Annotated in this window: 95 protein-coding genes, 2 pseudogenes and 2 riboswitches (2 of these 99 only partly in view); of the genes and pseudogenes, 73 read left to right on the plus strand and 24 right to left on the minus strand. The window is 43.4% G+C overall.

The features are described from left to right. The 3 genes in view from BMW45_RS13865 to BMW45_RS13875 are tightly spaced (at most 22 nt apart) and all read left to right on the plus strand, a layout consistent with a single transcriptional unit that may run on beyond the window. Window positions 1–289, plus strand: partial view of a carbohydrate ABC transporter permease gene (locus BMW45_RS13865; protein WP_092244623.1) — the 3' portion only. Its footprint begins 593 nt before the window's first position; 289 of the gene's 882 nt are visible here — the last part of the coding sequence; its start codon lies off the left edge, out of view; it ends in the stop codon at window positions 287–289. Next, the gene (locus BMW45_RS13870; protein ID WP_092244626.1) at window positions 286–1110 is read left to right on the plus strand and encodes a carbohydrate ABC transporter permease; all 825 of its coding nucleotides are present in this window, start codon (window positions 286–288) and stop codon (window positions 1108–1110) included. The genes BMW45_RS13865 and BMW45_RS13870 overlap by 4 nt, the downstream gene beginning before the upstream one ends. Before the next feature lie 22 nt (window positions 1111–1132). Beyond that, window positions 1133–2830: a DUF4091 domain-containing protein gene (locus BMW45_RS13875; RefSeq protein WP_092244629.1), complete on the plus strand. Its 1698-nt coding sequence runs from the start codon at window positions 1133–1135 to the stop codon at window positions 2828–2830. Here the strand turns inward: BMW45_RS13875 and BMW45_RS13880 are convergent, their stop codons facing one another. After that, entirely contained in the window at window positions 2831–5032 is a 2202-nt protein-coding gene (locus tag BMW45_RS13880; protein ID WP_166433354.1) for a helix-turn-helix domain-containing protein, read from the minus strand. Between the two features lie 333 nt (window positions 5033–5365). Here BMW45_RS13880 and BMW45_RS13885 point away from each other — a divergent pair, with 333 nt between their 5' ends. Genes BMW45_RS13885 through BMW45_RS13895 form a run of 3 tightly spaced genes read left to right on the plus strand, consistent with a single transcriptional unit; the run spans window position 5366 to window position 10738 of the window. After that, window positions 5366–6727, plus strand: a complete 1362-nt coding sequence (locus BMW45_RS13885; protein WP_092244635.1) for a Wadjet anti-phage system protein JetA family protein — start codon at window positions 5366–5368, stop codon at window positions 6725–6727. Then, the gene (locus tag BMW45_RS13890) at window positions 6724–7374 is read left to right on the plus strand and encodes a DUF4194 domain-containing protein (RefSeq protein ID WP_092244637.1); all 651 of its coding nucleotides are present in this window, start codon (window positions 6724–6726) and stop codon (window positions 7372–7374) included. The genes BMW45_RS13885 and BMW45_RS13890 overlap by 4 nt, the downstream gene beginning before the upstream one ends. Continuing rightward, complete coding sequence (locus tag BMW45_RS13895; protein ID WP_092244640.1) at window positions 7355–10738, plus strand: ATP-binding protein; 3384 nt, start codon at window positions 7355–7357, stop codon at window positions 10736–10738. Before BMW45_RS13890 ends, BMW45_RS13895 begins: the two co-directional genes overlap by 20 nt. Window positions 10739–11064: 326 nt before the next feature. Here the strand turns inward: BMW45_RS13895 and BMW45_RS13900 are convergent, their stop codons facing one another. Further along, complete coding sequence (locus BMW45_RS13900) at window positions 11065–11925, minus strand: aldo/keto reductase (protein ID WP_092244643.1); 861 nt, start codon at window positions 11923–11925, stop codon at window positions 11065–11067. 214 nt (window positions 11926–12139) lie between these two features. On the opposite strand from BMW45_RS13900, the gene BMW45_RS13905 reads away from it, so the two are divergent. The 3 genes from BMW45_RS13905 to BMW45_RS13915 all read left to right on the plus strand — a co-directional run bounded on the left by BMW45_RS13905 (window position 12140) and on the right by BMW45_RS13915 (window position 15915). Next, the gene (locus tag BMW45_RS13905; protein ID WP_092240044.1) at window positions 12140–13480 is read left to right on the plus strand and encodes an IS30 family transposase; all 1341 of its coding nucleotides are present in this window, start codon (window positions 12140–12142) and stop codon (window positions 13478–13480) included. A gap of 367 nt (window positions 13481–13847) precedes the next feature. Continuing rightward, a complete protein-coding gene (locus BMW45_RS13910) occupies window positions 13848–15188 on the plus strand; it encodes an IS30 family transposase (RefSeq protein WP_092240044.1) in 1341 nt (446 codons plus the stop codon). A 322-nt stretch (window positions 15189–15510) separates the two neighbouring features. Further along, window positions 15511–15915: a MerR family transcriptional regulator gene (locus BMW45_RS13915; RefSeq protein ID WP_092244646.1), complete on the plus strand. Its 405-nt coding sequence runs from the start codon at window positions 15511–15513 to the stop codon at window positions 15913–15915. A gap of 82 nt (window positions 15916–15997) precedes the next feature. On the opposite strand, the gene BMW45_RS13920 is transcribed toward BMW45_RS13915, so the two are convergent. Then, entirely contained in the window at window positions 15998–16639 is a 642-nt protein-coding gene (locus BMW45_RS13920) for a helix-turn-helix transcriptional regulator (RefSeq protein ID WP_025234347.1), read from the minus strand. Window positions 16640–16892: 253 nt separating this feature from the next. Here BMW45_RS13920 and BMW45_RS13925 point away from each other — a divergent pair, with 253 nt between their 5' ends. The 8 genes from BMW45_RS13925 (at window position 16893) to BMW45_RS13960 (ending at window position 28279) form a co-directional block, all read left to right on the plus strand. Further along, window positions 16893–18236, plus strand: coding sequence for an ABC transporter substrate-binding protein (locus tag BMW45_RS13925; protein WP_092244649.1), 1344 nt, complete (start codon window positions 16893–16895; stop codon window positions 18234–18236). Window positions 18237–18317: 81 nt separating this feature from the next. After that, entirely contained in the window at window positions 18318–19241 is a 924-nt protein-coding gene (locus BMW45_RS13930; RefSeq protein WP_092244652.1) for a carbohydrate ABC transporter permease, read from the plus strand. A gap of 2 nt (window positions 19242–19243) precedes the next feature. Then, a complete protein-coding gene (locus tag BMW45_RS13935; protein WP_092244655.1) occupies window positions 19244–20068 on the plus strand; it encodes a carbohydrate ABC transporter permease in 825 nt (274 codons plus the stop codon). A 15-nt stretch (window positions 20069–20083) separates the two neighbouring features. Further along, a complete protein-coding gene (locus BMW45_RS13940) occupies window positions 20084–22600 on the plus strand; it encodes a beta-mannosidase (RefSeq protein ID WP_092244658.1) in 2517 nt (838 codons plus the stop codon). Between the two features lie 17 nt (window positions 22601–22617). Then, entirely contained in the window at window positions 22618–23739 is a 1122-nt protein-coding gene (locus BMW45_RS13945; RefSeq protein WP_092244661.1) for an alanine racemase, read from the plus strand. Further along, window positions 23736–25346: an N-acyl-D-amino-acid deacylase family protein gene (locus BMW45_RS13950; RefSeq protein WP_092244664.1), complete on the plus strand. Its 1611-nt coding sequence runs from the start codon at window positions 23736–23738 to the stop codon at window positions 25344–25346. The genes BMW45_RS13945 and BMW45_RS13950 overlap by 4 nt, the downstream gene beginning before the upstream one ends. 75 nt (window positions 25347–25421) lie before the next feature. Further along, window positions 25422–25883, plus strand: a complete 462-nt coding sequence (locus tag BMW45_RS13955) for a RidA family protein (protein ID WP_025234340.1) — start codon at window positions 25422–25424, stop codon at window positions 25881–25883. Window positions 25884–25903: 20 nt separating this feature from the next. Further along, complete coding sequence (locus BMW45_RS13960) at window positions 25904–28279, plus strand: glycoside hydrolase family 9 protein (protein WP_092244667.1); 2376 nt, start codon at window positions 25904–25906, stop codon at window positions 28277–28279. A gap of 327 nt (window positions 28280–28606) precedes the next feature. Here BMW45_RS13960 and BMW45_RS13965 read toward each other — a convergent pair whose 3' ends face one another. The 3 genes from BMW45_RS13965 to BMW45_RS13975 all read right to left on the minus strand — a co-directional run bounded on the left by BMW45_RS13965 (window position 28607) and on the right by BMW45_RS13975 (window position 31415). Continuing rightward, window positions 28607–29464: an ABC transporter permease gene (locus BMW45_RS13965; RefSeq protein WP_092244669.1), complete on the minus strand. Its 858-nt coding sequence runs from the start codon at window positions 29462–29464 to the stop codon at window positions 28607–28609. Further along, window positions 29461–30375, minus strand: a complete 915-nt coding sequence (locus tag BMW45_RS13970) for an ABC transporter ATP-binding protein (protein ID WP_092244672.1) — start codon at window positions 30373–30375, stop codon at window positions 29461–29463. The genes BMW45_RS13965 and BMW45_RS13970 overlap by 4 nt, the downstream gene beginning before the upstream one ends. 242 nt (window positions 30376–30617) lie before the next feature. Continuing rightward, on the minus strand, window positions 30618–31415 hold the full coding sequence (locus tag BMW45_RS13975) for a class I SAM-dependent methyltransferase (RefSeq protein ID WP_092244675.1): 798 nt from the start codon (window positions 31413–31415) through the stop codon (window positions 30618–30620). 469 nt (window positions 31416–31884) lie between these two features. Here BMW45_RS13975 and uvrA point away from each other — a divergent pair, with 469 nt between their 5' ends. From uvrA to BMW45_RS14035, 11 genes and pseudogenes are all read left to right on the plus strand, one after another. Then, window positions 31885–34710: an excinuclease ABC subunit UvrA gene (gene uvrA, locus BMW45_RS13980; RefSeq protein ID WP_092244678.1), complete on the plus strand. Its 2826-nt coding sequence runs from the start codon at window positions 31885–31887 to the stop codon at window positions 34708–34710. A 228-nt stretch (window positions 34711–34938) separates the two neighbouring features. Further along, the gene (guaA, locus tag BMW45_RS13985; protein WP_092244680.1) at window positions 34939–36480 is read left to right on the plus strand and encodes a glutamine-hydrolyzing GMP synthase; all 1542 of its coding nucleotides are present in this window, start codon (window positions 34939–34941) and stop codon (window positions 36478–36480) included. A 357-nt stretch (window positions 36481–36837) separates the two neighbouring features. Beyond that, the gene (locus tag BMW45_RS13990) at window positions 36838–37044 is read left to right on the plus strand and encodes a hypothetical protein (protein ID WP_092244684.1); all 207 of its coding nucleotides are present in this window, start codon (window positions 36838–36840) and stop codon (window positions 37042–37044) included. A gap of 702 nt (window positions 37045–37746) precedes the next feature. Continuing rightward, complete coding sequence (locus BMW45_RS28730) at window positions 37747–38640, plus strand: collagen-like protein (RefSeq protein WP_092244687.1); 894 nt, start codon at window positions 37747–37749, stop codon at window positions 38638–38640. Between the two features lie 88 nt (window positions 38641–38728). Further along, entirely contained in the window at window positions 38729–39622 is an 894-nt protein-coding gene (locus tag BMW45_RS28735) for a collagen-like domain-containing protein (RefSeq protein ID WP_092244690.1), read from the plus strand. A 181-nt stretch (window positions 39623–39803) separates the two neighbouring features. Continuing rightward, the gene (locus BMW45_RS28740) at window positions 39804–40691 is read left to right on the plus strand and encodes a collagen-like domain-containing protein (RefSeq protein ID WP_278320791.1); all 888 of its coding nucleotides are present in this window, start codon (window positions 39804–39806) and stop codon (window positions 40689–40691) included. A 307-nt stretch (window positions 40692–40998) separates the two neighbouring features. Beyond that, window positions 40999–41253, plus strand: coding sequence for a phage holin family protein (locus BMW45_RS14010; protein ID WP_092246497.1), 255 nt, complete (start codon window positions 40999–41001; stop codon window positions 41251–41253). Window positions 41254–41404: 151 nt separating this feature from the next. Continuing rightward, window positions 41405–42148 (plus strand): annotated as a pseudogene (locus BMW45_RS28965) (N-acetylmuramoyl-L-alanine amidase). Between the two features lie 55 nt (window positions 42149–42203). Next, window positions 42204–42509 carry a hypothetical protein gene (locus tag BMW45_RS14025; RefSeq protein ID WP_092244693.1) on the plus strand — a complete coding sequence of 102 codons (306 nt, stop codon included), beginning with the start codon at window positions 42204–42206 and terminating at the stop codon, window positions 42507–42509. A gap of 405 nt (window positions 42510–42914) precedes the next feature. Next, window positions 42915–43409 (plus strand): hypothetical protein, encoded by a 495-nt coding sequence (locus tag BMW45_RS14030; RefSeq protein ID WP_092244696.1) that lies wholly within the window; start codon window positions 42915–42917, stop codon window positions 43407–43409. A gap of 67 nt (window positions 43410–43476) precedes the next feature. Further along, window positions 43477–44427, plus strand: a complete 951-nt coding sequence (locus BMW45_RS14035; protein ID WP_092244698.1) for an outer membrane protein assembly factor BamD — start codon at window positions 43477–43479, stop codon at window positions 44425–44427. A gap of 153 nt (window positions 44428–44580) precedes the next feature. Here the strand turns inward: BMW45_RS14035 and BMW45_RS14040 are convergent, their stop codons facing one another. After that, entirely contained in the window at window positions 44581–44925 is a 345-nt protein-coding gene (locus BMW45_RS14040) for an MATE family efflux transporter (protein WP_092244701.1), read from the minus strand. A 162-nt stretch (window positions 44926–45087) separates the two neighbouring features. Here BMW45_RS14040 and BMW45_RS14045 point away from each other — a divergent pair, with 162 nt between their 5' ends. The 3 genes from BMW45_RS14045 (at window position 45088) to BMW45_RS14055 (ending at window position 47698) form a co-directional block, all read left to right on the plus strand. Next, window positions 45088–45885: a CPBP family intramembrane glutamic endopeptidase gene (locus tag BMW45_RS14045; RefSeq protein WP_092244704.1), complete on the plus strand. Its 798-nt coding sequence runs from the start codon at window positions 45088–45090 to the stop codon at window positions 45883–45885. A 384-nt stretch (window positions 45886–46269) separates the two neighbouring features. Continuing rightward, window positions 46270–46641, plus strand: a complete 372-nt coding sequence (locus BMW45_RS14050) for a hypothetical protein (RefSeq protein WP_166433355.1) — start codon at window positions 46270–46272, stop codon at window positions 46639–46641. 799 nt (window positions 46642–47440) lie between these two features. After that, window positions 47441–47698 (plus strand): helix-turn-helix domain-containing protein, encoded by a 258-nt coding sequence (locus BMW45_RS14055; protein ID WP_092244711.1) that lies wholly within the window; start codon window positions 47441–47443, stop codon window positions 47696–47698. A gap of 304 nt (window positions 47699–48002) precedes the next feature. Here BMW45_RS14055 and BMW45_RS28970 read toward each other — a convergent pair. Both BMW45_RS28970 and BMW45_RS27835 read right to left on the minus strand, forming a co-directional pair. After that, window positions 48003–48122, minus strand: a pseudogene (locus tag BMW45_RS28970) (YmaF family protein); the annotation flags it as partial. A gap of 347 nt (window positions 48123–48469) precedes the next feature. Then, window positions 48470–48769, minus strand: coding sequence for a hypothetical protein (locus BMW45_RS27835; RefSeq protein ID WP_166433356.1), 300 nt, complete (start codon window positions 48767–48769; stop codon window positions 48470–48472). 744 nt (window positions 48770–49513) lie between these two features. Between BMW45_RS27835 and BMW45_RS14075 the strand changes: the two genes are divergently transcribed. The 7 genes from BMW45_RS14075 (at window position 49514) to BMW45_RS14105 (ending at window position 58919) form a co-directional block, all read left to right on the plus strand. Continuing rightward, a complete protein-coding gene (locus tag BMW45_RS14075) occupies window positions 49514–52030 on the plus strand; it encodes a hypothetical protein (RefSeq protein WP_092244717.1) in 2517 nt (838 codons plus the stop codon). Between the two features lie 19 nt (window positions 52031–52049). After that, complete coding sequence (locus BMW45_RS14080) at window positions 52050–53135, plus strand: glycoside hydrolase family 88/105 protein (RefSeq protein WP_242883027.1); 1086 nt, start codon at window positions 52050–52052, stop codon at window positions 53133–53135. Window positions 53136–53169: 34 nt separating this feature from the next. Then, window positions 53170–54054, plus strand: a complete 885-nt coding sequence (locus tag BMW45_RS14085; RefSeq protein WP_092244720.1) for an AraC family transcriptional regulator — start codon at window positions 53170–53172, stop codon at window positions 54052–54054. Window positions 54055–54153: 99 nt separating this feature from the next. Continuing rightward, window positions 54154–55482 carry an ABC transporter substrate-binding protein gene (locus BMW45_RS14090; protein ID WP_092244723.1) on the plus strand — a complete coding sequence of 443 codons (1329 nt, stop codon included), beginning with the start codon at window positions 54154–54156 and terminating at the stop codon, window positions 55480–55482. Window positions 55483–55515: 33 nt separating this feature from the next. After that, entirely contained in the window at window positions 55516–56397 is an 882-nt protein-coding gene (locus BMW45_RS14095) for a carbohydrate ABC transporter permease (RefSeq protein WP_092244726.1), read from the plus strand. Further along, on the plus strand, window positions 56394–57230 hold the full coding sequence (locus BMW45_RS14100) for a carbohydrate ABC transporter permease (protein ID WP_029701999.1): 837 nt from the start codon (window positions 56394–56396) through the stop codon (window positions 57228–57230). Before BMW45_RS14095 ends, BMW45_RS14100 begins: the two co-directional genes overlap by 4 nt. Before the next feature lie 15 nt (window positions 57231–57245). After that, entirely contained in the window at window positions 57246–58919 is a 1674-nt protein-coding gene (locus BMW45_RS14105; RefSeq protein ID WP_092244729.1) for a prenyltransferase/squalene oxidase repeat-containing protein, read from the plus strand. A 130-nt stretch (window positions 58920–59049) separates the two neighbouring features. Here BMW45_RS14105 and BMW45_RS14110 read toward each other — a convergent pair whose 3' ends face one another. Next, window positions 59050–59916 (minus strand): MerR family transcriptional regulator, encoded by an 867-nt coding sequence (locus BMW45_RS14110; protein ID WP_092244732.1) that lies wholly within the window; start codon window positions 59914–59916, stop codon window positions 59050–59052. A 464-nt stretch (window positions 59917–60380) separates the two neighbouring features. Here BMW45_RS14110 and BMW45_RS14115 point away from each other — a divergent pair, with 464 nt between their 5' ends. Then, the gene (locus tag BMW45_RS14115) at window positions 60381–61376 is read left to right on the plus strand and encodes a helix-turn-helix domain-containing protein (RefSeq protein ID WP_166433357.1); all 996 of its coding nucleotides are present in this window, start codon (window positions 60381–60383) and stop codon (window positions 61374–61376) included. A gap of 59 nt (window positions 61377–61435) precedes the next feature. Here BMW45_RS14115 and BMW45_RS14120 read toward each other — a convergent pair whose 3' ends face one another. Genes BMW45_RS14120 through BMW45_RS14140 form a run of 5 tightly spaced genes read right to left on the minus strand, consistent with a single transcriptional unit; the run spans window position 61436 to window position 65854 of the window. After that, the gene (locus BMW45_RS14120) at window positions 61436–62554 is read right to left on the minus strand and encodes a metal ABC transporter permease (RefSeq protein ID WP_092244738.1); all 1119 of its coding nucleotides are present in this window, start codon (window positions 62552–62554) and stop codon (window positions 61436–61438) included. Continuing rightward, a complete protein-coding gene (locus tag BMW45_RS14125) occupies window positions 62538–63464 on the minus strand; it encodes a metal ABC transporter permease (RefSeq protein WP_092244742.1) in 927 nt (308 codons plus the stop codon). The genes BMW45_RS14120 and BMW45_RS14125 overlap by 17 nt, the downstream gene beginning before the upstream one ends. Continuing rightward, window positions 63464–64216 (minus strand): metal ABC transporter ATP-binding protein, encoded by a 753-nt coding sequence (locus tag BMW45_RS14130; RefSeq protein ID WP_025234320.1) that lies wholly within the window; start codon window positions 64214–64216, stop codon window positions 63464–63466. Before BMW45_RS14130 ends, BMW45_RS14125 begins: the two co-directional genes overlap by 1 nt. A 14-nt stretch (window positions 64217–64230) precedes the next feature. Then, complete coding sequence (locus tag BMW45_RS14135; RefSeq protein WP_092244745.1) at window positions 64231–65169, minus strand: metal ABC transporter solute-binding protein, Zn/Mn family; 939 nt, start codon at window positions 65167–65169, stop codon at window positions 64231–64233. A gap of 37 nt (window positions 65170–65206) precedes the next feature. Beyond that, the gene (locus BMW45_RS14140; RefSeq protein WP_092244748.1) at window positions 65207–65854 is read right to left on the minus strand and encodes a metal-dependent transcriptional regulator; all 648 of its coding nucleotides are present in this window, start codon (window positions 65852–65854) and stop codon (window positions 65207–65209) included. A gap of 415 nt (window positions 65855–66269) precedes the next feature. On the opposite strand from BMW45_RS14140, the gene BMW45_RS14145 reads away from it, so the two are divergent. Next, complete coding sequence (locus BMW45_RS14145; protein ID WP_025234317.1) at window positions 66270–66758, plus strand: metal-dependent transcriptional regulator; 489 nt, start codon at window positions 66270–66272, stop codon at window positions 66756–66758. Window positions 66759–66870: 112 nt separating this feature from the next. Here the strand turns inward: BMW45_RS14145 and BMW45_RS14150 are convergent, their stop codons facing one another. Next, window positions 66871–68061, minus strand: a complete 1191-nt coding sequence (locus tag BMW45_RS14150) for a cation:proton antiporter (protein ID WP_092246509.1) — start codon at window positions 68059–68061, stop codon at window positions 66871–66873. 52 nt (window positions 68062–68113) lie between these two features. Further along, a riboswitch (Fluoride riboswitch) is annotated at window positions 68114–68190 on the minus strand. 127 nt (window positions 68191–68317) lie between these two features. Then, window positions 68318–70519, minus strand: a complete 2202-nt coding sequence (locus BMW45_RS14155) for an extracellular solute-binding protein (RefSeq protein WP_092244751.1) — start codon at window positions 70517–70519, stop codon at window positions 68318–68320. 218 nt (window positions 70520–70737) lie between these two features. Between BMW45_RS14155 and BMW45_RS14160 the strand changes: the two genes are divergently transcribed. The 6 genes from BMW45_RS14160 (at window position 70738) to BMW45_RS14185 (ending at window position 76105) form a co-directional block, all read left to right on the plus strand. Continuing rightward, window positions 70738–72135 (plus strand): ABC transporter substrate-binding protein, encoded by a 1398-nt coding sequence (locus BMW45_RS14160; RefSeq protein WP_092244754.1) that lies wholly within the window; start codon window positions 70738–70740, stop codon window positions 72133–72135. 64 nt (window positions 72136–72199) lie between these two features. Further along, the gene (locus BMW45_RS14165) at window positions 72200–73096 is read left to right on the plus strand and encodes a carbohydrate ABC transporter permease (protein WP_092244757.1); all 897 of its coding nucleotides are present in this window, start codon (window positions 72200–72202) and stop codon (window positions 73094–73096) included. 13 nt (window positions 73097–73109) lie between these two features. Continuing rightward, a complete protein-coding gene (locus BMW45_RS14170; RefSeq protein WP_092244760.1) occupies window positions 73110–73925 on the plus strand; it encodes a carbohydrate ABC transporter permease in 816 nt (271 codons plus the stop codon). 12 nt (window positions 73926–73937) lie between these two features. Continuing rightward, window positions 73938–74645 carry an MBL fold metallo-hydrolase gene (locus BMW45_RS14175; protein WP_092244763.1) on the plus strand — a complete coding sequence of 236 codons (708 nt, stop codon included), beginning with the start codon at window positions 73938–73940 and terminating at the stop codon, window positions 74643–74645. Beyond that, a complete protein-coding gene (locus BMW45_RS14180) occupies window positions 74629–75315 on the plus strand; it encodes an MgtC/SapB family protein (RefSeq protein ID WP_092244766.1) in 687 nt (228 codons plus the stop codon). The genes BMW45_RS14175 and BMW45_RS14180 overlap by 17 nt, the downstream gene beginning before the upstream one ends. 4 nt (window positions 75316–75319) lie before the next feature. Further along, a complete protein-coding gene (locus BMW45_RS14185) occupies window positions 75320–76105 on the plus strand; it encodes an inositol monophosphatase family protein (RefSeq protein WP_092246512.1) in 786 nt (261 codons plus the stop codon). A 110-nt stretch (window positions 76106–76215) separates the two neighbouring features. Here BMW45_RS14185 and BMW45_RS14190 read toward each other — a convergent pair whose 3' ends face one another. After that, window positions 76216–76806 carry a methyltransferase family protein gene (locus tag BMW45_RS14190; RefSeq protein ID WP_092244769.1) on the minus strand — a complete coding sequence of 197 codons (591 nt, stop codon included), beginning with the start codon at window positions 76804–76806 and terminating at the stop codon, window positions 76216–76218. Between the two features lie 265 nt (window positions 76807–77071). Between BMW45_RS14190 and BMW45_RS14195 the strand changes: the two genes are divergently transcribed. Continuing rightward, window positions 77072–77605 carry a hypothetical protein gene (locus BMW45_RS14195; protein ID WP_092244772.1) on the plus strand — a complete coding sequence of 178 codons (534 nt, stop codon included), beginning with the start codon at window positions 77072–77074 and terminating at the stop codon, window positions 77603–77605. A 72-nt stretch (window positions 77606–77677) separates the two neighbouring features. Next, entirely contained in the window at window positions 77678–78193 is a 516-nt protein-coding gene (locus BMW45_RS14200; protein ID WP_092244775.1) for a ClbS/DfsB family four-helix bundle protein, read from the plus strand. A 16-nt stretch (window positions 78194–78209) separates the two neighbouring features. On the opposite strand, the gene BMW45_RS14205 is transcribed toward BMW45_RS14200, so the two are convergent. Together BMW45_RS14205 and BMW45_RS14210 are read right to left on the minus strand one after the other, a co-directional pair. Next, complete coding sequence (locus tag BMW45_RS14205; protein ID WP_330390757.1) at window positions 78210–79139, minus strand: DMT family transporter; 930 nt, start codon at window positions 79137–79139, stop codon at window positions 78210–78212. A gap of 288 nt (window positions 79140–79427) precedes the next feature. Further along, the gene (locus BMW45_RS14210) at window positions 79428–80096 is read right to left on the minus strand and encodes a tyrosine-type recombinase/integrase (protein WP_166433358.1); all 669 of its coding nucleotides are present in this window, start codon (window positions 80094–80096) and stop codon (window positions 79428–79430) included. 143 nt (window positions 80097–80239) lie between these two features. Between BMW45_RS14210 and BMW45_RS29215 the strand changes: the two genes are divergently transcribed. After that, window positions 80240–80785, plus strand: a complete 546-nt coding sequence (locus BMW45_RS29215; protein ID WP_330390758.1) for a Gp15 family bacteriophage protein — start codon at window positions 80240–80242, stop codon at window positions 80783–80785. A gap of 106 nt (window positions 80786–80891) precedes the next feature. Beyond that, window positions 80892–81221, plus strand: coding sequence for a hypothetical protein (locus tag BMW45_RS14220; protein WP_143057041.1), 330 nt, complete (start codon window positions 80892–80894; stop codon window positions 81219–81221). A gap of 175 nt (window positions 81222–81396) precedes the next feature. Here the strand turns inward: BMW45_RS14220 and BMW45_RS14225 are convergent, their stop codons facing one another. Next, window positions 81397–81867: a hypothetical protein gene (locus BMW45_RS14225; protein ID WP_092244786.1), complete on the minus strand. Its 471-nt coding sequence runs from the start codon at window positions 81865–81867 to the stop codon at window positions 81397–81399. Between the two features lie 911 nt (window positions 81868–82778). On the opposite strand from BMW45_RS14225, the gene recQ reads away from it, so the two are divergent. From recQ to BMW45_RS14290, 12 genes are all read left to right on the plus strand, one after another. After that, entirely contained in the window at window positions 82779–84611 is a 1833-nt protein-coding gene (gene recQ, locus BMW45_RS14235; protein WP_092244792.1) for a DNA helicase RecQ, read from the plus strand. A gap of 250 nt (window positions 84612–84861) precedes the next feature. After that, on the plus strand, window positions 84862–86031 hold the full coding sequence (locus BMW45_RS14240) for an exonuclease SbcCD subunit D (protein ID WP_092244795.1): 1170 nt from the start codon (window positions 84862–84864) through the stop codon (window positions 86029–86031). Continuing rightward, the gene (locus BMW45_RS14245; RefSeq protein ID WP_092244797.1) at window positions 86028–89201 is read left to right on the plus strand and encodes an AAA family ATPase; all 3174 of its coding nucleotides are present in this window, start codon (window positions 86028–86030) and stop codon (window positions 89199–89201) included. Before BMW45_RS14240 ends, BMW45_RS14245 begins: the two co-directional genes overlap by 4 nt. Window positions 89202–89277: 76 nt before the next feature. Then, window positions 89278–89351, plus strand: a riboswitch (Fluoride riboswitch). A gap of 121 nt (window positions 89352–89472) precedes the next feature. Beyond that, complete coding sequence (locus BMW45_RS14250; protein WP_092244800.1) at window positions 89473–90699, plus strand: chloride channel protein; 1227 nt, start codon at window positions 89473–89475, stop codon at window positions 90697–90699. A 79-nt stretch (window positions 90700–90778) separates the two neighbouring features. Beyond that, window positions 90779–91399, plus strand: a complete 621-nt coding sequence (locus tag BMW45_RS14255; RefSeq protein ID WP_092244803.1) for a hypothetical protein — start codon at window positions 90779–90781, stop codon at window positions 91397–91399. Between the two features lie 21 nt (window positions 91400–91420). Beyond that, entirely contained in the window at window positions 91421–91912 is a 492-nt protein-coding gene (locus tag BMW45_RS14260; protein WP_025234298.1) for a dihydrofolate reductase, read from the plus strand. A gap of 261 nt (window positions 91913–92173) precedes the next feature. Next, entirely contained in the window at window positions 92174–93064 is an 891-nt protein-coding gene (locus tag BMW45_RS14265) for a sulfide/dihydroorotate dehydrogenase-like FAD/NAD-binding protein (RefSeq protein ID WP_092244806.1), read from the plus strand. Continuing rightward, window positions 93064–94452 (plus strand): NADPH-dependent glutamate synthase, encoded by a 1389-nt coding sequence (gene gltA / locus BMW45_RS14270; protein ID WP_092244809.1) that lies wholly within the window; start codon window positions 93064–93066, stop codon window positions 94450–94452. The genes BMW45_RS14265 and gltA overlap by 1 nt, the downstream gene beginning before the upstream one ends. Before the next feature lie 69 nt (window positions 94453–94521). Next, window positions 94522–95901, plus strand: coding sequence for an MATE family efflux transporter (locus BMW45_RS14275; RefSeq protein WP_092244812.1), 1380 nt, complete (start codon window positions 94522–94524; stop codon window positions 95899–95901). Window positions 95902–96021: 120 nt separating this feature from the next. Continuing rightward, window positions 96022–97272 carry a C40 family peptidase gene (locus BMW45_RS14280; protein ID WP_025234294.1) on the plus strand — a complete coding sequence of 417 codons (1251 nt, stop codon included), beginning with the start codon at window positions 96022–96024 and terminating at the stop codon, window positions 97270–97272. A gap of 158 nt (window positions 97273–97430) precedes the next feature. Next, window positions 97431–98123: an iron-sulfur cluster assembly scaffold protein gene (locus tag BMW45_RS14285; RefSeq protein ID WP_025234293.1), complete on the plus strand. Its 693-nt coding sequence runs from the start codon at window positions 97431–97433 to the stop codon at window positions 98121–98123. A gap of 75 nt (window positions 98124–98198) precedes the next feature. After that, the gene (locus BMW45_RS14290) at window positions 98199–99209 is read left to right on the plus strand and encodes a GGGtGRT protein (protein WP_092244816.1); all 1011 of its coding nucleotides are present in this window, start codon (window positions 98199–98201) and stop codon (window positions 99207–99209) included. A gap of 208 nt (window positions 99210–99417) precedes the next feature. On the opposite strand, the gene BMW45_RS14295 is transcribed toward BMW45_RS14290, so the two are convergent. After that, window positions 99418–100053 (minus strand): superoxide dismutase, encoded by a 636-nt coding sequence (locus BMW45_RS14295; protein WP_092244819.1) that lies wholly within the window; start codon window positions 100051–100053, stop codon window positions 99418–99420. Window positions 100054–100277: 224 nt separating this feature from the next. Between BMW45_RS14295 and BMW45_RS14300 the strand changes: the two genes are divergently transcribed. Further along, window positions 100278–101585 (plus strand): O-acetylhomoserine aminocarboxypropyltransferase/cysteine synthase family protein, encoded by a 1308-nt coding sequence (locus BMW45_RS14300; RefSeq protein WP_092244822.1) that lies wholly within the window; start codon window positions 100278–100280, stop codon window positions 101583–101585. A gap of 188 nt (window positions 101586–101773) precedes the next feature. Beyond that, complete coding sequence (locus BMW45_RS14305; RefSeq protein ID WP_092244825.1) at window positions 101774–102688, plus strand: LysR family transcriptional regulator; 915 nt, start codon at window positions 101774–101776, stop codon at window positions 102686–102688. 1415 nt (window positions 102689–104103) lie between these two features. Here the strand turns inward: BMW45_RS14305 and BMW45_RS14310 are convergent. After that, window positions 104104–104535, minus strand: coding sequence for an RrF2 family transcriptional regulator (locus BMW45_RS14310; protein ID WP_025234287.1), 432 nt, complete (start codon window positions 104533–104535; stop codon window positions 104104–104106). A 210-nt stretch (window positions 104536–104745) separates the two neighbouring features. On the opposite strand from BMW45_RS14310, the gene BMW45_RS14315 reads away from it, so the two are divergent. Continuing rightward, the gene (locus BMW45_RS14315) at window positions 104746–105900 is read left to right on the plus strand and encodes a trans-sulfuration enzyme family protein (RefSeq protein ID WP_092244828.1); all 1155 of its coding nucleotides are present in this window, start codon (window positions 104746–104748) and stop codon (window positions 105898–105900) included. Continuing rightward, on the plus strand, window positions 105893–107077 hold the full coding sequence (locus BMW45_RS14320; RefSeq protein WP_092244831.1) for a MalY/PatB family protein: 1185 nt from the start codon (window positions 105893–105895) through the stop codon (window positions 107075–107077). The genes BMW45_RS14315 and BMW45_RS14320 overlap by 8 nt, the downstream gene beginning before the upstream one ends. Window positions 107078–107261: 184 nt before the next feature. Here BMW45_RS14320 and rbr read toward each other — a convergent pair whose 3' ends face one another. After that, window positions 107262–107855 (minus strand): rubrerythrin, encoded by a 594-nt coding sequence (gene rbr, locus BMW45_RS14325; protein ID WP_092244833.1) that lies wholly within the window; start codon window positions 107853–107855, stop codon window positions 107262–107264. Window positions 107856–108572: 717 nt separating this feature from the next. Here rbr and cysK point away from each other — a divergent pair. The 7 genes from cysK to BMW45_RS14360 all read left to right on the plus strand — a co-directional run. Beyond that, window positions 108573–109505: a cysteine synthase A gene (gene cysK, locus BMW45_RS14330; RefSeq protein WP_092244836.1), complete on the plus strand. Its 933-nt coding sequence runs from the start codon at window positions 108573–108575 to the stop codon at window positions 109503–109505. A 326-nt stretch (window positions 109506–109831) separates the two neighbouring features. Next, on the plus strand, window positions 109832–110812 hold the full coding sequence (locus BMW45_RS14335; RefSeq protein WP_025234282.1) for a glutathione S-transferase family protein: 981 nt from the start codon (window positions 109832–109834) through the stop codon (window positions 110810–110812). Window positions 110813–110829: 17 nt separating this feature from the next. Next, window positions 110830–112008 carry an amidohydrolase gene (locus tag BMW45_RS14340; protein ID WP_092244837.1) on the plus strand — a complete coding sequence of 393 codons (1179 nt, stop codon included), beginning with the start codon at window positions 110830–110832 and terminating at the stop codon, window positions 112006–112008. After that, window positions 112001–113050, plus strand: a complete 1050-nt coding sequence (locus tag BMW45_RS14345; RefSeq protein WP_092244840.1) for a methionine ABC transporter ATP-binding protein — start codon at window positions 112001–112003, stop codon at window positions 113048–113050. The genes BMW45_RS14340 and BMW45_RS14345 overlap by 8 nt, the downstream gene beginning before the upstream one ends. Continuing rightward, on the plus strand, window positions 113043–113711 hold the full coding sequence (locus tag BMW45_RS14350; RefSeq protein ID WP_092244843.1) for a methionine ABC transporter permease: 669 nt from the start codon (window positions 113043–113045) through the stop codon (window positions 113709–113711). Before BMW45_RS14345 ends, BMW45_RS14350 begins: the two co-directional genes overlap by 8 nt. Window positions 113712–113726: 15 nt before the next feature. Further along, a complete protein-coding gene (locus tag BMW45_RS14355; RefSeq protein WP_092244846.1) occupies window positions 113727–114551 on the plus strand; it encodes a MetQ/NlpA family ABC transporter substrate-binding protein in 825 nt (274 codons plus the stop codon). 75 nt (window positions 114552–114626) lie between these two features. After that, window positions 114627–115343 carry the 5' portion of a transporter substrate-binding domain-containing protein gene (locus tag BMW45_RS14360; RefSeq protein ID WP_092244849.1) on the plus strand. 213 nt of this gene lie beyond the right edge of the window, so 717 of the gene's 930 nt are visible here — the first part of the coding sequence; it begins with the start codon at window positions 114627–114629; the stop codon falls past the right edge of the window.

Raw genomic sequence — 115343 nt, forward strand, 5'->3', positions numbered from 1 at the left:
ACAGAACTTTATATATATTACACTTCCCAGCCTGTCCAGCGTGACGTTTCTGGTTGTGACCCTGGGTACGATCTGGTCATTTCAGGTGTTCGATCTGGTGTATACCATGACGGGAGGCGGTCCTGGTATGAGCACGGTTACATTGGTGCTGACAATTTATAATACGGCATTTAAGGAATATAACATGGGATATGCAAGTGCCATCGCCCTGCTCATGTTTGTATTTGTACTGTTTATATCGTTTATGCAGAAATTATTATTAAAGGACAGAGGGGAGGAGGCAGCATGAGGAAAGCGGACAAGAGAGGCTGGTTATTCAAAATCACCATCGGGGCGGTTCTTTTATTTGCTGCGCTTCTGGCTATGGCTCCTTTTATCTATATGATGCTGGTATCATTGACACAGAAAACAGTGCTGGATTTGAACTTCGAAAATGCAGATTTCAGTTTTATTAACTATAACCGCGTATTCCGAAATTTCAATCTGGCTACCAATCTGGCCAACAGTATCATTGTGACAGTTTCTGCCTGTGTGCTCAACTGCGTCATCTCTTCTATGGCGGCTTATGCTTTTGCCAAGAAGAAGTTTCCGTTTCGCGACCAGTTATTTAGCATCTATCTTGCTACATTGATGATTCCAGGACAGGTAACTTTGATTCCGGTATTTACCATCATGAAAAAACTGGGGCTCATGAATACTTACCCTGCGCTTTTTTTACCGATTATCAATGCTTTTGGCGTTTTTTTGATCAGGCAGTTTATGGTGACCATACCGGATGAGCTTCTGGAAGCAGCCAGTATTGATGGATGCGGCGAGAACCGGATATTTATTTCTATCGTGATACCGCTGATTAAGTCGGTTATGGTATCTTTGATGATTTTTACCTTCATCACCTGCTGGAATGATTTCCTCTGGCCGCTGGTGATCGTGACAAAACCGGAGAGACAGACGTTGACACTTGCGATTTCTGCGCTGAAGGGAAGCTATTCAACGAACTATGGCCTGGTGATGGCAGGCTCCACATTGACTTTTTTGCCACCATTTCTTCTGTATATCTTCCTTCAGAAACAGTTTGTGGAAGGAATTGCGATGAGTGGAATCAAAGGATAAGAAAAAAGGAGGATTTTTATCTATGGTACGTTATGAGTTTTTTTTAACACATTCCCTGGAGAAGGTATTTCCGGATTGTATGCCGGAAACATGGAAGCCGGGCTGGAATCTGGAGGGATTTCGGAATGAAATAGTATCTTTTCAGCTGATATACACTGCCCTGGATGGAGAGCGTGGGATGCCGCAGCAGAAATTTCGCATCCAGGTATCCGGCGCAAAGGCGAGAATGAGAAAGGTGGGACTGGTACCTTCGGATTATCCCTGCTATGCAGAATATGATACGAATTATATTACTACCAAAGCGGGCATGTTTCCCGATGTGCTGTTACCTTTTGATGGCACGGTGTTACCTGTTACCGGTCAGATGAGAAGCATCTGGATTGATATTGATCTAAGGAACCTGGAAACGGGGAGCCATGAGATATCAATTACAGCAGAAGCGGAAGAGATAACAACCTGTGCAAACGGCGTGATTATCCATAATCCCTATGCAGTGGAACAGAACTGGAAGCAGACCTTGCAGCTACAGGTACTTCCGGCGGTCCTACCGGAGCAGAGGCTTCTGCATACAGAGTGGTTTCATACGGATTGTCTGGCGGACTATTACAATGTTGAAGCTTTTGGCGAGGAGCATTGGCAAATTGTTGAGAACTATATCCGTTTTGCAGGAGAAGAGTGCGGGATTAATCTGCTGCTAACGCCTGTTTTTACACAGCCGCTGGATACAGCAGTGGGAGGGGACCGAACAACCGTCCAGCTGGTGGAGGTGATACGGAAAGAAGGGCAGTACCGATTTGGATTTGATCAGCTGGAGCGGTGGTGTAAGCTATGCAGGAAATATGGGATTGAGAATCTGGAAATCGCTCATTTCTTTACCCAGTGGGGAGCATATGCCACACCAAAGATCATTGCTGAAACAGAGAACGGTAAGGAGCAGATCTTTGGCTGGGAGGTGGAAGCTGTTTCCGCAGAGTACCGGTATTTTCTGGAAAGCTTTGTACCAGCGCTTCTTGGGAAGCTGGCAGATCTCGGATATGAAAAGAATCAGCTGTTTTTCCATATTTCGGATGAGCCTGGGGAAGAACATCTGGAGAGTTATCTGGCAGCCAAAAAACAAGTTACTGATCTGCTAGAGGGATATACCATTGTGGATGCGCTTAGCAGCTACGAATTTTACAAGCAGGGTATCGTCGAGCACCCAATTCCGGCAGATGACCATATCCAGCCATTTATTGACCATGGTGTGGAGGATCTGTGGGTGTATTATTGCTGCGTACAATGCGTGGATGTGCCAAACCGGTTCTATGCGATGCCAAGTGCGAGAAACCGGATTATGGGAGTGCTGATGTACTTGTACCGCATCAAGGGATTCCTGCACTGGGGCTATAATTTTTATAATTCTGCTTTTTCCCTCCGGCATATCGATCCTTATGCAGAAACCCATGCAGGCTTTGCATTTCCTTCCGGAGATCCCTATCTGGTGTATCCGGGAGAGGGAGGCAGTGTAGTTTCCTCCATCAGGAATCAGGTGCAGATGGAAGCTTTTTATGACCTGCGGGCCATGGATTTACTGGAAAGCCTGACAAACCGGGAAACGGTGGAGTCTTTGATTCTGGAAGGAGAGAAGGAAAAAATGACATTTAAGTCATACCCCTCCAGCAGCAATTATCTGTTTGAGCTTCGCCGGAAAATAAACCGGGAAATTATTAAGAGGATATAGTTATTTCTGGTTCTTTCTCAGAGTATTCGGCGTCTGCAGTTCGTAGCGTTTGAATACTCTGATAAAGGATGCATCACTGGAAAATCCTACGGCTAATGCGATCTCCCGGATACTTAAATCTGTGTCGCAGATTAATTTTTTGGCCTGTTCGATCCGCAGGGAATTGATATACTGTACCACACCGATGCCAAAGGCGGTTTTGAAGGTAGTGGACAGATAAGAGTCACTGATATTCAGTTCTGCCGAAATCCGGTAAAGCCCCAGCATCGGATCAGAAAAATCCCTTAGAATAATGGTTTTGGCGCGTTCAGCGATGCTGGACGTGCCATTTTTGGTACTTTGTGAAGGGGTTGATAGTTCTTTTAAAATACATTGCGTATACTCGCGCAGCTGTGCAGGGGAAGTGCAGGACAGAATCTGAGCTGTGTGAATACTGCATCCGGAAGTCTGAATCTCCTGTTTGACTTTCTGCTTGGCATTTAGTAAAAGATTCTGTATGGCTCTGAATTTTACTTTAGTAATTTCTGATGAATCCTCTTCCGAAAAATAGTTGTCAAAAACAGCGGGTACCAGTACCAGCGCGGCACTATAATCGTTCTGGATCATATTCTTTGAGAAATTTTCAAAAGTATCAATATAAGATAAACCTGGTGATGTAATATTTTCCATGTAGTTGTTGTAACATATGACAGAGGATTCCGGTTTTATCTGGTAATGCAGAGCCGTGACAGCCTGGGCATAGCTGTATTGTATATTGACAAGACCGTCATAATCTAAACCAAGGGCTATAACCCATTTGTCTTCTCCGAACACCTCTGCCTTCATTTCTTTTATAAGCTTTGAAATCGTATTCTGTGAAATGGTTTCCTCAATATTAAAAAGAATCACAATATTTCCTTCATGGAAGGAAGATATCACATCAAAATGGTGTGTTTCCCAATATTTGTTAATTGTTAAAAGCAGGTCTTCATCCAGTTGAGGCCTTGCCGAAACGGGTTCGGCTATGGCGATCAGATAACGTGGATTCTCAAATAAGATATTGCATCTTTTGGCAACATTAAAAATAGCATATTCGCTATGCACGTCGCCGTAAAGTACTGTTTTTAAGAAGAAGTTATTAATCAGGGACTGCTGTTCCTGTACTTTCTCGGTATTGTCCGAGTAATCTTTGATTAACTGGTCGAATCGTTTATGGATGGTCGCATATTCATCATTTTCTTTATCCGGGGTGCCTCCGATTTTATCCAGCAGGTTAATGAGGGGCTTGATATTCTTTCGGCTGATGAGTACAGAAGCGAGGATGCCTGATATTCCGCATATGATAATACCCAAGATGCAGATTCCCAGAGTGATATAAACAGGCTGTAAGTTTTTCTTATGAAAATATGCGTTTAAATAACACAGATTCTTTAAAGAGGAGGGTCTGGCATACAGCAGGGAAGCGGATTCCTCCAGAACAACTGGGGCCTCCAGTGTGTCGGGCAGCAATGCGGCAAGCCGGGTCAATTCCTCGCTGTTACCAGTGTAGGCAATCAGCTGGCCATCCAGTAAAATACCAAGAGATGAATGAGGATCCCCGGAGTTTTCCGTCATAAGGGAAGTATTTAGCAGCTCATCTGCATTCAACTCAAAAACAAGGTAACCTACAAGTTCCTCTGCGTTTTTTATTTTCCGGATATAACAGAACTGGTTTCGGCTGTCTGACTGCAGGTAGGCAAAGTCGCTGTCTGATTCCATGGTGAGAGTGTTCAGCCATTGTTCATAACCATTTAACAACAGGAGATTATCCAGGGCATAATAAGAGTCTGCATCATAGCAGCCTAAATTGCCCACAATTTTATGTAAATTAGGGTAATATATGAATATACTGTCAATTAATTTATTGGAATAATTATAGTTTAACATCTGATCACTGAACTGATAGACTTTCGCTGGGATGGTTTTCGGAGCTGTTTTTAATTTCTTAAGATAAATGTTGGCAGGATGGAGTTCGAGAGAGGAGGAGTATTTATACAGCTCAAACAGGCGGGAATCAATATTTGTCTGAATATACTGGGTCAGATTGCCGCTCATCTGGATGGTATTGTTCCGGAGCAGAACGAGCATGTAGCCGCACAGAATAGAACACAACAATAAAATCGTTACCACAACCAGCAAGATTGATTTAAACCATTTAAAAAATGTTGGATTGTTAAATTTCATATTCGGGGACTCTCCTAACCAAATATCATTTGTATTCTCCTTCCATGATACCATATGGAATGTGGGCGGGCAATGATAGTTTTCGGGTGCGTCCGGGCTGTTTGAGCGGAAGAATGAAAGGCCGGTTCCATAATTTTATTGTAAGAAAGAGGGATTTTTGCTATAATATAAAGAAAGAGGCCTTGGGTTAAAAGAAAAACCCGTGAAAACGAAGATCAACGGCTGTCAAAATGGTGATAGCCGTTTCTTTTTGTCTGCTTTTATAAGATAAGGCCGGTACTTCATGGTTTTTGTCAAAAGAAGCAGAAAAAACAGGAGATGAGGCAGAATCAAATGATATTAATGAATGAGATACCGGACCGGTTCTGGGGATTGTTCCGTTCCATTAACCGGTCTACCTACATAGAAGCTTTGTTAAAAATCAATGAGGAATATGAATACAGCAACTACTTTTTAAGCCGGGAGGTGTGTATTCAGGTTCTGGAGGAATATTTTACGGCAAAACGGCTGGTCATCTGGCAGGATGAGCTGGAAGATGAGGCGGACGCCTTAGAGCCGACTGCGGTCAGGGTCTTAAACTGGCTGTTAAGGGCAGGCTGGCTTCGGAAAGTGGATGACTATGCCTCCATGACGGTCAATATCGTAATTCCTGATTATGCTGCCGTCATGATCGAGGCGTTTTTTAAGCTTGCAAGTGATGAAGAGGATGAGACCCAGATTTATATCCAGAACGTTTATGCAATCCTCTTCTCTTTGAAAAATGATCCGAGGGCCGGTGTAAGCCTTTTGAATACGGCTTACATTAATACAAAGCGGCTTAACAAGACTTTGCAGGACATGCTTCACAACATGGACAAATTCTTTGCAAGCCTTTTGGAGAAGAGAGCATATGGGGAACTGTTAAAGGAACATCTGGAAGGATATGTGGAAGAAATCGTAAAAAAGAAGTACCATATGTTGAAAACTTCGGATAATTTCTATCTTTACAAAAATGATATTAAGCGGTGGATCAGTTCCATGCGGGAAGATACAGAATGGATCGAGCAGATGAGCCGCCGCAGCGGCCAGAAGGTAACGGCAGGGGATATTGTAGAAAAGCTGGATCAGATCGAACGGGGATTTGACGATATCGAGCACCGCATTGCCAATATGGACAAGGAACATTCCCGTTATATCCGCGCTACGGTTACAAGGCTTAACTATCTGTTAAATCAGGAGGACAGCATGAAGGGGCTTGTTATCAGGCTTTTAAATCATCTGTCTGAAACAGAGGATCCGGATGAGGCTATAAAGGAAGTGGGAGGCCTCATGAATTTATCCCAGGTATCCATTCTCTCTGAAAAATCCCTCTATAAAAAGAGAAGGACCAGGACATGCTTTAAAGAAAATTTAATGCCGGAGGAAGAGCCCGCAGAGCTAACCATGGAGGAGATCCTGAATCTAAACCGTTTAAAAAGCCGCTACAGCCGGAAGGAGATCGAAAGCTATATCGAAGCCCATCTGGAAAATGGCCGTATGGAGGTAAAGGAAGATACGGTGAGCTCTCCTGAGGAATTTGAAAAGCTGATACTGGCCTATGATTACTCTACCAGAAGGAAAAGCATGTATCAGGTGGAGGAGCAGGAGGCGGAGCTCATTGACAACGGCAGATACCGCTATCCAAAGCTGGTATTTGTAAGGAGGAAAGAATCATGACCTATGAAGAAAGTGCTGGCATCATCAGCCAGATTCCATATTTTGACGCTTTGGGACAGGGAGAAAAGGAAGAGGTAAGAGCAGGTTTAAGGCTTCTTCTGCAGCAGACCTTTGTTCTGGAGCATAAGTACGACAAGCGTACCAACCGGTTTGCCTATAATCCGGAATTTAAAATCTGTAATAAGCATCTGGAATTTATCCGGGCCTATCTGGCAGTCAGCGGAGTGTCTGTTCTGGAAAACAGCCAGCTGGGCATTATTTATATCCAGGGAGAGAATACGGTGGGAGACAAGCTTCCCAAACTGGCTACCCTTTATTTACTGATCTTAAAACTGATCTATGATGAGCAGATGGCGGCAGTTTCCACCAGTGTCAACATCTACACCACATTAAGCGAGATTCATGAAAAGCTGGGAAATTACCGATTATTTAAGAAACAGCCTTCACCGACGGAAATCCGCCGGGCTATTACATTGTTAAAAAAGTATCAAATTTTAGAACCTCTGGATATTTTGGAGGACTTAGACGGGGACAGCCGCATGATCATCTATCCCAGCATCAATGTGGTATTGTTTGGAGATGACGTGCGGGCCCTGTTAGAAGCACTTGGAGAAGGAGACGATGACGATGACGAATCAGAAATTTGAAGCCCTGTCCCGGATACTCCTTAATAACTGGCATTATATCAGCCGGAAAACCTTATCCATTAACCAGGGGATCAACTTCTTTACCGGACATTCCGGCAGCGGAAAGTCTACGGTTATTGATGCCATGCAGATTCTCCTTTATGCCAATACCGACGGCCGGGGATTCTTTAATAAAGCAGCGGCCGATGATTCCGACCGGAGTCTGATCGAATATTTGCGCGGTATGGTGAATATCGGTGAGAATAATGAATTTGCCTATTTGCGGAACCAGAATTTCTCCACTACCATTGTGCTGGAACTGAAACGGACGGATACGGGCGAATGCCAGTGCGTTGGAATTGTTTTTGATGTGGAGACAACCACCAATGAAATATCCAGAAAATTCTTCTGGCACAAAGGCCCTCTTTGGGAAAACGGATACCGTACCGGTTCCAGGACCATGACGATTCAGGAAGTGTCTGCTTATTTGCAGACCATTTACCCCAAAGAAGATTATTTTGCAACCTCCCATAACGAGCGGTTCCGCAGGCAGCTGTATGATGTATACTTAGGCGGTCTTGATTCGGAAAAATTCCCCCTTTTATTCAAACGTGCCATTCCATTCCGCATGAATATCAAGCTGGAGGATTTTGTAAAGGAATATATCTGCATGGAGCAGGATATCCACATTGAGGACATGCAGGAAAGTGTCATGCAGTACGGGCGGATGCGAAAAAAGATTGAAGACACTGGTGTAGAAATCGCTTATTTAAAAGAAATGAGGGAAACGTTCTCAGCCCTCCGGGAAAAGGAAGAGGAGATAGGTGAAAATACTTATTTCTTCCGCAAGATGGAGATCCTGGATTATCAGGCCAGAATTCAGGCATTGACGGATAAATCCGGGCTTGCAAGAGAAGATTTAAGCCGCCAGGAAGAGCAAAAAGCGGCCCTGGAAAGGCAGATGGAAGATTTGACCTTGCAGGGAAATGAGCTGCTTCGGAGGATTTCTTCCACAGGCTATGAGGATTTGAAAAATCAGTTGGACTCTGCAATGGAATTGTTAAGTCATTTAAATAAAAGCTCTGTTAAGTGGGCGCAGACAGGGGAGAGGTTAAAGGAATGGGTAGACGAAGAGGTCACTTCCAACCAGACCATATGGGACATTGAAGAATTTAAAAAGAATACCATTAATGAGGAAAAGCTGAACCGTCTGAAAAAATCCATTGCCGATATGCGCAAGGAAACAGAGGAAACTCAGAAAGAGGCAGAAGGGATCCTCCGGGATATACGGAAAAAGGAGCGCCAGACAAGTGAGGAGCTAGCCCAGCTAAAGGCCGGAAACAAGGCGTATCCCAAGTATCTGGAACGGGCCAGATCTCTGATCCAGCAGCGGCTTTTAGAGGAAACCGGCAAGGCGGTGGAAGTCCATGTGCTTGCGGATCTTTTGGATATCAGGGATGAAACCTGGAGAAATGCGGTGGAAGGTTATCTGGGCAATAACAAGCTGTCATTGGTAGTGGCTCCGGCTTATTCCGAAGCGGCTATGGCTGTTTACGAGGAACTGGAAAGGTCAGAATATTTCAATGTTGCTATCCTGGACACGGAAAAGGTGGGGCAGAATTCTTATGAAGTGCTGAAAGACGGTCTTGCGGAAGAGATTGTAGTAAGAGAAGCCTATTTACAGCCGTACATTGATCTGCTTTTAGGAAAGGTAGTAAAGTGCAGGAATTTGGAAGAACTGCGCCGCTGCCGCATTGGGGTGACCCCTGATTGCATGTTATATCATACCTTCCGTTTACAGCATATGAATCCCGATAATTATACGAAATTTGCCTACATCGGCAAGGACAGCGTCCGGAGAAGAATTCGGTTACTGGAAAAGAACCTGGCTTCCATGGAAGAAGAGAAAAGGCCCCAGGAACAGGTTTTAAAGGAATGCCGCCGGATTTTATCCATAGAAGGCTTAAGCGAGGAAGTGGGGGTTTACTTAGAGTGGCAGCAGGATATGGCGGCCTTTAAGGAAAAGGAAAAAGAAATCAGGCGGCTGGAACAAAAGCTGGAAAAACTGAAGGCCCAGGATGTAGAGGAATGGGTGAAGGAAAGAGAAGCCGTCTTACAGCTTTGCGAAAGGAAAAGAGAGGAGCAGAGGGCGGTTGATAAGCTGATTTTTGGCATTAACAGCGAAACTGAACGGTTTCGCAGGGAATCCTTGCAGTTACAGGAAGAGCTGGTTTTAAAAGAACAGGAATTTGAACCGGATGAAGAACTGGAAAACAAGGTAAAGGAATTTTTAGGAAGCAAAGAAACTCATCGGTACGACCAACTGAAGAATAAATTTTGGGGAAAATGCAGGGAGGCGGAAGAAGCACGTGACCAGGCATTCCAGGTCCTTGTAGGTGCCAGAGGTGATTACGCCAGAAAATATCCCAACCGGAACTTTTCCTTAACAACAAAGGAAAATGGGGAGTACGAACGCCTTCTTGAGACCATGGAGTGCGGAAATCTGGAGGAATATAAACAGATGGCTGCCGAGCAGGCAAAGTCTGCAGTACTTCATTTTAAAGATGACTTTATGTTCAAGATCCGAAGTGCCATAAGGGATGCGCTTTTGCGTAAGGATGAGCTGAACAAGATCATCAGCAGACTGGATTTCGGCAAGGACAAGTACCAATTTGTCATTGGAAGGAATAAGGGACCGGATGGGAGATATTATGACATGTTCATGGATGATTCCCTGGAGGTAAATCCTGCCTATCTTACGGATTCCTTGGATGACCAGATGAACTTATTCACCATGGAGCACGAGAATCAGTACGGAGAAATCATCAATGACTTAATAAACATTTTCATCCCGCCGGAAAACGCCACACCGGAGCAGATGGAGGAGGCCAAACGGAACATGGATAAATATGCGGATTACCGGACGTATTTATCCTTTGATATGCAGCAGATCATCCAGAACGAGGATGAGGTCATTAAGATCCGCTTAAGCAAGATGATCAAGAAGAATTCCGGTGGAGAGGGACAAAACCCTCTTTACGTGGCCTTACTGGCCAGCTTTGCCCAGGCTTACCGGATCAGCCTGTCTCCAAAGATACAGAGAAATCCCACTCTCCGCCTGGTGGTGCTTGATGAAGCGTTTTCCAAAATGGATGCAGAAAAGGTGGCAAGCTGCATTGAGCTGATCAGAGGACTGGGCTTCCAGGCCATTATCAGCGCAACCAATGATAAAATCCAGAATTATGTGGAAAACGTGGACAAGACCTTTGTGTTTGCCAATCCCAATAAGAAGTCCATATCCATACAGGAATTTGAGAGAGAAAGCTTTCCGGAGCTGATGCGGGAGCTCGATGAAGAGGAGGCTTATCCAGACGCTGATTCTTAGGATCAATAGAACGTATGCTGTTGTTTATTTATTACGCAGTTGTGGCTGAAGCCACTTCTGCAAGGCAGGGGACGTTTCAGACAGTTTCTGCTTCGCACGCTGGTCTGAACGTCCCGCCTTTCAATTGTTCTTATCCTCTGTAAATTTATAGCCGACATCCCCATTCAACCGCCTGCTTGAAGATCTGTTGCTATTCATTTAACTCATTAAGCCATGCGATAATAACTGTTCCAGATGTTCCGCAGGCTGTAAGAGCAAGTATAAGTGTTATCCCTGATAATAGATTGATTATTTTTTTCATTGCATTTACTCCCTGACTTTCAAGATTATATTCGTCCTTTTCTTTCTTCAATCATTTTTACGAATCCATCAACTGCTTCCGGTGTTTGGTGGTTAAAAAATAAACTTGTCTTTGTGTCTAATGCTGTGATTTTATTCATATCCCCTTCTGAAAGCTGAAAATCAAAGATCTCAAGATTTTCCTTTATTCGTTCTGTATGAGTAGACTTTGCCAGAGCAACAATATTCCTCTGCGTAAGCCATCTTAAAATGACCTGTGCGGCAGATTTATCATATTTATCTGTGATTTCCTTTAATATTGGGTTATTAAACATGTTGTTTTTTCCTTCTCCAAACGGTGCCCATGCTTCCATCTGGACACCACGTTTCACCATGTTTTCCTGTGCATTGATCTGTTGATGAAGTGGATTTGTTTCAACCTGATTTACCTGCGGTGCAATCTTATTAAAAGCGACCATATCCGCTAATCTGTCGGGTGAAAAGTTGCTGACACCGATTGCTCTGATTTTTCCTTCCTCATATAAATCCTGCAATGCATGATATGCACCGTAATAATCACTGTACGGCTGATGAAGCAGCACCAAATCTATATAATCTGCCTTCAATTTTTCCATGGACTTTAATACAGATTGTCTTGTCTTCTCATAACCATAATTGTCAATCCATACCTTTGTAGTAATAAATAATTCCTCTCTTACAATCCCGCATTTGCTGATTGCATTTCCAACTTCCTCTTCATTGAAATAAGATTGTGCTGTATCAATATGTCTGTATCCTGCATTAATCGCATCGAGTACGCATTTTTCACAATCTTCCTTTGATATCTGAAATACTCCAAAACCTAATTTTGGCATCTTTACGCCATTACTCAATGTTACATATTCCATATTTTAACTCTCCTTGACATTCTGTACTTTTTTAAATATAATCTGATTATAATAGCCGGTAGTTACTACCGGTCAATACCTATTTTATAATTTTGTTGTTAAATGTTAAAGTGAATTCGTGATTCACCTATTAAATTCGTGTTAGAGGATTTTAGTCTTACACGATATATGGTATGGTAAAGATGGTGGATTCCTCCGATAAAGGAGGTCTATTATGCCCAAGAAAAAAGTATATGACCAGAAGCATCTTTCTACCAGTCAACGTATCCATATCGAAAAGGGCTTGAATGAGGGACTTTCCTTCGCTGCCATTGCAAGGAAGCTGGATAAACATCCAAGCACCATCACAAAAGAAGTGAAGAAATACCGCACTTTTCAGCCTTATGACGCTGATCCCCAAAAGCCGTCCCGGTGTGCTCTGTTCAAAGAATGTACCATGCGGTTCCTCTGTGATGAAAAGGATTGTGTGAAAATGTGCAAATCCTGTTTTGATGTAAAACTGCAGGTTGTTAAATGTTCTTATCTTTGTCCTGAATACAAAGAACCACAATGTCCTTCCGTCCGAAAAGCTCCTTATGTCTGCAATAGCTGCCCTAAAAGCAAACGGTGTAATAAGCATAAAGCATTCTATATCGCCCAAAATGCGGATAAGTCATATCAGGAACTGCTTGTATCCTGCCGTTTAGGCATCAACCAAAATCCTGCCGATATCGCAATGCTGGATGATTTAATTTCACCTTTGTTAAAGCAGGGTCAATCCTTGGCCCATATCTATGCCTTTCATGGGCATGAGATTCCCTGTAGTCGTAAAACTCTTTACAGTTACATTGAGCAGGGTGTATTTACCGCCAGGAATATAGATCTAAGGCGTAAAGTGCGTTATAAATGTAAACCAAGGAAAACAGGTACAAGGATAAGCCTTGCTGCTAAGGAATTTCGTATTGGCAGAACCTATGAAGATTTTCAGAAATACATACAGGAAAATCCTATGATTCCGATTGTGGAAATGGACACAGTGGAAGGTGGACGAGATAACAGCAAACAGGCCTTTATGACGATGTTCTTTCGGAACTGCTCTCTTATGCTGATTTTTGTTTTGGAAGAAAAGACCCAGGATCATGTCATTGGAGTATTTGATCAGTTGACGAAAAAGCTTGGTATAGAAACCTTTCGGGAACTGTTTCCGGTTATTCTTACCGACAATGGAACTGAATTCCAGTTCCCTTCCCGTCTGGAGTGTGATAGAAATGGCCAAATCCGCACAAAGATTTTTTACTGTAATCCGAACAGTTCCTGGCAGAAAGGCATGATAGAAAAGAATCATGAATATATACGTTATGTGATTCCCAAAGGCGAAAGTCTGGATCCATACACACAGGCTGATGCCATAAAACTAATGAACCACATCAATAGCGAAGCGAGGGACAGCCTGAACAGTTGCACTCCGTTCAGGCTGTCCCAGCTTCTTTTGAATAACAAGCTCCATAAACTCCTTAAGCTCAGGGAAATCCCTGCAGATGAGGTCTCACTGAAGCCTTCCTTATTCAAAAAATAAACCTATATACAAGACGGAATCCACTGCCGAATTTAATCCTGCACGAAAAAGGTATGTGGAATTTAGTCTTGCACGCTAAGCCAGATGCCTGTTTACCATGCTTGCACTCATGGAAACAGACCTCTATAAATGCATTATAACGCTATTTAAGTAACCCGTAAACTGGTAAAACATGATTTCAGTCCTGCAAAATCAAGGGAGTAGAAAAATCACGAATTTACCTTCTCACTTAACGTTTTATAATTTTGTTGTTAAATGTTAAAGTGAATTCGTGATTCACCTATTAAATTCGTGTTAGAGGATTTTAGTCTTACACGATATATGGTATGGTAAAGATGGTGGATTCCTCCGATAAAGGAGGTCTATTATGCCCAAGAAAAAAGTATATGACCAGAAGCATCTTTCTACCAGTCAACGTATCCATATCGAAAAGGGCTTGAATGAGGGACTTTCCTTCGCTGCCATTGCAAGGAAGCTGGATAAACATCCAAGCACCATCACAAAAGAAGTGAAGAAATACCGCACTTTTCAGCCTTATGACGCTGATCCCCAAAAGCCGTCCCGGTGTGCTCTGTTCAAAGAATGTACCATGCGGTTCCTCTGTGATGAAAAGGATTGTGTGAAAATGTGCAAATCCTGTTTTGATGTAAAACTGCAGGTTGTTAAATGTTCTTATCTTTGTCCTGAATACAAAGAACCACAATGTCCTTCCGTCCGAAAAGCTCCTTATGTCTGCAATAGCTGCCCTAAAAGCAAACGGTGTAATAAGCATAAAGCATTCTATATCGCCCAAAATGCGGATAAGTCATATCAGGAACTGCTTGTATCCTGCCGTTTAGGCATCAACCAAAATCCTGCCGATATCGCAATGCTGGATGATTTAATTTCACCTTTGTTAAAGCAGGGTCAATCCTTGGCCCATATCTATGCCTTTCATGGGCATGAGATTCCCTGTAGTCGTAAAACTCTTTACAGTTACATTGAGCAGGGTGTATTTACCGCCAGGAATATAGATCTAAGGCGTAAAGTGCGTTATAAATGTAAACCAAGGAAAACAGGTACAAGGATAAGCCTTGCTGCTAAGGAATTTCGTATTGGCAGAACCTATGAAGATTTTCAGAAATACATACAGGAAAATCCTATGATTCCGATTGTGGAAATGGACACAGTGGAAGGTGGACGAGATAACAGCAAACAGGCCTTTATGACGATGTTCTTTCGGAACTGCTCTCTTATGCTGATTTTTGTTTTGGAAGAAAAGACCCAGGATCATGTCATTGGAGTATTTGATCAGTTGACGAAAAAGCTTGGTATAGAAACCTTTCGGGAACTGTTTCCGGTTATTCTTACCGACAATGGAACTGAATTCCAGTTCCCTTCCCGTCTGGAGTGTGATAGAAATGGCCAAATCCGCACAAAGATTTTTTACTGTAATCCGAACAGTTCCTGGCAGAAAGGCATGATAGAAAAGAATCATGAATATATACGTTATGTGATTCCCAAAGGCGAAAGTCTGGATCCATACACACAGGCTGATGCCATAAAACTAATGAACCACATCAATAGCGAAGCGAGGGACAGCCTGAACAGTTGCACTCCGTTCAGGCTGTCCCAGCTTCTTTTGAATAACAAGCTCCATAAACTCCTTAAGCTCAGGGAAATCCCTGCAGATGAGGTCTCACTGAAGCCTTCCTTATTCAAAAAATAAACCTATATACAAGACGGAATCCACTGCCGAATTTAATCCTGCACGAAAAAGGTATGTGGAATTTAGTCTTGCACGCTAAGCCAGATGCCTGTTTACCATGCTTGCACTCATGGAAACAGACCTCTATAAATGCATTATAACGCTATTTAAGTAACCCGTAAACTGGTAAAACATGATTTCAGTCCTGCAAAATCAAGGGAGTAGAAAAATCACGAATTTACCTTCTCACTTAACGTTTTATAATTTTGTGGTAAAATGCAAAGGTTAATTCTTGATTGAAAGGGTAATTTTAAAATTTTAATGTTATTTTTGGAGGTTTTTTATGTATTCAATGAAAGAAGTATGTAAACGAGCAGGCATGACCTATGAAACGTTAAAATATTACTGCAATGAAGGATTGATACCCAATGTAAAAAGGGATAAACACAATTACAGAATTTTTGATGATAGAGATATTGCATGGATAAAGAGCTTGTCTTGTTTAAAACAATGCGGTATGGGAATTACAGAAATGAAGCAGTATGTTGAGCTTTGCTTAAAGGGCAAATCCTCTATTACAGAAAGGAAAATTATATTAGAGCAAAAAAGAAAAGCATTACTGGAAAAACTGCAGGAACTCAACGAATGTATCGAATATATTGACACAAAACAGCAGTTTTATGATGATGTTCTGAATAATAAGATTAAGTATGTAAGCAATCTCATTAATGTTGATGAGAGTCAATAAAATCATAATGAAAAGAGGTTCTTCCCTAAGCCTTTACAAGGCTTTCGGGAGAACCTCTTTTCATTATAACAATTACGGCAGATTAATGGGTGCTTTCATTTAGATAATTATAAATGCTATATCTGGACAATCCCAAAAAGTCAGCCAGCTTTTCAGCCGCTTTTTTTATCAGGAAAAATCCCTTGTCGTCTAAGGTGTGGACAACAGACACCTTCTCTTCTTTTGTCAAATTCCCCACGGATTTTCCGGTCATGTTTACGGCATCTTTCATCATGATTTCCAGCAGTTCATCAACATTTCCCACAAACAGTTCAGGAGTCTGGGTAAGAGCCTGGGAGCTGGAACAGGTAAAGGTCCGTAAAGTGTTTTCACATTTAATCATATCTGTAATATCTAAATTAATGCACAAGCTTCCGTTCACTTTTCCATATTCGTCACGGAAGTACTTGCTGGAAGAACGTAAGATCCGGCCGGTAGGTGTGGCGTTAACATAGCTGTACTGGTCTTCCGGTGATGTGGATCCCTTTAAAATCTCTAATCCGGCATTGGTGCCTCCATCTCCGACTTTTCTTCCGGTCACATGTCCATTCCAGATTGCGACGATTGTCTGGTCATATGGCAGGGTAAGGTCATGTAAAACCACTTCACAGTTTTCTCCGAATTGCATCGCAATGCATTTAGCAATGTCAGACAACAGGTTCAGGTTATCAGAAACATATCCCATAGTAGTATTTTATCCTTTCAACAAAATGTCTATGTAAATTATAAATGAAATGTGAGATAAAGTCCAGTAATAATCCAGTATTTGTTGAAAGATAAAATTAACATTATAAGAAACAGACAAAAAAATAAAAAGAATCCCATAATTATTGTTGACAAAATACATGAAATATAGTATATATTGATTATGAGTTAAACAAAATGTTGAAGATCAATCAACAAAAAGTTCAAACTATATTTTTAAAAGGAGGTATTTTATGAAAAGAGCAATTGGTATTATCATGGCTGCAGGTATGGCTGCATTGGCGGTCACAGGCTGCGGAAGCAGTTCCAAGGAACAAGCCACCAACGCACAGACGACTGCGGCCGGCGGGGAGACAACCAGCGGGGAAACATCTGCTCCGGCAGAAAACAAGGAAGCGCAGGTGATCACTTTCTGGTACAACAACACAGGGGATGAAGCGGCTGTCTATGAGAAAGCGATCAGTGAGTACAATGCTTCCCAAAGCAATTATAAGGTGGAAGGGTTAAGCGTTACGGATGCCCAGAAAGTAATCGTAGCTATGAGCAGCAACGAATCACCTGATGTAATCAAAATAAGCAACCAGACCGTAGTGCAGTATCAGAAGAATGGCTTGCTGGAAAATCTGCAGCCATATGTAGACAAGGAATCCTTTGATTCCTCCATTTATTCAGAGCAGGCTATGAATGCAAATACCATTGACAGAAATATTTATGCCCTTCCCCTTGATGCATACACCATTCAGATGTATTACAACAAGGAACTGTTGAAGGAAGCCGGATACACCGAGCCGCCTAAAACTATGGAAGAGATGTATGAGATGGCAGTAAAGGCTACGAAGGTAGATGGCAGCGGAAATATTGAGGTACTTGGATATCCCTTATTCCCATATGCCTCTGCCAGACAGGAGCTGATCTACGGCTTTGGCGGAAGATGGTGGGATGAGGATTCTAATGTCACTCCTGATAACGCAGGCATTTTAGACAGTCTTAATATGAACATAAAATACAGAAATCAGTTTGGCGGAAAAGCCCTTGATGGGTTTATCGGTACAGCAAATACAAACCGTTATACAGAACAGGATATGTTCTTCCAGGGCAAGCAGTTGTTCCGTCTTGACGGCTCCTGGCTGCCGACCATGATGAAGAATTTTAATTCCACCGTTGATTACGGCATTACCCTGATTCCTGGCACACAGGCAAATCCGGAGCTGAGAGGAACCAGCCGCTATGAGACTGACTCTGTAGCAGTTCCGGCAATGGCTAAGAATAAAGATGGAGCCTGGGACTTTACAAAATGGCTCTGCAGTCAGGAAGGCGCTAAGATCATTGACCTTGGAACCGGAAATCTTCCTGCTGTAAAAGCTTTATACGATGATGCTGATATTAAGGCAGTTCCTGGATTTACAGAATTTATTGACGCTCTGAAGCAGGAAAAAGGCATTCAGTATCCGGTAATGGCAGATTATGATGAATACATATCCATGATCAATGCAGCACTTGATACCGTCTACTCAGGGTCAAAGACTCCTGAAGAGGCACTGAAAGCTCTTGCAGCACAAAGCGCAAATTTAAAATAACAATTCACTAATAAAGGGCGCTGCAGGCAGAAATCTGCATAATGCAGTGCCCTGATCTTCATGTTTGAGAGGGGAAAAGGAATGAAGGGACGAAACGCGACACAGCGGGATTTTATAAATGGGCTGCTGTTTTCATCTCCGTGGATTCTGGGCTTTCTGGCTTTTAGTGTATATCCGCTGATAAGCTCTCTGTATTACAGCCTTACAAAGTTCAATGCCGTAACAGCTCCGCAGTGGGTGGGACTTGAAAATTATAAAGACATCTTTAGTGATCCCCTTGTTTGGAAGAGTTTGGGAAACACCTTATTTATGGCCTTTGTATCTACGCCCATCAACCTGTTCGTAGCGCTGCTACTGGCCAGCATCGTATGCGCCGATTTTAAGGGGCGGGGGTTTGTCAGGACAGCATTTTTCCTGCCTTCCGTAATCCCCATGGTTGCAGCGACTATGGTATGGATCTGGATGTTTGACCCTACCTACGGCTACATCAATAACGTATTAAGCTGGTTTGGAATCAGCGGGCCGGCATGGCTTATGGATGCCCATTATACCAAGTGGGCGCTGGTTCTCATGGGAACGTGGAACACCGGAACCATGATGCTGGTCTGCATGTCAGCTTTACAGTCTGTACCCAAAAGCTATTATGAATCCGCCGAAATTGACGGAGCCGGAAAGGTTTCCAGATTTTTCTATATTACGGTACCATGCATTGCTCATGTTCTTGTGTATCAGGCTATACTAAGCACCATAAATGCATTCCAGTATTTCCAGCAGGTATACATCATTATTACTGCTAATGCCGGAGTAAAAGGCGGAAGTGCCGCCGGCGGCCCTGAGAATTCCATTCTCATGTATCCGCTGTATGTATTCCATAATGCATTTACCTATTTAAAGATGGGTAAGGCTTCGGCTATGGCGTGGTTGCTCTTTGTCATTGTTGCGATTCTCACGGTTATTATGACAAAGGTGACGAGAAAAGCAACAGAAAATGCCGGAGGTGAATAAGGATGAAGAAATATATAAGCAAAGTTTTATTTTTTGCTATGGTTGCTGTGCTGGCTTTGATTTTCATATCACCCTTTATGGTAATGCTGCTCACTTCGTTCAAAACCAACAACGATGCGTTTACCATTCCGGTAAGGCTGTTTCCCCGTGAATGGGTGAAAGAAAACTATCCGGCAGCCTTTGCAGCGATCCCATATTTTAAGTACATGGGAAATACGGTGTTTATCACGGCCATTTCACTCATAGGGCAGCTTCTGGTCACGCCTATGGTTGCATATTCCCTGGTGAAAATCAGATGGAAGGGTGCAGACATCATCTCAGGCCTGGTCATGGCGACGATGATGATACCCATAACGGTCACTATGGTGCCTTTATATAAGATTTATTCAAAGCTGGGTCTTACCAATACATACGTTCCCTTAATCCTGCCTGCATTTTTTGGAAAGGCATATTATATTGTTATTGTCCGGCAGTTTTTTGCAGGTATTCCAAACAGCTTGATTGAGGCGGGGAAAATCGACGGGGCTACAGAATTCCAACGTTATTATAAAATTGCACTTCCTCTTTGCAAACCGGTTTTGACCACGATAGGGATATACGCCTTTTTGGATGCGTGGAGTGATTATTTGTATCCCTTGATTTTTATAACAAAGCCAAGTATGTATACCCTTTCTCTGGGACTCCAGCAGTATATGAGTGAGTATTCCATAGACTGGTCAAGGCTGATGGCGGCAGCAGTTGTATTTGTTCTTCCGGTCATTGTATGCTTTGCGGTTTTCCAGAAAAACTTTGTGGAAGGAATTGCAACCAGTGGCTTAAAGGCGTAATGAGCAGGTGAATATATGCGAAAAACACAATCATTAAATGGAGTTTGGGAATGGCATTCCGAAGGAGCCTCCCACGATGCCGTATACACGGGAGAAGTGCCTGGAACGGTGATCAGCCATATGCTGAAACATAAGCTGATCGAGGATCCTTATTGGAGATGCAATGAATATGCTGTCCGGGAATTGATGGCAAATGATTATCTTTATAAAAGAAGCTTTGCGGTGTCAGGAGAGGATCTGGAATTTTCCCATGCAGAACTTATCTGCGCCGGAATTGATACCATTGCCTCCATCCGCATGAATGGCTGTCTGGTTGCAGAAACCAGGGATATGCACAGAACCTACCGTTTCCCGGTAAAGGAATTTTTGCAGGAAGGAGAAAACCGGATAGAGGTTTTATTTCTCTCCCCGCTGAAATTTGTAAGGAAAGAGGATGAGGGAAATGATATCTTCTATGCCTCCACCGGATGTATCCACGGGAATGCGGCACTTCGCAAGGCTCATTATATGTTTGGATGGGACTGGGGCCCGCAGCTTCCGGATATGGGAATCTTCCGGGATATAGCCATCGAATATTTCAGCGAAGCGAAACTCCAGGATGTCCATATCAGGCAGGAGCATGAAAACAGTGGCAGAGTAGGGCTGAAATTTGAAGTAAAAACAAAGCAGCCTCCCTCTTTTGAAGAAAGGCAGGAAAACAGGCAGACATGGCTTACCGAGACTGTAATAACAGATCCGGAAGGCAGGCTTGTATCCAGGACAGTCCGAAACAGCGGAGAGTGGCAGTATGAAGAAACCATTCCAGAGCCCCGGATATGGTGGCCCAACGGTTTAGGAGAGCATCCCTTATACAGGGTGAATATCCGCCTGCTTGATGAAGCAGGAACCTGTCATGATGCCTATGAATGCCGGATCGGCCTTCGGACCGTGACCGTCAGCACGGATAAAAATGAATACGGAAAAGAGTTTGCTATTACGGTGAACGGAATAAAAATATTTACCATGGGAGCGAATTATATCCCGGAAGACAATATTTTAACAAGGGTGTCGAAGGAGAGGACTGCACGGTTGATCGAAGACTGTGCTGCCGCAAACTTCAATTGCTTAAGAGTCTGGGGCGGAGGTTATTACCCTGATGACTATTTCTATGATAAATGCGATGAAGAAGGAATATTAATCTGGCAGGATCTGATGTTTGGATGCAATGTCTATGCATTAAACGAACCTTTTGAAGAGGACATTATAGAAGAAACAAAGGACAATGTCCGCCGTTTAAGGCACCATGCTTGTCTGGCCCTGTGGTGCGGAAATAATGAAATGGAATGGGGCTGGGCAGATGAGTGGGCAAGGCTGAAAGGCCATCACCCCAGATATAAAGCAGACTATACAAAAATCTTTGAATATATTCTTCCCCGGGCAATTAAAGACTGTGATGACACTACCTTTTTCTGGCCATCTTCTCCGTCCTCAGGAGGAGCCTTTGACAATCCCAACGCGACCAACCGGGGGGATCAGCATTATTGGGAGGTCTGGCATTCAGGAAAGCCGTTTACGGAATATGGAGATTTCAGCTTTTGCTCAGAATACGGTTTCCAATCCTTTCCACACAGCAAAACAATAGCCTCCTTTACCCTGCCAGAGGACCGGAATATTTTTAGCAGGGTCATGGAATCACACCAGAAAAACCCAGCGGCTAACGGGAAGATTTTAAACTACATAGCAGATTACTTCCTTTATCCTAAGGATACGGATTCACTGGCATATATCTCTCAGATTCTTCAGTTAAAGGCTATTGAGTATGGCGTAGAACATTGGAGAAGAAAGAGGGGGCAATGCATGGGTTCTCTATACTGGCAGCTTAATGACTGCTGGCCGGTAGCCTCCTGGGCGAGCATTGACTATTATGGACGCTGGAAAGCGCTCCATTACGGAGCACGCAGGTTTTATGCGCCCCTTACCATTTCCATCGGTGAAGAGAAGGAACTCTCTCCTCATGTTTCCTATTACGTTCATAACGATACCAGGGAGGAACAGCAGTGCAGGGCGGAAATTCTCCTTAAGGATCATAAATTCCGGGTGTTGTGGAAAGAGGCATGGGAAGGGGAACTGCCTGCGTTGTCGGTGTTAAAGTGCATGGAAACAGATTTTTCCCCATGGACCGATGACGAAGCCCTTTGCTCTTCTGTTTTTTCTGTATTCCGACTATACAGGGGAGAAGAACTTCTTACGGAACGGACGGTTCTGTTTGTAAAACCAAAGCATTTTGATTATAATGCCCCGGCTTATGATGTTTCGGTTTCAGAGTCAGAGCATAGCTTTGATATTACGGTGAAAGCTTCCTGTTTCTGCCAGTATGTAGAGCTTTACTTTAAAGATTTTGACGTTATTTTCTCTGATAACTTTTTTGATATTACTTCGCCGGAAGGAGTTACGGTTCACGTAAGCAAAAAAGACTTTAAAGACCAGATGAGCCCAGACATGGTGAAAGAAAACCTGGTGGTGCGGAGTGTTGCTGACAGTTATGAAAGCTGAGAAGGGAGGAGATAAAGATGGGACTTACACAGGAACAGATACAACAGTTAGAGACGCCCTGTCTGGTTATTGATGTGGATCTGGCGGAAAAAAACATAAGAAGGATGCAGGAAGCAGCGGATCAAGCCGGCTGCCGGCTGCGCCCTCATATCAAGACCCATAAAATGCCCTTATTTGCCGAAATGCAGATAAAGGCCGGTGCAAGCGGGATCACCTGTGCCAAGGTAAGTGAAGCTGAGGTCATGGCTGACGGAGGCATGGAGGATATTTTCATTGCTTATCCTATGGTCGGAAATTTCCGTATCCAGAGGGCGATTTCGTTGGCAAAAAGGATCAAAAGGCTTATTTTGACCATTGACAGCCTGGAAGGTGCTAATGCGCTGAATCAGGCAGCTTCTGATCAGGATATGATCCTGGAAGTCCGTATGGAGATCGATACGGGAGCCGGACGCACGGGAGTGCCTATGGACCGGGCAGTGGAGCTGGCCCTTGCCCTTAAGCAGATGAAGCATTTAAACCTCAAAGGTATATTTACGTTTAAGAGCCTAATCCTGTCCGGCAAGCCAACGGAGGACAATTTGCTGGCTGCCGAGGAAGAAGGAAACATGATGGCTGAAACTGCCAGGCTGTTGAAAGATGCGGGAGTAGAGATACAGGACATCAGTGCCGGTTCATCCCCCACCGGTGTTAAAGTGGCACAGACGGGAAAGGTAAATGAGATCCGCCCTGGCACCTATATTTTTGATGATTTTATGCTGACCAAGGAAAAGGTAGCCGATATCAGTGAGATCGCTGTCCGGTTCTATGCGACAGTAGTCAGCTGCCAGCATTCGGAATATGCCGTAGTGGACGGAGGAACCAAGTGCTTTCCAACGGATGTGGTTCCAGGGCAGCCTCCGTTTTACTATCCCGGATATGCGGTGGTGGAAGGAGATGACAATCTTAAGCTGTCACGGATGAATGAAGAACATGGGATCATCACAGCCATTAACGGGGAGACCGGGCTGCATGTGGGTCAGGTTCTGTCTCTGATCCCCATCCATGTATGTACGGCTGTTAATATGCAGAATTCTGTTTACATTTTGGAGAATGGTTCTCTCAGAAAACAAAAAGTAGATGCAAGAGGGATGCTGATATGAGTTATATTCTGATCAAAAACGGACTGATTTATGACGGAAGCGGAGTACTGCCGTATCAGAGCGATATCCTGATAGAGGGGGAAAAAATTATTGAAATTGCCCCGGATATTGAACAGGAAGGTGCCCAGGTAATCGATGCTTCCGGGAAGGCGGTAACTCCCGGTTTCATTGACATACACCGGCATTGCGACATTGCGCCGTTTACCAATCCTCATTTTGGGGAAATAGAGCTGGCCCAGGGGATCACCACCACCTTTGTGGGAAACTGCGGTCTTGCACCAGTGCCTTCAGTTCCTTCGTGGAGGAAGGAATTATATGATTACCTGGAGCCGGTAATCGGAAGACTTCCTGATGATCTGGCCTTTGAAACCTATGAAGATTACAGGAAAGCCCTGGAAGCAGCAGACCTACCGCTCAACATGGGATTTTTTGCAGCTTCGGACAGCATCAAGGTAGCTTTAAAGGGGTTTGGAAGCAAGGCATATACGGAAGAAGAACTCAAAAAGGCTCAGGAGTATGTAAAAGATGCATTGGCCCAGGGAGCCTTTGGGATTACGCTGGGAATCATGTATCAGCCGGAATGCTATTCAAACAGGGAAGAGCTTACGGCAGTTGTAAAGGCAGTTGCCGGAAATGGCGGCATTCTCTGTACCCATATCCGGGGAGAGGGAGACAGCCTGGTGGAGTCGGTGGAAGAAGTGATCGATGTGGCGGCAAAGGCAGGGGTTCCTTTAAATATCAGCCATTTGAAATCAACGGGAATCAAGAACTGGAACCGCAAGATATTTGATGCGATTCAGAGGATCGAACAGGCCAGGGAATCAGGTCAGGATGTTACTGCAGATTTTTATCCCTATGACGGCGGTTCTACCACCCTCCAGTCCCTGCTTCCGCCAACCATTATGGAAGAATCCTTCGAGGCTCTGATAAAAGGCTTATCAGGCCCAGAGGGGAAGCAGAGGCTGCGCTCGGAGTTACATAAGGTTCATCAGGGCTGGGATAATATGTCGGAAAGCATTGGATGGGACCGGATCATCATCAGCTCCGTCACCCTTGAGAAAAATGCATTTATGCAGGGGCAGACAATCGGAGTGCTGGCAGAAAAGCTGGGATATGAAGAGCCTTCCGATCTTGTGGCAGACTTACTTGTGGAGGAAAATGGGAAAGTGGGAATTATTGTGTTAAGCATGTCCCAGCAGGATGTGGATGCGGTGGCCCGACTCCCCTTTACCTTATTGATTTCTGACTCCCTGTACGGCGGTGACGGAAAGAACGCCCATCCCCGCCTCCTTGGGACGACAGCCAGATTTTTAAATGATTTTGTAATAAAGCGAAAGGTACTGTCCATGGAGCAGGCCATCAGTAAGATGACCTATCAGCCTGCTAAACGGATGGGCCTGGAGGACAGGGGGCTTTTAAGGCCCGGATACCAGGCAGATGTGCTGGTATTTCAGCCGGAGAGTTTCTTAGATCATGCAGATTACACCGGAAAGCATGACCCATGTACGGGCATGGACCTGGTGCTGGTGGGAGGTAAACAGGTGCTGGCAGACGGCATTCTTGTGGACCGCACCAGTGGGAAGCTGTTGAGAAAGGGCTTTAAATAAATAGAAGGAACCCCCTTCCAGGCATACTTATATGCCCTGAGAAGCCGGGCGAAAAAAGGAAAGAAGGAAGCAGACATGAATATTTATGAAAAACTGAAAGAACTTAATTTGGAGATCCCGGCAGCTCCGCCTAAAGGAGGAGTATATGCCCCGTGCCAGGAATTTGGAAACAACCTGGTATACATATCAGGCTGCGGGCCGGTGATCGGAGAAGAAGGGATTCGTGGAAAGCTTGGAAATGAATTTACCACAGAAGAAGGAAAAGCCTTTTCCAGAGATGCCATGTTAAATGTTCTTGCAGTGTTACAGGATAAAATCGGGGATTTGAACCGGGTAAAGCGTGCAATTAAAATTCTTACCTTTGTGGCAAGTGCGGATACCTTTTATGAGCAGCCGGCTGTGGCTAATGGAGGAAGTGAATTACTGTTACAGCTTTTAGGCCAGGAGAATGTACCGGCCCGTTCAGCCATAGGCGTCAACGTATTGCCTGGAAATATTCCTGTTGAGACGGAAGCTATATTTGAAATTGAAGAATAATCTTTTGGTGAGGGATAAAAATGGATCGTCAATTTGAAAAAAATTTAATAGAGTCATTATACGTACATTACCCCTTAAAACCGGAGTACGATAAAAGCATGGAGACCTATCATTTGAAAAAGCCGGTTTTGTCCTCTGTGAATTTATGGGATGGAACCAGCCTGGAGCCATGGAGCTTTGACGGTGAGGGAGAAGTTCAGGTAAAGGAAGGTAACATATTGTGCCTGGAAACAAAGTCACGGGCGGACCACTGGCCGGATAATGAAGTCAGGGCAAACGATGCGGCAGCAGGACTTTATGCCACCTTTGGAAGCTATATTGCAAGGCTGAATGTGAAGGGGCTGGAACTTGGAAAAGGAAACCGGATATGGTTTAAAATCCGTCCTATTTGCCCCGGCCTTCACAGTCCAATCGTGCGTGTAGGGTTCGTCAATAATGGGATAACCAAGATACCGGATGTCTATTCGAGAGAAGGCTTTAATGCCATCAATTTGAAAAATAATGAATGGAATACCTGTACCTGGGAGATCGATTCCATTGCCCATGATGCAATCGAGGAAATTTCATTTAACATTCACCGCTATGGCAAGGAAGTGAGCACTGGCGATGACATGAGATTTGAACTCTGTGATATCCAGCTTCAGGAGGTAAAACCAGGAGTCGTTCATGGTTGGCAGTGTGAGGAAGAGGAAGTAGTATATTCTACAACCGGTTACTTTGCAGACGGGAGAAAAACCGCAATTGCCAATACCTCAGCCAAAGAGTTTGAAATCGTGAAAGAAGAAGCCGGCTTAGAGGAAGTAGCGGTATACCGTGGACAGATTGAGAAGGTGGAAAACCACCTGGGAAGCTTCGGGGTATTGGATTTCTCGGACTTAAAAACCGAAGGTACATACAGAATCCGGTTTGGAAATACGGTAAGTGAGCGGTTTATCATAGGAAATGACGTCCTGGAAAGTACTCTGTGGAAGCTGACCAATTTCATGTACTGTGAGCGGTGCGGCTACCCGGTTCCTAACTGCCATGGAACCTGCCATCAGGATGTGATCGCAGAACACAACGGGGTGAAATTGGTGTATGCAGGTGGCTGGCACGACGCAGCAGATGTTTCCCAGCAGACCATGCAGACGGCAGAGATCTTAGATGCCATGATCGCTTCCGCAGGGAAGGTGAAGGATTCTGATCCAATGCTGTTTGGCAGAATGATGGAAGAAGCCAACTGGGGACTGGACTTTGTGCTTCGTATGCGCTTTGGAGACGGCTACCGTGCATCCCATGCGGCCATCCGCAGGTGGACCGACAACTTCATTGGAAATATGGACGATTGTGAAGCAGATGTTCACAACCGGTCCTTTGAAAACTTTGTTTTTGCCGCGGTAGAAGCCGGTGCCGGAGAAGCCTTTAAGGAACTGGACCGGGAGCTGGCGTGGAAGTGCGTAGATGCAGCGAAAGAAGATTTCCGTTTTGCCGATGAGCGGTTCCGGGAAGTTGGGGTGGAAGGACCGTATCATCTACTGGAACATACGGCAGGCTCCAGCCTTTCCCAATACTATGCTGTTGCAGCATGGGCTGCGGCCAGGATATATAAAATTACCGGAGACAGCTATTTTTATGATAAGACTGCCGAGTATGCAGATAAGGTGATCTCCTGCCAGGAAACCAGAAATGACCTGCCCATGAGGGGATTCTTCTGCAGGGATGAAAGCAAATCCCATATTGTTCATTTCTCCCATCAGGCGAGGGATCAGGTTTTTGTCATGGCACTGGCAGAGGTATGCGGTGCGCTTGCAGAGCATGAAAATAAGGCTGTGTGGGAAGAAGGCTTAAAGCTCCATGGGGAGTATTTAAAAGGCCTTCAGAAATATACGGCTCCCTATGGCATGCTGCCGGCCGGAATCCATCACATCAGCGAGGCAGATGACCAGGAAGCCTTCCATGTGGTGCACCCAAAGGTTGATTATGAAAGAGAACGGGTCAATTACGTGGAGCAGCTGAAGCAGGGCGTTGATCTGGGAGACGGATATTATATAAGAACATTCCCGGTGTGGTTTTCTTACCGTGGAAATTCGGCGATCCAGCTGTCTATGGGAAAAGCAGCTTCCATCATAGGAACGTATTTCGGTGATGGGGAGTTAATTGAAATTGCCAGAGAGCAGCTTTACTGGACCCTTGGAAAGAACCCCTTCGGCCAGTCTCTGATCTATGGGGAAGGAAACCATTACGGCCAGGAATATACGGCTCTGCTTGGAGAAACCGTTGGAGAGATGCCGGTAGGCGTTCAGACCAGAGGGAATGAAGACCTTCCTTATTGGCCGCCTGCCAATATTGCCACCTATAGAGAAGTGTGGACAACGCCGCCGGGCCGCTTTATGTGGGTAGCCGCTGATTTGATTTAAGCTGAAGATGACTGCTTACGGCCAGTTATTTCTATATGGAGATCAGAGTCCCGGAATGGCGGGCAATTGATTTGGCAGTATAGATGGAAGAAAGCTAATAAACGAAGTGTAAACGGAAAAACTTCCGGAGGATGTCTCAGAAGCGATTTTAAAACTCATTACAATATCTACATTATCATTGTATGAAGTTGAAATAGCTTTTGAGGCCTCCTCTTTCTTTGTGTATGGACTTAGTAATAAATCGGGCTCTCCCTTCCTCTCATTTGCGGTTAACATATAATGAACGGAGAGGAAGGGAGAGCGACAGCCGGAAGTCCCTGTCTTACTTTATCTATTTCTTCTCAGCATATTAAAAAGGGAAAGGCTATAAAACACAACTGCAGTACAAAGTAAGATCACAACGCTGGCAGCCGGTGTCACCTCATGCCCTCCAAATCGGAAAGACACTCCCAAGTACTCCTTAAACTCCTCTAAATAGATGGAAGGTATTCCGTCAAAGGAGTTTCGCATAGGAACCTCCATTAACACCTGGCGAAACAGCGATGCGCCATGGGAAACAGGAAATGCTTTTATAACCGTTTGCACCGATTCAGGTAAAGTACCTATGGGAAGATATATGCCGGTCAGGAACCCAATCAGAGTACCAAGAATGGAACTGGCTGTGCTGAATGCGCTATGGCTCTTGAAAAAAGACACGACAAAACAAACCAAAGAAGTATTGGTTAATGATGTAAGAAGAATTAACAAAAAGACCTTGATGCAAGCCATAGGAGTAAGCCATTCTCCGCCGTTGTGCACAATATAAATTTCCGCGACTACAGCCATAACAAGGGACATAATCACACCAATTAAAAAGGAGCTTCCAATATAACCGCCAGTTATGCTGCTCCTTTTGATGGGAGAAGAATCAAAATCCTTATTTATTTTTTGGACTTTATCATCGATCATGATCCCAAACGCGCCCATTGTGGTAGTCATGGAAGTCACTGTAAGAAGTCCTGACACCAGCCAGCTGTTCATCAAAGCCTGGGCATTCTTAAGCCCCTTCATGGAATCATTCATCCAGACATCTCCTAAAAACAATGCGTAAAGCCCGATTATAATGAATACGGACATCAGAGAAAAAAACACTGCGAGTCTGTCACGAAAAAACAACTTTAAATTACGTTCTATAAAAACTTTCATTGCCGCAGCTCCTTTCCTGTAATGCCGATAAAGGCCTCATCCATAGTGCCCTGCAGGACCTGAAAGCTGTTGATATAGCTTTGGCATTTTTCCAATATTGAAATTGCTGCCATAGTATCCGGAAGCTTTACAACAAGCTCGCCTGCCGAAACGGTGAAATCCAGCTTTAGTTCCTCCAAGGTTTGCCGCAGGGCTGTTTCATTCAGAATAGACATTCTCAAGGTGTCGGTAGTATACCGCGTCTTTAATGCAGCAGGTGTACCCTTGGCTGCGATTTCCCCATGATCGATGACAATCACATAATCCGATTCAGCGGCTTCCTCCATGTAATGGGTCGTCAGAAAAACCGTCATACCTGTTTTTCTTTGAAGCTGTCTGATTGTATTCCAAATGCTTTTCCTGGTTTGAGGATCAAGGCCGGTAGTAGGCTCGTCAAGGAACAGGATTTGAGGTGTATGGATCAGCGCACGGGCAATATCTGCCCTGCGCCGCTGACCACCTGAAAGTTTCCCATAAGGCCGGTTTGCTAATTCACTCAATTCTGTTGCTGCCACGGCTTCATTTACGGCATTTTTTATCCTGGCTTTATCCGAAGTGTATAGGCCGGCCCGGATGGTCAGATTCTCTCTAACAGTGAGTAACGTGTCCAGTACGCTGTCCTGAAATACTACGCCGATCATTTCCCGGATAGCTTGACTATCGTGCCGAAGGTCAAGCCCGTTGATGGTAATTTCCCCTTTATCAAAATCCAATAAGGTACATAAAATATCAATGGTAGTGGATTTTCCTGCACCATTAGGACCAAGAAAGGAAAACAGTTTACCCTGTTCTACATAAAAACTGATATCCTTTACCGCATTTATTTTGCCGTAATTTTTTCTTAGGTTGGCTACCTCTATAATTTTGTTCATTGCATGATCCCCCCCCTTATTTCTACTATATAAAAGCCTATGAGGCTTTACAAAATGGAAACTTTTTATTCAATACATAAGGTAAAGAAAGTTGTAAAAAGGACGGAAAGCTTTAATCAGCAAACCGTCCAGGCATTATAATTAAAATTGATAATGTCGTTTCAGACTTTCATTTAACTGGCATGCCAGTGATTTCCAGACCCTCGATTTTCTTCAAGGAACAGGAATAACTTAAAAATTAATTACTTGCCATAAACCGTTGCTTTTATGCTAAAGGACATTGGGAACTTATCCGTATTATAATCATAATTGAAAAGACCATCTCCTATATTGTGCAAGCCCCCAGCATCAAAAAAGTTTTCTTTAAATTCATTGAAATGCTCGATATGCAGTCCCGCAGAAGCAAGGGAATTAATTAAATCAGAAACCGTATACATCCAAAAATATGCCTTAACACCATGCTTTGGCTCAGAGGCATATCCACCGATAGAATCATCAATGTCAGGATCATTCCCGAAATAAGGATACTTTACAACCATTACATTATTGGCAAGCTTCTGTTCATCCATTGCCAGAAAAAACGGATGGCTGTCAAAAACGTAGAAAAATCCATCATCCTTGAGTAAATGCCGTATGGTTTCTCCCCATTTTTTTAGGTCAGGAAGCCAACCGATTGCCCCCTCGGATACGAATACGACATCATATTTTTCATTATGGCAATCCATAAATTTCATGATGTCGGATTCTATAAAATCAATATTTGTGATATTCAAATCTTCTGCCAGCTTTTTTGCATAATGAATATTATCCGGCACCAGGTCAACGCCTGTTGCACTGGCTCCCATTCTGGCAAGCAATATCGTGTCTGCGCCGGTATTACATTGTAAATGTATGATCTTCTTGCCGCTCAAATCTCCAAGCTCATTATGAATATATTTATTGAATTTATGGCTGCCATCCAAAAGAGATTTCTTAAAAGCAAAATAGTAGTCTTGTGAAACCTGGCTCCATGCGTGTTTGTTTGAATCAATCTCGTTCATATTCCTGCCTCCGTAATCATTAATATTGTAAGTTTCATTCATGGATTTTCAATGCCGTAAATACCCGTTACCGGACCCTTTGGCTTTAAGTCCATGATTCCATATTATACCATTCCTTTTATGACAGAACAAGCTTTGCATGATGATCCAATATATAAATTATTACAGGGAGCGGACGAAGAAAAAAAAGAAGGAAATGCAGCAACCATGGGCAGAATGGGCAGTTGAACGAACAAGAATCGGTTTTTAATGTTGATTGTTGTTTCTGCTATTTGGTAAGAAGGTATGAGTCGGGCTGGACACAATTCGTGTTTGAAATTAAGGATTCCTCGAACAAATGTTTGCAATAAGAAAAAAGGTATGATATAATAGAAAAAATCAGTTACTAAGTAATTCAGGTGCGGGCTAGATAAGGTCCGCATTCTATTGTTCTCATATTCAGAATTATAGTTTATTACAGGAGTATATTATGGCAAAACAGTATATCAAGATAAGAGGTGCCAATGAGCACAACTTAAAGAATATTTCCGTGGATATTCCAAGAAATGAGCTGGTTGTCTTAACCGGCCTCAGCGGTTCGGGAAAGTCTTCCCTGGCTTTTGATACCATCTATGCCGAAGGGCAGAGACGATATATGGAGTCTCTTTCCTCCTATGCCCGGCAGTTCTTAGGGCAGATGGAAAAGCCGGAGGTGGAAAGCATCGAAGGACTTTCACCAGCCATTTCCATTGACCAGAAGTCTACCAACCGCAACCCCCGTTCGACAGTGGGTACAGTTACAGAGATTTATGATTATATGAGGCTTTTGTACGCCAGAATCGGCATTCCTCACTGTCCCAAGTGCGGGAGGGAGATCCGTAAGCAGACCATTGATCAGATGGTGGATCAGATCATGGAGCTGCCGGAGCGGACGAAGATCCAGCTTTTGGCCCCTGTTGTCCGTGGACGGAAAGGGGAGCATGTTAAGGTTTTGGAGCACGCCCGGAGAAGTGGATATGTGAGGGTGCGCATTGACGGAAGTCTATATGAGCTTTCCGAGGAAATCAAGCTGGATAAGAATATCAAACACAGCATCGAAGTGGTAGTGGATCGTCTTGCGATTCGGGAAGGGATCGAAAAGCGTCTGACTGACTCAATTGAGACAGTTTTGGATCTGGCAGGCGGACTGATGACCGTAGATGTAGTGGATGGACAACCCATAAATTTCAGCCAGAGCTTTTCCTGTCCGGACTGCGGTATCAGTATTGATGAGGTGGAGCCCAGAAGCTTTTCCTTTAACAATCCATTTGGTGCCTGCCCGGACTGTTTTGGGCTTGGATATAAGATGGAATTTGACGAGGATCTGATGATTCCGGATAAGAGTTTAAGTATTGACCAGGGAGCCATTGTGGTGCTGGGCTGGCAGTCCTGTACGGATAAGGGAAGCTATACCCGGGCTGTTTTGGAGGCCCTTGCAAAAGAATATAAATTCCGGCTGGATACTCCTTTTGAGGATTATCCTAAGGAAATCCATGATGTTCTTATCAATGGAACCGATGGAAAGGAAGTCAAGGTCCATTACAAGGGACAGCGGGGAGAGGGCATTTACGACGTGGCATTTGAAGGCCTTGTTCAAAATGTTGCCCGAAGATACCGGGAGACTTACTCCGAGTCCTCTAAGGCGGAGTATGAATCCTTTATGCGTATCACTCCCTGTCCTTCCTGCGGTGGCATGAGGCTTAAGAAGGAGTCCCTGGCTGTAACAGTAGGAGATAAGAACATTTATGAAGCTACCAACATGTCCATTGTTAAGTTCCGGAATTTTATGGACGAGATGGAGCTGACCCCTATGCAGCACGCCATTGGAGACCTGATTTTAAAGGAAATAAGGGCCAGAATTTCGTTCCTCATTGATGTTGGACTTGACTATCTGACCCTGACCCGTGCTACCGGAACCTTGTCCGGCGGCGAAGCTCAGAGAATCCGTCTGGCGACCCAGATCGGATCCGGCCTGGTAGGCGTTGCTTACATTCTGGACGAGCCAAGCATCGGACTTCATCAGAGAGACAATGATAAATTGTTAAAGACCCTTTTGCACCTCCGGGATTTGGGAAACAGCGTGATCGTGGTGGAGCATGATGAGGATACCATGATGGCGGCAGATTACATTGTGGATATCGGCCCTGGAGCCGGGGAACACGGTGGAAATGTGGTGGCTACGGGGAATGCCAAGCAGATCATGAAGAATAAGGATTCCATTACAGGCGCGTACTTAAGCGGGCGGATTCAAATCCCGATTCCAAAGGAGAGAAGACAGCCTACCGGTTATCTTACCGTTAAGGGAGCTGCGGAGAACAATCTGAAAAATATTGATGTGACCTTCCCGCTGGGAGTCATGACCTGCGTAACCGGTGTGTCCGGTTCTGGGAAGAGTTCTCTTGTCAACGAGATCCTTTATAAATCCCTGGCGAAAAAATTAAACCGTGCCAGGATCATTCCTGGAAAACATAAAGCAATTGAGGGAACGGAGCAGCTGGATAAGATTATTGCCATCGACCAGTCCCCTATTGGACGGACGCCAAGGTCCAATCCGGCTACTTATACGGGAGTATTTGATTTGATCCGCGACTTGTTTGCTTCCACCTCTGATGCAAAGGCAAAGGGATATTCCAAGGGACGTTTCAGTTTTAACGTAAAAGGCGGACGATGTGAAGCCTGCAGCGGCGATGGAATCATTAAAATCGAGATGCATTTCCTTCCGGATGTTTATGTTCCCTGCGAGGTCTGCGGCGGAAAGCGGTATAACCGTGAAACATTGGATGTAAAATACAAAGGAAAGAATATTTATGACGTCTTAAACATGACAGTAGAGGAAGCACTGAAGTTTTTTGAAAATGTTCCTTCTATTGCAAGGAAGATCGCTACGCTCAATGATGTGGGACTTTCCTATATCAGACTTGGGCAGCCGTCTACGGAGCTTTCCGGAGGCGAAGCCCAGAGAATCAAACTGGCTACAGAATTGAGCAAGCGAGGAACCGGAAAGACCATTTACATTCTGGACGAGCCTACGACCGGTCTTCATTTTGCAGATGTCCATAAGCTGATCGAGATTTTACGCAAGCTTTCGGAAGGCGGCAATACGGTGGTTGTTATCGAACACAATCTGGATGTGATCAAGACTGCAGATTACCTCATTGACATCGGACCGGAGGGCGGTGAAAAGGGCGGTACGATCATTGCCCAGGGTACGCCGGAAGAGGTTGCAGAATGTCCTTCCTCATACACAGGATATTATGTAAAAAGGTATTTGGAATAGGCTGCTGGCTGAATGAGATAGGGCCTAAAAGAATTTCTTTTAGCTTTAAGTTTATGAATCAAGCAGATGTGCAAGCATGTCTACTTGATTCATTCGTTTATAATAATGTTAAAATGATGGAACAATAGAGCAGGGAAGATTTCAAGAAAATGCTTGTCAAGCAAGTGGAAGTAGAATATAATGTAACCCAAAGCTTTATTTGTTAAAGATGAAATTAGGAGGAATACCGTGGAGAGAGAAATGATTATCGTTCTGGATTTCGGTGGACAATACAACCAGTTGATTGCCAGAAGAGTCAGAGAATGCAATGTTTACTGTGAGGTTCATCCCTACACACTGTCACTGGATAAGATTAAGGAAATGAATCCGAAAGGAATCATTTTTACAGGCGGTCCAAACAGCGTGTATAAGGAGGATTCCCCACTCTGTTCAAAGGAAATCTTTGATATGGGAATACCGATCCTGGGAATCTGCTATGGCACCCAGGTTATGGCATATATGCTGGGCGGCAAAGTTGCTACAGCACCTGTCAGTGAATTCGGAAAGACAGAAGTTGACGTGGAGACTGACAGTAAAATTTTAGAAAATATAAGTTCCAAAACGGTCTGCTGGATGAGCCATACGGATTACGTCGAGAAAGCGCCGGAAGGATTCCATGTTACAGCTCATACACCGGTATGCCCGGTTGCTGGTATGGAATGCGAAGAACGCGGTCTTTATGCGGTACAGTTCCATCCTGAGGTTATGCATACCCAGGAAGGCACCAAGATGCTTTCCAATTTTATTTATAATGTATGCAAGTGTTCCGGTGACTGGAAGATGGACTCCTTTGTGGAGGCTTCCATTGAGACCATCAGAGAAAAGGTTGGAGACGGCAAGGTGCTTTGCGCCTTATCCGGCGGTGTAGACTCTTCCGTAGCTGCAGTTATGCTGGCTAAAGCTGTCGGAAAACAGCTTACCTGTGTATTTGTTGACCACGGTCTTCTTCGTAAGAACGAGGGAGATGAAGTTGAGGCCGTATTTGGACCCGAAGGACCTTACGACTTGAATTTTATTCGTGTAAACGCACAGGAACGCTTCTATGGTAAGCTGGCAGGTGTGGAAGATCCTGAGACAAAGCGCAAGATCATTGGCGAGGAATTTATCCGCGTATTTGAAGAAGAAGCTAAGAAGATCGGAACAGTGGATTTCTTTGTACAGGGAACCATTTACCCTGACGTGATCGAGTCCGGTCTTGGAAAGTCTGCTGTGATAAAGTCCCATCATAATGTAGGAGGACTTCCTGAGCATGTGGATTTTAAAGAGATCATTGAACCTTTAAGACTTCTGTTTAAGGATGAAGTGAGAAGAGCAGGTCTGGAGCTTGATATTCCGGAATACCTGGTTTACCGTCAGCCATTCCCAGGTCCGGGACTTGGTGTCCGTATCATCGGTGCAATTACTCCTGAGAAGGTAAAAATCGTACAGGAGGCTGATGCAATCTATAGAGAAGAGATTGCCAAGGCTGGTGTTGATAAGGAACTGGGACAGTACTTTGCAGCATTGACTAATATGCGTTCTGTTGGCTGCATGGGAGATGAAAGAACTTATGATTATGCCATTGCATTAAGAGCGGTGCTTACCTCTGACTTTATGACAGCTGAATCTGCGGAACTGCCTTGGGAAGTTTTGGGAACAGTGACCAGACGGATTGTGAATGAAGTGAAGGGCGTGAACCGGGTGCTTTATGATTGCACGGGGAAACCACCGGCTACAATAGAATTCGAATAACATGTATCTGTTCCACCGGAAACCGTCTTTTTGTCCGTCTGGGATTGAACTAAAAAAGAGAACTACTCTAAGCAGAGCAGTAGGATTAATTTTCCTACTGTCTCTGCTTATTTTTATGCTTTTTGTTGGAGTATATTGTGATACTTCCAGAAGTGCAGTACTTAATGGGGCAAATCGCTGACCAGATTATTTTAGATTATGCATTCGTGCACTCTCTAAAACGTGAAGTCGATGCAATTCTGTGCAGGTCATGTGTTCCAGAGGTGTTTCAGATTATAGACGATAGAAGGGTATTGATCTATGATTGACCGAAGCTTCATTTTTGGCCAGAGAATTAGGATTGGAGGAGGTAGTAGAATGAAAAACGCAGAAGTTATAGCAAGCGATTTACTAATGGCTATAAAAGGCGATAACGAACTACTAGAATGCGTATGTGATTATATAGCATGTCCAAGCGAAAAAGATTGCAAGTATGACGGAGGAAAAGACCATACACCTTGTACTGAATGCAAGATGAAATGGTTTAAGAAAGGATTCGAATATCCAGGTGAACCCAAAGTTTAATTTAAAGGGGCGAAAACCTATGATTTCCACCCCAGGAGTACACAATACAATCATGATCGGTAAGTGCAACAGAACATTTTATCAGGAACTAGGGCGAAGAAGTGATAATGAGGTGTTCTTTCTCTGAAAGAAGTGAAAAGAGTTTCCCCTACGTTTGATAATCTGTTCGTAAAATAATATATGCATTTACATAAAAATTGTGAACAAGCTGTACATAACCTTCCGGCCTGACTGGAGTGCTGGGGGCGGAGGGGGAAAAGGAGTTGTTGAATGAATAAACGCAGGCGTAAGAAGTATTGCAATTATTGGAGATGGATAGAACAGTAGAATGACCAGACGCAGTCCAATAAATGAAAATGTAAAGAAAACTACTAGCTATCAATAATTGGGTTAGTGGTTTTTTTGTTGTGTTTTAATCCAGAAAACGAGAAGATTTTTGTAAGAAAGGATTGAACGTGGGACGAAGTGGATTTCACAGAGAGGAAATGTACCTCATTTGGCGCCATGATGAAAGTTATCATCTTTATAGGAGTTGTATTTTTTACAAAACATTCGTGCCAGATGGCCCGAACAGGGACGTACCTAGCTTGGCACATGGCTCTCTTATTGGCATATAATAAAGTAGATGTCCCTATACTGCATAATCGGAATAGAGCGTTCAATAACTTCACTTAAATTCTAATGTAAATAAAAGGAGATCATATGGATAATTGTTCAAAAGACCAAATAAATATCTGTCGCGATTGCTCTCTCTCCTGTAACAATAATCAATGTAAGAGTAATTGTGGATGCAGATGCGGAAAATGCTGTTGCATAACCGGGCCCACCGGCCCCACGGGTCCTCAGGGACCAGCCGGTGCCACCGGCCCCACGGGTCCACAGGGAACCGTCGGTGCCACCGGCCCCACGGGTCCTCAGGGGCTGACCGGCCCCACGGGGGCAACCGGCCCTACAGGCCCACCGGGAACTGCGGGTGCAATCGGCGCAACGGGCCCCACGGGTCCTCAGGGGCCAGCCGGTCCCACGGGAGCAACAGGCCCTACAGGCCCACCGGGAACTGTCGGCGCTACCGGTGCCACTGGTCCTACGGGTCCACAGGGGGCTCCAGGCGGTCCCACAGGTCCCACAGGTCCCACAGGATCGGTAGGTCTATCGGGTGTTCCAGGTTCTAGTTATGTCGGATATTTCTATGGACTGGATCAGACACTGGAAGCGGGAAATAAGGTAAGCCTTATTACAGGTGTTACTAATGGACTTTTCACATTGATTAATAACGGGACTGAAATAAGGGTTGCAGGGTTCGGATACTATTTTATTTCATGTGCTTGGTCGTCAACTGACGAAGGAGCGTTATCGATGGCATTAGCCATTAATGGTTTAAAAATCCCGTTTATGAACTACGTAATAGGCAGAGGGGAAGACGACCTTGTCAGTGTCATTCCAGGAGGGGTAATAGTAAGAATGAATTTTAACGATACCATCTCCATAGTAAACTACGCGCCGGGAACCCACCTGGCTGTGCCGCTAAATAACACCCCCCCGGGAACCCCTTCAAATGCTGCTGCCACAATCGCAGTAATATTTATCGGTAATTAAATAATAGAGCAGATATCTCTTTACACAATTGCCTAAATAAACTACTCATCATAATGCACTTAATTTCTAATGTATATAAGGAGATCATATGGATAATTGTTCAAAAGACCAAATAAATATCTGCGATTGCTCTCTCTCCTGTAACAATAATCAATGTAAGAGTAATTGCGGATGCAGATGCATCTGCTGCATCCCCGGACCTACAGGTCCACAGGGAATCCCCGGCCCAACCGGCCCCACGGGTCCGCAGGGGGCAGTCGGCTCTACTGGCCCCACGGGGCCCCAAGGAATCCCTGGTTCTACCGGTCCCACAGGACCTGAGGGCCCACAGGGAACTGCCGGTGCCACCGGCCCCACAGGACCTATTGGGCCCGAGGGAATCCCCGGAACAATGGGAGTAACCGGCCCAACCGGCGCAACGGGTCCACAGGGTGCCACAGGCCCCACAGGCCCCGCTGGGCCAACGGGGCCGCAGGGATCTGCAACCGGGCCTACAGGCCCCCAAGGTCCGTTTGGCCCCCCAGGTAGTCCTGGTGGGGGTGGGGCTCGATTTTTCGCATATTTCTACGCGCCTGACCAAACTCTGGAGGCGGGAGAGAAGGTATCGTTGATACAAAGTGTTAATAATGGTTTTTTCACTCTGATTGATAACGGAACAGGAATACAGGTTGGAACCACAGGATATTATTTTATTTCATGCGCCTGGTCGGCAGCCAACGAAGGGGCCTTATCAATGGTTTTAGCTATTAATGATGCAAAAATCCCATTTATGAACTACGTAATAGGAGAGGCTCAAAACTTCCTTATCAGTGCCATTCCGGGAGGGTTAATAGTAAGGCTGCTTTTTCATGATATTATCTCAATAATAAACTTCGAACCGGGAGCCCACCTCTCTGTGCCGTTAAATAACACCCCTGCGGGAACCCCGGCAAATGCCGCAGCCACAATCTCACTAATATATCTCGGTAATCAACAGGGCTGATATTGCCAGGTGATATATCTGCTCTACTAGTAGGCGTTAAGAACAATTCAGGTGTCTCAGGCAGCGCAAAGGCTGATTGGGGCAAGAGATATAAAGTAGATGCTTACAGATACAAAATAGCAGAAATAATCTGCTCATCATAACATGCACTTAAATTCTAATGTATATAAAAGGAGATCATATGGATAATTGTTCAAAAGATCAAATGAATATCTATCGCGCTTGCTCTCTCTCCTGTGACCAAAATTCTTGTAAGAATAAATGTAGATGTGGATGCTGCTGCAACATCACTGGACCTACAGGTCCACAGGGAATCCCCGGCCCAACCGGCCCCACGGGTCCGCAGGGGGCAGTCGGCTCTACTGGCCCCACGGGGCCCCAAGGAATCCCTGGTTCTACCGGTCCCACAGGACCTGAGGGCCCACAGGGAACTGCCGGTGCCACCGGCCCCACAGGACCTGTGGGGCCCGAGGGAATTCCCGGAACAATGGGAGTAACCGGCCCAACCGGTGCAACGGGTCCACAGGGTGCCACAGGCCCCACAGGACCCGTTGGGCCAACGGGACCGCAGGGGCCTGCAACCGGGATCACCGGCCCCACAGGTCCACAAGGTGGTCCGGGTATCCAAGGCGAGAGAGGGGCTAATGAAGTCGCATATTACTACGCACTGGATCAAACTCTGGGAGCAGGGGATAAAGTAACACTGACGGAAAGGTTTAATAATGGAGGTTTCGCACTGATTTCTAACGGAACAGAAATTCAGGTTTTTGCAAACGGATTCTATTTTATTTCATGTGCCTGGTCAACAGCCGACGAAGGGGCTCTATCGATGGTATTAGCCATTAATGGACAAAAAATCCCAGTTATGAACTACGTGATAGGAGAGGGTCAGAACGATCTTACCAGTGTCATTCCAGGAGGAGTAATAGTAAATCTGCTTTTTCATGATACTATCTCTATCGTAAACAACCAACCGGGGGCTCACCTCTCTGTGCCGTTAAATAACACCCCAGCGGGAACCCCCTCCAACGCCGCTGCCACTATTGCAGTGATATTGCTGGACCATTAATAGCTTTGAAGTCATCTAATAGTGCATATGTAGTTTGGGGACTTTGAATGACACTTCTGTTTACTACTAATGCCGAATGAATGAGGTGGCCGGAAATTGTTTCCGGCCATTTTCCTTTCTATAAATAAAGGCTCAGCCGTTCCCCATACAGAACAACCAGCTGGCTCAGCACCTGATCCTAGCCACGGTATCTCTGAGCCTATTTTGATACGCTGACACTCAGAGGTTGGAACGGTGTGACCAGGAGAATAGTATTTGATGAGGTGGAACGGAAAGAGGAAAGAAATTGCTTGCCCTGGAACTTTATATGGATTTTGGAATAGCGAGCGTAGTAGGAATCACGGTAATCTGTTATTTAACAGCATTAGGAGTAAAGGCAACGGCAGTAGACAATAAGTGGCTGCCAGTGATTTGCGGTGTTTTAGGTGGAATTATTGGAGCTGTAGGAATGAATACCATTCCTGATTTTCCAGCACAGGATATCATCACTGCTGTAGCTGTTGGAATTGTATCTGGTTTGGCCGCTACGGGTGCAGATCAGGTGTATAGGCAGCTTAAGTAATAACTAACATGGAATATCGGCATCATTTCATGATGGTAGCTGGGCAGTTGGCAACAAATAAAAATACTGTTGCGATATCGCAACAAGTTGTAATGTCACAACTTTTCGGGCTCGGGATAACCCTGGGCCTGTTTTTTTGAGGAGGATTAATATGCAGATCAATAAATTACTTACATCTTATAATTTTACCTCTGGTACCACGAATCGTATCTAGTATATCGTGATCCATTATGTTGGAGCTCCGGGGGGGGGCGCGGAAGCAAACTGTAAATATTACGCTTCCCAATACATTGGAGCCAGCGCGCATTATTATGTTGGGTTTGACGGAGAAGTATGGCAGTCAGTTGAGGAAAAGGACATTGCATGGCACTGCGGGGCATCCTCATACAAGCACCCGGAATGCAGAAATTAGAACAGTATTGGTATTGAAATGTGTGTAAGAAATAGCGGAAGCCAGGCCGACACAAGCCGGGACTGGTACTTTGAGGAGGCTACAGTGCAGGGGGCCATTGAACTGACCAAGGAACTGATGGCGAAGTACAACATCTCTGTGGACCGGGTAATCCGCCAGAAGATTTGCCCGAACCCTTACGTCTATAGCCATACACAGCATACCTGGGACGCGTTTAAGGCTGCTCTGATGGCTTATACTCCGGGTTGGAACTATGATAACAATGGCTAGTGGTATGCTGATTCCAAGACTTCCAATTATAAATCCTGCTGGAAGATTATCAACGGCCACAAGTACTATTTTAACCCGGACGGATATGCAGTCACTGACTGGCAGGTAATTGATGGGAAGGATTATTACTTTGAACCAAGAGCTTGGCATGATCTGGAATGCGCATTGTATGTGACTGATGCCAATGGAGTGCTGCATATCGGGATTTTTTAATATAAAAATAATATATAATATGATATTATTTAAGAAAAACTAAGGCGGAAAAATAATGCGTGTATGCAGAACACTTAACTATGTTGTAAATATAGAGTTGCACTTGTACCTCTTTGTAAAATTTGATAGTGCAAGGAAAAAGGGAATGAAGATAGAAATTGAACTAACTGAGCCAATAACTCACTTGCCTATAGCTCCTAAGGAATATATTGAGATTGCAGACCTTGTTTTAGATAATACCCTTGAAATAATTGCGGAATCATTCGAGAGGAAATTAAAATTTTATATGTTTTATACCGACAAGTTATTCAATATCCTGCTCAAAAAGATTATTCAAGCAAGACATTGGAGAGGACATTGAAAAGTCATGAAAATATCAATTTTTATACTAAGGATGAACAGAATTTAACAACTCAGCATTTGGTAGTGACAGCTTAAATAATAACACTCACGCCGGATCAGGATGGCGCATTGGAGTATCTGGGACTAGCAGAATAAACAAAAATATTAAAGTTATTTTGATAATAAAAAAAGTTACACTTAAGAAGAAAAAAGTGACGAAAATTACAAAAATATATATTTAAGTGATATTACTGTATACTATACTTGTACAGATAAGTATCATGAGAATATAGTAATTGCACTGAGAAACGATAGTGAGTTGTCATAAATAAATCAGGTTAAATAATAAAGAGGAGGTAAGGTCCAATGCAGAAGTGATTATGCAAGATTGCAACTAGGGGATTTGAGAAAAAGGAGGCAGTTTATGAAGAAATTAGGAAGAGTTTTATTTTTAGCAACGGTATTATCATCAATTATGTCGGTATCTGTCTTTGCACAAAATGAAAAATCAGAATCTTCTATAGTGGGACCTAAAGTTCGAGTAATTAGTGTCCATGAAACAGAAGAGGCAAAGCCAATAAATCCGTTATTTAGGAAGGTACCTTTATCTTATGGCTGGTCATTGGATGTAGATGCTGGATTAATTCAAGGGGTAGATGCAAATGCTGAATCAAGTAGCTTTGTAACTGGAAACCCAAGTGAATCACATCCTATTGACTATATGTATCTCAAAATTGATATCAAAAGAACGAGTGGGGGATCCTATGATGACACAAGTGATACTAACACGAGTAATCTTTCTTTGTACTTGAATGATGGTAGCGCTGCATCACAATTGAAAACCGCTAAGAGTACCCATACTTTCAAAAATGCGGGTTATGCCGATTCAACAAAGTATGTTACAAAGAATATTCATTAATTAGAGTTTAGGAGAATGAGCATGCCAGTCTTACATGACATGCTCATTCTCCTAGAAAAGGATAAAGATGAAAAAACTTATTGTCTTAATAATTATCTGTTCATTTTTAGTTTCATGCGGATTAAATTCTAATACTTCCAAATCAAAATACACAAAATTTGATCCTAGCATAGAGAACAAAGATAACATAAAATATTTAGATGTTTCTAAGGCCGGAGATAATGTAAGCTATTCTATTTTAAATCAAGAAGGTGAAATTGAAACAGGATTTACCTACTATTTAAAAGAGAATTCACTGGAAAAATTTATAAATATAGCTAATTTTATAGATACGGATATGGAATATACTCTTTTGACATTTGTTAATTTTGAACAGGTAAATTATGAGGTTGAAGGTGAAACTTATAATTCCTTTACAGCTCTAATTGCTCAAAATTCTGATATACAGATACCGATAAAAATTAATAATCTTAATGCAGGAATAAATGATATAATTTTTCTTATTATTCTTAATCCGAATAAAAACTTACCCAAGTCAAGCGATAACATAAAATTCGAAGACGTACTTTATTTAAGGTGTAATGCTATTTTGGGTGATGACAAGATAATAAAAGAATACGAATATACAGATGTATCTTTAGTCAATGGAGCTGAAAGACCTGTACTGTTACAAGAGAAGAGGAATAATAGTATGTTTGAATTAACATCGTATGATCAAGAATTAAACGAATCAAAAGAAGCTATTATATCGGTTGGTAATAGGCAGGAGACTGAAGAAGAGTATGCGATTATTTTATTAGCAGATTGGAAGCCGGTGCCTATTTCAAAGAAAAATGTAATTTATATTAAATTGGATGCTAAAAGCACTGGACTTATACCAATTAATATTTCTTTTGATGAAGCGGGTTTGCATAACATTGTTGCAATTGCAATAAAAAAACCTTATCATTATGAAGATTTTCGTTCTATAGATGTTACATCTAGCCAATGGGTGATTGCCAATGCTTTGGAACCTTAAAATTATTTTTATATTACTGACAAGTACATTACGTTGGCCAGGATTAGTAGTCTGATCAGTAAGCTATGGAACAATCATGGAGTCATCGGATATATTATAGTGTACTCACATTCATATGTTATTCACCAAAAGGGCCCTGTAATCATGTTAATCTTATGTCTCCTTTGATAAATTTTTTGTATAACCATATATCATGATGACCACTATAACTGCGATAACCAATTCAGTGACTGGCATTGCCATCCAAATCGATTCAGCTCCAAACATAACCGGTAGAAGATAAATTAAACCGCCACTGACAACCAGACTTCTGGCTACTGAGATGAAAAAGGAAGAGCCAGGCTTCATAATGGATTGAAAATAGTAAGTTGAATAGATATTCAACGGAAGTAAGATAAAAGAAAGTCCATAGCTTCTCATAATGAACGGTGCAATCTGATAAATTTCATCTGTTACCGCCATAAATATACGGATAAATTCATTTCGAAATACCAGCATCAAAATCGTCCATAGTAGATTACAACACAGGAAGTATATCAGCCTTGGCGTCTCATTGTTCATTCATGCGTTTTCGTGTAGTTGGAAATTGTAAACTCCTATTCAATGGTGAATCAAAGAGGGAAGGAGATATAGTATGATTTTAATGCTATACATAATGAAATGATGAAAAAAGTGCGGTTTTATTTTCCGGTAGTTTTGGTAGTTATCTTATATTTTATATTTTCAAAAATTTTCTTTTTCCATATTGGCATTGAGAATAGCCTTGTAGTTAGGTTAACATATCCAATTATTTCAATTGGGCTTTCCTTGGTAATATCGATATTATATTATAAAAGGAAGTTTCAATTAACTTTCTCTGTTAACAAGGCAAAAATTAGTATATATTGGCTTTTCATTATGTTCCTTAGCATTATATTAGGAGTAGCTTTTAATTTATTTGATCATTGGCCTTATTTGATCCCTTACGTAGCAGCAGAAGCTGCCAGATTAGGATTTGGAACTCCCGAATATATTGAAGCCGTAAAAACAAGCCCCTTTTTAATGTTGTATATTGGTATTATAGGTCCTATTCTAGAGGAGTTTTTTTATCGTGGGATTTTATTTAACCAATGTGAATTGGAATTAGGAGTAAAAAGAGCATGTTTTTTCTCAGCTTTAATATGGGCAGTATCCCACGGCTGGTGGGGAAGCTTTTTATATGTCTTTCCTATGGGAATAATTATTTCCTATTTTTATCATAAGACAAGAAATATTTTGATTCCAATTTTGATTCATGGGATGAATAATTTCTATAGTGTAATAACTGAATATAAAATTAATAAAAGAATACTTGAAACTTTATTCCATACGAGCTTAGATGATTTGGGTTTAATGAAAGCAAATATAGTAATTGGTCTTATAATATTATTGGCCAGTGTTACGATATTTTACTTTATAGTTCAGCTACAGAAAAAATAGATTTTCATTATTGATAAGATATATATAGAAGGAAGGCGATGCCCTTGTACTACGTAAGATAATCATACTAATAATAAAAATATGTAAATTGAAAGGAGACAAGTATATGTCAAAATTTGATGAATTTGATCTTGATATTAATAAAAAAGGATATAATGAAGATTCAGGAGTGAATCCATTCATTTTTTGATGTAATGCGACAAAGCATACTCACTATTTTTTCTACTTCATTACTAATTGTATACCGATATATTAACAAATTTAGCAGAAAATTGTGAATTTTTTCAGGTTGTACATCTGGGTTCTGTTTAATTAATACGTCTTTCAATTCATTAAACTTCAAATAATCCTTACTTAATCCTTTTTGAAGCCTATGTTGAAATATTGGCGAAAAAAACGCAAGATATTGATGATGGCGAATTTCGTTTATGTTTAAGTGGTGTAGGGCTGTCTCCAGGAGCTGGAAAAACTTTAGGACATTTTGCAGATATGCTTTCTAGCTCGGAAATAAATGACAATATTATTGAAAATGGGCAGGAAACAATTTGCGTTTTAGACCTTAATAACAGTAATAAACCTGAGCTAGTGAATACACCTACTCCAAGAGGAACATGGGAAGGCTGGCCAGTAAGTGATACTTTTGAGCATTATGGAACTTTTAAATATTTTTACAGTATAGGTGGAACAACCGTTACGGCTGTTACAGCAACAATTAGTGCTATAGTAGGTGCTGCTAACATTCAGCCATATGCTTAAATAGCTGTTACTGCAATATCTGCAATAGTAAGATATATTGTTAACAATAGTCTTAAATGGACTTATGTAATAGAAGATGTCTCTTTCAGATGGACTAAAATACCAAATGTAACTTTGCAGCAACGAGCAGTTGAACGCACTATACGTAAGTTTTATGCCGATAGTAATTACGCAACAGTAATTGGTAGTGCTAAAACTACTGTATATGCAAAAAATTATAAGGATTAGGTGGTAATATCAAAAAATACATTATAAACAATTTGGCATATATTGCATTCATTTCATCAATAATTATTGAAGAAAAAGTTAAAACTAACGCTTCTTGGTTAAATATTATAAAAGCAAGATTTGGAACTATCGCTCTTCTTATCTTGATTGTAATTATTGTAAATGTAGTGATGACTATTTTTAAGGATTAGTTGACAATAAATTATAGTGCTTTCATGTTTGATTATATGTCGAGAGTAAATTGTGCTAATACAAGGCGGGTATCCGGTATTCCGGGCCCGCCTATCTTTTCTAATCTTCACTTTTCATAATACTGCTCATACCATCTTGTTTTTCTTTTGTATTCTGATTTCTCTTTCTTTGCTTCCGGATTTCTGAAAAATCCACAAACATCAATATTGGTAGTACAGCTCCCATCAGGTGCTTGATGGGGTAGAAATATTTTTGATGTGACGAAATAAGCACTTCATACAAGCTTCCGTTATAATCTAACACGATACGTTATAATCTAACAACTTTCATTCTTTTTTTACAGAATGTGGTAGATTAAAACGGAAGGAGCAAGTGACATATGATAAAAATTTTACTCTCTTCAAGGCTGGGTGATATGAGATGGACACAAGCTGATTTAGCTCGAAAAACGGGTATTCGGCCAACAACAATCTCGGAGCTGTACCATGAGATGGTAGAAAGGGTAAATTTAGAACATTTGGATCTGATTTGCGAAGCATTGGACTGCGATCTCAGCAACCTGATTGTATATGTACCCAATAAAGAGCCAAGAATTGTAAATACCATCAATGGATCACCCAAGCCAAAAGACATATGATTCATGTCAAAAAGGAGCGCGCTGGAAATACCCGGCGTGCGCCTTTTTTAATGCTAATATTATATGAGGTGTTATGTTTGAGTGACACCCAAATGACACCCAAAAGGTCAAATCGCTATTGATTGTATGCGGAATGAGCGGAGAATTTGAACGAAAATAATCATATGTGTACGTTAAAGTTTACCATGCGGTATTGAATTCGAATAACAAACAGTTTCGGGAACCCCCAGTGTTTATGCGGGTTCCTGGACTTTTTTTATGGCAAGTGGTACCCAAATGGTACCCAAAATGCCAGATAGATGGATTATATGAATTCGATAAGCATACCACGTCTGAAGATTGCTTCACCGGAAAACGTAGCAAAACGATGATTATGGGGATCTTCTTCGCGTTCTGATATCTGTACGCTGCCTTGAACTTCATGAACGTGAGTCTGCTATTTATCATGGCAATCACAACGATCTTTATACAAATGTTGATTATAGTTATCCATATTGATTTACTCCTGTACTCAAATATATGGAAAACGTTGTTTTCCATATTTATTATAAGAAAAGAAAGCAATAAAGTGTTGTTTTTAAGCTGGCCGATGGCAAGGTAAAATATAGAATTAGGATTTTATGTATTTGCATCGTAAAATGAAAACAGATTATTATGAACTTAGCAAAATGTTAGTGATAGTTTAATTAATATAGCGGGCCCGGAATACCGAAGCCCGCTTTTATTATTAACATCTTTTGTTGTCCTTTAAGTCTTACCAGCAGGTTTTTATTATTTCTTATATTCACCATTCACGTTCATGTTCGCATTCACATTCACGTTCATGTTCGCATTCGCATTCACATTCACGTTCATGTTCGCATTCACATTCGCATTCACATTCACATTCACATTTTGGTTTGCATTCGCATTCACATTTTGGCTTGCATTCGCATTTTGGTTTGCATTCGCATTCACATTTTGGTTTGCGCTCGCGTTTGCATTCGCATTCACATTTTGGTTTGCATTCGCATTCACGTTTTGGTTTGCATTCGCATTCACGTTTTGGTTTGCATTCGCATTCACACTCACGTTTGGGTTTACAACTTATTCTGCATTTAAATTCTTCGTTTCTCATATTCATTGACTCCTTTCATACCGTTCTACATTAATAGTATATGGGACAGGCAGGCAAGGTGTGAATTTTGAGAATGGCTTACTATTAGCACCTGAAGGCAGTCAAAAAATGATATGATTCTATGAAAAGGCGACCCAGTTTCCGGATACCCGCCTTATAACGTTTTATTTATCTGCTATAAAGGTATTTACATTAAATCCAGATTACATCTAAAACGTCTATTAAAGCAGCACATATATTATGTATAGTAAAATCGTACTATAATGTATGAACTAAATAGACAAAGTGTTAATAGCAGGTTGCCCGTAATAATTCAACAGGCCCTGGATAATTTGAAGCTCTGTCCTGATCCGGTGTGAGCGCCATCGATACCACAACCATTTTAGCTTTACTGTCCAGGAAAAAAATACTTAGAGTCAGAAGTCCTTGTAAATTCAAGAAAATCCGGCTCTTTTCTTTATAATATGAAACTATAATGGAAAATGAGCCATAATAAAATCGAAAGACCACTCCTTGAAAGGAACGGTCTTTCATTTGGCCTCTACCATGCCAAATTCAAGTAAATATTATATAATAGAAAGGCTTATCAAACTCAAAAATTAGCAAAATTATATAACTTTACCACTGTATAATGCAAGTGTTTTCACGAGATTATGCTAAAATAAATACAAGAAAGCAAAATCAAAAGAGGTGAACCTGTGAATCATTTAATTTATCCTTTAGATCAACAAAAAACAATCAACCGTTTTCTTACGACGGGCACATACTGCCAGCCTCAGGAATTCAAAAAAGCGGTTCTAAAAGGCAATATCAATGAATGGCTAAAATATGGTTTTTCTATCCACGAAAACCCTTGCCGAGGTGAATTTCTCGAAAAAAGAAGGGCGCTGACACCAGAATACATCGATATCAGTCAATACAAGCTTCATGATACCATAACAGTATTTGACCAGGAGAGAACGCTTCAGGTCTACTACCCCTTCGGAAACGCAGGCCTTGATTTTTCTGAGTTTTATTTTAACCCTACCTATCTACGCAGCTACAGCTACTGCTGTCTGTTTTCCGACACTCAGAGCAGCGAAGATTTTTTACTGGAGACTTGCGGTGGTGTCACCTTATGGCTTAATGATGTACTGATCACCGATTTTATCCCGTTCACTCGGAATATGGTCAAGCAGCAGAAGGTGACTCTTCCGCTAAAACAAGGCTTTAATAAACTGGTAATATGCTTAGATGACTTAGCTGAGAGAGATACTGACTACTATTTCCATCTGATTTACTTAGGTGATGAAAAAATACGGATGTGTATTCCGGTACCGGCTGAGATTGAAGCGAACAAAATCTATCAGATCGAACATATGATGGATGATATCTCTTTTGAAAAAGAGGTATACATAAGCGAACCCGTAGAACTTCAGATACATAATCCATTTCACGAACCGTTGCAGATGACAGCTTTTTATAAGCCGGTGGCGGACAAGATGACTGACGCCGGAAGCCTGATAGAAAAACGGACCTATGGACTGACAAATGACAAGACAGAGGTACGGCTGTTTGAGGCAGATGATGTAAAGCCCGGATTTTTTTACTTCCAAATAGAAGTTCTATACGAAGGTATTGCAGTAGGGCGCAGGATAGGTACCCAGGTATTTCATCGCAAACTCTTAGAAACTAAAACTTCCGGGATCAAGGAGCGTAAGCTGGAAGCACTTGCATACCTGCGGGAGGTGGAAGTAGAGAATGTGTACAAGGCTGCTGCTATGCTTTATCTGGACGGAAATGCAAGAGCAGCTAACCAAATATTGCTGGAAGAGTTAAAAGGAATCGAGCTACGCAAAGATTGCAGTGATTTCCATCTTGTCATTGTTATACAGATTTATATCCGGTTTTCTGGTCTTTTATGGGATGAAACGAAGAGACGGATCGAAGAAGTATTGCTTAACTTCCGGTACTGGTTTGATGAACCGGGGAATGATGTTATGTGGTTTTTCAGTGAAAACCATGCATTATTATTTCATATCTGTCAATACGCCGCCGGGAGACTGTTTCCGGATCAAATATTTACAAATAGCGGTTTGACTGGAACCCAGCTGGTGGCAAAGGCGGAAATACTATTAGATAAATGGTTTGCCGGATTCTTGGGAGAATATATAACCGAATGGAATTCCAATGCCTATATTCCGGTAGATGTACTGGGGCTATGTTCTTTGTATAATCTGACAGAAGCTGGAAACCAGTGGAAGGAAGCCGCCAGGAAGGCCCTTGACCATATCTTCTATGACATGGCGTTACTGGAACATAAGGGATCGGTCATGACTACCTTTGGCCGCAGTTATGAAAAGGAATTGAAAGGCAATTATACGGCAGGTACCACCTCTTTACTTTATATCGCATATAATAAAGGCTGTTTAAACCGTGCAGCTCTGGCCTACACATCCTTTGCCTTGGGAGAATATGAGCCGCCCGCAGAGTACCGGAAATTTATGGAACTTCCGGAGGGTGAGGCAATCATATATAAAAAGACCCAAGGATACGAAGGTTATGTAAACCTATATATGTATAAAGACTCAACGGTACAATTATCGACCGCAGTAGATTTTTATCCATTTACACCGGGGTATCAGGAGCATATCATGCAGGCGACCATCAACCCCACGGCCCAGGTATTTGTCAATCACCCGGGAGAAGTACAGCCTTACGGCAATGGGCGGCCTAACTTTTTTGCAGGTAATGGAAGCAGGCCAAGAGGTGCACAGTACCGTGATTTAGGGATACTGCAATATAAGATTCCTCAGGAACATCCGGTTTCTTACACCCATGCCTATATTCCGCTCAGTGAATTTAAAGGATATATCGGTGATGATCATGTGGTAACTGTGGAACAGGAGGACGGATATATCGGTGTGATTGCCCTTAACGGTCTGCATATGCAGCAAGAGGGACCTTGCAAATATCGGGAATTTATAAGCCCCGGGCGGGAAAATATATGGCTGATCAAAATGGGCAGAAAAGATGTATATGGAAGCTTACAAGCATTTTATCAGAAGATTAAGAAGATTCAAATGATAAAACAGGAGGATCGTGAGGTTTGGAATATTGTAGGAACCGAATATGGTGATGTGGTTCTTGCTGAGGAAGGACTTTTGATTGGCGGCAAAAAAGCTGCAGATTATCCCTATACCTATCAAGGGGTTATGGAAATAACATGCAGCTAATGTAAATGGAGGAATCAAGGTGATTAGCAAGAATGAAATCGAAGGAATATTAGGCAAAGTAAGCGACAAAATGATGCATCTGAAAAATCCGGGAGTAAAAGAGAAGTTTCCGGTCAGCCTTATTGATATGAACTGTTGGGAGTGGCCTCAGGGAGTAGGCTTGTTTGGACTTTATAAGTATTATTGCAAATCTCAGGAACAAGAAGTGCTGGATTTTTTGATCCGTTGGTTTGACGAGCGGATTTCAGAGGGAATATCGGAGCGGAATGTGAATACGACAGCTCCCATGTTAACACTGACTTATATTTATGAGATTACCCAAAAAGAATCTTACTTGGAATTGATACGTTCCTGGGCTGATTGGGTAATGGATGAAAATGGCCTGTTAAAAACAAAGGACGGATGCTTCCAGCACATGATCACCGGAGATCCCAATGACGGAGAAATCCTGATTGATACCTTGTTTATGACTATTTTGTTCTTAAGCCGGGCTGGAAAATTGCTTAACAGGCCAGACTATGCAGAAGAGGCAGATTATCAGATTGTCAGTCATATCAAGTATTTATACAACAAAGAAGAAGGCCTGTTTTATCATGGCTGGAACTTTAATCAAAACCACAATTATGGCAAAGTTCTATGGGGAAGAGGAAATAGCTGGTATACGGTTGGAATGATGGAATATCTGGAAGAAAGAGATGTTTATCCAGCGCTAAAAAGACATTATTTAAGCGTGTACCGCTACCAATGCCAGGCGATTAAACGTTATCAGGACAAGGCTCACGGATTATGGCATACGGTGATCAATGATGCGGGTACTTATATTGAAATTTCCGCCGGCGCCGGTTTCCTGGCTGGTATGATGAAAGGGGTTCGTCTGGGGTATCTGGAAGCAGAAGAATATCTTCCTGTGATTTCAGAAGGCGTCAAACATATCCTTACGTACATACAGGAAGATGGAACCGTGGATAAGGTTTCTTACGGTACTCCCATTGGTATGAATGTATCATTTTATCAAAATATTCCCTGTTATCCCATGACTTATGGCCAGGCGCTTATGATATTAATGCTTCAGGAGATGATGGAGGATTATTGGCAGAGTTTATGAAGTAAGGAAGGAATGCCCTGAAAGGAAGAATACGGTGAAATCACGCATATTTTATGAGGAATTTGATTCATTTTACTATTATAGCGGCGGTACTCAGAATTGGAATATGCAAGGGCTCCATTTTCATAAGAATTATGAAATTATTTTGGTTATGAGTGATGGTGCCGGAATTTGTATAGACAACCGGGAATATGAGGTGGATAAAGGGACTCTTTTTGTAATTAACAATCGGGAGTATCATAAAACTTCCGGTGTAAAAGGGCAGGATTATAACCGCTATGTGGTTATGTTTGATCCGGATCGTTTAAGGGCTGTATCACAGGCTATGGATTATGACTTCTTTAAATATTTCGAACACCGGCCAGAAGGGTTTATTCACAAGCTGTATCTGAATAAAGAGCATCTTGGAGAAGTGATTGGGTTGTTTGAAAAGGTGGAGAAATGCAGTGTGTCCACACAACAAGGTATGGACGGGGTTGTTTTAAATCTGGCTATTATGGAGCTGCTGGTCTACATTAACCGGCTGTATGATTTCTTCTCAGAAAAATCCATAGATGATGCAGAAATGGCTGCATTTGAAGGTGAGAGCGGACCGGTCCATGACAGGGATCGAATCGAATTAATTAAGAAATATATTGCTGCTCATGTGGAAGATAAGCTGGACTTAGATGGTATCGCCGAACAGTTCTATATGAATAAGTACTATTTGAGCCATTATTTTAAAAAAGAAACAGGTTTTACCATCAGCCAGTATATCACTAATCTTAAGATGACAGCTGCGAAAGGAATGTTAAAGAATGGTTTTTCCGTGACAGAAACTGCGGTGGCTCTTTCTTATAACAGCGACAGCCATTTTATCAATACCTTTAAAAAGAATACAGGAACAACGCCAAAGAAATATGCGACCGAGAAGCAGTAGATGATTGGAACGCAAGAGGGAAACAGGGCTATGCTCTATCTGCCGAACGTGGGGCAGGTTTAAGTATAAAAACACAAAAAAGTTAAGGAGGAATTTACTATGAAAAAAGCATGGAAGAGAGTGGCAGCAGGAATGCTGGCAACCGTTATGGCTGCTTCTTTAGCCGCCTGCGGTTCTAAGGGATCGGGAACAGAGACAACAAAAGCACCGGAAGCAACGGGAGCAGCAGGCGGGGCAGCCGCTGCCGGAACACTGAAAGTTCTGATGCCAGAGGAGCCGGGGGCCGAAAACGCACTGAATAATGCGCTTAAAGCCTGGAGTGAGGAAACAGGAAACCAGATTGATATGATTATCATTTCCCATGATGACCAGCTGACCAAATTCCCGGCTATGGCAAAGAATAAGGATCTGCCGGATATCATCGCAACTACGAGACTTCATCAGTTATATCCGGAAGAATTTATGGATATGGCCCAGGTAGTGGATTTAAGTTTATTTGAAGATTCTGCTTTAAAGATCGTAGGCAAGGATTATAAATCAGATAAGATATCAGGCCTGCCCAGACAGTTTACTACTACCTGCATGTATTACAATGAAGATGCATTTGCAGCCGCCGGAGTAGAGGCTCCAACAGTCGACAACCCATGGACATGGGACGAACTGTATGAGAATGCTGCGAAGATCCAGGCCAGCGGCACTGTTAAGTATGGTTTTGCAGCAGATGTTTCGAGAGCCAGATATGATATTCTGATGTATGCCAATGGCGGTTCTTTAGTAGAAAAAGACGGAGACACCTTTAAAGTCAATGTAAATAATCCAGTAAACGTGGCTACTTTGGAGAAGTTCGTGGCTGCGAATGAAAGCGGTGTTATGCCAAAAGCCATCTGGGCCGGCGGTTCTACTGACAACCCGGTGGAGTATTTTAAGAATGGAGATTCTGCCATCCTTTTATCCGGTTCCTGGAATTATAATTCTTTGACCACAGATGTGTCTAAATTTAAGTTCGGTGTAATGCCGACTCCTAAGGGAAGTGCTTCACAGGCAGCTATTATCGGTGGTGAAGCTTTGGCAATACCGGAGAATGCAGCAGGAAAAGACCTTGCTGTTGAATTTGTAAAATGGTTCTACGATGAGAAAAATTTCAAGAATTATATTCAGGAAGACAAGGGATTATCTTCACTTAAATCAGTGATCTATGAACCGGCTGACGAAAAAGCAGCGGCAGACTTTAAGATTCTTCAGAATGAGGTTTCTTATGTGACAGACAGCTTTATGGTAGATGAAAGCTCTGCATGGAGAACCTACAAGGATAATGAATACCGGGATTACATAAAACGTGCGGTAAGCGGTGAGATCACGGCAAAAGAAGCTCTGGATGCATTTACAAAAGAATTAGCTGAATCATCAGGCTGGACAACTACTCAATAAGAATAAGCAACAAAGTAAAAGGAGGAGACTTATATGGGGAAGAGAAGAAAGGCATTTTCGCATACCAGGGCATTCTGGATGTTTGTGGCACCGGCAGTGCTGTTGTTTTCCGTATTTTTCATCCTTCCTCTGATCTTAAGTATTGGATTTTCCTTTACAAATTATGACGGATGGAAGACGATGGACTTTGTAGGACTAAAGAATTATACGAAACTGCTGGTCAGTAAGGATTTCTATAAGGTATTGGGTAGAACCTTTGTATATATGCTGTTTAGCCTGCCCTTTAAAGTGATTGTTCCTCTTCTTATCGCCACATTGGTTACCTCTAAGCAATTAAAGCTTACTACATTGGTCCGGACAGTGGTGTATATTCCGGTTCTATTATCAGCACTGGTAGTAGGTATTACGATTAACTGGATGTTTGGACAGGAATATGGATTAATTAATTATGTAATACAGTCTTTTGGAGGAACTCCGCTTCAGTGGGCACTAAATTCGAATCTGGCTACTTTTGTAGTCAGTTTCGCCTCCAACTGGGCTTCGACAGGATTTTATATGGTTATGTTTATCGGAGGCATCAATAATATATCCAAGGAATTATTTGAGGCTGCCAGTGTGGATGGTGCCAAACCGGTTCAGGCTTTTTTCAGAATTACCGTACCGCTTTTGTCACCTACTGTTTTTATTGTACTGCTTCTTTCTACTGTTAACTTGTTGAAGGAATACGCATTGGTACAAGGGATTACCTCTGGAGGACCGGGAACCTCCACTACTTATATCGTTCAGTATATTTTTGACCAGGGATTTACCCAGGCCCGCTATGGATATGCATCGGCGATCGGAGTGGTAGTTAGCCTTATCTTTATTGCAATTGCCATGATTCAGTTTAAGATGACCAGAGGAGGTGAGGTATGATGAACAGCGGAAAGAAAAGATTTACTTCTGTGCTTGTCACGGCTATTGGTATGGGCACAGTTTTTGTGATGATATTTCCTATAATCTGGCTGCTTATGAGTTCTTTTAAAGATTCTACGGAATTATTTGCCTATCCGCTGCACTTTTTTCCAAAGGAATTTACGTTTAAGTCTTATGAGAGTGTGATTGCAAGCGGTTTTTTCACTTATGTAAAAAACAGTTTGTTCTTAGCGGTAGTGGGGACGGCAATTACCTTAGTGATCAGTTCCATGTGCGGTTATGCCCTGGCTATTTACCGCCATGATATTCCGTATACAAATAAGGTATTTGGCATCTTTTTACTTGGTACTCTGATTCCAGGAGAGATTCTTACCATCGCTCAGTTTTCGGTAATCAGTGAACTACATCTGTACAATAATATCTGGGGTGTTATCCTTCCGGTGGTGACCACTACAACAGGAATTTTTATGTACCGTCAGCATTATATGTCTATTCCCCTTTCTCTGGCCGAGTCGGCAAGGCTTGATGGCGCCAGTGAGTTCCAGATTTTCCGGTCGATTATGCTGCCCCTTGGATCATCTGTGACGGTAACACTTACTATTTTCTCCTTTATGTGGAGGTGGAATGACTATATTCTTCCGCTTATGGTACTGTCAGATCAGAAGAAGTTTACGATTCAGATTGCGATAAAGAGCTACATTGGTATGATGGGCGTGAATTGGAATGCGATTTTATCTTCTTCCATTATTTCTATTTTGCCTCTCATTATTATCTTTATGTTTTTGCAGAAGTATATTACCGGAGGAATCGCAGCAACCGGTGTAAAAGGGTGATGGGAGGAATGGTCTGTGAAACGCTATATGGAACATATGGTACGGTCGGCAGAAAAGAGAACTGAAGAGTTTCTGGCCCATCAGATGAAAGACAGAGGCAACATTGCCGACGGTGCTTTTGAGACCCAGCTTTTAGAGGCAAAGCCTACGATCTATTTGCTGTCAGCTGCGGTAGCAGTTTATGTGAATCAGGAAAGCAGGTTCTATCATGAGCCGCGTTTGTATGATGCAATGAACCGAGCTCTGGATTTTGTTATCCGGTGTCAAAGGGAGGATGGTAGTTTCGACTATCCTTCCTGTAATTTTCATTCTGCGGCTGACACTTCCTTTTGTTTTAAACGTCTGATTGCTGCCTACCGGCTGCTTGAGGCCTATGAAAAAGAAGATGATACAAAAGAATTAAAGGATAAGTATCAATGGATTATGAGAAAGGCCTTAGATGCCATCGCCACAGGAGGATTTCATACGCCCAATCACAGGTGGGGGATTGCAGCAGCACTTCTTCAGGGAAGCCATTTGTTTAAAGAGCCGGAGCTGTCTGAACGTCTGACTAAGAGAGCCATGATGTATATAAGAGAGGGAATTGACGGAAACGCAGATGGGGAATATGCTGAGCGGTCCACAGGGAATTATAATGCGGTGGTCAACAATTCTATGATGGCTCTTTATGAGGAGACCGGAAATGAAGAATATCTGGGATATGTAGAACGGAATCTGCAAATGATGCTTACCTTTGTAGATCCGGATGATACGATATTTACCCTAAACTCAACCAGGCAGGATAAGGGAAAGGCAGATTATCCTGATAAATATTTCTATCAATATCTTTACATGGCAAGCCTTTCGTTTTCATCTGAGGAGAACCGCAGATTGTTTGAAGGAGCAGCCCATAAGATCATCAGAGACAATATGGAACGGGGAGACCTGGCACCGGATTGTCTGCATATCGTTATGCTGCATCAGAGAATGAAGAATTTTGAATTTAAGGAATATGGGTACTTGGAAAATTACCGTAAGTTTTATGAAGAATCAGGAGTGGTTCGGGTCAGGCAGGATAACTTTGGATACAGTGTATTGAGAGGAAAGGATGAATTCCTCTATTTAAAATGGAAATCAACTCTAATTTATGTACGGATTGGAGAAAGCATAGGGGATAACAGGTATTTTCAAGCGGCTAATATGAAGGTGATGATGGAAGAGAAGGAATATGAGCTGTCTTCTACCGTGGAAAACCGCTATTACCTCCCCTGGAAAGAGGCTCCGGATACCAGTGATTGGTGGAAAATGGACCATACGGAACGAGAGGTGCTGGTAAAGGGTGCTGTGAAGCTTTGGGTTGGAGTGACAGAAGTAAAGGGCGGTGCAGAATTATCCCTAAAAGCAGAGGGGATAAGCCGTGTACCTATTCGGCTTCAACTGTGTGTACCGTCCGGCGCAGTGTTAGAGAGTAAGAGTTTTTGCATGGATACTTATCCGGGAGCTTCAATGATTCTGCGGGAAGGGGATGTTGTTCTTCATCATGAGGGACAACGAATTAAGATTGGACCAGGATTTGGCCTGCATGCGTTTAAAGGACATTATAGTGGTGAGAAGGTGAATTCCCAGGGGTATACCATTTACTTAAATGAATATGTACCCTTTGAGCGTAAGGTGAGGTTGGTGCTGCAGGGAGAGGAAGGGGATATTTAAGAGTGAATAAGGAGTTGAAACGCTGCAGCCCGGCATTTATGCGGGCTGCAGCGTTTTTTGAGTGGTTATGATTCCGGTGTTGATTTGTACCGTTTTGATCCAAAGCGGCTCTGTTTTATTATTTGAGAGTTTAATTGTGAAAATAATATTGCAATGCCTTCATAATATAATCGGAAGCACCGGCTCCATATTTTTTATCAGTGATTTCCCTGATAGTATCATGGGAATAGCTTTCTATTACCATATCCCAGAATCCATCACCCATATCTATCCCTAAATTGTTTTCATTGGAAAGTTCCACTATTTCGTGGACAATATCCTGAATTTCTCTGGAAGCAGCGTCTTTTGTTAAATCAGAAGTTAATTTCACGTATAAATCATTGCTTTTCTGCAATATTTCATCCTTGTTCTTGGCGAGTTCTTTTGATTGCTCCATTAAATCCGTAAAATGTTCCAGATTGTATTTCATGGCTTCCGTGTATTTTTCAATACTTCCAAATTGTTTAATGGCAAGTTTAGCTACGTTGGATTCATCATCTTTAATTTTTTGTATCAGCTGGTTGAAGTTTTCGATGCTGCCCCAATGTTTTATAACATCGTCTTCTTTTTGATTTTTGAATTGCTCCAATGCTTCGATATATTCACTTAGGTCAAATTCTTTAAAACTCATGCACGGTTCTCCTTTTTCTAATCGATCCAGAAGCTCAATAAGTTTGTCTATCCGATCACGTTTTAAACAGAGTAACTTCTTTTGCTTCTTAAATGCTTCAACTTTATCAAATTCTGGTTTTTGCAGTATTTCATTAATTTCTTTCAGTTTAAAATCCAGTTCTTTAAAAAATAAAATTTGCTGCAGCTTTTGCAAGACTTCATCGCTGTACAAACGATAACCAGATGGTGTTAATTCACTCGGTTTTAAAAGACCAATTTCATCATAGTATTGCAACGTCCGTGTGCTGATACCTGTTAATTCAGCAACCTGGCTTATAGTTTTCATGTTTATCAGCCCCTTTCACTTGGATAATTGAGAACAATACAGATATTTGCCGACGAATAATCTGTTTCGTTCCATGTCTAAATGGTACACTATCACGTTACGTAGTAGTCAAGGCTTTTCTGCATATTTTAATGTATTATTTTCGGGATATAGTTTAACCTCATCAAGTAGGGGCGCGGATTTCGAATATCTGATACTCCAGTAATTTACCTTGTCCTCAAACTCAATAAATTCTTTTAGTATTTCAGTTAAATCATCACATTTGTATTGTAAAAACGGTCATTGATATAGTAAAGTAGAATTTGCAACCGCCAGTTGACAAATTATACAGCGCACTTGGTGGTTGTCAACCGGTAAAAATACTATAATACAGACAGTCATATATCACCAGGTGAACGCAGATATTTATTACAGGACATTTGAAGATGGAATGACATAAATAAATTTTGAAAGGATGGTGCATTGTGATATTAGCAGAAAAAATTATTGCATTGCGTAAGAAGGCCGGATGGTCGCAGGAGGAGCTGGCATACCAGATGGGCGTATCGAGGCAGTCAGTATCTAAGTGGGAGTCCGGAACTTCAATTCCTGATTTGGAACGAATTTTAAAACTTAGTCAGGCATTCGATGTCAGTACGGATTATTTATTAAAGGAAGAGATGGAGGCAGATCCGGTATCTATTGCCATGGAAACTGATCGCGATGAGGTTCAGAAGACAGTTACCCTTGATATGGCCAATCAATTCATGGATATCAAGATCCGCGGGGCAAAAAAGACAGCCTCAGGTATCTCGGCTTATGTTTTGTCTCCGGTCATGCTGATTTTTCTTGGAGGATTAACAGAATTAAAAGATGTAAACATCAGCGAAAACATGGCAGGAGGATTGGGAGTGGCCATATTGCTGCTGATTGTCGGAATTGTCACAGTGTTTTTTGTAATGAATGGAATGAAGATGGAATCTTACCAGTATTTGGAGAAAGAAATCTTCCGCCTGGAATATGGAGTGGAAGGTATCGTACGAAAAAGGATGGCAGAATATGAAGGAACCTATAGAATCTTTAATGTGGCTGGTATCTTCCTGTGTATTATCTGTGCTTTGCCATTGATGACAGCCGTTGCGTTAAGCAGCTCAGACTTTGTCTATGTTATGTGTGTAGTGTTCCTGTTGATCATAGTTGCCTGTGCTGTATTTTTATTCGTAATAGCAGGAGAGAAAAAAGGCTGCTTCCAGATGCTGCTGCAGGAGGGGGATTATACGGTAGAGAAAAAACTGGAAAAGAAGCAGACAGAATACCTGCATGTGATCTATTGGAGTACCATTACCGCAGTATATCTCGGCATCAGCTTTTATACGGGAAATTGGAGCAGGACATGGATTATCTGGCCTTGCGCAGGAGTTATGTATGCGGCGGTGCAGGCGTCAGCTGCAGCATTGAAAGGTAAGAAAACGCCAGATTAATTTAAAAAACCAGACCCTTCCTTTTCCAAAAGATAGGGTCTGGTTTTTTATAATCAATATTATCGTGAGAAAAGCGTGATATAGTTACGCATAATGGCATACCGCCCTTCAGGCGTCAGTTTCACCAAGCCACCGGATAGCTGAACGCAATCTTCACGTACTAAAGATTTGATGATTTTCGAAGTAAATTCACCAGTCCAGTGCAAATGCGTCTTTATGGTGTCAATACCTGCTTCCGCATTTTCTTCTGCACTGTTTTCATGATTAGATAGGTGAAAAAGAAGTGTCGCTTTAGCAAATTCCAGTTTCTGATTCCTCCGTCTGAGAAGTGAACGGATCAGTCCCCTGCGGGGCGCAAAAACAAACACAAGGAAGAACACTAATCCGGTAACCACAGCCATACTGCCAGCTATGGACACATCCAGCATAGCCGCCGCCTGATACCCCAGGATCCCATTAACTGCTCCTATGATCCCGCTTAATATCAGCATTCGTTTGAGATCGTCTGTCAGCAGATAAGCCGTCACCGGGGGGCCGATCATAAAGGCTACCACCAGCACAGATCCTACCGCCTGAAATGCTCCGACAGTGGTAAGGGATACCAGCGTCATCAGTCCATAATGTACCAGTGCCGGGGAAAAGCCCAGCACGGCAGCCAGCATGGGATCAAAGGTTGCTATCTTTAGTTCTTTAAAGAAAATGATGATTGCAGAAAGATTGATCAACAGCAGAATCCCTGTTGTGTAAATCGCCTTTGCACCTACATCAACGCCGCCTATGACCATACGGTCAAAAGGAGCAAAAGCCAGCTCTCCCAATAGTACTGAATCAGTATCCAGATGAACTGAGCCGGCGTATCGGGTAATCAGGATAATGGCTATGGAAAAGAGCAAGGGGAACACCACGCCGATGGCGGCGTCTTCCGCCAGCAGCCGTGTCCGGCTTAGAAGCTCCGTAAGCCACACGGTCACCACCCCCATTAACGCGGCTCCCACAATGAGCAAAGGTGAGGAGAGATTGTGGGTGCCGAAAAAAGCGAGTACAATTCCCAATAGAATCGTATGGGTAATGGAATCCGACATCATTGACATTTTACGAAGTACCAGAAACGTTCCGGGGAGAGCGCAGGCCACAGCAACAATAACGGCTATAATTTGAATTTCAATTTGTGGTGCCATCCGGCACACCTCCTTCCAGCTTATATAAAACCTTATTTTTTCTTCGTTGATATACCCTGTGCAGAACACCGCGCCCAGGAGCGAACAGGACGCTGATGATCACGATGGCACTAACGCAAACCACAATAGCCGGGCCTGTCGGCAGCTTTGGAACGAGAGAGCTGGCGGCCGTTCCTGCGATACCGGACGCTGCTCCGAAAAGCGCTGAGAGCGTTACCATGACCCACAGCTTATTGGTCCACTGGCGTGCGGCAACTGCAGGGGTAATCAGCATGGCGCTCATGAGAATAACGCCCACCGTCTGCAAACCGATAATGATTGCCAGTACAATCATAAATGACAGCAGAAGATTCAGCTTTTTTGGGGAAAAGCCAAGGCTCTGGGCAAAGTCGCTGTCAAAAGTGAAAAGCTTAAATTCCTTCCAGAACAGCAGCACCAGTGCCAATAATATAATACCGCAAATTACCATTAGAATGATATCCCGCTGTAAAAGCGTAGACGCCTGACCGAAGATAAAGCGTTTCAGTCCAGCCTGATTGGAGTTTGGTATCTTCTGTACGTAAGTGAGCAGCACCAGGCCCAATCCAAAGAATACGGACATCACCAGAGCCAGCGCACTGTCAAATTTTACGCGGGTATGCCTCACAATACTGACAATAAACAGTGTTGCCAGCAAACCGGAAATAAGGGCGCCCATCAGCAGAACCTCTGTATTTTTACTGCCAGACAGAACAAAGGCCATCACCACACCGGGGAGGGCGGAGTGGGATATTCCGTCACCCAGCAGGCTTTGCCTGCGAAGCACTGCAAAGCTGCCGAGTACTCCGCTGATCAGTCCCAAGAGGGCGGAACCCAGAGCTACTGTCTGGAATGTATAGTCGGAAAATAACGAAATAATACTGCTTAACATCACATCACACCCCTTAGAAGCGTACCGGAGCTTTGGTAGGTCTTTTTTAAATTGTCTTCGTGGAATACTTCCTCCACAGGTCCACAGGCAACCACGCGCAAATTAATAAGGGTAACCCAGTCGAAGTAATCGGGTACCGTCTGCAGATCGTGATGGACGACCACCACGGTTTTATTCTGTTCCTTCAGTTCTTTTAACAGTGCTACAATCGCCCGTTCCGTTTGAGCGTCTACCCCCTTAAAGGGTTCATCCATAAAGTAAACTTCAGCTTCCTGTGCCAGGGCGCGGGCCAGGAAAACCCGTTGCTGCTGGCCGCCGGAGAGCTGGCTGATCTGGCGGGAAGCATATTCCTGCATGCCTACTTTTGCCAGCATTTGTTTTGCCAGCTCCACATCCGGTTTACCGGGACGGCGGATCCAGCCCAACTTTCCGTAGCAGCCCATCAGCACCACATCCTGCACTGTGGCTGGGAAATCCCAGTCCACACTGCCGCTTTGAGGTACATAGCCGATGCGGTTTTTTAAGGTACGTATATCATCATTTCCGTCCAGAAACCGGACGGCTCCGGTGACTGGCTTTAAAAGTCCGAGCATAGCTTTGATTAAGGTCGTTTTACCGGCTCCGTTTGGACCGACCACCGCCATCAGTTTTCCCTTTGGGATTTTTAAGTCTATATCCCAAAGGACAGGCTTGGCGTCATAGGCTACGGTTAAATCCTCTACCTCCACTGCATAGTTTTGTTGTCTTTCCATATGATTCCCTCCTGTCACTTTAATGCATCTACAATCGTGTCAACATTTGCTTTAATGGTCAGGATATAAGTGTCGGCTCCGGACTGGGCATCGCCCAGGGAGTCGGAATAAAGCTCTCCGCCGATGGAAACATCAAAGCCCTTCGCTTTTACCGCAGCCTGAAGCGCTTCAATGGTTTTTGGCGGCACGGAAGATTCTACAAAAATCGCCTTAATCTGCCGTTCCACAATAAAATTGGCCAGATCACTTACATCGGCAGTACCTGCTTCCGCATCGGTGCTGATGCCTTGCAGACCCCGTACCTCAAAGCCATAGGCTTTGCCAAAGTACTGAAACGCATCGTGAGCGGTCACCAGCACGCGGTATTTTTCCGGCAGTTCATCAGCGCGGCCGCGAATGTACGTATCCGTCTCATCAAGTTCTTTTAAGTAAGCGTCCAGATTTGCCTCATAGTCTGCCTTTCCATTGGGATCGGCGTCTGTTAATCCTTTTGCAACGGTTTTAGCTGCATCCTTCCATAGGGAAACGTCGAACCAGATATGAGGATCGTGGATGGAGTTGTCATCCTCCCATGCCAGAAGCCTGGATTCGTCTAAGCCCTTTTCAATGCAGATGACTGCTGATCCCTGGTTTGACAGGTTCTCAAATATTTCCCCCATTTTTCCTTCCAGATGCAGGCCGTTATACACTACCACATCCGCTTTCTGCATCAGAGAAACATCTCCGGCACTGGCCTGATACAAATGCGGGTCAATACCTGGCCCCATCAGGCCGTTTACCGTAACCCGTTCCCCGCCGATGGATGAAACCAGATCAGCCAGCATGGTGGTGGTAGCGACTATATTTAATTTATCTTTTGATGAGTCTTCGTTTACCGCCGGAGCAGAACAGCCCGTAAGCAGTAAGGTGAAACTCAGGATCGTACCAAGAATGCCTTTCGTTTTTTGATTCATGAGAAACCTCCTTAAAATATATTTGGTGTTATCCCCCCTATGTCTCGTCTACATAGATTTGACAGGCGGCCTTATAACTGATTTGAACACGTTTTCCTTCCAGGTCGAGGGTCAGCGGCCCTTCGTATGCGGCAGCTTCTATAATGCGGACAGAGCATCCAATGGTGATTCCGCTTTCCTGCAGATAGTCTAAAAGTTCCTTTTCTTCCTTTACACGCCGGATATGGGAGGTCGCACCCATAGGAAGCAGGTTTAAGGTCAGCAGCGGAGCGTGGTCGATTTGGCCGTCGGGATGGGGAATTGCACTGCCGTGGGGGCAATAGGCCGGGTAATTCAGAAATTTATCCAGCCGTGCGGTCAGCCGTGACGGGGTGATATGTTCCAGCAGTTCTGCGTCTTCATGTGCCTCACTCCACGAGTAGCCAAGATGGCGCATCAGGAAAACCTCCCAGAGCCGATGGCCCCGCACCAGCGAAATGGCAACCTGAATTCCCTCAGGCGTCAGGCATGAACCTTTGTAGGGCTCATAATGAGTCAGCCCCTCCCGTTTCAGCTTTCCAAGCATTTCTGTCACAGAAGCAGGAGCGATCTGCAAAGTTTCCGCAATCTGTTTATTGCTTACCAGCCCTTCCATACCGCCGAGCTTATAAATAGCTTTTAAATAATCTTCTTTGTTTGGTGTCATTTTATCTTCCTCCGTTTTAGAGATATAAACCCCGCCATCTGCGTGGGTAAAGAAATTGTTTGAAGAGTAAAAGTTCTTTATACCGCTAATAATTTCACAATTCCCCCAATCAGCAGGATAAGGGCGGTTACTATTAAAGTAGGTATCTTGCTGCGAAAAAGCTGTTTTGTATAAGTATCCATAATTTTCCTCCTGTTGTGTCGTTGTATTTAAATGTTTAGGCATACCTAAACTTTATTATATTATATGCCTAAATATGTAGAAATGCAAGTGGTTTACATATAAAATCAATCATTTCATTATTCAGTTCTGTTAGGGGAGGGAAATAACGTTTCCCTTGGCTAATTTATGGGACCTAAGTAGAAAGTGTTACGAATACACTATATAAAGTAAAAAAAACAGAGGATGAATGACAATGAGCCAACTTCCGCCTCAGGAATTCCGTACCGTCCGGGGATATGAACTGAAAAAACAAAATGAGAGCAGACTTACGCCTGCTCTTGAGGATTATCTTGAAATGGCGTACCGATTGTGTCTGGAAGAGAGCTGCACTCGCATAAACAGACTTTCAGGGCAGCTGCACGTTCGTCCGTCGTCTGCGTCAAAGATGGTATCCAAGCTTGTCCAGCTTGGATATTTGAGATACGATGGCTTTGAAAATATCCTGCTGACTGATGAGGGAAGAATAACCGGAGAATATCTGCTGGAACGTCATAATACTTTGGAGCGTTTTTTTACCATGCTTAAAAGCCCGCGTCCATTGGAAGAAGCAGAATTGGTTGAACATATGCTGGGAGATTTGACTGTATTGGAAATAAAGATGCTGATGGAGTTTTTTATTCAAAATCCGGATGTTAAAATACAGTTTGAGAGTTTTAGGGATATGGTTATTTCTAAAGATTAAATGGTCTTCAGTAATTAAAGGATTGCAGTAAACGCTTGTTAGGTCATGAATTAATCAATGCCTGATCAAGTATTCAAACGTTATTTCATTCCCGTTTCCCGGGCGTAAGGATTTACGTGTGGCCGTCATTCTTTACAAGTAGCCTTTTATAAGTTGCATCCACGCCGATCGCCCCAATCGGAGCAGTGATCAGGATCGCTAAAACCGCAACTGTCAAAATCGTATTGCCGGCTGCAACGCCTGCCGCCGAAGGAAGTCCGCCGATTGCCGCCTGTACAGTTGCTTTCGGCAAATATGCGATGGCACAAAACAGGCGTTCCTTTGCGTTTATTGGGGTTTTGGCAAGGCAGAAAAATACGCCGCATATCCGGATCAACAGGGCGATAAAGATAAGAGCGACAGCCGCAAATCCAGCCTTTGCTGCGTAGCTGATATCCACCGTCGCGCCCACCAATATGAACAGCATCAATTCCGCAGCCACCCAGATTTTTGAGAACTTGCCCGACAGGCGCTTTGCTAAAATATCGTACTGCTTTAAGATAGTACCGCCTAAAGCCATGACAGCCAGTAAGCCCGACATGGGCACATACGCTTTAATGGCTGTTTCAAGAGAAACCAGCAGGAATGCAGTGCTTAATAGAATCAAAATTTTGACCGTATCCCGTATGTGGATTTTTTGAAACAGCTTCACCAAAACCAGGCCCAGTAAAACACCAACCAGTAAGCCTGTTATAATGGCGATTGGTATTTTTATAAGGCTTATAGCATCAAAGCTGCTTCCCTCGTACATGCCCATAAATGATGTAAAAAGGACAATGACATAAATGTCGTCAACGGACGCTCCGGCCATGATAAGCTGGGGGATGCTCTTTTCCCGGCCGTAGCCATGCTCCATCAGCTTTAACATTTTAGGCACAATCACTGCCGGAGAGACTGCACCGAGCACTGTTCCCATAATAGCTGCTTCCAAATGAGAAATCGGAAAGAACATTGGTGCAAAAATAGTAGTGGCGGCTATTTCAAAACTTGCCGGAATGAAGCACATAAGGATTGCCGGGCGGCCAACCTTTTTTAAATCCTTAATATCCAGCGCGAGCCCTGCCCTTGTAAGGATCACGATCAGGGCAATTTGTCTCAAATCAGCAGAAATATTCAACAGCTCCGGCGCGATCAAATTCAGTGCATACGGCCCTAACACAATACCAGTGAGCAGCATACCCACAAGGCCGGGGAGTTTTAGTTTCTGCATGGTTCCGCTCAATACCATGCCGCAAAGAACCATCATTGCAAGACTGAAAAGCATACTTATCCTCCTTTGTGCAGAAATGTAAAAAAGCCGACACTTCTGCAATGAAATAATTGCAGAAGTCATCAGCTTAATAAGCGGTTCGGCTAAAATCAGCACAGGGAGAACTTCATTCCCTTTGGCCATTATAGCAAAGATGTTTGAAAATTTCAAGGAATAACTCATAAGATCTTCTTATAATCCTCTTCATTATATCTTATGGCGATACAACGTGTCATATCAAAAAATCATATAAAAAAACGTATCAAGCCAATCACACATCCCTTTTTAAAAACTGTTCATCATACATCTTCTGCGCTTGGTCCAATGCAATAGTGGGAGATTGAACATTGCTGTAAGCATTTTTCACCGCCATACCGATAATGCTCAAAAAACGGCGTTCATCAAATGGAAAACCGGACAACTCAGGCACCCGCCGCCCTTTGGCCATTACAAAACAGTCCTTTGCATAATTTAGCCATGGATAAGAATTGACGATTTCATAATTTTCATAGGATTTCTTACAGGGGGAAACGCTTCCCAGCAGTGTTTCAGCGGAGGCGATTGTTTCACTGCATATCCAGCGGATAAAGGATAATGCTTCATTGGCCCGGCGGCTGTATTTTGAAACGCCGAGAGTTCCGCCGCCGATGACTGGGTTGCCGCCGGGAACCAGAGCATATCCGATATTTCCCACAACCTTGGAAGTTGAACTGAGCAGGTCAGAAGCATAGTTGCTGTACAGCAGGGTCATAGCAATGTTTCCGCTGGCAAAAGAGGTGGCGGTATTGGTCCACCAGGAATTATACTTTGGGCTGGAATAATTGCGGATATCCACAAGCTGTTCCAATGCCCGGACCGCGGCCGGAGAATTCAGGGCCACATTGTAGTGTTCGTCATACAGATTGTCCTGATAACTGAAAAAACGGGCCAAAAATTCAGAGCCTGCTACTCCGGTGGAACCAAGAGTGAGAGTGGCCCCATAATCCACAGGAGATGTTGGGTTCAGAGATTTTGTAAAGAATGCGGCAATCCGGTTGAACTTATCAAAAGTATCTGGAGGGAGCAGCTCTTCCCGGTGTTTTTCAAAGTACATGCGGCGGTAAATAGGGTCATTGAATAAATCTTTTCTGTAAAACAGAAGCTGCATACTTGGAGAAGTGGGCAATGCGTATACATGTCCGTTGATCATTGAAAACGGCTCAATGGTACCATCTATAAATTCATTGAGACATTGAGAGACCGACGGATCGATTCCATCCAGTGGCTGTAATATTTTTTCTGCAAACCAGGATAACCAGGTCACATCCAGACGCAGGATGTCGAATACGGAGTCCTTTGTCATATTTGTAAAGGCTTCATAGATTTCATCGTAGGAATAAATGGTGATGTTAACGGGTATCCCGGTTTTTTGAGTATACAGGCGGGAAAGGCTGCGAAGAGTGTAAGCGCTGGGGGTGTCAAGGGTCAGGATGTTTAACGGGGATTTGTTATCGCTGTAGATGATATTCGAAAACCAATCACGGAAACCTGAATTTTCAAGAATTCTTTTCTCCGGATATTTGCCTGAGGGATCATTTTCAATCAGGGTTTCGGCAGCGATCTTTCCCAACTGGCGGTAATTCAGTTCGTATTTATCAAAGTCGTTTTCGGGCATGGTAAATACAGGAGAAACGGTGTATATATTTAAGCTGAGCTCTGGGTAAAAGGTATTATGTATATCTTTTACAGATTCAGCAAAACCGTAATTGGATATAAAAATGGCCTGGGGCGTGGAATCATGGAAGATCTGCATAATGTTCTGCAGTTTCCTGTATGAGTCCGTCTGTATGTGGTGCACGGAACAGGAGGAGCTCTTCATCGTGTCCATAAAGCCGTCATAAAATGCCAGCTCATTGGACAGCCGAAGGCTACCGGTCAAAATACAGATATTTGTATATTTCTTTTCCAAAGCCTTCCTGGCTAATTCTTTTCCTGCCTGTCCATAGTTGAATCCAATATATTTACAGGATATATCAGGATCCCGTTCAATGAAAATGATATTTTCCCGGATCTTTTTCTTTCCCTCTAAGTATGGAATAGAGTCTGACTTGGAGGTAAAGGAAGTAAATGATGCAATTCCTGCGGGCATAAGGGAACGTATGTCCTGTAAGGCATTGATCTCAGCCTCCGGCTGATCGTCATTGGTGAGATACTGACATACGGAATAACTATGATTTTCGGCATAAGCCTTAAAACTCATAAAAAAATCGATGTATTGTTTGGAACGCAGGTTTGGAAGAATGACGGCTAATAAATCGGAGCGCCCCTTGCGCAGTAATTTAGCTCTTTCATTGGGGATATATCCAAGAGAGGCAGCGGCATCCATTACCTGTTTTATCTTTTCGCTGCTGACGTTGCCTTTTTCATTTAGAACATTTGAAACAGTTCCCTGGGCAACACCGGCGGCCCTGGCAATATCTTTAATAGTAACCATAAAATACCTCCATAATTTACCAGAAACAAATGATTATTTATAGTATAACATATAAAATAAAAAATGAAACCTCTTTTTAAATGTGAAAAACAAACATTAAAATGCAAATATTTGTAAATATATTGTATGAAATATATAAAAATATTATTGACACGTTTCAATCGCTGTGATAAACTACCCATGTAAACATCGATTGTTGAATTTAAGGAGGGGTTGTTTTGAAAAAAATGAAACATTTATCTGCGATCACATTGGCAATGGTCATGGCTGCAGCAGGTGTATTGACTGGGTGCGGCGGCAATTCAACAGGTGCAGCAAAGGCAGAGCAAACGGAAACAAACGCCGAGTCAGCCTCAGCGGATACAGATTCTGCAAAGGCAGAGCCTCAGGAAAATGCGGGGGATGCATTGCGCCTGACGTTTTACTATCCGGTCAACGTAGGCGGATCAGCTGCACAGCTTATTGAAAAAATCTGCACGGACTTTAACTCGGAGAATCCTGATATTGTTGTTGAACCGGTTTATACAGGAAACTATGACGACACTGTTACAAAAATCCAGACGGCCGTACAGGGAGGAACCCCGCCGGATGTGTTTGTAAGTCTGGCGACCCAGAGATTTACCATGTCATCTACAGGTATGGCTATGCCGCTGGATGATTTTATTGCAGCTGACGGAGAAGAAGGAAAAGCATTCATCTCAGACTTTCTTCCTGGATTTATGGAAGATTCTTATGTAGATGGAAAGATTTATTCAATTCCTTTCCAAAGAAGTACGGAGATCCTCTATTATAACAAAGACCTGTTCAAGGAAGCCGGACTTGATCCGGAGAAGCCGCCCAGAACCTGGGAGGAGCTGGCGGATTATGCGGTGAAGCTGACAAACAGCGACCATTATGGTGTTGGCATCGCTTTGAATTCCGGCTCTGCTCAGTGGACGTTCACAGGATTTGCGTTACAGAACAGCAAAGACGGTAAAAACCTCATGAGTGAAGATGGAAAGACCGTTTACTTTAATACCCCTGAAAATGTAGAAGCCCTTCAGTTCTGGCTGGACCTCCAGAATAAATACAAATGCATGGCAGAAGGGATCGTACAATGGACCGACCTGCCCACACAGTTCCTGGCAGGGGAAGTAGCTATGATCTATCATACCACCGGAAATATGACCAATATCAACAGTAACGCCAAGTTTGAGTTTGGTACGGCATTTATGCCGGGACATGCACGGGATGCGGCTCCCACAGGCGGCGGTAACTTCTATATCTCAAACGGAATCGCGAAGGAGCGTGCGGATGCAGCTTGGAAATTCATTAAATTTGCTACTTCTACGGAAAGAGCAGCCCAGTGGAGCCTGGATACTGGTTACGTAGCGACCAGACAGTCTTGCTATGATACGGATCTGATTAAAGATTATTATGCAAAGGTTCCTCAGGCTTCCATCGCTTATGAGCAGCTTCCCTTTGCAAAACCGGAGCTGACGACTTATAATGCGGCTGAAATATGGAGGATTTTAAACGATAACATCCAGGCGGCAGTAGTGGGAGATATGACAGCACAGGAAGCGCTGGACCAGGCCCAGGAGGAAGCAGAGGAAGTTTTAGCAGATTTTCAATAGTATAGGAAACCGAAAGGGGATTGCAGCTTGCAAACCCCTTTCTTTAAAGAAGGGTGACGGATCGATGAATGGTGATTTAAAAAAGAAGAAGGAATTGAAACATAATTTCACGGCATGGATGCTTGTTGCCCCGGCACTGGCGTTCATGCTGGTATTTACAGCGTACCCTGTATTCAGGAGTCTGTATCTAAGCCTTATGAAATATAAAATGGGAATGGGGGCGCCAGAGCTTATTGGGCTGGAAAACTATGCAAAACTGTTTTCATCAAAGCTGTTTTGGAAGGTAATGGGAAATACAGTCTTTTTTGCACTGATTACCGTACTGCCCAGCATGGCTGTGGGATTGGGCCTTGCCGTTCTGGTAAATAGAAGGAGCCGGACCATCGGTTTTGTAAGAACGGCTTTCTTCTATCCGGTTGTAATGCCTATGATAGCCATAGCCAGTGTCTGGATGTTCATCTATATGGCGAAAAACGGATTGTTTGACCAGATGCTCATTAGCATGGGCTTTCGTCCATTGAACGTCCTGTCAAAGAAAAGTACGGTGCTGCCTGCCATGGCGGTCATGTACGTATGGAAGGAGGCAGGATATTTGATGGTATTTTTCCTGTCGGGGATCCAGAGCATATCAACGGAGGTCATGGAGGCTGCAAAGATCGATGGGGCCGGAAACTTAAAAATCTTTAGAAAGATTACCCTGCCATTGCTGGCCCCTACATTCCTTTTTGTATCGACCATTGCCTTTACGAATAGTTTTAAGCTTGTGGATCATGTTGTGATCATGACAGAGGGGGCTCCTAACAATGCCAGCACCCTCCTTCTTTACTACATTTACCAGCAGGGCTTTACGAATTTTAATTATGGTGTGTCCTCCGCACTGACGGTTATCATGCTTTTCTTGCTGTTAATTGTGTCACTGCCGAGATTTATAAGCCAGGACAAGAAGATCCATTATAATTAGAGGGGAGAAGGTTATGAAGAACTTAAAGAAACTATTAATATCCATTTGTTCCGTACTGCTGGCAACCGCGTGGCTGGCTCCCCTGTTTTGGCTTGTTTGTACAGCTTTAACGGAGCCTACGTTTAAAATGGCGTTCTTTCCCAATTCTAAGTTTACTTTGGGCAATATCGTGTATGTGTGGAATGCCATACCCTTTGGAAGATATTATTTAAATACCCTCTTCCTTGTTGCGGTAACATTTTGTATTCAGTTTGTTACATCTACCTTGGCTGGATATGCCCTTGGTGTCATGGAGTTTAAGGGACAGTATCTGGTGATGGCAGTGATTTTTATGCAGATTATTATACCTAATGATGTACTGATTACGCCTAACTTTATGACCTTATCGGAGATGGGGCTTACAGATACAAAGCTTGGCATCATGCTGCCGTTTTATGGAAGTGCCCTGGCAATCTTCCTTTTAAGGCAGCACTTTAAGACCATACCCAGGGCCTTAGCGGAAGCGGCAAGAATTGACGGCGCAAATATATGGCAAACCATCTGGCAGGTATATATGCCATGTGCAAAACCGGCATATATGTCATTTGCAGTCATTTCGGTCAGCTATCACTGGAACAACTATCTGTGGCCGTTAATTGTAACAAATTCCCCTGCAAACCGCACCCTGACGGTGGGTCTTGCTATTTTTGCAAAATCCAAGGAAGCAAATATGCAGTGGGCGAATGTCTGCGCAGCCACGTTAATTATCATACTGCCGTTATTAATAGCCTTTTTCATCCTGCAAAGACAGTTTATGAGCAGCTTTGTCAGTGCAGGCATCAAGGAGTAGGGGGAGAAGACGATGGAATTACATTTTTTAGGCTGTGGATCGGCATTTTATCCTCAGTATAAAAATACCAGTGCATATTTTGAATTGAACAATGACCTCTATTTGATCGATTGCGGAGAAACTGTATTTGAAGCATTGCTCTCATTGGTTGATCTTGAACAATACAGGGAAATTTACGTTGTGATCACACATCTGCACGCGGATCATGTGGGAAGCCTGGCCTCTTTGATTTCTTATACTTATTGCATGTTGGATAAGAAGCAGGTTACCGTTATTCATCCCAAGCCTACGATTGCCCAGTTATTAAGCCTTATGGGGATCGGAAGGGAGTTTTACCGTTATAAAGAGGCTTATAACGGCAGCAGTGTAGAATTTGAAGCGATCCAGGTTCAGCATGTGGATAATATGGAGTGTTTTGGCTATGTCATAAAAGTAAATGGAGAAACGATTTATTACAGCGGAGATTCCTCTCATCTGCCTCAAAGAATACTGGAGGATTTTAAAAAGGGGGAAATCAAGACCATTTATCATGACACAAGCACCCATGATTCTGACTATGCAACCCACTGTTATTATGGTAAACTGGAGGCATGGATTCCCCATGAGATGAGAAGGAGGGTATTTTGCATGCATTTGGATTCTGATTGTAAAGATTTGTTGGAAGGAAAAGGGTTTTCCGTAGTAAACGTGGATGGTGATTCGTATGCTGAATCTAGGTGATTTTCAGGAACTGAACGAAATTACAATTACAGTACGTATATGCCTGGCTCTGATTATAGGCGGCATTCTGGGAATGGAAAGAGAAGTCAGGAAGCAGCCGGCAGGATTCCGGACGTATATGCTGGTATGTATGGGATCGGCAGCAGTGATGATGACCAACCAGTATATTTCGCAAACCTTTGGCGGCTCAGACCCCTCAAGGCTTGGCGCGCAGGTGGTCAGCGGGATCGGCTTTTTAGGGGCAGGTACCATCATAGTGACCAGAAATAATCAGGTAAGGGGTTTAACCACTGCCGCCGGATTGTGGGCGGCTGCCTGTGCAGGGCTGGCTGTTGGCATCGGGTTCTACAAGGGGGCAATACTTGTGGGATTGGCTATCAGTCTGATTATGACGGTTTTCCAAAAGGTTGACAGCCGGCTTATGGCAACTTCAAGAATCTTTAATTTGTATATGAACTTCAATGCTGCGGCAAATTTGAATCTGTTTCTGGAAAGCTGCAAAGAAAGGAATATACAAATTATTGATATCCAGGCATTTAAAGCAAAGGGCAAGGGAGAAGACGGTATCATTGTCATGATCACATTGAAAACTGCAAAAAGAGAGCCCCGGGGGAACGTATTGCAGTTTTTAGGTATGGCAGAGGGGCTTAAGTATATGGAGGAATTGTAGTTTGATGGACAAAGAATTACATATTGACAGGAAAGAAATCGAAGAGCTTGTACTTGATACCAGATGCTTTTTTAATGACCAGCGGCTGGCAGCAGATGTCCGGTCTAAGGGTCCGGCGGATTACGTCACTCAGGTAGATATCCAGGTTCAAAAGTGGCTGAAAGAAAAACTGGAGGAGAAATATCCTCTGATCCAATTCATGGGAGAAGAGAAGAACAATTCGGACCTGGATTTTAACAGGCCGATGTGGATTGTGGATCCGGTGGATGGAACCACCAACTTACTTCATGATTACAAACAAAGTGCCGTAAGCATAGGCTTATGGGATGGAAAAAGAATAGGGTTAGGAGCTGTATACCTGCCATTCTTAAATGAATTTTTCTGGGCGGTAGAGGGAGAAGGCGCTTTTTTAAACGGCAGCAGAATCCGTGTCAGCAATAATAAAACCCTGGAAGAATCGTTGATCGCCATAGGCACAAGCCCTTATTATAAGGAAAATGCGGAAAGAATCTTTGATATGAGCAGAAGGATTTTTATAAAATGCCAGGATATCCGCCGAGGCGGCTCCGCTGCCATTGACATGGTGTATGTTGCCTGCGGCAGACTGGACGGATATTTTGAAATGAATTTGAATCCATGGGATTATAGCGGAGCGTACCTGATTGTGAAAGAGGCTGGAGGAATGGTGGCTGAATTTGACGGTTCCCCGGTGCAGTTTCATAAAAAGAGCCATCTCATAGTCAGCAATGGACATATTTGGCATGAGATGCAAAAGGAGATCTGTATCTAGATTCAAGTTGCGATATGCTCCTTCCTATAACGGACAGTTTACATTATAAAAACTGTTCGCCGCAGGAAGGAGCATATGTTTGTATTGGGGAAAGCCTCCCAAGAGAAGGTTCAAAAAAACAGGAAGTATCGCGGCGTGCTGCTCTTGTATTTCAGATACTCATCCCCAAAGGCACGAGGCAAATACGTTTCTTCTTCCAAAATCTGAAAATGAAGCAGCAGGATTCCAATGAACGCGGAAAGGATGCTGATCATGTTTGGAAGGGCAAGAGAAGAGCCTATATATAGTAAGTCAAAGCCCACAAAAGCCGGATTCCTGCTGACCTTATATATGCCTCGTGTTACAATGGAAGTTTTTTGGGTTTCGTCCACACCTGCGCGCCAGCTGTCACGCATGGAGGTAATAGCCAGTACAAAGAAAATAACCCCGCCTCCCGTGAGTGCAATTCCTATCCACCGTACACTGTCAGGAAATGAAAGAGGGAGCATGAAACGGGAAAAGAACACGCTTGCGTACTGAATAGCTGCAATGCCGTAGGTTGCTGCAAGAAGAGCCGTTTCTATTGCAGCCGTTTTATGAGGTTTGCGGCCCTTTGCCAGCCGGTTTGTGTGTATGCCCTTTTTCCGAAGAAGGATTTGCTTCGTAAAATAGGCAATGTAAAAACAGGTTATTAACGCAAATATGCTGATCTGAAAAATCATTCTATCACCGCCTTGTATGTAATACCTCAAAGTATATCATGGAAACGTCAAAATGAACATTAATATATGATTGATTGATACAGGCAAACTTATTGCAGGAAAAGTGAGAGATGCCGGACGCGGCCGGATAGAAAAAGGTGATAACGAAACTAAAACGTCAATGCTCATACGCCCGTATTCCTGTTGTTTTTGTTTGCCTTTTTTAAATATCAAAGGTACAATATCGTTATATAGCAAGATGTGTTTTTAAGGGGGTATGTTTTCTATGAAAAGATTGATAGCATCAGGGCTGGTATTGGCCTGCATGACATTGCTAATAGCTGGATGCAGCAAAAACCATAAAACGGCAGGGCATCCTCATGCTTACTTTAACGTAATGTACATGGGGGAACTGGCAGTCTGTAAGATGCTGTGGAATCAAAACGATGAGATACTTCGATTAAAAGTACTGGCAGAGGATTACCCGCAAAAATTAAAGAATGAGATCATTCGTTTCTTTTCCTTTGAGGCAGGCTTTTCCCAGATGCTGGCAGAAAAGAGTATCCCAGGGAACGATGTGTATTATGCATCCGCTCATCTGGTCCGTTCCATATCTGCGCTTAATCAAGTGCTGTTTGCACTAAATGAGCAATACTGCATAAACGAGAAAAAGGCGGTGAAAATGATTGATGGGTTTCCCATATCTCCTGACCATTATAAAGAGAAGGTGGATACTATCTTTTCATTATCCGGTACTAATTTGCCGGGGGCGTGTGACCATCTGAAAAAATTGGTAAATGAAGTAGATTTATTGCTTTGAATTTTCATAGGGCTGGCGCAGGCATGGTTGTCTGCCGGCAGCAAATAAAACAGAAATTTGGAGGGCAATGCATTGACAGAATATAAAGATAAGCAGGAATTGATCGACGAGATATTAAATCGTGCTAAATTATTCATAGATGAATTTTCAGATATTCAGGAAGCAGACAAGGACAAACAAATTGACGGCGTGGACAGGACTCCGGCACAGATGATAGCCTATCAATTAGGGTGGTTAAACCTTGTTCTTCATTGGGAAGAACAGGAGCAGCAGGGGAATACGGTTGTCACACCTCACCCAGATTATAAGTGGAACAATCTGGGCGGATTATATGAGAGCTTTTACAGGCAATACGAAACATACAGTTTACAGGAATTATGTACTATGTTTAAGGAAACGGTACAAAAAATCATAAACCTTACGGAACATTATGAAGATACCGAGCTTTTTCAGCCAGGAAGCAGAAAATGGGCTTCTTCAACACCTTCCAACTGGGCAGTCTGGAAATGGATCCATACGAATACGGTCGCGCCCTTTAAGTCATTTAGAAGTAAGATCAGAAAGTGGAAGAAGCTGAATGGTAGCTGAAAAGCTCTTATCGATATTACCGATCCTTATGTATTTGAGGACTAATAAAAAAGAGTACCAGCCCCATTAAAATCGTTGCTATCCCGATACCTTGCTGAAGAGAAATTGCCTCATGTAAAATAAAATAGGCCAGAATGCAGGTGCCGATGGTTTCTCCCAGTATGCTCATGGAAATAACCGTCGCAGGAATCCACTTTAGCAGCCAATTAAAGATAAATTGTCCAAAAATAGTTGATATAAGTGCTAATCCCCCAAAGGCTATCCAGGTGGCTTTCGGATAACCGCTGAAAGAGTTACCCCCAATCATTGCGTAACACCCTAAAAAAACGGAACTGCTTAAATAGCTGATGACGGAATAAGGAACCGCAGATAATTCCTTTCTTATTGCCTGGCCTATAAAAAAGTAGACACTGATAATTCCTGCCGCCAAAAACGCTAATAAATCACCAAAAAGAGCTTGAGAGCTTATTTGAAAATCCCCCCATCCTATGATAAAGCAGCCCATAATGGCGATCAGACATCCCCCAATTGCCAGCTTGTGAAATCGTTCCTTCAAAAAAGTATATCCGATAGCGATCGAAAAAAGAGGCTGCAATGTTACGATAACTGTAGAGCTTGCCACTGATGTATGCCTCAGGGATTCAAACCACAGCAGATAATGAGCAGATAAGAGAAGTCCTGACAAAATCCCAAGTGACCATTGCTTTTTGGAGAGGGACAGCAATTGATTCTTATTTTGTTTGCTGCCCAATAAAAATGGCAAAAGGATCAGCGCTGCAAAAAATAATCGGAAAAATGCTGTTATAGCAGAAGGGGCATTAGCCAGGCGAACGAAAATTGCGGAGGTGGAAAGGGAAAAGACACCGAAAAGCAAAGCCAGGTACAATCCAATATTAGTCTTCAAAGTTTTTCTCCTATGTTTATAAATTATAAATGCAAAATACAATAAAATGCTTTAGTAATTATAGTATGATTGTTTGCTAAAAGCCAGTGTTATTTACATTTCTGATAAGTCAAAAATAAAGCGCTAAGAATACAGTATGTAGATGACCGAACTTCATCACGCCGATAATCAATCTTTTTTTATTAAGGCATGAATACGGTTCATGCAACTCCCAGATTACTGTCAGTGTCACGTATCAACCTGGAAACGCAGAAAAAAACAATCCCTAATTTAAGGAAAGCCTGTGGCATATTTGAAGAACAAATGGTATACTTTTTAAAATTCCTTTATTTATGCCTGTTTTATGGCTATTATTTTATTGTTTGACTGCATTTTGACTGCATCATAATAATTCTCTAATTTCTCAATTTCAACATCCGCATATCCAAAATGAGTGTAAGTGTCAAGGGTTGTTTTTATGTCAGAGTGTCCAAGCGGGTATTGTGCTTGCTTAATACCTACTCCAGCTTTGTACAAATCACTTGCATAGGTGTGACGAAAAATATGAGGGGTGATATCCTTGGCTAAAGGAGCGTTGCTCGTATCCTGCAATTTGGCCAGTATTTTCTTCCAACGATACTGAAAAGCTCCCCCTGACGGAATGTATCCTCCTTTGATGGTTATAAAAAGTATTCCAGTTTTTTCAGAAGTATATTGTCTTAGAATGGGAATCAGAGGCTTCGGGATCGGAATTTGTCTTGCTCCGGATGTGGTTTTAGTGTATTCTTGTAAGCAATCAGTTATCTTTTTGCTGGCTACGAGTGTTTTGGATACGTTTATCCTCATTTTAACAAAGTCAATATCCTCAACGTTCAAGGCAAGTGCTTCGTTTTTTCGCAAGCCAGTATAAAGAAGGACGTTTATAAAACATCTTTCGAAAGAGTCCAGTTTTGCGGTTTCAACAAGTTTTAACTCATCACTAGTTAACGCACGTTTAATCGATTTATTCTCATTTTTCACTCGCACCATCCCATTGGTGATATCCCTTGGCATAATGCTCTTATCTACGGCATATTTAACTATAGCTTTAATTCTGACCAGGTAAACGTTGTATTGTTCTATTCAGAAAAGAAGATGAATAAGTATCTGGGAGATATTTAAAAATGATCGGGGCATTACCGGCTAGCTTGAATGTAGGCGGAGAGGAGTATCCCGTTGAAACAGATTTTAGAAACATTCTGATTGGATTAACCGCCTGCGCTGATCCGGAGTATAACGATAGAGAAAGGCTGTACATATTGATGAAGCGACTCTTCCGTGATCGTTTAAATGAAATCCCGGAAGATTACATTACAGAGGCGGCAGAAAAGGCTAAATGGTTTATTGACTGCGGGCAGGTGGTAGAAGATAAAAAGCCTCCTTTAAAAGTTATTGACTGGGAGCAGGACGAACCCATTATCTTTCCAGCTATAAATAAATTAGCTCATAGGGAGTCCGGTCCGTGGAATATATCCATTGGTGGACCTTTATGGGTTACTTTATGGAAATTGAAGAGGGAACCTTTTCCATGGTTTTGGGAATCCGGCAGAAGATTGCAAAGGGAAAGAAGCTGGAGAAATGGGAAGAAGAATTTTATCGTAACAACAAAGCTCTTTGAGATATTAAGACCCGGTACACGCAGGAAGAACAGGCAGAGATTAATTATTTAAACAATTTTTTTGGGTAGGCGCCGTATGGTGTCTTATTTTATGCCCGGGGAAGAGGTGAAAACATGGCTGTTGATGGAAGTCTAAAATTTGATACTACATTCAGGCCATGATGGGTACCTTTGAGGCCCAAGGGACCAGGGAACGGAAAGAAAACTTCGGTATCGGCACGCAGATCATACAGTTTGAAGGAAAAACGGCAATCATAAAGAAATCAGTGGAAGAAGTATCTGTAAGAGTCACGGACTTAAAAGCAGAAACCGAAGCACAGTTTAAAGTGACCGCCGATCAGATCCTTGCAGAAGTAACCAGGGCGAAGCAGGCAGAGGCTTCTTTAAGCATCAGAGCCGATCAGATTGCACTATCGGTTACTAACCTAACCAATGATACTAATTCACGATTCACGCAGACAGCGGAGCAGATATCCCTATGCCGATGATGCTGATGGAAAGATGGTAACGGAGCCGGTGACATTGACACCAGATCATGACGGTTCATTAAAGTATCCAGGATTATCCTTATAAAATTAAGAGGAGCAAAGTAATTAAAACTTTACTCCTCTTAAAACTAAATCCAAAGTGCTAATATATCTAGCAACGTCTTACAGTGTATTACTATTTTGCGTGTGTTACTCTTATTATTTTACTATAATACATATTCCATCTATTACCATCAGATGGTGATCCATATCCATAAGTCAATCTGTAATCTCCATCAGCTATATGATAAAGAGAGTTTAATTTTTCACCAGATATAATATTAACATACCAATCACTGGCGTTATTCTGTATTGCTCGCCACATAACTTCATTATCTGAAATTCGCACAAATCTCATGGATCCACCGTTTGTCCACTTACCGCTCCTTTTTATAATTGAGAACTGGTAATCATCATTATCATTTATAACTAAGTTAACTACACTATCTTTATTACCCCATTTACCACTTTTCCATTCTGTATCGGTTAAACAATAATCGTCATAAACAATACGAGTTGCTGCAAATGTTGCAATACTTAGTGAGGCACTTATTGCTAGTGTTAATATAATGACAAAAGTCTTTTTTAATTTTTTACTTAATTTCATATTTCATATCCCCCTTTACTGAAAAGTATCTTATTGTTGTTAAAGCAACAGGTTATAATAGATATCTCCCCCCTAACGAAGATATCATAAGTAATTATTATAGGGATAGTAATTACTAGTTATAGTTTCTCACTATTTGTGCAATCAGTCAACAATTAACTTAAATATTTGCTCTTATTTCCTCGCAATATTCGACATCTTTCAATTTATATTATTATTTTACTTGTAATTACATGGCAGCCGGTCGGAGTACAATTCGTGATATAAGCTTTAATGAGTAGGTGCATTGTGCTAATATGAGAAGATATTTATGCAATGGCCGACCTGACTACACAATTTAACCCATAGGCATCTAACGATGTAGAAAATAAGTTTGAATCCAAATCGAATACCACCGATTATCGCATCACACCTATACTCATTGACCTGCTCACCATCATAGCATTTATAATCAGTGCAACTTATTTTAATATCAGTTATGGTCTGTAAAATCCCATCCTCACCTACAAATTTAAAGAGCAGTGGCCTGGGCGGGCAGCCAGGAGCATACCAGGCCATGCAAGCAATGGGGTATGTATTGCCTCTGATTATACCGCTATCAATTTTTTTAACATTGGTTCCGATCCCAAATACTCCCATATGGATACCTACCTATTATAGTACTGTTCGAACCACTTAGGCTCTTTTCGGTTTCATTTTTTGACTGCATTTTGACTGCAGGACGCTTGGTTTTGACTGCTTTTGGTTAGTGATGGTTAGTGGGGTTGGAATCCTGTAAAACCTTGGATTTATGCGGAAAGGTGCGGTTTTATTGGCTTTCGTAAATAAACTAGCATATTTGAAGAACAAATGGTATAATGAAAAGAACTAATTGTAAAAAACAAATGATAAGGAGCAGATACAAAAGTTATATGGATAAATTTCAAGCATTAAAGCACTATTTCGGCTACGACAGTTTCCGGGAGGGGCAGGAAATTCTTATCGACAGCATTTTGTCCGGAAGAGACGCCTTAGGAATCATGCCCACCGGTTCCGGAAAATCCCTGTGCTTCCAAATACCAGCTCTTATGATGGAAGGAATCACACTGGTTATTTCTCCCCTGATCTCCCTCATGAAGGACCAGGTAACAACTCTCAATCAAGCAGGCATTCATGCCGCATATCTTAACAGTTCTTTGACTGCAAGTCAGTATTATAAGGCCCTGGCCTATGCGCGGGAAGGGCGATATCCCATTATTTATGTAGCACCGGAACGTCTTGTAACGGATGAATTTCTGGATTTTGCATTAAACACAAATATTTCCATGGTAGCGGTGGATGAAGCTCACTGTGTATCCCAGTGGGGACAGGATTTCAGACCCAGCTACTTAAAAATCGTGGATTTTATTGATAAGCTACCAAAACGTCCGGTCATCAGCGCGTTTACGGCAACTGCTACCAAAGAGGTTCGTGAAGATGTCATTGATATTCTCATGCTCAGGGAACCCGCCGTGGTGTCTACGGGATATGACAGACCCAATCTCTATCTGGGGGTTCAGTCTCCCAAGGATAAGTATGCTACATTAAAGAACTATGTGGAATGCCACCCGGATCAGTGCGGGATTATTTACTGCCTGACCAGAAAGCTGGTGGAAGAGGTATGCGACCGGCTGAATCAAGAAGGGTTTTCAACAACCAGGTATCACGCCGGGTTAAGCGATGAGGAGCGGCGGAAGAACCAGGATGATTTTATCTACGATAGAAGCCAGATCATGGTGGCGACCAATGCCTTTGGCATGGGAATCGATAAATCCAATGTACGGTTTGTTATCCATTACAATATGCCGAAGAACCTGGAATCCTACTATCAGGAGGTGGGCAGGTGCTCCAGAGACGGGGAGCCAGGAGAATGCATTCTGTTATACAGTGGTAAGGATGTCGTGACCAATCAAATGTTTATTGACAATAACCAGGATAATCAGGAGCTGGATTCCCTTAACCGACAGATGGTTATGGAACGGGACCGTGAACGGCTTAAGAAGATGACCTTTTACTCCTTTACCAACGAATGCCTCAGGGACTACATTCTGCGGTACTTTGGGGAGTATGGGGAGAATTACTGCGGCAATTGTTCCAACTGCTTAAGTCAGTTTGAAACTGTGGATGTGACGGATATTACAAAAGAATTGGTGGGATGCGTAAAAGCTAGCAGGCAGAGGTATGGAACTGCTGTCATTATCGATACGGTTCATGGAGCCAATACGGCAAAGATCAGAAACTACCGGATGAATGAGAACCCTCATTATGGAAATCTGGCAAAGGTTCCAGCCTATAAGCTTCGGCAGGTGATGAATCATTTATTTTTAAACGATTGGTTAGCCATAACCAATGATGAATACTCCATTGTTAAGCTGACAGAGAAATCTAAGGCGGTACTGGAAGATGGTGAATCCATAATCATGAAGATGGCTAAGGAACAGGAACCTGTGGAAAAGGTAAAGAGCGGAAAGAAGATAAAGAAATCAAGTGCATCCGCCCTGGAATTAACAGAAGGGGAGGCAGCTCTGTTTGAAACTCTAAGGGCGCTTCGGATGGAAATCGCCAAAGAGGAAAAGGTACCGCCCTATATCGTATTTTCTGACAAAACCCTGGTACATATGTCCGTGAAGAAACCAAAGACAAAGGAAGCGATGCTGTCAGTTTCCGGAGTCGGGGAATTTAAGTTTGAGAAATATGGGGAAAGGTTTTTGGCGATATTCCTGTAGCTTCCTCTATTTTCCCAAACGTTCGCTTCCTTGCCTCCTTTCTTCCGTAGGAACTTCCAGTCCCTCCCTGTTGAGGAATTTAAAAGTTAGTCCTGTATGATAAGAGATTTGGCGGCAGGGAGATCCCGGTGCTTGCCTTTGAACTGGATGAAAAGGAACATCTGGTAAACATTTAAGATAAAAATGCCTGGGAGGAAATACCCTGAGGGTATTTCCTTAATCCCCAAACCACGGGCAGGAAAGAGGAAATATGAAGATTTTTCATCTATCTGATTTACATATCGGAAAACAGTTAAACGGCTACAGTTTAAAAGAAAACCAGGAAGCGGTCCTAAATCAGATTGTGGATTATGCAGCAACCCAGCACCCGGATGTTGTCCTGATCTGCGGTGATATCTATGATAAAACGGCTCCTTCCGGAGAGGCCTATACCATGTTTGGCAATTTCCTGGAAGCCCTTTCCGGAATAAAGCCTGAGATTACGGTCCTGATTATCGCAGGAAACCATGATTCACCGGAACGTCTGTCCTATGCCTCCGCCTTTCTGGAACGGCACCGCATTCATTTGTCCGTATTCCCGCCCAGGAGCCAGGGGGAGTACTTAAAAAAAGTGGTATTGCGGGATGAAAATGGTCCGGTGAATTTCTACCTGCTGCCCTTTTTAAAACCAGGGTATGTCCGGCCGCTTTTTCCGGACAACCAGCCGGAGGGATACGAAAGTGCTATAAGAGCTGTTCTGGAGAGAGAAACCATTGATGCCGGAGAGCGCAACATCCTTTTATCCCATCAATTTTACGCCTCAGGCAATAAAGACCCGGAAACCTGTGAGTCGGAGCAGGCGGTCATCATGGCGGGCGGCTTGGACCGGGTAGATGCTTCTGTTCTTTCTGACTTTGATTACACAGCACTGGGACATCTCCACGGTTCCCAAAAGGTAGGCAAGGCTTCAATACGATACTGCGGGACTCCCTATAAATATTCCGTCAGCGAAGAAAACCATAAAAAATCAGTTACTGTGGTGAATATAGGTAAAAAGGGAGATGAACCGGAACTTGAATTTCTTCCGCTCAATGGAATCCAGGATGTGAGGCGGGAAAGAGGGTCTTTATCTGAGATTCTTAAAAGAACCACAGAAGAAAACCGCCATGATTATGTCAGCGTCACACTCACCGATGAAGAGGAGCCTTACCGGGTCAGAGAATGCTTGGAAGAGGTGTTCGATCATTTGCTGGAGCTTCGGGTGGATAATGAGCGCACCCGGCAAAAGCGTCTGGAAGAGGGAGAGACCGTTCCGGTTCTTAAGCCTTTGGAGGCATTCCGGCAGTTTTTTAAGGCGGTAAGAGGGGAAGCGATGACAATGGAGGAAGAACAGGCCATGGAGCGGATCGTACAGGAAGCAAAGGAGGAAGAGGGATTATGAAGCCATTGCAGTTGACCATGTCCGCTTTTGGTTCCTATGGAGGAAAGGAAACCGTGGATTTTGAGAAAATCGGTCACGGCATTTTCCTTATAACAGGAGATACGGGAGCAGGAAAGACCACCATTTTTGATGCCGTATCATTTGCCCTGTTCGGGGAAACCAGCGGACAGAAGCGGGAGCCTTCCATGATGCGCAGCCAGTATGCGGCAGAGGACCAGGAAACTTATGTTTCCCTGAAATTTTCTGAAAGGGGTGAGAGGTATGAAATTACTAGAAGCCCTTCCTATACAAGGATCAGCAAAAGAAGAAATAAAAATGGAGAGTATTCTGCAGTTCCCGTTCCGGCAAAGGCCTCTCTCCTCTTGCCTGATGGATCGGAGTACCCAGGCAATCTTCGGGATATCAATCAGAAGATCCAGGAAATTGTAGGCGTGGACTTAAACCAGTTCTCGCAAATCGCCATGATTGCCCAGGGAGATTATTTAAGACTTCTTCATGCATCTTCCAGAGAACGGAAAGAGATATTTTCCAGGATCTTTAACACCGGAATTTACAGCCGTATCCAGTTGAAATTAAAAGAGCAGAATAATCTTTTTTATGACAGCCTGGAGAACAACCGCAGGTTATGCTTTCATGAACTGGAAAATGTAGTACTTTTGGATGAAAGCACTTATCAGGAACCATGGCGGGAGCTTTTGGATTTTAAGGAAACAAGGACAGAGGAGATCCGGAGGCTTTTAGGTTCCATCCTGGCAGAGATAAAGGAAAAAGAACAGGAGCTTTGTGAAGAACGGGATCACAGGGGAAAGCTTCTTTCTGATGTAGAAGGGCAGTTAAGCAGGGCCCAGGAAGTGAACCGTCTTTTTGACGGCCTTATGCAGGCAAAGGCCAGGCTGGATGTTCTGGAAGGCCAGAAGGAACAATGGCTTAAGATAGAAGAACAATTAAAGGAAGCCGTCCGGGCAGAAAAGGCGAAAGGCCCTGAGAACCAGTTCTTAGATAAAAAGAGAGATTATGAGACAGCCATAAAGAGGGCCGAACAGCTTAAAAAGGAATTGGAGGAAATAACCCTTGCCCTTGCATCTGCGGAAAAGGAGGCAAAGAAAAGCAGAGAGGCCTCCCAGGAAGAAGTCCCCAGGCTGTCAGTTTTCATCGAACGGTTAAATGAGGACATGCCGCTTTATGGCCGCTGGAAAACCATGGAGAGGGCTTCCCTTGATAAGAAAAGAGAGGAAGAGGAGGCTGGACAGTACTTTCATAGAATTGAGGCCGAGCTGTTCCGGTTAAAGGAACGCCTGACTGCAAACGAAGCAAGGCAGGAAAAGCTGGAAGAAGGGGCAAGGAGTCTGCCGGAATTAAGACAGAGAAAAACTGTGCTCCTGGAGCGGCAGCAGGCCATGGGAGACCTTGAGAAAGCAGCTAAGGCAGGGGAGGCGGCAGACTTAAAACGAGAGGAATACCAGGAAGCGGTTATATGCGCCCAGAAAGATTACGAACAGGCGGAAGCGCATTATAATGACAGGTTTCGTGAGTTTCTGGCATTGCAGGCTGGAATTATGGCTAAGGAGCTGGCAGATGGAACTCCCTGTCCTGTCTGTGGTTCCAACCATCATCCTCTGAAGGCAGAGCTGATAGAGGGTGCTGTCACCCAGGAAGAGGTGGAGCATGCAAAGAAAGCCAGAAATCAGGCAGAGGAACGGCGTTCCCAGGCCGTTCAAACTGCCGTCAGGGCCTTAGAGGTATGCCGTCACTTAAAGGAACTGTTGGAGGGAGAGGAAGAAAAATGGTTTGGGACTTCTTTCTCTCAGGATCAGCTTCATGTCCGTCTGAATGAAGAGAGAGCGCGGGCCGGCATGCTTTTGCGGGAAGTGGAAAAGGAAGAGCAGGAAGCTTTGGAGTCGGACCGCCTTCTTAAGAAGCTTCTGGAAGAAAGGAAAGCGGACCGGGGGAGACTTACGGAACTGGAACTTAGAAAAGAAGAGGCCATGAAGAACTGGCAGCAGAAACAGCTGGACAGAGCAGCCGCTGTCGCAGAGGCAGATCACGTAAAAAAGCTTCTGCCATACCCTAAGGAAGAGGAAGCCATGGGAAAACTGGCAGGCTTCAAAAAAAGAAAAGAAGAGCTTTTAAGAGCAGAGGAGCAAGCGGATAAACGATTCCAGTATATCTTAGTGAAAGAAAAGGAAGGGAAAGGCCGTCTGGCCTCGGAAGAGGAAAACAAAGAGACGCGAAGGCTTGCACTTGGGCAGGCAGATACCGCGTTTCAATCCGCCTTGGTGGAACTTGGATTTTTAAAAGAAGTGGATTACCACAGGGCAAAGCAGGCACCGGAAATTGTAAGCCAGTGGGAGCAGGAAACAGGGAATTATGAAAAGGAGCTGTTAAAGGCCCGCACCGTTTACGGCCAGTTTAAAGAGCAGACAAAGGGGCGTGAAAGGATAGAAACAGAACAATGGAAAGGGCAGGCGGAAGCTCTTAAAGAGGAACAGAAACAGCTGCAGACCAGGGAGGCAAGGGTCACGGCCATTGGCAGCAGGGCTCTTCAGGCTGCTCAAAATCTGGAGCGGCTATGGAAGGAGAGAGCGCAGCTGGAAGAGAAATACCGTCTGTACCATACCCTGTTTCAGACTGCCAACGGGAAAATGGCAGGCTCCGTCAGCCTGGACTTTCAGACCTATGTCCAGAGGCAGTACTTTAACCAGATGATCCATGCGGCTAACAAACGGCTTGACGTAATGACGGACGGCCAGTTCCTGCTTCAGTGCAGGGATTTGGAGACTCTTGGAAAGCAGGGGGAGGTAGGCCTGGATTTGGATGTATACAGCATGGCAACAGATAAGGTACGGGATGTTAAAACCCTTTCCGGCGGAGAATCCTTTATGGCAGCGCTTGCCATGGCCCTTGGCATGACCGATATCATCCAGCGCACGGCAGGGAATGTTAGTATGGATGCTCTTTTCATTGACGAAGGCTTTGGTTCCCTGGATGAGGAATCCAGGCTTAAGGCAGTCCGCATCCTTCAGGAGCTTGCTGGAGGACACAGACTGATCGGGATTGTTTCCCATGTGACGGAATTAAAGGAACAGATCGGAAAGAAGCTCCTGGTGAAAAAAACAGAAAAAGGAAGCAGGATTTTGTGGGACTTAGATGTCCTTCCTGATGGCGTATGACAGGAAGATAAGAGAAAATCCGGTATTTTTTAGGTGAGATAAAAGCTTGACAACAGTGAAGAAACCTGTATAATAATTTTGAAACGGGAATGAAGCGCTCCCATGATAGGATTATCAAAACTGCAATTTGCTGATGGCTTCTGTATATTTTGACTGAATATGCAGAAGGTATCAGCTTTTTTTATTGTCAGGGTTTGATTGCCTTTAAAAATGCAAGAATATAAATGACCGGACCTTTTATAAGCGGCCGGTTTTAGGGAGGAATTGTTTGATGCTGGAAAAAAAGCTGAAAAAGTACAGGGAATTGATGATCTTAGGAATTTGCGGAGTGGTGATCGGTGCAGCAGTGGGGATACTGGATACGGGATTTGGAAGGGTTTTGCTTTTTGTAACTGAATTACGGGAAGAATACTTTATCCCCCTGATCATTTTTCTTCCTGCCGCAGGAGCTTTGGCAGTTTGGCTGTATCACTGGGATGAGGGAAAGTGTGTTAAGGGAATGGGATTAATTTTTCAGGTGGGTCATGGAGAAGAGGACAGGATTCCTTTAAGGCTGATTCCACTAACGGTTTTAAGCACCTGGATTACCCATTTATTCGGGGGAAGTGCCGGAAGGGAAGGAGTTGCCGTACAGATAGGAGCCACCTTATCACACTGGGTCGGCCTTAAAATAAAAGTGAAGAACAACTCAAAAATCTTCCTGGTAACAGGTATGGCAGCTGGTTTTTCCGGCTTATTCGGAACGCCTGTCGCAGCCTGCTTTTTTGCATTAGAGGTTTTAACGGCAGGAACCCTGGAGTATTCTGCCCTGTTTCCGGCCATTGCCGCTTCCTTCACAGCCAGTACGGTTTCAAAAGCCCTGGGTTTGGAAAATTTTCATTATGCCCTGAACTCAAATATTCAGATAGATGTTTTATTTGCAGTAAAATTAATGGTGTTGGGAGCCTTGTTTGGCCTGGTAGGTTCCCTGTTTGCTTATGGTCTGGTTTCCATGAAAAATAAGCTTGGGAAAACTTTTCATGATCCGGTTAGAAAGATAACCATTGTGAGTATCTTTCTGGCAATATTGTTTATTCTATTGGGAATGGGAAGATATTCCGGTCTGGGAACGAATTTGATTTCAGCCGGTTTCCAAGGAGGCCGTATCTATGGCTGGGACTGGATTTTAAAACTTGTACTGACTATTATTACGATCGCAGCAGGATTTCAGGGAGGAGAAGTTACTCCTCTGTTTGCAATCGGTACAAGCCTTGGAGCCGCTGTTGCAGGGATTCTGGGATTGCCGCTTGACTTTGTTGCCGCAATGGGATATGCGGCGGTTTTCGGCAGTGCCACAAATACTCTTTTAGCACCTGTTTTTATAGGAGCCGAGGTTTTCGGCTATTCTTATTTGCCATATTTTTTTGTGGTCTGCAGCATTGCATATCTATTTAATGGAGACAGATCCATATACACGGCCCAAAAGAAATTATATAACTTAAGATTTTTTGAAAAATAAATCAATGGATGAAACGGGTATTTTGCTCTATAATGAATAGAGCCATGAAACAAGATTCACATACAGAAAGGAAAATACCATGTTAAACTGCGAAAGAACCAGTGTTATGAACATAGAAAATGCCATTCGGGGTGCAAGAAATCCCATGAATAGCTGGGACCGGATGGACAGCGGATATAATGAGAAGGGTGAATACATCCTTGGACCTAATGATCTCGGCCTTGCAAAGCGGCTGAGAAAAGCAGGTAGCGACCACCGCAAATACATCCGCCAGATCCTGGTATCTGTGGATATTACGGCGCCGATTTACTGGTGGAAAGAATACGATACCTACAAAGTGGCTACTGTGGCCAATTCCACCAGCACTATGCATAAGATTCACAGCAAGCCATTTGAACTGGAGGACTTCAGCCATGATCATATGTCGGAAGAAACCCTGGCCTTTATGGAAACTGTGGTGGCTGAAATGGAAAAGATACGTCTCCGCTACATAGAGAATAAAAAGAAAGAGGATTGGTATGATCTGATCCAGCTACTTCCATCCAGCTATAACCAGATGAGGACATGCACTTTAAATTATGAAACCCTGATCAACATATACTTTGCAAGGCGCAGCCACAAGCTGGAAGAATGGCATGACTTCTGCCGGTGGATCGAAACACTTCCTTATGCAAAAGAACTGATCATTGGAGAAGAATAAAGGAAAAGGAGGGGTTGACCTATGAATATCATTGTTGCAGTGGATAAAAACTGGTCCATCGGCAATCAGGGCCAGCTTCTTGTTTCTATCCCAGAGGATAAGAAGCTGTTCCGGGAGGAAACCATGGGGAAGGTGATCGTCATGGGACGAAAGACACTTGAGAGCCTTCCTGGAAAGCAGCCGCTTTATGGAAGAACTAACATCGTATTGACCAGGGATCCGGATTACAAAGTAAAGGGAGCGGTCGTCTGCCACAGCCTTCCAGAGGCCCTTAAAGAGCTTGGCAATTATCCTGAGGAGGATTGCTTTATCATAGGCGGGCAAAGCATTTACGAACAGTTTTTCCCATATTGTAATACGGCCCATGTGACTTATATTGACTATATGTACAGTGCCGATACACATTTCCCCAATTTGGATCAGGATCCGACATGGGAAATGGCGGCGGAAAGCGATGAACAGACTTATTTTGATTTGTGTTATACGTACCGTATGTATCAGAGGAACGGTTAAATTCAGGCGCTTTTCGGTCTTTCGACTGTGAATTAACTGGATATACAAGCATATCCAGTTGCTTCAACAGGATACAAAATCTGTAAGATAATAGGCAAAATTCGACTGAATCTATAAATTTTTATTGATATTTTTTTAATAAATGTTGTCAGTGCCATTTAAAAATGGTAATATGATACGAGTACTATTTCGCCTGATCGTTGGGGAAGGCCATCAGGAAAGGTGTACAGGTTTATTCACGAAGACATTAGGAGGATGAAGATGTATAAGATTTTAAAAGCAGAGATGTTAGCTGACAAGATCTATCTGATGGATGTGGAAGCTCCTCGGATTGCCAAAGCCTGCCAGCCTGGAGAGTTTGTTATTGTCAAGATGGATGACAGAGGAGAGAGAATTCCCCTGACCATTTGTAATTATGATCGTGAGAAGGGAAGCATTACCATTGTATTCCAAACCGTAGGTGCAAGCACGGAAAAGATGGCTGTTTTAAAGACAGGAGACAGCTTTTCGGATGTGGTGGGTCCTTTGGGCAATGCGTCTGAATTCGTACACGAAGATATAGAAGAGCTGAAGAAAAAGAAATTTTTATTTGTGGCCGGCGGTGTAGGAACTGCTCCTGTTTATCCCCAGGTAAAATGGATGAAAGAGCACGGCATTGACGTGGATGTCATTGTGGGGGCAAAGACCAAGGACTTATTGATTCTGGAAGATGCCATGAGAGAGCAGGCCGGAAATTTATATATAACCACAGATGACGGCTCTTATGAAAGAAAGGGCCTGGTAACTGAGGTAATTAAAGACCTGGTTCTGAACCAGGGTAAGAAATACGATGTGTGCGTAGCCATCGGACCGATGATCATGATGAAGTTTGCCTGCCTTGTGACCAAGGAGCTTGGTATTCCTACGGTTGTCAGCTTAAACCCGGTCATGGTAGACGGAACCGGCATGTGCGGTGCCTGCCGTGTTACGGTCGGCGGTGAAGTGAAATTTGCCTGCGTAGACGGACCGGAGTTTGATGGCCATCTTGTTAATTTTGACGAGGCCATGAAGCGCCAGATGATGTATAAGTCAGAAGAAGGGCGCTCGGTTTTAAAAGAACGTGAGGGCGATACTCATCACGGCGGCTGTGGATTGTGTGGAGGTAACGAGTAATGGATGTATTAAAGAAAGTACCAGTAAGAGAACAAGACCCTAAGGTAAGAGCGACGAACTTCGAAGAGGTTTGTCTTGGATATAATGAGGAAGAGGCAAAAGAGGAAGCCAGCCGCTGCATTAATTGCAAAAACCCAAAATGCGTAGCAGGCTGCCCGGTATCCATTAATATTCCCGGCTTTATTAAAGAAGTGGAAAAAGGAAATCACGAAGAGGCTGCAAGAATTATTGCTGAGTCCTCTGCACTTCCTGCTGTCTGTGGCCGGGTATGCCCCCAGGAGAGCCAGTGCGAAGGCCAGTGTATTCGCGGAATCAAGGGAGAACCCATTTCTATCGGAAAGCTGGAGCGTTTTGTGGCGGACTATTCCAGAGAGCACGGTTTCGTACCGGCTGCTCCGGAAAAGACCAATGGCAAGAAGGTAGCCGTCATCGGTTCCGGTCCTTCCGGTTTAACCTGTGCCGGTGACCTGGCTAAAATGGGCTATGAAGTTACTATTTTTGAAGCTCTTCATGAGCCGGGCGGCGTATTGACCTACGGCATTCCGGAATTCCGTCTTCCAAAGGAAGGTGTGGTTCAGCCGGAGATTGATAACGTAAGAAAGCTTGGCGTTAAGATTGAAACCAATGTAATCATCGGCAAGTCCGTGACCATTGACGAGCTTTTGGATGAAGAAGGATTCCAGGCCATATTTATCGGTTCTGGAGCAGGTCTTCCTATGTTCATGGGAATTCCGGGAGAGAACGCAAACGGCGTATTCTCTGCTAACGAATATTTAACCAGAAGCAACCTGATGAAAGCGTTCCGCAGTGATTATGATACCCCTATCGTAGCGGGCAAGAAGGTTGCAGTGGTAGGCGGCGGAAACGTTGCTATGGATGCAGCAAGGACGGCCCTTCGTCTTGGCGCAGAGGTACACGTTGTATATAGAAGAAGTGAGGCGGAGCTTCCGGCAAGAGCGGAAGAAGTTCACCACGCAAAGGAAGAAGGAATCATTTTCAACCTTTTATCCAACCCGTTAGAAATTCTCACCGATGATAAAGGCTGGGTAAATGGAATGAAATGCATTAAAATGGAGCTTGGAGAACCGGATGCTTCCGGCAGAAGAAGACCTGTTGAGATAGAGGGATCTGAATTCATCATTGATGTAGATACCGTTATCATGTCCTTAGGAACTTCACCGAACCCGCTCATATCCAATACAACAAAAGGACTGGATATCAATAAGCGCAAATGTATCATTGCTGAGGAATCTACAGGAAAGACCAGCAAGGATGGCGTTTACGCCGGAGGAGATGCGGTAACAGGAGCTGCAACCGTTATTCTGGCTATGGAAGCCGGACGAGCTGGAGCAAGAGGCATTGATGAATACCTTTCTTCTAAGGAATAATCCAGATAGTAATAAATTAAAGGGCTGCCAGTTCACTGGCGGCCCTTTTGAAAGGTTGTTACATAATTTATGAATAAGAAAATTGATATGTTAAATGGACATATTTTCACATCATTGACCGGTCTGGCTCTTCCCATCATGGTCACGGCTCTGGTGCAGATGGCTTATAATCTGACGGATATGGCCTGGATCGGGTTCGTCGGTTCCCCGGCTGTTGCAGCGGTCGGCGCAGGGGGTATGTATGTTTGGCTCTCCCAGGGCGTTGTCGCTCTGGCAAAAATGGGCGGCCAGGTAAAGGTAGCTCACGCGCTTGGAAAGGGAGACAGGAAGGAGGCGGCAGTCTATGCTTCCGGCTCGGTTCAGATGGGGCTTTTATTTGCACTGCTGTATGGGGTAGTGACATTTTTCGGGACAAAGCCTTTGATCGCATTTTTCGGGTTGAACGATGCTTTCGTTGCCTATAATGCCCAGGTTTATTTAAAGATTACCTGCGGTTTGATTGTATTTTCCTTTTTGAATTCGATTATTACCGGGATCATGACAGCGATGGGCGACAGTAAGACACCATTGCTTGCGAATTTTATCGGCCTGGTTTTGAATATGGTACTGGATCCTGTCCTGATTTTTGGGGTGGGTCCGATAAAGGGCTCAGGAGTAGCGGGGGCGGCCATTGCCACGGTCATGGCTCAGGCAGTGGTTACCGCAGTATTCCTCATTGCCATTCGAAAGGACCAGGTACTGTTTGATAAGGTGAAGGTGTTTCATAAGGTCCCCTGGGATTACATGAAAGCCATGGTCCGGATCGGTTTCCCTGCTTCCGTTCAAAACCTTATTTATACCAGCATTTCCATGATTCTGACCCGGTTTGTAACCGAATTTGGGGATATTGCTGTGGCGGTGCTTCGGGTAGGCGGACAGATCGAATCCATATCGTGGATGACGGCAGATGGATTTGCAGCCGCCATTAACTCCTTTGTGGGTCAAAATTATGGGGCAGGTCAGTATGGAAGAGTGAAAAAGGGCTATTTTACGGCAATCGGAGTCATGTTTGTCTGGGGATTGTTAAGCTCAGCTCTTCTGATCGGCCTTCCCGAGCATATATTCGGATTATTCATCCATGAACCAGAAGTTATTCCAATGGGCGTGCGCTATCTTGTGATCCTGGGCTTTTGCCAGATGTTCATGTGCATTGAACTGACAACAGTAGGGGCTCTCTCCGGTCTTGGCAGGACTCTTCTCTGCTCGGTCATCAGTGTTTTATTTACTTCCGCCAGGATACCTCTTGCCATGATTCTAAGCAGCACAGCCCTTGGGCTTGACGGTATCTGGTGGGCTTTTACCATTTCAAGTATCATCAAGGGGATTCTATTCTTCTTGTCCTTCCTTGTGGTGGCAAGAAAGCTGCCACAGGATAAGCATCAGGCCCGGCTGGAATCGGAACTTGAATAGATAACCGGAAGTTCATTTGGCAGTATCTTACAATTATCAAAATTTTCCAAAAAAGACTTGAATTTCACCATGGTTATAAGTTAACATATAAGGTAGAAAAAAGGGGAAAAGGAACTGACGATGAAACGAAAAATGCAGAATATGTATGAAAGAAACAGGAAAACGATTAAAAAGCTTCTCTGCGGCCTGTTGGTAAGTGCAATGGTCTGCGGCCAGACTGTTCCCGCCTGGGCCACGTCAAAAGCGGAAAAAGAAAAACAGGAAGCGCAAAAAAAACTGGAAGAGGCAAATAAAAAAGCCCAGGAAGCTGAAGGCAAAAAGAGTGCTGCCCAGAATCAGGTATCAAAGCTGACTTCTGATCTGACTGCTCTTTTGGCTGATATCAAAGTTCTGGAAAGTGATATGGCCAACAAGGAAGCGGAGATCAAGCAGGCAGAGCTGGACTATGCGGCGGCTAAGAAAGAGGAAGAAAAGCAGTATGCTTCCATGAAGAAGCGAATCCAGTACATGTACGAGAAGGGAGATACAGAATATCTGGATATTTTCCTTCAGGTAAAGAACATGTCTGATCTTCTTAATAAGGCGGAATACGTTGAAGGAATTTATACATACGACCGGAACATGCTGATCACTTACCAGGAGACAAAGCAGAAGGTGGCCGATTATAAGTCAGATCTGGAAGAGGACAAGGCTGAGATGGAGGTCATGGAGCTGGAGTACAAGGAACAGCAATCTGCACTTGAGACACTGATCTCCACGAAGAAAAAGGAAGTTTCCAATTTCGACAGCCAGCTTGCACAAGCCAAGCAGGATGCAGCGGTTTTTGCCCAGACGGTAGCAAAGAAGAATGAGGAGATCCGCAAGGCGAAAGAAGAGGAGGCCAGAAAGAAGGCAGCCGAAGAAGCCAGGAAAAAGGCGGAGGAAGAGGCCAGAAAGAAAGCTGCGGCAAACACCAGCTCAAAACCCAAGTCATCCAATGCCAACAACAAGTACACCGGTCCGTCTGCCTCCAAAAGCAGCGGAGGATCAGCGGAGGGCCGTGCGGTTGCGGATTACGGACTTCAGTTTGTGGGGAACCCCTATGTATTTGGAGGTACCAGCCTGACGAATGGTACGGATTGCTCCGGGTTTGTACTGTCTGTGTACAAGAAATTCGGCTACTCCCTGCCAAGAAGCTCTTCGGAGCAGCGCTCTGCAGGGCGTGAGGTATCCTATTCTGATGCGCAGCCGGGAGACCTGATCTGCTATGCAGGCCATATAGGAATTTACATCGGCAATGGACAAATAGTTCATGCCAGTTCCCCGTCGACCGGTATTAAGGTAGGAAATGCTACCTACCGGACGATTCTATCCGTCAGAAGAATTGTATAGGAATCTGTTTTGCAGGGAGGGATCCGCTGATCCCTCCCTGTTTCCTTAAAAAGAGCTTGCGGAAATCGACATTATATGAGAAAATGTAATCAAGTATGATGTGATATATTTAACAAAGTACTGTTCACAATTATTACTTATTCGAAAGGAGTTTTAACATGATTTATTCACAGGAAGTAGAAGAGATGTGCACAGTGGCACAGGGCGTTCATCACGGCGCGGCTCCAATCCCAGAAGAAGCAAAATGGGTAAAATCTAGAGAAGTTAAAGATATCTCCGGTCTGACACATGGCGTTGGCTGGTGTGCTCCTCAGCAGGGTGCATGCAAGTTGACTCTTAACGTAAAAGAGGGTATTATCCAGGAAGCATTAGTAGAGACTATCGGCTGTTCCGGTATGACACATTCCGCTGCTATGGCAGCAGAGATTCTGCCAGGACTGACCGTTTTAGAAGCATTAAATACAGACCTTGTTTGTGACGCCATCAACACCGCTATGAGAGAATTATTCTTACAGATCGCATACGGTAGAACACAGAGTGCATTTTCTGAGGATGGACTTCCGGTAGGTGCAGGACTGGAAGACTTAGGAAAGGGTCTCCGTTCACAGGTTGGTACCATGTACGGAACATTAAAGAAAGGTCCTCGTTACTTAGAGATGGCGGAAGGCTATGTAACCGGTATCGCTCTGGATGAAGAAGATCAAATCATTGGCTATCAGTTCGTAAGCCTTGGAAAGATGACTGACTTTATCAAGAAGGGTGATGACCCGACAACTGCTTGGGAAAAGGCAAAAGGACAGTACGGACGCGTTGCCGAAGCTGCTAAGATCATTGACCCAAGACATGAATAATCAGATTGGCAAAAGCCTGTCGGATAGCGGTTATCAAAGCGAAGATATTTGGCCAATAATAAGGAGGACAAGATAATGGCATTATTTGAATCATATGAGAGAAGAATTGACAAAATCAATTCTGTATTAAACAGCTATGGCATTGCTTCTATTGAAGAAGCTGAAAAGATTACAAAAGATGCAGGTCTGGATGTATACGAGCAGGTAAAGAAGATCCAGCCGATCTGTTTTGAGAATGCCTGTTGGGCTTACATCGTTGGCGCAGCAATTGCAATCAAGAAAGACTGCAGAAAAGCGGCAGACGCAGCAGCAGCTATTGGAGAAGGTCTTCAGGCTTTCTGTATTCCAGGTTCCGTTGCCGATCAGCGTAAAGTAGGTCTGGGACACGGTAACTTAGGAAAGATGCTTCTGGAAGAAGAGACCGAGTGCTTCTGCTTTTTAGCAGGTCATGAGTCCTTTGCAGCAGCTGAAGGCGCAATTGGTATTGCTGAGAAGGCAAACAAAGTTCGTCAGAAACCATTAAGAGTTATTTTAAATGGTTTAGGAAAAGATGCAGCACAGATCATTTCCAGAATCAATGGATTTACATATGTAGAGACAGATATGGATTATTACTCAGGCGAAGTAAAAGAGCTTTGGAGAAAGTCTTACTCAGAAGGTTTAAGAGCAAAAGTTAACTGCTACGGTGCAAACGATGTTACAGAAGGTGTTGCAGTTATGTGGAAGGAAGGCGTTGACGTTTCTATCACAGGAAACTCTACCAACCCAACCAGATTCCAGCATCCGGTAGCAGGAACCTATAAGAAAGAATGTTCAGAGAAGGGCAAGAAGTACTTCTCCGTAGCATCCGGCGGCGGTACAGGACGTACCCTTCATCCAGATAACATGGCAGCAGGCCCAGCTTCCTACGGTATGACTGATACTATGGGACGTATGCACTCTGATGCTCAGTTCGCAGGTTCTTCTTCCGTTCCGGCTCATGTGGAAATGATGGGTCTGATCGGTATGGGTAATAATCCTATGGTCGGAGCTACCGTTGCAGTGGCTGTTGGCATCGAGGAAAGTGCAAGAGAAGGTAAATTCTAAGGAAAACCTTGATTTTTAAGGTGTTTTACTTTTAGAAAAGGAAAGAGGAGTCGCTTTGCCGGTTCCTCTTTTTGCTTATTAAATATCTAGTCAGAGGGAAGCTGTATGACCAATGAAGGATTTCCCGGCAGAAAAATGAAAACCTTCAAACAGACAATATAATAATCATCGGTTTGAAGGTTTGATTTTAAAATCCGGAGTATCCATATTAAGATTTTGCACTGATGCATGCTTTATAACGTTCGTCCGCAGCCTCCCAGCTTACCACATGGAACCAGTCTTCTATGTATGCGGCCCTGTCGTTAAACCGCTTCAAAAAATAGGCATGTTCCCAGCAGTCGATGCCTGCAATAACGCAAAGGCCATCTGAGATAGGGGAATTCTGGTTTGGTGTTGTTACGAGTTTCAGCACGCCGTTAGAATCCACTACCAGCCAGGCATACCCGGATCCAAATATAGCCAGTGCATACCTTTTAAATTCATCAAAAAACTGTTCCACCGTCCCAAAGTATTGTACGATGGCAGGATACAATACTTCAGCCTGGGTCCGGGTCATGGAATTGGTCATCCCGAAGAAATAGATGGTGTGATTATAAACTCCGCCCGCATTATTAATGATGCTCTGACGGACTTCCGAAGGAAGGCTTTCCGTGTCCGAAAGCAGATCCTCCAAAGACTTGTTTTGCAGCTGCGGATAATTCGACAGGATCCCGTTAAGATTCGCCACATATCGTTGCTGCAGCCTGTCGTGGTGCAGGTACATGGTTTGCGTGTCTATGTAGGGTTCCAGTGCATCGTATGGATACGGCAGCGGCAGGTTTACAAAGGGGTAATGTTCATTCATAGGTTATTGTCCTCATTATTATTTGTATATATATATTCAGTACTCAGGGATATATGATGGATAAGCAGGAGCTTGTAACAGAAATCTATAATGGCTCTGCTATAGGTTTTTCCTATAACCAGGTCATAATTATATCAATTAACACTTAGCCATAAAACCAGGTATAATACCAATTAAGAAGATACGAAATAAATAATCAGTATAACATTTGGGAGGAAATTCATATGGCTAAGAAGACAAGAGCTGAGAGAAATTTAAAATTTGAAACATTACAATTACATGTTGGACAGGAACAGGCGGATCCGGTTACCGATGCCAGAGCAGTACCCATTTACCAGACATCTTCCTATGTGTTCCATAATAGCGATCATGCTGCGGCCAGATTCAGCCTGTCAGATGCAGGAAATATTTATGGGAGACTGACAAACCCAACCCAGGACGTCTTTGAGCGCAGGATAGCTGCTTTGGAAGGCGGAGTGGCTGCCTTGGCAGTGGCTTCCGGAGCTGCTGCAGTTACCTATTCCATTGAAAATATTGCCAAAAGCGGGGATCATATTGTAGCGGCAAAGAATATCTATGGCGGTACTTATAATCTGCTGGAGCATACTCTCCCAGAATACGGAGTTGAAACGACCTTTGTGGATCCTTTTGATTACGAAGCCTTTGACAAAGCCATTCGGGAAAACACAAAGCTGGTATTCATTGAAACTCTGGGCAATCCCAATTCCGATGTGGTTGATATTGAAAAGCTTGCAGGCATCGCTCATGCACATAATATTCCGCTGATTGTGGACAATACCTTTGCAACTCCTTATCTGGTAAGACCCATTGAATACGGAGCGGATATTGTAGTCCATTCCGCCACAAAATATATTGGAGGCCATGGAACAGCCATTGGCGGGGTCATTGTTGACGGTGGAACATTCGATTGGGAAGCTTCCGGGAAATTTGCTTCCCTTACAGAGCCGAACCCAAGCTACCATGGAATCAGCTTTACCAAGGCTGTAGGAGCGGCCGCTTATGTAACAAAGATCCGCGCCATTTTACTCCGTGATACCGGAGCAGCTCTTTCTCCTTTCCATGGGTTTTTATTCCTCCAGGGCTTAGAAACCTTATCCCTTCGTGTAGAACGTCATGTGGAAAATGCTCTGAAGGTGGCTCAGTATTTAAAGAACCATCCGCAGGTGGAGAAGGTGCACCATCCTTCTGTCTCAGAGGATCCGGAGCAGCAGGAATTATACGGCAAATATTTTCCAAATGGCGGAGGTTCCATATTTACCTTTGAAATCAAGGGAGATGCCAGGAAGGCAAAAGACTTTATTGACCAGTTGGAATTATTCTCCCTGTTAGCCAATGTAGCTGACGTAAAATCTTTAGTCATTCATCCGGCGTCCACGACCCATTCCCAGATGTCAGCAGAGGAATTGGAGGATTCAGGAATCAAACCGAACACTATCCGGTTATCCATAGGAACGGAACATGCAGCTGATATTATTGAAGATTTAGAGGAAGCATTTAAGGCGGTTCAATAATCGTCAGGTTTAACAGAATTAAAAACAGGCTGCCATACTCCTATGGCAGCCCTTTGAGCGCTAGGTACAGGGAGAAAAGCCATCAGCGATGGGATCTACCCTAAAAGCGTGGGCAAGAATGAGGAAACACCCTACGGGTATACCTTTATGCCAAAAAAGCGTGGGCAAGAATGAGGAAAGGAGATACCATGACATTACAGCAGCTTCGTTATGCCATATGCATTGCAACTCAAAAATCCATGAATAAGGCGGCTGCCGAGTTGTTTATCACGCAGCCCAGCCTATCAAGCACCATCCGGGATCTGGAAGAAGAGATCGGCATTAAGCTGTTTCTGCGCTCTAACCGGGGAATCGTAATCACTCCGGAAGGAGAGGAGTTCCTTGGATATGCCAGACAGATGCTGGAGCAGTACCGCCAGATGGAAGAGCGGTTCGTAAAGAAGGAAAAGTTTAAGAAAAAATTCAGCGTATCCATGCAGCATTACACCTTTGCCGTTCAGGCCTTTATCCATATGGCAAAAGAATTCGGTATGGATGATTACGAATTTGCCGTCCACGAAACCAAAACCTATGAAGTCATTGAAAATGTAAGGAACCAGAAAAGCGAATTAGGGATTCTGTACTTAAATGATTTTAACCAGAAGGCCATTGAAAAAATTTTTAATGATAATGAACTGGAATTTGTGGAATTATTTCAGTGCGGAATCTATGTTTTCCTATGGAAGGGCAATCCGCTGGCAGAAAAAGAGCTGATCGAATTTGAAGATTTAAAGAATTATCCCTGCCTGTCCTTTGAACAGGGAAATAATAATTCCTTTTATCTGGCGGAAGAAGTGTTCAGCACTTTTGAATATAAGCAGATCATAAAGGCGGATGACAGAGCCACGCTCTTAAATCTCATGGTAGGATTAAATGGCTATACCCTGTGCTCCGGGATTATCTGTGAAGATTTAAATGGAGATGAATATAGGGCAATTCCTCTTAATACCGATGATAAGATGAGAATCGGATATATAAAAAAGAAAAAAATGCCCTTAAGCATCCTTGGCGAAAAATATATAGCGGAACTGATCAGATTGAAAGAAAAACATCTTCCAACCTAAGTTTAATAGCAGTTTATCTTGCGTCACGGTGTGCTGAAGTTCAGTATTTCCGTGGCGTTTCCCGTTTTATTTGATCGGTGCATTCATTTAGCATTACTTACCTTTATTATATATAATTGTAAGTGGTGTTTTCTATTAAGTCCAGAAATAGGCATAGAAATATTGCTATTACATGAGAAAGAAAAGGAGCTGACCAGGAATATAGAATGAGTGATATTGTATAGAGATACCGGTTTTCTCAGTTTATGAAAGAGAAGGAGAATGGTGGAAAATGTACCCCAGAGGAAAATGCTGTCATTGGGAAAAGCTCACTAGGCTTTTAGCTGACTTTAGTTCCATGGTTACTTGGATAGTGGGAAAAGTAATTCGAATAGAGCGGAAAATTCCGCTGTACTGAAACTTCTATCCCATGTTGTTCTTAGAGGTAAATCATAATAGAATAGAGCCGAATAATCGGCTGTATGGAAGACAACGTATTTTTGCGCTGAATGCTTATACCGGCCCTGTCTATAGTAATAAAATGCTAAAAACAGGGAAAGCAGGAGGCTGTATTGAGCAACTATTGATAAAACGAATTTTGTGCCTCCAATGGGATTCTTTTTAATGCTCTAAACAAACAATTGAGAAAAGGCCATTTTTTAGCCGCTCTTTCTCCACACAGTTAGTCAAAGATATAACAGTATATGCCTATTCATTATTTTGCTGCCGTGAAAAGTAATTGCACATTGAAATGGGATATGTTACCATAGTGGAATGGAACAATCGTGTCACTGCAAGGGCGTTTGGCCTTCCATCATACATAGATGGGAGGTGGTGCGGATGAAATATGACTTTAAAGACCTTATGGCCTTTGGTATGTTCATAATCGCATTACTTACCTTTATTTTCGTTAATTGTAAGTAGCGTTTTTCTTTAAAGTCCTGGAAACAGGCATAGAAAAACCACCCTTGTAAAACATTGGCGTGTTAAGTAGGGTGGAGTTTTCTATCTCATTTAATGGCCAACCCCTTGTATTGGGGCGGTTGTTCCTTTTGTAATTCTAATATAGCATATCTGGTATGGTATTTCAATAGGCTTTTATTATTACCGTTATAATCATTAAAAATAATATAAATTCCATGAGTATATCTGGAACGGTATATCAAGCCTACTCTTCCTCGTCAGATACGTATTCCAATAAATTCCCATTCTGACATTTAAGTAATTAGCAAACAGTTGAGATATTATCCCAAGATACTGGCTCGTTATTGCGGAACTTCTGTATAGTTGCCTCGCTTAACAGCTTTCCTTTTTAAGCCTGTATGTTGAATATCCTACATCTTTAAGCGCAAAAATAACATATCCATAATAAAGCTGTGAAATCCTTGATTTAAAAGGAAATCTCATAAATATGAGTGTATTTGAGTTTCACTCCCCTAAATATAATATTCAGGAGACTCCTGATACCTGTCAAGTATGTCCTGCAGGGTAATTCCGTTTAAATAATTTGCAATAACTTCTGAAAGCCCCTGCCAGATGGGAAGAGTCAGACAGTCAGCCTGCCTGGAGCATATGTTTGGATCGTTGTCCATACAGCTGACAGGATTTAAGCTTCCCTCTGAGCTGAGCAGGATATCTCCGATGGTTATCTGGGAGGGCTGCCTTGCCAGCTTATAACCGCCCATGTGACCACGGTAGGTAGTGAGCAGATTGCTGCGGTTTAAAAAAGGAACAATCTGTTCAAGATATTTTTTAGAAATGTTCTGCCTTTCGGAAATGTCCTTTAAGGCAATGAATTCCTCATTATAATGTTCCGCTAAATCAATCATCATGCGAAGGGAATAGCGGCCGCGAGTTGATATTTTCATAGTATACCACCTTACAAAACAATTTTGTGTATCAATACCTATTTTACCATGGGTTGAATAGGTATTCAACCCATGAAATAAAATTCTTTAGCAATAGAAATTAACTATAGCAGGTGATTGCTTTTAAGTAATACCATTGGCGGCGTTCCATTGGTATACTTAAGTAAAGAATAAATGCATGATTCCAAATTGAGAAAGAGGGGTATGAATATGGAATACGGGATTTCAACTAAATGTTTATACGGCAATGGGGAAGGGGTTGCTACAGACAAGTCTGGAGCCATCAGCTTTCCTATTTACCAGACAGCGACCTTTGCTCATAGGGGAATCGGGGAAAGCACCGGTTATGATTACAGCCGCCTGCAGAATCCAACCAGAGAGCAGCTGGAAAAGGTGGTGGCTTCCCTTGAAAATGGAGTGGATGCCCTGGCATTTTCAAGCGGTATGGCAGCAATCACGGCTTTAATGGAACTGTTTCAGCCGGGTGACCATATAATAACCGATTGTGATTTATATGGTGGGAGCATCCGTTTGTTTGATAATATCAGTAAGAAGAACGGGATTTTGATCAGTTCCGTAGACTGTTCCCGCGGGGACATTGCAGAATTTGAAAACCTGATCGGTGAGAATACAAAAGCAATATACATAGAGACTCCGACAAACCCCATGATGAATGTCATAGACATCGGTAAGCTGGCAGAGATTGCAAAGAAGAACCATTTGCTTTTGATCGTGGACAATACGTTTTTGTCCCCTTATTTTCAAAACCCATTGAAGCTGGGGGCTGATATTGTTGTCCACAGTGGAACCAAATATCTGGGCGGTCATAATGATACCATCGCAGGCTTTCTGGTCACCGCCTCGGCAGAGATATCCGAAAAGCTCAGGTTTATAATAAAAACGGTAGGTTCTGGTCTGGCTCCCTTTGACAGCTGGCTCATATTAAGAGGGATTAAAACCCTTGGAATCCGGATGGAGCGGGGAGAGGAGAATGCCAGAAAACTTGTGGAATGGCTGTGCCGGGAAAAGAAGGTCACAAAGGTGTATTACCCCGGAATCCAGTCTCATCCCGGTCACGAGGTCTGTAAAAAGCAGGCAAGGGGATTTGGCTCCATGGTAACCTTTGAGGTGGAGACAACGGAGCTGGCCCATCGGATTTTAAAAGAGGTGAAACTGATCCGTTTTGCAGAAAGCTTGGGTGGTGTGGAAACGCTGATCACTTACCCGATTACCCAAACTCATGCCGATGTGCCTAAAGAGGTTCTGGCCGCCAATGGCGTTACCGACAGGATCTTAAGATTATCAGTGGGGATCGAAGACTCAGAAGATCTGATAAGGGAATTGGAGAGAATATTTTATGTGTAAGGAAACGATTAATTTTGATGAAGTCATAAACCGTAAAAATACGAACAGTCTCAAGTATGATTTTGCAGTAAGAAGGAGAAAACCGGAAAATCTTTTACCCCTGTGGGTAGCGGATATGGACTTTAAGGTATCCGGGAAGATTTTGGAGGCCCTTCATGAGCGGGTTGACCATGGGATTTTTGGTTACAGCGAGGTCCAGGAAGATTATTTTGAAGCCATCCGGGACTGGATGGGAAAAAAGCATCACTGGAATGTGGAGAGCAGATGGCTGATCAAAACACCTGGTGTTGTATTTGCCTTAGCCATGGCTGTCCAGGCTTTTACAGATCCGGGGGATGGGGTTATGATCCAGCAGCCGGTATATTATCCCTTCAGCGAAGTCATTGAGGATAATGACAGGGTGGTCGTGGATAATTCCCTGTATCTTGGAAAAGATGGCAAGTATCACATGGATTTAGAAGATTTTGAAAGAATAGCAGAAGAGTTCCATGTGAAATTATTTCTATTATGCAGTCCCCATAATCCGGTAGGAAGAGTCTGGAGCCAGGAGGAGTTGGAAAAATTAGGGGAAATCTGCATTCGCAGGGATATCCTTGTGGTCAGCGATGAGATTCATCAGGATTTTGTGTTTGAGGGAGAGCACCTGGTATTTGCCAAACTTAGCGAAGAACTGAAAAACAGGACCATTAGCTGTACCTCCCCAAGTAAGACCTTTAATCTGGCGGGCTTACAGATTTCCAATATATTTATTGCAAATCAGAAGCTGAGGCGGAGGTTCCGCAGACAGGTGGCGGCAGCCGGGTACAGTCAGCTTAATACCCTGGGCTTAACTGCATGTGAAGCGGCGTACCGCCATGGAGAAGAGTGGCATGATCAGCTTATGGAGTATTTAAAGGCAAATGTTTCCTATGTACGTGAGTTTTTAAAAGAAAAAATACCCAATGTCAAGCTTATAGAACCGGAAGGAACCTATCTTGTCTGGCTGGATTTCCGGGAACTGGGCCTTACAGAAGGGGAGAGAGAAGATCTGATCATAAAAAAGGCAGGGCTTTGGCTGGACAGCGGGGCCATGTTCGGTCCGGTGGGAGAGGGATTTGAAAGAATCAACATCGCATGCCCCCGGTCTATTCTGGAGCAGGCCTTGGGTAACTTAGAGCAAGCTATAAAAACGTTATGAAACATAAAAACGTGATAAAAATAATAGATTATCTTTATCACCAGCCGTGATTATGGAATGGTACCTGATATGGAAAACGCCGGAGCCCCGCATAAAAAGGATGTCATTGCGAGGCTTCGGCGTTTATTCTATGCTTTTGTTTATTAAGGGAAACAGGCAATTTATGCCCATACGTCAAATTCCTTTATTTTCCGAATGGAGAGTCTTCCTGGCGTACAAAATACCCCTGGTTATGGCTGCAAACAGGACAGACCTGCGGCGCTTTGGTTCCTTTATGGATATGACCGCAGTTTAAGCAGATATATTCTGTGGTCGTATCGTTTTCAAAGAGTTTATTATCTTGCACCAGCTGCGCATACTGGGCAAAACGCTGGCTGTGTACTTTTTCAACCTCAGCGATCATATAAAAGGAATTTGCGATACTGGAAAATCCCTCTTCCTTAGCCTTGTCGCCGAAGGATTTATAAATGGTGTCGTGCTCGGCAGCTTCATGCTGGGCGGAGAGCTGCAAAAGCTCCAGGATGTTATTGGAGTTGTCAATTGGATAGTTGGCGCTTATGGAGATTTCCTGACCATGGAACTCTTTTAAGTGATTATAGAATACCTCAGCGTGTTCCTTTTCTTGATTTCCGGTATAATGGAAAAGCCAGTATAAAACAGCAAGATTTTGATTTTTTGCCTGGGACGCGGCAAATTCGTAACGCCGCCAAGCCTGGCACTCTCCTGCAAAAGCTTTTAAAAGGTTCTCTTTTGTAACGCTGTCTTTCAGTGCGACCATGTTTTGTTCCTCCTAATTTATTTACCAGTAGTGTTACCAGATATCTCCTGATTTATAATAAAAAATGGAAGATATGGAAAAATATTTATTATATCGCCATTTTCGATGACGCCAAAAAGATGCAGAGCCGATCACCACGTTTCCTTAACAGGTGTTCGGCTCTGCATCTTTGGCATAGATCCTCCTTTTTGCCCCTTTGTAAACCGAAAGCAGTAATAGAAGAAGGAAAGCCAACATTTGATAGTATACGAAGAAGAAGTCAGATATTTAGTAACCCTGATTCCAGTCAGATTGATGCCGGCATCCCCCAGCATCCGACGACAAGAAAAACAGTTATAAGAGGAGATAATCGGCAACGGAATCAATAAAAATATTGTAAAAAGGTATTGACACATTTCTCTTCGTATATTAATATAATTATAACATATAAACCTATTAAACATATAGGTAATGAAAAGAGATGATCAGTATGAAGGAATTCAAGTTCATGGCAGCAAGTAATCATGGATTTTATAATAATAGATGTTGTTGTCAGACTGTATGTATGAATAGAGATATAGCTTTGTTGTAATGCTTATTATGATGCCTGATATCCTGGAATATGAGAAATATCCATATCTCAGCGGAACAAAGGAGCAGGTGCTGTAATTGGCAGCCGCTCTATTTTCATTCAATTAACCAAAATATTAAATATCATATAAAACGGAGGTAAAGAATATGGGAACAATTAAAGAAAGCGCAGTGGAACTCATTGGAGGAACACCGATACTCAAATTAAACCGGTACAGTGCAAAGGAAGGAATCGAGGGCGTTACGCTTCTGGCTAAGCTGGAATACTTAAATCCTGCCGGTTCCGTAAAAGACAGGATCGCTCTTGCCATGATTGAAGATGCAGAGGAAAAAGGGATCTTAAAGCCTGGAGCAACCATCATTGAGCCGACATCAGGAAATACCGGAATCGGTTTGGCAGCCGTTGCGGCGGCCAAAGGCTACCGGACCATTCTGACTCTCCCGGATACCATGAGCGTGGAACGTAGAAACTTATTAAAAGCCTATGGTGCAGAATTAGAATTGACTGAGGGAGCAAAGGGCATGAGAGGGGCTATTGAGAAAGCAGAGGAGCTGAAAGACAGCATACCTGGTTCTATTATCCTGGGACAGTTTGTGAACCAGGCAAACCCCAAAGTACACAAGGAAACCACCGGACCGGAGATCTGGGAACAGACGGCTGGGGAAGTGGACATTTTTATCGCTGGCGTAGGTACAGGCGGAACCATTACAGGAGTGGGACAATATTTAAAGGAAAAGAAACCGAATGTCAGAATTGTAGCGGTAGAACCGGCAAGCAGTCCGGTACTCTCCGGAGGAAAACCAGGGCCTCACAAGATTCAGGGTATCGGCGCAGGATTTGTGCCTGAAGTCCTGGATACCGGAATTTACGATGAAATAATTACCGTTGAGAATGAGGATTCATTTAAGGAAGGTAAGGCTTTTGCAGTATCAGAGGGAATTCTGGTAGGAATCTCTTCCGGCGCTGCACTAAAAGCGGCAAAGCTGCTGGCGGAAAGACCGGAAAACAAGGGAAAGACCATCGTCGTCTTACTGCCGGATTCCGGTGACCGGTATTTGTCAACTCCTTTATTCGGCTAAATTGTTTCATGAAATAAGATGACTGGTGGTTTTGGAAACAGCTGGTTATAAGATTATCTTATTACCAGCTGTATTTTTTTCATATTATACAAATACCTATAGGAATGGTAAGATATGAATATAAGGAAACAGAAATGTTTGGAAAGGAGTTAATAATGGTTCAGATGAATGAGAAGATGTGTTGTTGCTGTAAATGCGGAAAGAATGGTCATTTAATTTGTGTCATGAAACCTGAAACTCCTGTGCATGGTTTTTATGCATAGAAGGCAGGTGTCAGAGGGCATCTGCTTTTTTTGTACTCAAATTTAGGAAAGAAGGAAGAAAATATGGCAATAGAAGAGAGATTCGGAAAGGTAGCGACCACAGAAGATACCCACGAAGTATCTGAAACAGGTGCTTTTGTAAGACAGGATAATTATTTTGTCACACCCTTTGGTGAAGGGGAGGGAGAGCTTCCGGTGGAAGCCGGGCGGTACCGGCTCATATGGACGCCCCTCTGCCCATGGGCCACGAGACAGATCATTGCCTTAAAGCTTCTGGGGCTGGAAGATGTGATCAGCGTCGGTAAGGTAAGTCCCGTAAGAACGGAGAACGGCTGGGAATTTTCCCTTGACGAGGGCGGCGTGGATCCGGTTCTTAAAATCCGGTATCTCCCGGAAATCTATGCAGCCACAGACCAGGAATATGAAGGAAGGGCAACGGTTCCCACTGTGGTAGATTTAAAGACCAGAAAGGTGGTCAACAACGATTATCACCGTTTGACAAATTACTGGGAAACCGCATGGAAGCCATTTCATAAGCCGGGGGCACCGGATCTGTATCCTGAGGATTTAAGAGAGGAAATTGATGAGCTCAATGTGATCTTATTCCATGAAGTGAACAACGGGGTATACAAAGCGGGCTTTGCCCAGTCCCAAAAAGAATATGAAACTGCGTATGATGTGCTGTTTCAAAGGCTTGACTGGCTGGAAGAACGGCTTTCCAACGGGAGATATCTGTTTGGAGACCGGCTCACTGATTCTGACATCCGGTTATATGTAACCCTTGCTCGGTTTGACGTGGCTTACTATTTCAGTCATAAGACTAACAGGAACCGCATTGCGGATTTTGATAATCTGTGGAATTATGCAAAGGACTTGTATACGATTCCGGCATTTAAAGAGGCCACGGATTTTGATTCCATAAAAAGGGGATATCTCCTGGGAAGCCATGGACACAATCCATACAACATTCTTCCCCTGGGACCGGATGTTTCCATCTGGGATGAACCGAATAACAGGGATGAAAAATTCGGAAAGAGAAAATAGGAAAGGCAGGGGCGTTCATGTCTGATTCTACATTTTATAATCAGGTTACAGAAACCTTTCATTGGTTTCACCAAAATCCCGAACTATCCTTTGAAGAATACGAGACAACGGGCCGAATTCGTGAGTTTTTAGAATACTACAATATCCGTATCCTGGATTTGGATTTAAAAACAGGATTGGCAGCAGAAATACAAGGTGGAAACGACGGTCCTGTGATCGCACTGCGCTGCGATATCGACGCTCTGCCCGTGCAGGAAGAAACCGAGTTACCTTATGCCTCTGCCATAACTGGAAAGATGCACGCCTGCGGTCACGACTTTCATACCACAGTGATGCTGTATGTAGCAAAAAAATTACAGGAGCAGCGGGAACATTTGCACGGAACGGTAAAAATCCTGTTTCAACCCGCCGAGGAATCCTCGGTCGGTGCTTTGGAAGTAATCAAAACAAAGGTTCTTGATGATGTTGACGGAATCTACGGCCTGCATACCGATATCACACTACCGGTTGGAACTGTAGGAATTGTTTCCGGTAGTGTAACTGCCGCTGTCGACAGGTTTACAGTCAGGCTTACGGGAAAAGGCACTCATGCGGCTCACCCTCAGGACGGAATTGATCCTGTGCTTACAGCCTCACAGATTGTTACCCATGCCCAAAGCATCGTCAGCCGTAATATTGATCCGTTTTCTCAGGGCCTGCTCAGCATAACCCGTATTACGGCAGGAAATACATGGAATGTAATTCCGCAGACAGCAGAGCTTGAAGGAACGGTACGCACCATGGACAGACACAATCGCCGGCTGATCGAAGAACGTTTCCGCACGCTGGTTCAGCATATTGCATTGTCACAGGGGGCAGAAGCAGAAATAGACTGGCTTGCAGGGCCTCCTGCCACAAATAATGCCCCGTGTTTTGAGCCTGTTGCTGCCGCCGTAGCAAAAGAACAGGGGCTGATGGTCAAAACTTCTTCACCATCTCTTGGCGGAGAAGACTTTGCCTTTTATCAGGAAAAGATTCCAGGTTTCTTCATCCGCATAGGAACTGGTGAGTCCTATCCCAACCACCACCCGAAATTTCAAGTTGACACCAATTCATTGAAGCCGGCCATTGATTATTTTGCAGCTTTGGCACAAAAGACTCTTTTTGCCATAAAAAACGGTGAATTGATTCCTGCGCAGGAGGCATCCGATGATTGAAATTCAAAATGTAAGTAAACGGTTTGATTCTGCTTCTGGTGATGTTCATGCCTTGCGGCAGGTCAGCCTTACGGTTGAAAAGGGCGATATTTTCGGAGTGATAGGCTTCAGCGGAGCAGGTAAATCAACCCTGGTACGACTGGTAAACTTATTGGAGCGCCCTTCAGAAGGGCGGGTGCTGGTTGATGGCACAGACATCACCACCCTGTCAAAACCGGACTTACGAAAGTTGAGAAAGAATATCGGTATGATTTTCCAGCAATTTAATTTGCTCCAGTCCAAATCTGTTTTTCAGAATGTAGCGGCGCCGCTGGTATTGAACAAAGTGCCAAAAAAGGACATAGAAAAGCGGGTAAAAGAGCTCTTGCAGTTTGTAGAGCTTGAGGATAAAACCCACACCAATGTATCAAAGCTTTCAGGCGGTCAAAAACAAAGGGTCGGCATAGCCCGCGCCCTTGCCACAAATCCCAGCATCTTACTTTGCGACGAGGCTACAAGTGCTTTGGATCCTAAGACCACGGATTCTATTCTGGAGCTATTGAAAAAAATAAACAGGGAGCTGAATGTTACGATACTCCTGATCACTCACGAAATGCACGTTATTTGTGATGTATGTAACAAAGTTGCGGTTATGGATAATGGAAGGGTGCTAGAGCAGGGAACAGTGCTTGAAGTATTCGGTAATCCACAGAATAAAATCACCAGGAGTTTTGTAAAGACCGTGATTGACGACAGCATACCCAGGAGCCTTGCCCGGGAAATTCTTAAATATCAGGGAGATAACCGGATTTTCCGTCTGCGTTTTCAAGGAAATATTGCCGGAAAACCCCTGCTGTACCGCATAAGCGCGGAATACCACATGGAGAACAGCATTTTGTTTGCCACCGTTTGTGAACTTCAGGGAGTTGTGTTCAGCATTATGATTGTGCAGGTGTTTGGCTCCGTCCAAAGGCTTGACGAGGTGCAGCAATTTATTGAAAATTCCGGAGTCTATGTGGAAGTCTTACGTTTGACCGGGGAAGAGGAGGAACGCAATGATTGAGCAATATTTAGGCATTACAAGCGAACAGATGGTAATTGCTGCCGGCCAGACCGTTTATATGCTGTTCTGGGGGCTGTTGCTGGGATCACTTCTTGGGATTCCCCTCGGCATATTACTTACCATTACACGTAAGGGCGGTATCCTGCAAAACAAAGCCGTCTATACCCTGATCAATTACACAATTAACATCGTACGCTCCGTGCCTTATATTATTTTGCTGGTGGCAATTATGCCCTTAACAAAAATCATTGTGGGCACCCGGATCGGCACCCAGGCTGCTTTGGTTTCGCTGGTGTTTTACATCACTCCATTTCTTTCGCGCCTAGTAGAAAGCTCACTGCTTGAGGTTGATAAGGGCATCATCGAAGCGGCGGAAGCCATGGGGGCGACTCCTGTGCAGGTTATTTGGCACTTTTTGCTGCCGGAAGCATTGGGTTCGCTGATCTTGTCCCTGACCACAGGTACCATCGGTCTCCTTGGTGCAACCGCCATGGCGGGAGCCATAGGCGGAGGCGGTGTTGGTAACCTGGCATTAACCTATGGGTATCAGCAATTTAACACACCCTTAATGGTTGCGACCGTAATCGTATTGATCGTGTTTGTTCAGCTGATTCAAGGGCTTGGAAATCATTTATCAAAACGTGTCAGAGCACGTGAATAAAGGAGGAACCTGTTTATGAAAAAAATTAGATTGATTATTATCGCTGCCTTACTTGCCGTCACTGTCGCCGGCTGCTCAGCCAATAGCGAAAGCAAGCTGGGCCAGGACAAAAAAACATTGAAATACGGCAAGGCTGCAGGACCCTATACGGTATTATTTGAAGATGCAGTGAAGCCCATCTTAGAGAAGCAGGGGTATCAGCTGGAAGTGGTTGATTTTTCAGACCTTTTGCAGAATGATACCGCGTTGAATGAAGGTGAAATTGACTTTAACGTGGAACAGCATACTGCTTATGCGGAAAATTTCAACAATAAGCAAAATGGAAACCTTGTTCCCATCTCCCCCATACCCACCGTTCCCGCCGGACTGTTTTCTGCAAAGCATACCTCTTTGGACACCATAGTGGATGGCGCGATTGTTGCAGTACCAAATGACGCTTCCAATACGGCACGTGCTTATGCACTTCTTCAAAAGGCCGGCTGGATTAAGCTTAACCCGGATGTTCCTCTTGAAAAGGTAAAACAATCCGACATCATTGAAAACACGTACAACATTAATTTTGTGGAAATGGATTCTTTAAACATCCCTCCTGCTCTGGATGATTTTGACTTTGCAGTGATCACAGGAAGCATTGTTTATAATGCAGGCATTGATCCATCTACCGCCATATTACAGGAAGATATTTTGGATCATCTGATTTTACAGGTGGTTGTAAAAGAAGAGAACAAAGATACAAAATGGGCAAAGGACATCGCAGCTGCTTATCACTCAGACGAATTGAAAGAGTATATGAAAAAGAACAACTCAGGCTTGTGGTTCGTTCCCCAGGAATTGAAATAGCATAGACTCCATCCGGTAATAGGAAGGAGATAACCAAAACAAAGAAATTCATTTTATAAAAGAGGAGAGAAAATTATGAAGAAAAATATTGCAGGCAAATCAATCCTGGGGGTGCTTACGGCAGTGGCCGTATTAGGAGCCCTGACCGGATGCAAGAGCAGTACTAATCCGGCGGCAACCAAAGCAGCTGAGGAAACAACAAAAACAGAAAGTTCAGAAGAACCGGTAAAACAGGAGGAGAGCAGTGAGGTTGCAGGTACAGCAGAACCAGTGGTCATTCATGCAGCAACAGGCGGTTCTCCAAAACCGTTCACCTTTGTGGACAGCAGCAATCAGCTTACCGGTCACAATATTGAACTGATCAAAGCCGTTTTTGACCGGCTTCCCCAATATAAGCTTGAAATCGAAGTGACCGATTTTACCTCCATTTTCGCAGGCCTGGATTCCGACCGGTACCAGATCGGTGTAAATAATTTTGCGAAGAATGAGAGCAGAAAAGAAAAGTATTTATTTACCGATCCGATCTTTGCCAATGAGTACGTTGCCATCTTTGCAAAGAACAATGAAAAGGCAGCAGGCATAGAGACATGGGATGATCTTGCTGGCTTAAAGACCATTTCATCTGCAGGAATCAATATTACCACAGCACTGGAAAACTATAACGCCACCCATGCCCAGAATCCCATTGCAATCGAATACAGTGATGAAGACCTTGTGCTGCAGATTCAGGATGTGGAAGCTGGGAAATACGATTTCGTGTTAATGGATAAACCAATGTTCGAGTATTATCAG

Origin of the sequence: Lacrimispora sphenoides, from assembly GCF_900105215.1 — a bacterium.
GTDB classification, from domain to species: Bacteria; Bacillota; Clostridia; order Lachnospirales; family Lachnospiraceae; genus Lacrimispora; species Lacrimispora sphenoides_A.

What these genes read in the sequence shown, in the direction of transcription:
- BMW45_RS13870 (WP_092244626.1), top strand. Translation starts at nt 286, where the DNA reads ATGAGGAAAGCGGACAAGAGAGGCTGGTTATTCAAAATCACCATCGGG.
- BMW45_RS13875 (WP_092244629.1), top strand. Translation starts at nt 1,133, where the DNA reads ATGGTACGTTATGAGTTTTTTTTAACACATTCCCTGGAGAAGGTATTT.
- BMW45_RS13880 (WP_166433354.1), bottom strand. Translation starts at nt 5,032, where the DNA reads ATGAAATTTAACAATCCAACATTTTTTAAATGGTTTAAATCAATCTTG.
- BMW45_RS13885 (WP_092244635.1), top strand. Translation starts at nt 5,366, where the DNA reads ATGATATTAATGAATGAGATACCGGACCGGTTCTGGGGATTGTTCCGT.
- BMW45_RS13890 (WP_092244637.1), top strand. Translation starts at nt 6,724, where the DNA reads ATGACCTATGAAGAAAGTGCTGGCATCATCAGCCAGATTCCATATTTT.
- BMW45_RS13895 (WP_092244640.1), top strand. Translation starts at nt 7,355, where the DNA reads ATGACGAATCAGAAATTTGAAGCCCTGTCCCGGATACTCCTTAATAAC.
- BMW45_RS13900 (WP_092244643.1), bottom strand. Translation starts at nt 11,925, where the DNA reads ATGGAATATGTAACATTGAGTAATGGCGTAAAGATGCCAAAATTAGGT.
- BMW45_RS13905 (WP_092240044.1), top strand. Translation starts at nt 12,140, where the DNA reads ATGCCCAAGAAAAAAGTATATGACCAGAAGCATCTTTCTACCAGTCAA.
- BMW45_RS13910 (WP_092240044.1), top strand. Translation starts at nt 13,848, where the DNA reads ATGCCCAAGAAAAAAGTATATGACCAGAAGCATCTTTCTACCAGTCAA.
- BMW45_RS13915 (WP_092244646.1), top strand. Translation starts at nt 15,511, where the DNA reads ATGTATTCAATGAAAGAAGTATGTAAACGAGCAGGCATGACCTATGAA.
- BMW45_RS13920 (WP_025234347.1), bottom strand. Translation starts at nt 16,639, where the DNA reads ATGGGATATGTTTCTGATAACCTGAACCTGTTGTCTGACATTGCTAAA.
- BMW45_RS13925 (WP_092244649.1), top strand. Translation starts at nt 16,893, where the DNA reads ATGAAAAGAGCAATTGGTATTATCATGGCTGCAGGTATGGCTGCATTG.
- BMW45_RS13930 (WP_092244652.1), top strand. Translation starts at nt 18,318, where the DNA reads ATGAAGGGACGAAACGCGACACAGCGGGATTTTATAAATGGGCTGCTG.
- BMW45_RS13935 (WP_092244655.1), top strand. Translation starts at nt 19,244, where the DNA reads ATGAAGAAATATATAAGCAAAGTTTTATTTTTTGCTATGGTTGCTGTG.
- BMW45_RS13940 (WP_092244658.1), top strand. Translation starts at nt 20,084, where the DNA reads ATGCGAAAAACACAATCATTAAATGGAGTTTGGGAATGGCATTCCGAA.
- BMW45_RS13945 (WP_092244661.1), top strand. Translation starts at nt 22,618, where the DNA reads ATGGGACTTACACAGGAACAGATACAACAGTTAGAGACGCCCTGTCTG.
- BMW45_RS13950 (WP_092244664.1), top strand. Translation starts at nt 23,736, where the DNA reads ATGAGTTATATTCTGATCAAAAACGGACTGATTTATGACGGAAGCGGA.
- BMW45_RS13955 (WP_025234340.1), top strand. Translation starts at nt 25,422, where the DNA reads ATGAATATTTATGAAAAACTGAAAGAACTTAATTTGGAGATCCCGGCA.
- BMW45_RS13960 (WP_092244667.1), top strand. Translation starts at nt 25,904, where the DNA reads ATGGATCGTCAATTTGAAAAAAATTTAATAGAGTCATTATACGTACAT.
- BMW45_RS13965 (WP_092244669.1), bottom strand. Translation starts at nt 29,464, where the DNA reads ATGAAAGTTTTTATAGAACGTAATTTAAAGTTGTTTTTTCGTGACAGA.
- BMW45_RS13970 (WP_092244672.1), bottom strand. Translation starts at nt 30,375, where the DNA reads ATGAACAAAATTATAGAGGTAGCCAACCTAAGAAAAAATTACGGCAAA.
- BMW45_RS13975 (WP_092244675.1), bottom strand. Translation starts at nt 31,415, where the DNA reads ATGAACGAGATTGATTCAAACAAACACGCATGGAGCCAGGTTTCACAA.
- uvrA (WP_092244678.1), top strand. Translation starts at nt 31,885, where the DNA reads ATGGCAAAACAGTATATCAAGATAAGAGGTGCCAATGAGCACAACTTA.
- BMW45_RS13990 (WP_092244684.1), top strand. Translation starts at nt 36,838, where the DNA reads ATGAAAAACGCAGAAGTTATAGCAAGCGATTTACTAATGGCTATAAAA.
- BMW45_RS28730 (WP_092244687.1), top strand. Translation starts at nt 37,747, where the DNA reads ATGGATAATTGTTCAAAAGACCAAATAAATATCTGTCGCGATTGCTCT.
- BMW45_RS28735 (WP_092244690.1), top strand. Translation starts at nt 38,729, where the DNA reads ATGGATAATTGTTCAAAAGACCAAATAAATATCTGCGATTGCTCTCTC.
- BMW45_RS28740 (WP_278320791.1), top strand. Translation starts at nt 39,804, where the DNA reads ATGGATAATTGTTCAAAAGATCAAATGAATATCTATCGCGCTTGCTCT.
- BMW45_RS14010 (WP_092246497.1), top strand. Translation starts at nt 40,999, where the DNA reads ATGGATTTTGGAATAGCGAGCGTAGTAGGAATCACGGTAATCTGTTAT.
- BMW45_RS14025 (WP_092244693.1), top strand. Translation starts at nt 42,204, where the DNA reads ATGCGTGTATGCAGAACACTTAACTATGTTGTAAATATAGAGTTGCAC.
- BMW45_RS14030 (WP_092244696.1), top strand. Translation starts at nt 42,915, where the DNA reads ATGAAGAAATTAGGAAGAGTTTTATTTTTAGCAACGGTATTATCATCA.
- BMW45_RS14035 (WP_092244698.1), top strand. Translation starts at nt 43,477, where the DNA reads ATGAAAAAACTTATTGTCTTAATAATTATCTGTTCATTTTTAGTTTCA.
- BMW45_RS14040 (WP_092244701.1), bottom strand. Translation starts at nt 44,925, where the DNA reads ATGCTGGTATTTCGAAATGAATTTATCCGTATATTTATGGCGGTAACA.
- BMW45_RS14045 (WP_092244704.1), top strand. Translation starts at nt 45,088, where the DNA reads ATGATGAAAAAAGTGCGGTTTTATTTTCCGGTAGTTTTGGTAGTTATC.
- BMW45_RS14055 (WP_092244711.1), top strand. Translation starts at nt 47,441, where the DNA reads ATGATAAAAATTTTACTCTCTTCAAGGCTGGGTGATATGAGATGGACA.
- BMW45_RS14090 (WP_092244723.1), top strand. Translation starts at nt 54,154, where the DNA reads ATGAAAAAAGCATGGAAGAGAGTGGCAGCAGGAATGCTGGCAACCGTT.
- BMW45_RS14095 (WP_092244726.1), top strand. Translation starts at nt 55,516, where the DNA reads ATGGGGAAGAGAAGAAAGGCATTTTCGCATACCAGGGCATTCTGGATG.
- BMW45_RS14100 (WP_029701999.1), top strand. Translation starts at nt 56,394, where the DNA reads ATGATGAACAGCGGAAAGAAAAGATTTACTTCTGTGCTTGTCACGGCT.
- BMW45_RS14110 (WP_092244732.1), bottom strand. Translation starts at nt 59,916, where the DNA reads ATGAAAACTATAAGCCAGGTTGCTGAATTAACAGGTATCAGCACACGG.
- BMW45_RS14120 (WP_092244738.1), bottom strand. Translation starts at nt 62,554, where the DNA reads ATGGCACCACAAATTGAAATTCAAATTATAGCCGTTATTGTTGCTGTG.
- BMW45_RS14125 (WP_092244742.1), bottom strand. Translation starts at nt 63,464, where the DNA reads ATGTTAAGCAGTATTATTTCGTTATTTTCCGACTATACATTCCAGACA.
- BMW45_RS14130 (WP_025234320.1), bottom strand. Translation starts at nt 64,216, where the DNA reads ATGGAAAGACAACAAAACTATGCAGTGGAGGTAGAGGATTTAACCGTA.
- BMW45_RS14135 (WP_092244745.1), bottom strand. Translation starts at nt 65,169, where the DNA reads ATGAATCAAAAAACGAAAGGCATTCTTGGTACGATCCTGAGTTTCACC.
- BMW45_RS14140 (WP_092244748.1), bottom strand. Translation starts at nt 65,854, where the DNA reads ATGACACCAAACAAAGAAGATTATTTAAAAGCTATTTATAAGCTCGGC.
- BMW45_RS14145 (WP_025234317.1), top strand. Translation starts at nt 66,270, where the DNA reads ATGAGCCAACTTCCGCCTCAGGAATTCCGTACCGTCCGGGGATATGAA.
- BMW45_RS14150 (WP_092246509.1), bottom strand. Translation starts at nt 68,061, where the DNA reads ATGCTTTTCAGTCTTGCAATGATGGTTCTTTGCGGCATGGTATTGAGC.
- BMW45_RS14155 (WP_092244751.1), bottom strand. Translation starts at nt 70,519, where the DNA reads ATGGTTACTATTAAAGATATTGCCAGGGCCGCCGGTGTTGCCCAGGGA.
- BMW45_RS14165 (WP_092244757.1), top strand. Translation starts at nt 72,200, where the DNA reads ATGAATGGTGATTTAAAAAAGAAGAAGGAATTGAAACATAATTTCACG.
- BMW45_RS14170 (WP_092244760.1), top strand. Translation starts at nt 73,110, where the DNA reads ATGAAGAACTTAAAGAAACTATTAATATCCATTTGTTCCGTACTGCTG.
- BMW45_RS14175 (WP_092244763.1), top strand. Translation starts at nt 73,938, where the DNA reads ATGGAATTACATTTTTTAGGCTGTGGATCGGCATTTTATCCTCAGTAT.
- BMW45_RS14180 (WP_092244766.1), top strand. Translation starts at nt 74,629, where the DNA reads ATGCTGAATCTAGGTGATTTTCAGGAACTGAACGAAATTACAATTACA.
- BMW45_RS14185 (WP_092246512.1), top strand. Translation starts at nt 75,320, where the DNA reads ATGGACAAAGAATTACATATTGACAGGAAAGAAATCGAAGAGCTTGTA.
- BMW45_RS14190 (WP_092244769.1), bottom strand. Translation starts at nt 76,806, where the DNA reads ATGATTTTTCAGATCAGCATATTTGCGTTAATAACCTGTTTTTACATT.
- BMW45_RS14195 (WP_092244772.1), top strand. Translation starts at nt 77,072, where the DNA reads ATGAAAAGATTGATAGCATCAGGGCTGGTATTGGCCTGCATGACATTG.
- BMW45_RS29215 (WP_330390758.1), top strand. Translation starts at nt 80,240, where the DNA reads ATGATCGGGGCATTACCGGCTAGCTTGAATGTAGGCGGAGAGGAGTAT.
- BMW45_RS14220 (WP_143057041.1), top strand. Translation starts at nt 80,892, where the DNA reads ATGATGGGTACCTTTGAGGCCCAAGGGACCAGGGAACGGAAAGAAAAC.
- BMW45_RS14225 (WP_092244786.1), bottom strand. Translation starts at nt 81,867, where the DNA reads ATGAAATTAAGTAAAAAATTAAAAAAGACTTTTGTCATTATATTAACA.
- recQ (WP_092244792.1), top strand. Translation starts at nt 82,779, where the DNA reads ATGGATAAATTTCAAGCATTAAAGCACTATTTCGGCTACGACAGTTTC.
- BMW45_RS14240 (WP_092244795.1), top strand. Translation starts at nt 84,862, where the DNA reads ATGAAGATTTTTCATCTATCTGATTTACATATCGGAAAACAGTTAAAC.
- BMW45_RS14245 (WP_092244797.1), top strand. Translation starts at nt 86,028, where the DNA reads ATGAAGCCATTGCAGTTGACCATGTCCGCTTTTGGTTCCTATGGAGGA.
- BMW45_RS14250 (WP_092244800.1), top strand. Translation starts at nt 89,473, where the DNA reads ATGCTGGAAAAAAAGCTGAAAAAGTACAGGGAATTGATGATCTTAGGA.
- BMW45_RS14255 (WP_092244803.1), top strand. Translation starts at nt 90,779, where the DNA reads ATGTTAAACTGCGAAAGAACCAGTGTTATGAACATAGAAAATGCCATT.
- BMW45_RS14260 (WP_025234298.1), top strand. Translation starts at nt 91,421, where the DNA reads ATGAATATCATTGTTGCAGTGGATAAAAACTGGTCCATCGGCAATCAG.
- BMW45_RS14265 (WP_092244806.1), top strand. Translation starts at nt 92,174, where the DNA reads ATGTATAAGATTTTAAAAGCAGAGATGTTAGCTGACAAGATCTATCTG.
- gltA (WP_092244809.1), top strand. Translation starts at nt 93,064, where the DNA reads ATGGATGTATTAAAGAAAGTACCAGTAAGAGAACAAGACCCTAAGGTA.
- BMW45_RS14275 (WP_092244812.1), top strand. Translation starts at nt 94,522, where the DNA reads ATGAATAAGAAAATTGATATGTTAAATGGACATATTTTCACATCATTG.
- BMW45_RS14280 (WP_025234294.1), top strand. Translation starts at nt 96,022, where the DNA reads ATGAAACGAAAAATGCAGAATATGTATGAAAGAAACAGGAAAACGATT.
- BMW45_RS14285 (WP_025234293.1), top strand. Translation starts at nt 97,431, where the DNA reads ATGATTTATTCACAGGAAGTAGAAGAGATGTGCACAGTGGCACAGGGC.
- BMW45_RS14290 (WP_092244816.1), top strand. Translation starts at nt 98,199, where the DNA reads ATGGCATTATTTGAATCATATGAGAGAAGAATTGACAAAATCAATTCT.
- BMW45_RS14295 (WP_092244819.1), bottom strand. Translation starts at nt 100,053, where the DNA reads ATGAATGAACATTACCCCTTTGTAAACCTGCCGCTGCCGTATCCATAC.
- BMW45_RS14300 (WP_092244822.1), top strand. Translation starts at nt 100,278, where the DNA reads ATGGCTAAGAAGACAAGAGCTGAGAGAAATTTAAAATTTGAAACATTA.
- BMW45_RS14305 (WP_092244825.1), top strand. Translation starts at nt 101,774, where the DNA reads ATGACATTACAGCAGCTTCGTTATGCCATATGCATTGCAACTCAAAAA.
- BMW45_RS14310 (WP_025234287.1), bottom strand. Translation starts at nt 104,535, where the DNA reads ATGAAAATATCAACTCGCGGCCGCTATTCCCTTCGCATGATGATTGAT.
- BMW45_RS14315 (WP_092244828.1), top strand. Translation starts at nt 104,746, where the DNA reads ATGGAATACGGGATTTCAACTAAATGTTTATACGGCAATGGGGAAGGG.
- BMW45_RS14320 (WP_092244831.1), top strand. Translation starts at nt 105,893, where the DNA reads ATGTGTAAGGAAACGATTAATTTTGATGAAGTCATAAACCGTAAAAAT.
- rbr (WP_092244833.1), bottom strand. Translation starts at nt 107,855, where the DNA reads ATGGTCGCACTGAAAGACAGCGTTACAAAAGAGAACCTTTTAAAAGCT.
- cysK (WP_092244836.1), top strand. Translation starts at nt 108,573, where the DNA reads ATGGGAACAATTAAAGAAAGCGCAGTGGAACTCATTGGAGGAACACCG.
- BMW45_RS14335 (WP_025234282.1), top strand. Translation starts at nt 109,832, where the DNA reads ATGGCAATAGAAGAGAGATTCGGAAAGGTAGCGACCACAGAAGATACC.
- BMW45_RS14340 (WP_092244837.1), top strand. Translation starts at nt 110,830, where the DNA reads ATGTCTGATTCTACATTTTATAATCAGGTTACAGAAACCTTTCATTGG.
- BMW45_RS14345 (WP_092244840.1), top strand. Translation starts at nt 112,001, where the DNA reads ATGATTGAAATTCAAAATGTAAGTAAACGGTTTGATTCTGCTTCTGGT.
- BMW45_RS14350 (WP_092244843.1), top strand. Translation starts at nt 113,043, where the DNA reads ATGATTGAGCAATATTTAGGCATTACAAGCGAACAGATGGTAATTGCT.
- BMW45_RS14355 (WP_092244846.1), top strand. Translation starts at nt 113,727, where the DNA reads ATGAAAAAAATTAGATTGATTATTATCGCTGCCTTACTTGCCGTCACT.